We start from the raw sequence: 83,335 nt of genomic DNA on the forward strand, positions 1-83,335 counted from the left end.
TTCGATGAGCTTGTTCTGTTTCTGAAGTGTTAACCCCTTCCGGAGCAACTCTTCCAGAGTACCAGGCACTTCACCCGTCCGCAACCCTCTCGGTTGGCGGCCAGATCCGCATCCGGCAACCCCGGGTCCTCGTCCTGGCACATGACTGTGCCCGGATCGATTTCTCGGGGGCGGTCAACGTCTACCCGGTTTCCTCTCCCCTACCGAACTCCTCTCGGAGCCCTCCGGGGCGGCGCCGCGGCGCGCTGACTTCGAATAAGTTACGCACAGAGCCCCCGCGAATCAAATCGCCAGGTGGGTTCTGACTGGTCGCACATCAGCCCTGGTCAGCGGGCCAGCCCCAGCCGTCGGAGGTCGTGCATCCGGCCGTTCCGGCCGCTCGCGATAATTGTGATCTGGGCCATGCGGGCGCGGCGATCGCCTCTCCGTTCGGTCAGCAGATGCACCCGTTCGGGCAGTTTCGCGGCAAAAGTCCAGGTCATAGCGTTGTGGTCATGAGCGTCACGACGATGAGTGCCGGACTACCGACCACTCGCCGCATCACGGTGCGGCACGTTGATGCGCTGCCTGCCGATCTTCCCCATGCCGGACGGGTTGCCTGGTCCATCGACCGGGATGGAGGTCGGGTCGAACTCGTCCACACCTTCACCGTCGCCGAGATCTCGGATGACGCAATGGTCCTCGCGCTCGAAGGCGTGATCGATGCCGGCGCGTTGTGTGGCCAGTGGGAGTTCGAGGAAGCCGCGGTCGGTCTGATCCGGTCGTGCAGCGAGCGCGCCGACGACGCGTGGGCCGGGTTCTACGACAACTCGCTGCGCGCGCTGCGCGACGGGACGGCGTCGTTCGCCCCGGTACACCGACGGGCGCGCTCCCTGATCAGCGGTTCGAGTGTGCTCGAAGTGGGTTGTTGCTTCGGCTTCTTCGCGCTCCGATGCGCCGAGGACGGTCTCGATGTCGCTGCGTGTGACATCTCCGTCGGTGCGGTCGACCTGCTGACTCAGGCCGCACGTCGCCGTGACACCCCCGTGCTGGCGACTGTCGGAGACGCCACCGACCTCGACCACGCCGACTCCTCGGTCGACACCGTCACGTTGATCCACCTGCTCGAGCATCTCCCCGCGGACCAGGCGCGTGCCGCCATCATCGAGGCATTGCGGGTCGCGCGTCGGCGGGTGGTGATCGCGATCCCTTATGAGGACCGTCCGAGCGAACACTTCGGCCATCTCGTTCGGTTGGGGCCCGAGAACCTGCACGCCTGGGCGGACGCAGCCGATCACGCCGGGGCCGAATTCCTCACCGATCACGGCGGCTGGTTGGTGCTCACCCCGCGCAGCTGAGCCTCATCAGATCAGCCCGCGCTTGCTCGCGATGTAGACCGCGTCGGTCCGTTTGGTCACGCCGAGCTTGCGAATGATGTTGCGGATGTGGAACTTCACGGTCGACTCGGAGATGAACAAGGTCGTACCGATGCGCTTGTTGCTCATCCCGTCGGCGAGTAGCCGCAGCACCTCGCGTTCACGTTCGGTCAGGGTCTCCGATCCACCGCCGTCGCCGGACACCGTGCGCAACACGATCGCAGCGCTACGCGGGTCGAATGCGCTGCCGCCCCCGGAGACCGACTGGATGGCACGCACCAACTCGGTGGTGTCGACGTCCTTGACGACGTAGCCACGTGCCCCCGCCTTCACCGCCCGCACCACGAGGTCGTCGTCGAGGAATGTCGTCAACACCAGACTGGCCACCTCGGGATGCCGGGCCGCGATCTCGGTGATCAGTCGTAACCCCTCGTACTCGGTGCCCGCCGTCAGTTTCAGGTCGACGACGACCACATCCGGCCGTGACCGCTCGACCTCGGCCAATGCATGGTCGAACGAATCCGCCTCGCCCACAACCGAGATCGTCTCCTCCCGTTCGAGGAGGGAGCGAATGCCTGCACGCAGGAGTGCATGGTCGTCGACCAGCATGGTGCGCACCGCCGTCGTCGCGATATCGGGGTTGTTCATCTGCTGACCTCCTGATGCAGTGACGATCGTGTTCCGGCGGAACGCCGGACCGATTCGGTGGTGGCGCGCGGCAACGACGTGGATTCGGTGACGGTGCCGGCCGGGATCTCCACCCCGACCCGCACGCCGCCGATCCGGGATCGGCGGATCCGGAACTCACCACCGAGTTCGCGCGCTCGAGCCGACATGTTCGCCAGGCCCCGATGTCGCCCGGCCAGGTCGCCCAGCGTCGCCGCACGCAGCACGCGACGCATGTGTCCCGGGTCGCCGACGCCGTTGTCGTCGACGGTCAGACTCACGTCGTGATCGCCGTAGGTGAGCACCACCCGCGCCAGTGTCGCCTCGGCGTGCACCGCGGTGTTGAACAGCGCCTCACCGGCGATGCGCAGAATGGCGTGTTGCACGTCATCGGGCAGGTCACGGGGCCGGCCCACCACCCGGACCTCGGTCTCCAGATCGGCCGGCATGTGCATCGAGCACAGTTCGTCGAGAACCTCACCCAGGCTCAGCCCCTCCACGGACGGGGACTGGTTCAGGGCGTAGATCACCGAGCGCAGTTGTTCGACCGCGTTGCGGGTCAGCGTTCCTGCGACCTCGAGTCGCTCGGCGGTCTCCGGGTCGCACTCCATCCGGCATACCTCGATCTGCACACCCGCCGACAGCACCGACTGCGTCACCGAGTCGTGCAACTCCCGGGCGATGCGTTCACGCTCCTCGGTGACCAGCCGTTGTCGCATCACCGCCGACAACTCACGTTGTGTGCGTTGCAATTCCACGTTCTGCACCGCCAGATCGGTGGCCTGCTCGCGGGCCTTGGCGTAGGCATCCTCGGCGCGGGCGAGTTGATGGCGACTCTCCTCGAGCAGCGCCGCATTGAGCAGGGCCACCACCGCTTGTCGGGCGAGGATGCGCATCACCACCAGGTCGGCGGAGTCGACGACGTGGCGCGGTGGCGTCCACGCCGACAGCCCGCCGACCACCCGGCCGTCGAGGTGCACCGGCACATGCAGATGGTGATCGGCGACGACCGGTCGGACGAGCTCGCCAAGCTGGTTGCGCAGGATGTCGTTGAGGCGGTTGAGCACCTCGTCGGGCAGGTGGCTCGGCGTGCGCGCGACCTGCACGCCCTCGAAGGCGTAGATGGTGCCGTCGCCGTCCATCATCAGGTGGCGCGGACCCGTGCGATCGAGTTCGCCGTCGCACAGGGCGAACACCACCCAATCGGCCTCGAGGTGTTCGGCCACCGCACGCACCACCGAGAGCACGAGTGTCTCCGGCCCCTCCGCGGTCTGCACGAGGGCTCGCGAGATGCGGTCCAGTGCGCCGACCACACGACCGAGGCGCTCCTCGACCCCACGGAACTGCGCGTAATGCGAGCCCTTCACCGAGTGCAACCCGATCAGCGAATCGAAGTCCGTTCCGCCGACCTCGTCCCCGCCGGGCGTCAGGTCGCGGTCGCCGAACCTCGAGGAGACGCTCATAGTGCCTCGCGATAGAGACGGGCGACATCGGCCGGGGTCGGCTGGCGCGGGTTCGTCCGCATGCAGGCATCGACCAACGCGTTGGCGGTCAGCGCGTTGATGTGTGCGGCGGAGACTCCGAGCTGCGACAGGCGAGCCGGCATCCCGATCCGTCGTGAGAGCTCGCACACCGCATCGGCGAATCGCTCGGCGGTCACGAACGCCGACGACGACGTCGGCACACCGACGGCCGGGGCCAGATCGACGAAGGGGGTCGGGTCGGTCTCGGCGTTGAACCGGATGACGTGCGGGAGCAGAACCGAATTGATCGCTCCGTGCGCGGCGTCGCACAGTCCGCCGACCGGATGGCTCATCGCGTGGGTGGCGCCGAGAATGGCATTGGTGAACGCCATCCCGGCCTCGAGCGCGGCGTAGGCCATGTCGAGTCCGGCGTCGGGGTCACCGGGAGCGTCAACGAATCGCTCGATCGACCGCCATGCGGTCCCGATGGCCGACAGGGCCGAACGATCGGTGAGCCTGGTGTGCGCCAGCGATGCATAGGCCTCGATGCAGTGCGTGATCGCGTCCATCCCCGACTGCGCGGCCACCTCGGGTGGCAGCGTGGCCAGTGCGTGGGGATCGATCACCGATACATTCGGCACCAATCCGCGTCCGATGATCGTCACCTTCGTCATGCGATCCACGTCGTTGACGATGCAGAACTGCGACACGTCCGACCCACTGCCCGCAGTGGTCGGCGCAGCGACCAACGGCGGTAACGGGATGCGGGCGCGATCGATGCCCTCGTAGGACAGGATGTGGCCCCCGTTGGCCGCGAGGATGGCCACCCCCTTGGCGGCGTCGATCACCGATCCCCCGCCGAGCGCCACGATCCCGTCCGAGCGTGTCTGCTCGTAGTGTTCGAAGCCCAGGGCGATTTCCGGCGCCCGGGGATTCGGTGAGACATCGGTGAAGGAGGCCACCTTGAGGTCTGCCGCCCGCAACCGTTGCGCGAGGCGCGGATACCACGGGGTGGCCACCAGATTGCGGTCCGAGACGATCATCAGCCGACGCATCCCCAGACCTGCTGCGGCCGTGGGGATCTCATCCAGAGCCCCGGGACCGACGATCACCTCGGGGGTATGGAACTTGACGACCGGGATCCGCGTCGCCCGCGCTCGGGGTTGCGGCCGTTCCGAATCCACCTCGGGTCGGGCCTCACCGATATCGGCGTGCATCCCGTTCACCCACCTCGTCGCCCCACCAGTCGTTGCCGAAATCCTACGCGGCCGCCTGCGGTTCACGCGCCGTATGCGCTGACCGAGACCTGCTCGAGCGCCGCGAGGTCGTGGACGACGTGCACACGGTCGCACAGCGTGGCGTAGGCCGGCAGGTCGCACGACCCGAGACCCCACGAGTAGCTGGGTTCGGGGGTGATCCAGATGGTCTCCCGGGCCCGGCGGCTGATCTCCTCCAACGCGTCGAGGTTCGGGTCGCGGCCGTTGTTGCGACCGTCGCCGAGCACGATCACGGTGGTGCGCCGGGTGATCGCGCCGCCGAACTCGTCGAGGAAACACTGCAGAGCGTTCCCGTAATCGGAGTCGGCGTCGGTGTCGAGGACACCGCCGGCCGGCAGGCCCGAAACGACCAGGGACAGCGCCTCCTCGGCCGGGTGTTCGGCGAAGAGATCGGTGATCTCGACGAGGTCGGACACGAAGGCGAACGACCGGACGTGGGCCACCATGCTCTGCAGTCCGTGCACGAGTTGCAGGGTGAAACGGGCTGCGCTGCGCACCGACAACGACACATCGGCGAGGATCAGCAGCGACGGGCGGTCCTCGACCTTGGCAACGGTGATGGGCCGGAACGGCACCCCGTCGAATCGCAGGTTCGCGCGCATCGTGCGGGCCGCGTCGACAGTGCCGCGGGCGGCCAGTTTGCGTCGGGCACGCGGCGCGCCGTGCAGCGATCGGATGAGCCTGCGGATCGACTCCTCCAGGCTGGCCCGCTCGTGCTCGTGAATGGCATCGCGCACCGATGCCTTCACCTCACGATCCTCGATCTCGTGGTCGGTCGCCATGAGCGCCTCGAGGTGATCACGCAGCTTCTCGGGCAAACCGTCGAGCAATCCCGCCAGTGCGCTGCGCAACCGGGCGATCTCCTCGCGGTCGGGCTGCGGACCGGACAGTCCCCCGGCGTCGTCGAGCCAGTCGAGCAGCGCCATCTCCTGCGCCACCGACAACTCGGCGTCGAGCTGGGTCGGATTGCCGGTGACGAGCTCACCCGGCCGACCCGGGTTGTGCAGGCGGGACACCGTCAGTTGCACACGGGCGGCCTGCTCGGAGTTCGGCACCGAATCCGCCGACAGCACGATCTCGTCGGTCAGCGACGCCATGTCGAGTTTGTTGGCCTCCTGATGCAGGTTGTACTGCTCGGCGAGGTCCTCGGGGTCGAAGTAGTCGCGGATGTTCGACGGCGGGCCGTGACTGTGACCTTGCTGCGGGGTGTTACTCACCTCGTCGGACAGGGTGTACTCGGCGAGCTCACCGGTGTCGGAAAGATCGTCGTGACTGTGCGAATGTCCGTGTCCGTCATCGGTGTCGAGCACCGGACGCAACGAGAAGTACTTGTCGAAGACCTCGTCGAAGGTCTGCTCGTCGCGTCGGTCCTTGACCAGACACGCCTGCAGCGCCGAGCGCATGAGTTCACGGTCGGCGAGGATCTCGGCGGTACCCACGGCCGCAATCGCGTCCATCGCCTCCGAGACGCCGATGCGCACGCCGTGCAAACGCAGTAGCCGGACGAACCGGTGGACCGCTCCTTCCATGACGCCGCTCCCTAGAACGGACGCTTGCGGCGGGTACCCGAACCCGAGCGGGAACGGCCGGTGTCGCCGAATGAGCGACTGCCCTGCGTGGCACTCACCGCCCGGGTACCGGCATCGCTCTTGGCCCCGGGCGAGCCGTAGTAGTCGTCGCCGTGGCGCCCGGGCTTGTCCTTCTCGGCACGTTTGGCGCGACCACCGTGCGGGTCGTCATGCGTGTGTTCGCCGTCGTGGGCGTCGTCGTGGGTGTGGGAATGCCCGTCGTGCGAATGGGAATGGCCCTGATCGTGGGAATGTCCGTGGGTGTGCAGGTGATCGGGCACCTGCGCGTTCGGATCCACCAGCCGGGGCAGGGCGTCGAGTGCGCGGGTGAGGTCGCGGTCGTACTTGACGACCACGTTGGCGGTCTGACCGAGGATGTCGGCGGAGAGTTCGTCGGCGCCGAGCACCGCGAGGGTGCGCGCCCAATCGATCGCCTCGGAGATACTCGGCGCCTTGCGCAAGTCGAGTTCGCGCAGACCGCGCACGATCTCCACGAGTTTGGCCGCGAGCGTCTCGGCCAGGCCCGTGTTCTTGGACTTGATGATCTCCAATTCCCGTGTGGCATCCGGGTAATCGAGCGACAGATGCAGGCACCGGCGTTTGAGTGCCGCCGACAGATCGCGAGTGTTGTTGGAGGTCAACACGATCATCGGCTGGTGCTTGGCGACGAAGGTACCGATCTCGGGCACCGACACCTGGTATTCGGCGAGGAGTTCGAGCAGCACCGCCTCGAGCGCCTCGTCGGCACGATCGACCTCATCGATCAGCAGGACGACCGGGCGTTCGCTGCGCACCGCCTCGAGCAGCGGCCGGGGGGCGAGAAAGCGCTCGGAGAAGAACACGCTCTCCTCGGCACCGATGCGGTCGACCGCCTCCGACAGTGAGTCGGCGTCGGCGACGACCGCAGAGATCTTCTCCCGCAACACCTGGGTGTAGAGCAACTGCTTGCCGTAATCCCACTCGTAGAGCGCGGTGGTCTCGTCCTGACCCTCATAACACTGCAGCCGCAACAGATCTCGGCCCGTCACCTCTGCCAGGGTCTTGGCGAGTTGCGTCTTGCCAACGCCTGCCGGACCCTCGAGCAGGACCGGTTTGCCGAGCCGGCTCTGCAGGAAGACGGTGGTCGCCAGACGTTGATCGGCCAGGTAACCCGCCTCGGCGAACCGGGCGACCACGTCGTCGACATCACGGAATCCGCCCGGATCGGGTTGGCTCGCAGCATCTTCGACGTGCGGGGCGACGGTGTCGTCGGTGGTGACGGTGGAGGTGGGCATCGATCTCTCCTGAGGTCTGGTGGATGTGGGCCGGCGGCCGGTGGCCACGCCGGTGGTCACCCGAATTGGGGGCGTTCGGGTGACCACCGGCGTGTGGTGATGTGGGGACACGCTATTCGGGGCAGACACATCCCCACATCGGTCTTCATCGGCGACGCACCTCTTACGGGAGCAATTCGTCCAGATCGCCGTTGACGCAGTGCTCGACGACCGGGCGAACGGTCTCGAAGGTGCACTCCTTGGGGTTACCCGGGGTGCACGCGTCACCGAGCACGTGGTTGGTCAGCGCGTCGATGGTGGCCGCGTCGGTGGTGATCTCCTTGCGGTTCTCGTAGTACTTCGTCGGCCCCTCACCGAGACGGTTCTTCGGGTAGGTGTTCTGCTTGACGTCGGCGAACTTCTCGACGATGCCCACGTCGCGCAGCAACCGGATCGCCGCTTCGAGCGCGGCATCGGCGGCCTGGACCTTGGTCATACCGTGGGTGTCGACGCCCATCGCGTCGGCCATGTCGGCGAAGCGCTCGTACATGACCGGCATGTTGAAGGCCCACACGCGCGGCAACGCAATCGCGTTGTTGAGTCCGTGGTGGGTGTCGAAGAACGCCGAAACCGCATGGCTGATCGAGTGGATGATGCCGAGACCACCGGAATTGAACGCCTGCGCGGCGATGTACTGCGCGTACATCATGCCCTCGCGGCCGGCGAGTTCGGTCGGGTTCCAGGTGGCCTCACGCAGATGACGAGCCGTCATCCGCACCGCGTGCAGGGCGTTGCCCATCGACGGCGGGAAGTTCAGGCGCGACACATACGGTTCCGAGGCGTGGGCGAGCACGTCGAAACCACACTGGGCGGTGAAGGCGACCGGGCAGTCGTAGTAGAGCACCGGGTCGTCGATCGCCAGGGTGGTCACCGCCGCGTCGTCGAAGGCGACATACTTGTGCGGCTTGTCGGGATCGGTTGTGGTGTCGGTGATCACGTAGGCCCACGAGGTCTCCGACCCGGTACCCGCGGTCGTCGACACCGCGATGTGCGGCGGGTTCTTGGGGTTCTCGCTCTTGTTGAAGCCCTCGAACTCGTTGACGTTGCGGCCGTCGTGCGCGACCGAGATGCGCGCACCCTTGCAGGCGTCGTGCGCCGAACCGCCGCCGATGGAGATGAACGAGTCGCACTTCTCCGAGTTGTACAACGACACGGCATCCATGACGTTGTAGTCCTTGGGGTTGGACTCGACCTGGTCGTACACGACGACCTCGAGGCCGTGGTACTTGCACGACTCGACGATCTTGTGGACGGTATCGCTACCCCGCAGACCGGTGGTCATCACGAGGGTCTTCTTGAACCCGAGTTTGAGAGCCTCGGGGCCGATCATCTCGTGCGCGCCCGGGCCCATCATCGCGCGCGGGAACGGGTGAAACTCCTTGATGGGAAACGGTTTGAGTAGTTCGTCTACCTGCATCTGACCTGTCCTCCTTCATCCGACGCACACCGCGTGACGCCGACTTGAGCACCGGCGACGTTACGCGCGTCACACCATGTGTCAGAAGTGTTGTGAGGCCAAACCGTCCCTATTGCACCGAGTGCCAACCGAAGGGCAGTGCGCCCCCTGCCCGAGTGGTCAGGGTGATGCCATCCGGAGGGTCAGTCACCGGGCCGACACCTGAGCGGAACGCGCCCGGCGCACTGCATCGATGTCGAAACCCCAGGGCATCTCGAGACGATGCGCGGCAAGCAATTCCGAATCCGACAGGATGTCGTCGACGTCGCCGTCGGCGACCACTCGTCCGGCGTCGAGGACCACCGCGCGGTCACACAACTGCGCCGCATACAGCAGGTCGTGGGTGACCACGAGCATCGTCGTCCGCAGCGTCAGCAGAGTGTCGGCAAGTTCGCGCCGCGCCTGCGGGTCGAGGTTCGCCGACGGCTCGTCGAGAACCAGAATGTCTGGGCGGCAAGCCAATACGCTCGCGAGTGCACCACGGCGGCGCTGCCCTCCGGACAGGTGGTGCGGACTTCGCCTCGCATGCTCGGTCATCGAGACCGCCGCCAGCGCCTCCTGCACACGGTCGGCGAGTTCGTCACCGCGCACCCCGAAATTGGCGGGCCCGAATGCCACGTCCTCGGCGAGCGTGGGCATGAACAACTGGTCGTCGGGGTCCTGGAAGACCAGGCCCACGCGGCGTCGGACCTCGCGCAGGGTGTCCTTGCCCACGCGGGAGCCGTGGACGGTCACCGACCCGGCACTCGGCAGAAGGACTCCGTTGAGCTGCAGCATCAGTGTCGTCTTGCCCGCGCCGTTGGGGCCGAGCAACGCGATCCGCTCGCCCGGTTCGACGACGAGATCGAGGTGGTCGATGGCGAGGTGTCCGTCGGGGTAGGCGTAGCGCAGTCCGGCGATCTCGATGGCGGGAGTCATCGCAACACCCAGGCGGCCGCGGCGATCGCGGTCGCGGCCAGCGCGGGTGTCACGATCACCAACCACTGGCCGGCGCTCGCACGGGCGGAGGTCACCACCCCGGGCATCTCCGGGATCGTGCCGGTGAAACCCCGCGACATCATCGCCAGATGGACCCGCTCGCCGCGCTCGTACGAACGGAGGAACAGTGCGCCAACACCTTTGGCGATCGCACCGATCTGGTGGATCGCTCGCGGTGAGTCCCCGCGGGCGACGCGGGCGATCTGCATGCGTCGGATCTCGGCGGTCAACAGATCGACGTAACGCAGCATCATGACGAAGATCGGGGTGATCGACGCGGGCACGCCGAGTCGGGTGAGCGCCACCGGCAGCTCACGCGCCGGCGTGGTGGCAGCGAAGGTCAGCGATGCCGCGACTCCGAGCGTGCCCTTGATGACGATCCCCCACCCGGCGTACAGCCCGGGCACCGACAACGAGAGCCCGGCGACGGCGACCCGCTCGCCACCTTCGGCGAAGGGCAGCAACACCGCAAGAATCACGAACGGGACCTCGATCAGCATGCGTGGAGCAATCCATGCCGGTGAGATCCGGGCGACGACCCACACCGCGGCCAGGACGATCGCGAAACCCGCGTAGGGCCAGAACATCTCACGCGGGGTGGCGACCACCGCGAAGACGAAGAAGACCAGGCAGACGATCTTCACCTCGGCGGGCGCGCGGTGAACCGCGGAGTCGCCGGCGCGGTAGACCGGGTGCGGGTGTCCGGCTCCCATCGACTCAGTCTCCCGATCCGGTCCCCGACCGGGCGACACCGGTACGGGCACGTCGAGCCCCGCCGATGATCCAGAACAGGCCCGCGGCGATCACGAGGGTGATCACCACGCCGATCACCCCGGCGATCCCGTTGGTGTAGCCGATTCCGCGAAAGCTGTAGTCGGCCAGCGGCGATGAGGCCATGGCGTGGTCGGTGGCATGCTGCGCGATGCAGTCTCCGGTGAGTTGCTCGGCACCGTCGACCTCGGTCGTCTCGCACCCCCGCAGCGTGGTCGAGTCCAGACCGTCCGGTGACGAACTGGCCAGATAGGACACCAGACCTGCGATGAGCAAGGCCACCACACCGAACGCGATGAGGAAGGTCCTGCGATGGACCCGGGGCGAGCGGTCGCGGCGATCGCCGGAGGTTCCGGTGGCGGTCATGCCGTCGCTCCGATCAGCGTGGCGGGAGAGTCGGTGCGACGCAACAGGTAGACGAGATCGGGGCGGGCCCGGGCGACCGCCACCACGGTCGCCGCGGTGATCAGCCCTTCGCCGACCCCGATCAACAGGTGCGTGCCCCACATGTAGCTCGCGACCGCGGTCATCGACGTCGCCGCCGCTCCACCGATGGCGTATTCGACGACGAATCCGGTTGCCGCGCACATGGTCCCGCAGAGCGCCGAGACGAAGGCCACCACCCCCAGACCGGCGAGCGGGTGATCCGACCGGCCCCGGCGACCAACACGCAGCAGTCGCGACGCGACCACCGCGACGCCGTAGCCGACGAACGTCGAGAGGAGAGCCATGTTGGTGAGGTTGGCCCCGAGGGCGGTGATGCCGCCGTCGGCGAACAGCAGGCACTGCACGATCAACACGATCGCGATGCACAACGCGCCGGTGTAGGGCCCCACCAGGATTGCGGCGAGTGCACCTCCGAGCAGATGCCCGCTCACACCGGGGAGGACGGGGAAATTGATCATCTGGACGGCGAAGATGAAAGCGGCCACGAGGCCGGCCATCGGCACGGTCTTCTCGTCGAGGTCGCGGCGCGCACGCCAGGCACAGAAGGCCAGTCCGACCACGGCGATGGCGCCGAACAGGAGCGAGGTCGGTGCGTTGATGATGCCGTCGCTCATATGCATGGCGACTGGGGTGGTGGACATGAGCAGTGCCCTTCGAGATCCCTGGAGGTACACGCCCGGACGGCGCGATACGGGAAACACTAAAACCGGACATCACATCTGTCCACTTATTCAGATGTTGAGGTGCTCAGACTGTCCGACCGGTCAGGTGTGGCCCTGACCACAATTCGACGACGCATTGTCGGGTCGGATCGGCACGCCCTGTTGGAGCGGGTCAGGACGTTGTTGGCGCTGCGGCGAACAGTCCCGCTGAGCGAGGCTGTTCGATGGGATCTGCCAGGATCGCTCCGGAGCGGAGTAGTGCGAATGTGCGCTGGGCGATGGACGGGAGTCGGGAGTCGAGCGCGGTGAGTGGGGTGGTGTGATCCGTGAGTTCACGGACTGCGCTGATCGCCTTCTGTACTTCGGGGATGCGGTAGCCGCCCGCGCGAAGGGCAGCGACGATGCGGGCGTCGCGGATCGCGACACCCGGGTAGCGTCGTACACTTCCGGCCGGCGTGGAGACTCTTTGAGGCGTGATCAGGCCGACACTTTCCCAGAAGCGAAGCGTGGACGCCTTCACTTCGAGGGCTTGCGCGAGCTCGGTTATGGTCATGCAGTCGTCTTCGGTGGGCGCGACGTCGGCGGTTTCCTCGGAACTGATGGACGTCAGTGCCGATCGCGCGGCCAGTGTGTGTTCGCGTTCCCTGTTGAGCCTGGTGTGGAGCTCGCTGATCATGGCTGCAGCGTAATCGCTTGGAGCACTGCGGATTTGCCGCATCGTGCGGCACGCCACGACCGGTCGGACGGCGTACGCCAGGTCGCGGTAGGCACACAAGCTGTGCACGTGCTCTGGCGAGAACTGTCGGTAGCCGCTGCGGGTTCTCGGCGCCGGCGGAATCACGCCGAGTGCTTCCAGGTCACGCACTTGCTGAACCGAGTACCCCGCTGCCGCTGCTACATCGGCAGTCGTCATCGTCGGCGATAGTCCCTCCGTGCGCATGCAACCCTCCATAAACGCTTCAAGTACATGCTTGAAGTATGAACATGGACCAACTGTTGCAAACAATCCGATCGTTTGATGGGCTGCTCGAGTTCGCACCTACCGAGGGTGACGAGTTCCCGCCAACCGCTTGGGGCGATCACTTCTTCTACTACGCCCCCGACGGCCAGGTGCCGAAACGTCAGCAGCCCTACGCCACCATCGTCACAAAGAACTACCCCGACGACTCCCTGTCCGACCTTGACAAGCCCGGCCGGTGGCGACTGAACATTCACGTCGGCACCACCACGGCTCGTGAACTGACCGACAAAACGGCTGTGCCTACTGATGATCAGTGGGACTTCGCAGCGCCCGACGTTGTCTTTCCGCACCCCCTGTATCGCCACCAGGGGTGGGTATCGATCGTCAACCCGGGTGCTCGCACCAGCATGCTGGCTGTCCGCCTCCTTCGTCAGGCGCACGAGGCCGCACGTCACCGCCTCGAGCATCGACGTTCCCGGGAACGGATCGAACGCGAGCCCGGAGCGGGCGGCACCCGATGACACCGCAGTGCACCGCTCACCGTCGAAGGTAGACGACGGCTGATCGAGCAATGCCGTACCTCCACACCGCGCCTGCACATAGTGCACCTGGGCGTAAAGGTCGTCATGACCTCATCCACCTAGTGGTGGTGGCCGGCCCCGATCCAGTGCAGGAGTTGATGAACGGTCTCGTCCTCGAGTCGGTAGCTGACCGAGCGGCCCTGGCGGGTGGAGGTGACCCATCCCTGATGTCGCAGCACGCGCAGGGCCTGCGAGACCGCGGTCTCGGTTCGCCCAACCTCGGTGGCGAGGTCGCCGACGATGATGCCCGGCGTCCGGTGCAGTACCAGCAGGATCTCGAGGCGGTGGGGATCGGACAACAGGTCGAAGCGACTCGCCCACGCGGCGATGTCGACCTCGCCGGTCGGGTGGGCGCTCATCCCCGGACCCGCTCGATGCCGCCACCGAGCCGGGTGAGGTTCTCCTCGAAGTTCGGGTAGCCGCGGTCGATGTGCTCGATGTCGTGCACCTCGGTGACCCCGTCGGCGACGAGGCCGGCCAGGACCAACCCGGCGCCCGCACGGATGTCCGAACACCACACCGGGGCACTCGAGAGTCGCTCGATACCGCGGACGACGGCGTGATGGCCGTCGGTGCGGGCGTCGGCTCCCAGACGCACCATCTCCTCGACGAAGCGGAAGCGCGCCTCGAACACGTTCTCGGTGATCACCGACATGCCGTCGGCGACCGCCGCGAGTCCGATCGCCATCGGCTGCAGGTCCGTCGGGAACCCGGGAAACGGCAGGGTCGACACGTTGACCGCGGTGGGCCTGCCGTCGTGGCGTACCCGGAAACCGTCGGGCAGGGTATCCACCCGGGCGCCGGTGTCGACCAGTTTGTTGAGGACGAGCTGCAGGTGCGCGGGCGCGACGCCGCGCACCGTCACGTCGCCACGGGTCATCGCCGCGGCGATCCCCCAGGTGGCACCGACGATCCGGTCGCCGATCACCCGATGCTCGGTGGGATGGAGTCGATCGACACCGGTCACCGTCAGCGTCGAGGTGCCGGCACCGTCGATCCGTGCACCCATCTGCGAGAGCATCACGCACAGGTCGACGATCTCCGGCTCGCGGGCGGCGTTGTCGATCGTGGTCTGCCCGTCCGCGAGCACCGCGGCCATCAGGATGTTCTCGGTCGCGCCGACCGACGGGAATTCCAGCGCGACCGGTGCACCGACCAGGGCGTCCGCCTCGGCGACCACACAGCCGTGCTCGATCGCGCTGTGCGCACCGAGCGCGCGCAGACCGGCCTGATGCATGTCGAGCGGCCGGGACCCGATCGCGTCCCCACCGGGGAGTGCGACGACCGCCCGGCGGCAGCGAGCCATCAACGGCCCCAGCACACACACCGACGCGCGGAACTGTTTCACCGCGTCGAAGTCGGCGTGGTACTTCGGCTCGGCGGGCGCATCGATCACGACGGTGTCGCCGTCGATGGAGACCGTCGCACCCAACCCCCGCAGCACGTCGGCCATCAGCGGTACGTCGGCGATCTCCGGCGAATTGGTCAATGTGGTCGTGCCCTCGGCGAGCAATGCGGCGGCCATCAACTTCAGGACGCTGTTCTTGGCGCCGCCCACCGAGACCTCACCCTGCAGACGGGCTCCCCCGGTCACCAGATAGCGATCAGTCACGCCAGACAGCTTATCCGCCCGCCACCGCCACCCTGGCGAGGCGCTAGATTCGGGACCTATGGCCGTACATCTCACCCGCATCTACACGCGCACCGGCGACGACGGGAGCACCGGGCTCAGTGACTTCTCGCGCGTATCCAAGACCGATCCGCGAGTGGTCGCCTACGCCGACTGCGATGAGGCCAATGCGGCGATCGGGGCGGCGCTATCGCTCGGCGGACCGGTTCCCGACGACATCGCGGCGGTATTGCGGACGGTCCAGAACGACCTGTTCGATGCCGGCGCCGACCTGTCCACACCGGTGGTCGAGGACCCGAAGTACCCGCCGCTGCGCATCGAGCAGGACTACATCGATGCACTCGAACACTGGTGTGATGCGTTCGGCGAGCCCCTGCCGTCACTCGATTCCTTCATCCTGCCCGGCGGCAGTCCCCTCTCGGCTCTGCTCCACCAGGCCAGAACCGTCACCCGGCGCGCCGAGCGATCGGCGTGGGCGGCCGTCGACGCCGACCCCGACGCCACCTCGGTGCTCCCGGCGCGCTACCTGAATCGGCTCTCGGATCTGCTGTTCATCCTCTCGCGCGTGGCCAACCGACCACCCCACGGCGACGGCGACATCACCTGGGTACCGGGCGGTCAACGTCACCGGCCGGATAAGACGGCGTCCGAGTGATCACCGCGTGATCTGATTCTCGAACGCTCAGGCGCTGCGGCGTTCGGCGCGAGCCGACCGCCGGGACTCCAACCAGGACTGGAATGCGGTGACCCCACCGGCGTCGAAGGCGATCTCGTAGTCCTTGCCGGCACCCGAGCCGACGGACTGGTGCACGTGCAGGATGATCAAGCCCTCGAGGATGTCGCGTTCGCTGCCGACGGCGCGTCGGCGTCCGGAGATCTCGATCGAACGCCGGGGCAGGGTGTGTGACGGACCCGCGCGCAGAGAACTCAGCCGGAAATATCGCAGTGCTTCGTCACTGTAGTGGACAGTCCCGTGCCGCCAGCCCTCGTCGACATCGGCCGGCAGGGTCCGCAGCAGCACCGGTGTACCACCGCGCCGCAGCTGGCCCACCCGGTAGGCGAGCAGACCGCACACGCACAGGGCGATGAGGAGCAGGACGCTCAGCGTGATCACGAGTTCGGACACCCTGGTGCACCTCCTCGTTGCCGCCCGGAGCGCATCGATGCCGTCCGGTCATGACGTGGCCGTGGTCGTGCGTGGGTCTCCTCCAGGATGCCACCCCGGAACAGCACACGACCGGCCACCCGCACTGGGGTGGCCGGTCGTGTCATCACTGTTGACGTGTTCGGCGGTCTACGAGGCCAGTTGCTCGGCCGCGGACAGACGAGCCTGCGCGTGGTTGTACTCGTCGGAACCGGGCTCGGCCGACTCGAGAGCCGAGCGTTCGGCGGCGACGTCGACGTCGTCGGCCCACTCGGCCGACTCGGCGAGGATCGTCACCGACTGCCCGGTGATCGACAGGAATCCGCCCTCGATCGCGGCCGCCTTTCGCTCACCGCTCTCCTCGACGATCACCACGTATCCGCCGGGCACCAGCTGGCCCAGCAGTGGCTCGTGGTTGGCCATCACACCGAGTTCACCCACGGTGGTGCGGGCGATCACGAAGGTCGCCTCACCGGAGTAGAGTTCGGCGTCGGCCGAGACGACCTCGACGTGGAACGCTTTGTCTGCCATGTCGACCCGCTACTTTCCGGCGATCTTCTCGGCAGCAGCCTCCACGTCGTCGAGTCCACCGCAGCTGTTGAACGCCTGCTCGGGGTAATGATCGAACTCGCCCTTGCAGACCCGGTCGAAGGCCTCGATGGTGTCGGCGAGCGGGACGACCGAACCCTTCTGTCCGGTGAACTTCTCGGCGACCAGGAAGTTCTGGCCGAGGAACTTCTGGATGCGACGCGCGCGCTGCACGGTCACCTTGTCCTCTTCGGAGAGCTCGTCCATACCGAGGATGGCGATGATGTCCTGCAGTTCCTTGTACTTCTGCAGGATGCGCTTGACCTCGTTGGCGACGCGGAAGTGCTCGTCGCCGACGATCGAGGCCTCCAGGATGCGCGAGGTCGAGGTCAGCGGGTCCACGGCCGGGTAGATACCCAGCTGCGAGATCGGACGTGAGAGCTCGGTGGTCGCATCGAGGTGCGCGAAGGTGGTGGCCGGCGCCGGGTCGGTGTAGTCGTCGGCGGGCACGTAGATCGCCTGCAGCGAGGTGATCGAGCGACCCTTCGTCGAGGTGATTCGCTCCTGCAGCTCACCCATCTCGTCGGCCAGCGTGGGCTGGTAACCCACCGCGGACGGCATACGGCCGAGCAGCGTGGACACCTCGGAACCGGCCTGGGTGAACCGGAAGATGTTGTCGATGAACAGCAGCACGTCCTGGTGCTTGACGTCGCGGAAGTACTCCGCCATCGTCAGCGCCGACAGTGCCACGCGCATACGCGTGCCCGGCGGCTCGTCCATCTGACCGAACACCAACGCGGTGTCCTGCAGGACGCCCATCTCCTCCATCTCGAGGTGGAGGTCGGTGCCCTCACGGGTGCGCTCGCCGACGCCGGCGAACACCGAGGTACCGGAGAACTCACGGGCGATACGGGTGATCATCTCCTGGATGAGGACGGTCTTGCCCACGCCGGCGCCGCCGAACAGGCCGATCTTGCCGCCCTTGACGTACGGGGTCAGCAGGTCGATGACCTTGATACCGGTCTCGAGGATCTCGGTCTTGCCCTCGAGCTCGTCGAAGGCCGGCGGCTTGCGGTGGATGCTCCACTGCTCGCCGTCGCGGCCGAGGCCCGGGCTGTCGAGGCAGTCACCGAGGGCGTTGAACACGTGACCCTTGACCACGTCGCCGACGGGCACCTGGATCGAGTGGCCGGTGTCGGTGACCTGGGCACCGCGGATCAACCCGTCGGTCGGCTGCATCGAGATGGTGCGAACGAGGTTGTCGCCGAGGTGCTGCGCGACCTCGAGGGTCAGCGTCTTGGCGACCGACTCGAGCTTGATCTCGGCGTGCAGGGCGTTGAACAGATCTGGGATCGATCCCCGCGGGAATTCGACGTCGACCACGGGGCCGATGATGCGGACGATCCGGCCGTCGGCCGACCCCGACGACTGCGAGGCTGGGGTTTCTACTGCTGCGGTCATGGTGGTTGGATACTTCCTCTTGTCGAAAGATTGTGTCCGGCGGGGTTCGGGCTAGTTCGCCAGGGCGCTCGAGCCGCCGACGATCTCGCTGATCTCCTGGGTGATCTGGGCCTGGCGGAGCTGGTTGGCCTCGCGTGACAGCGAGGTCGACAGTTCCTCGGCGTTGTCGGTGGCCGCCTTCATCGCGGTCCGCCGGGCTGCCGACTCCGACGCCGACGAGTCCAGCAGCGCCGCGTAGACGCGGGTGGCCACGTAACGCGGGAGGAGCGCCTCGAGCAAGGACTCCGCGCTCGGCTCGAAGGTGTAGTTGCGCGATTCGGTGTCGGCCTTGTCGACCTCTCCGTCGCTCTGGTCTGCCTCGTCCTCCTCGGTGACGACCAGCGGTGCCATCCGTCGAACCTCGGGGACCTGCGTCAGCATCGAGACGAACCGGGTGTAGACCAGGTGCAGTTCGTCGACACCCTCCAGAGTGCCCTCACCGTCGGGATTCTCGACCTCCACACCGCTACCGGCGACGAACAGATCCACCAGGAACTTGCTGGCAGCCGAGGCATCGGAGTACTCCGGTGCCTGCGAGAAACCGGTCCACGACTGGGCGTAATCGGCACCGCGGAACGTGAAGTACCCGACGCCCTTCTGCCCCATCACGAAGATGACCGGCTCCTTGCCCTCCTCACGCAGCAACGCGAGGAGTTCCCGGGTGGCCCGCAGGACGTTGGCGTTGTAGCCACCGCACATGCCGCGGTCACTGGTGATCACCAGCACGCCCGCCCGCTTGGGATTCTCCCGCTCCTGGAGCAATGGGTGATCCAACGTCCCGGCGCTGCTCGCGAGTTCGGAGAGCACCTTGGTCATCTCCGTCGCGTAGGGCTTGGCAGCCGCCACGCGCGCCTGCGCCTTGGTGATGCGCGAGGTCGCGATCAGTTCCTGGGCCTTGGTGATCTTCTTGGTCGACTGAACCGACCGGATGCGTGAGCGCAGCTCACGGATGCTTGCCACGAGCCCTCACCCCTTCCTTGCCATCAGTGTGCCTCGCCGGGCCATCAGTGTGCCTCGCAGGCTCCGGCGGCCATCAATGCGACGAAGGCCACGGCGGTGCTGCCCCGAGTCGATCACTTGCGGATCTTGATCTCTTCTTGAGCGACATCCTCGGAGTCCATCGGGGTCGCCTCGGCCTCGTTGACCACGCGCTTGCCGTCGTGGGTGAGGTAGCTGTTCTTGAACTTGTTGGTCTCGGCGACCAACGCCTCGGCCTCGTCGTCGGAGAGCACCTTGCCACCGGCGATCGAGTCGTAGACACCCTTGGCATTGTGATGCAGGTGCGAGAGCAACTGAGTCTCGAAGTTGCGCACGTCGTCGACGGGCACCGAGTCGTAATGTCCCTCGCCGCACAGGTAGATCGAGACGATCTCGTCCTCGACCGAGTACGGGCTGTACTGATCCTGCTTGAGCATCTCGACCCAGCGGGCACCACGCTCGAGCTGCGCCTTCGACGCGTCGTCGAGGTCGGAGGCGAACGCCGAGAAGGCCTCGAGCTCACGGAACTGGGCGAGCTCCAGACGCAGCGACCCCGACACCTTCTTCAGACCCTTGGTCTGGGCGGCACCACCGACACGCGACACCGAGGTACCGACGTTGATGGCCGGGCGGACGCCCTTGTTGAACAGGTCGGATTCGAGGAAGACCTGGCCGTCGGTGATCGAGATGACGTTGGTCGGGATGAACGCCGACACGTCGTTGGCCTTGGTCTCGATGATCGGCAGACCGGTCATCGAGCCCCCGCCGAGCTCGTCGGAGAGCTTCGCGCAACGCTCCAGCAGACGCGAGTGCAGGTAGAAGACGTCGCCCGGGTAGGCCTCGCGGCCCGGCGGACGGCGCAGCAACAGCGAGATCGCACGGTAGGCCTCGGCCTGCTTGGTCAGGTCGTCGAACACGATCAGAACGTGCTTGCCCTGGTACATCCAGTGCTGACCGATGGCCGAACCGGTGTAGGGGGCCAGCCACTTGAAGCCCGCCGAATCCGAGGCGGGGGCGGCGACGATGGTGGTGTACTCCATCGCGCCAGCCTCTTCGAGAGCCGTCTTGACGCCGGCGATGGTCGAGCCCTTCTGGCCGATCGCGACGTAGATGCAGCGAACCTGCTTGTTCTCGTCGCCCGACTCCCAGTTGGCCTTCTGGTTCAGGATGGCGTCGACGCAGACGGCGGTTTTGCCGGTCTTGCGGTCACCGATGATGAGCTGACGCTGTCCGCGGCCGATGGCGGTCATCGCGTCGATGGCCTTGATGCCGGTGGCCAGCGACTCCTCGACCGGCTGACGCTCGAGCACCGAGGCAGCCTGCAGCTCGAGCACGCGCTGCTCTTCGGCCTCGATGTCGCCGAGTCCGTCGATCGGCGCGCCGAGCGGGTCGACGACACGACCGAGGAACTTGTCGCCGACGGGAACCGAGAGCACCTCGCCGGTCCGGCTGACCTGTGCGCCCTCTTCCAGGGTCTCGTAGTCACCGAGGATGACCGCACCGATCTCGTCCTCGTCGAGGTTCAGGGCCACGCCGAGCACGCCGCCGGGGAACTGCAGCAGCTCGTTGGCCATTGCGCTCGGCAGGCCGCTGACGTGGGCGATGCCGTCCGCGGTATCGGTGATGATGCCGACCTCGTCGCGCGAGGCTTCGGCGTCGAACGACGAGACGTACTGCTCGATCGCTCCCTTAATCTCGTCTGCTGAGATCGTCAACTCCGCCATGGGTTCTCGTCTTCCTTGCTCAGTCCGTGCAGTGGTTCGTGGTGGGTGGTGCGTCGGCGCCGGTCGGCCGGGGTGGTTCCCACCGACCGGCTCGCGATCAACGCGGCAGCGTCTCGGTCGCCTTCGCCAGTCTGGTGGCGATGTCGGCCTCGATCACCTCGTCGCCGACGCCGATGCGTAGGCCGCCGATGATCGACTCGTCGACCTCGGTCTGGACCGAGATCGTGCGGTGGTAGATGTTGCCCAGCACCTGTGCCAGGCGGGTGCGCTGCTCGTCGGTCAACTCGACCGCGGACACCACGTGCGCGACGATCTCCCCGCGACGGGCGGCGGCCAGCTCGGCCAGATGCGCCACTGCGGTCTCGGACGGCTGTCCGTGCAACAGCGCAACGGTGTGCGAGAGCAGATACCAGGTGTGCGGACCGACCTGATCGCCGATGAGTGAACGCAGCAACTCCACGCGACCGTCCGCCGGACGCTGGAAATCGGCCAGCAGCGAAGCGAATTCGGGGTTGGCGTCGAGTAACCGGCCGACGCGGAACAGCTCATCCTCGGTCTGCTCGATGGTCCCGTCGCGTTCGGCGGCGGTCAGCACGATCAGCGCGTTCTGGCGACGCAGCGCGGTCACGAAGTCGAGGCTCTGCGACCACCGCTGGGCGGCGGCCGAGGCCACCGTGTCCACGACGATCGGTGCGACCTTGCCGTCGAGCAGGGTGTGCACCATCTGCTTCTTGCCCGCGTCGTTGTCCTCGTCCTCGGTCAGCTTTTTGCGCAGGACCGGGTTGTCGAGCAGGAACTTGATGACCGAGGCCATCTCCTCGGACGCCGAGGTCAGTGCCTGCGCGTCGAGATCCTTGGCCGCCGACTCGAATTCGGCGCCAACCGCACGCGCCGCATCCCGGCTGGTGGCGTGCAGCGAGTGCAGGCCGATCAGTTCCGAGCTGGCCGGGACCGACGAATCGGCCTGCCCGGCGGCCATGCCGTCGAGTTCGTTGATCGCCCGATCGATGGCCGCCGACTGGTTGTCGGCCGACGAGAGATGTCGTCGGACGATCTCGCCCGCGCCGTCGACGGCGTTGAGTCCGAGCTCGAGCCGCAGTTGGCGGACAAGGCTCGTACGGGCCAGTTCGGCCTGCGACTTGCCGTGCTCGCTGATGCGCCGGACCTCCGCGTCGGCGAGTGCCTTGAGGTCCTCTTCGATCGACTTCGCATCCTCGAGTGCACCCGCGTGGAGCTCTTTGGCCTCCGCCTCGGCCTTCTCGACCGCGCGGTCGTGGGCGACCCGCGCGTCCTCGGCGCGGCTCTTGGCCTCTTCGCTCTCGACGATCTGCTGACTGATCGCGTCCTTCTGGGCGAGCACTGCCTTGCGCAGCGGCGGCAACACCCACTTGACGAAGATCGCCACGATCACGAGGAAGCCGACGAGCTGCCCGATGAAAATGTCCACGGGTTACTTCACCGTCCCACTCTGCTGGGCCCCGGCACCGGCCGAGGCGACGTCGGTTCCCAGAACGCGGCCGGCCAGTGCCTCCGACAGCCGGCTCACGTCCTGCTTGGCGGTGGTGACCGCCTTGTCCGCCTCGACCTTCAGATCCGCGGAGATCTTGGCGAGTGCGGCATCGGCCTCCTCGGTGGCCTTGTGCTTGGCCGCCGACACATGCTCGTTACCACGGGCGCGGGCCTCGTCACGGATGCCGGTGGCGTCGCCACGAGCTTCCTTCAGACGTGCCGCGTACTCCCGGTCGGCGTCCGCATAGCTCGCCGCCGCAGCCTTGTTGTCCTCGACCGTCTTGGCCACCCGTGCGTCACGTTCGTCGAGCACCTCGAGGATCGGAGGGACGACGAAGGTACGGATGACGACCAGGACGACAATGAAGATCAGCAGGCACGCGATCAGAGTGGCGTTCGGGATGAGGAAGTTGGACGTCTTCTCCCCGGCTTCTTCTGCGGCGAGACTCATCATGTTGGATGTCCCCTATCGGGATTGCGAACTACGAGCAGCTGAACGGACGGCGCTTCGACTCAGGATGCGCCGTAGGTCTGAGCCGGGTTGGCGAACACGAACAGGGCCATGAACGCCAGGTTGATGAAGTAGGCCGCCTCGACCAGACCCACGGTGATGAAGAACGGGGTGAACAGGCGTCCCTGGGCCTCCGGCTGCCGGGCGATACCGGCGATGAGCTGCGAACCGGCGATACCGTCGCCGATGCCCGCACCGATCGCGCCGCCGCCCATGATGAGGCCGCCGCCGATCAACGCGCCCATGCTAACCAGATTCGGATCCATTGAGATCTTTCCTTTCGGGTGGAACTGGCACTCTTGGTTGCCAGGTCTGTGGGTCCGGTCGGCCGGGCCGACCTTTTCTATTGGGGTGTGGTTCGTACGGTTGTCCTGCAGCGTCCGACGCTCACCGTCGGTGGGCGTCGGACGGTGGTTCTAGTGGTGCTCGTCTTCCATCGCCTGGCTGAAGTAGAGGATCGTCAACAGGGCGAAGATGAAGGCCTGGATGAGGCCGATGAACATGTCGAAGGCTTTCCAGATCGCGTTCGGTGCCCACAGGATGTACGCGGGGAACAGTGCGATCAGGGCGACCATGACGCCACCGGCGAAGAGGTTGCCGAAAAGTCGGAGAGACAGCGAGAGCGGCTTGGCGATCTCTTCGATGATGTTGATCGGTGCCAGGCCCGCCGCGTGTCCCTTGACCAGCTTGCCCAGGTGGCGCAGCGGACCGCGCCGACGCATGCCGGCGGCGTGATACCAGACGAAGACGAAGATCGCGAGCGCGTAGGTGAAGTTGGCGTCACCCGAGGCCGGTTTGATGAGCTCATGGGTTGCGCCGCTGTCGACGCCGTACTGCACCGGCAGTACCGAGAACCAGTTGACGATCAGGATGTAGGTGAACAAGGTGACCGCGAGCGGCAGCACGAACGGGGCGATCTTCATACCGATCGCACTCTCGATCTGACTGCGCATCTGCACGGTGATGACCTCGAAATACAGCTGCACGGTGTTCGGCCGGCGCGAGGTCATCTTGGCCTTGACGAAGAACGCGAGCGCGATCACGATCAGCGCGGCAATGGCCGCGGCGATGATCGTGTCGAGATTCCAGGTCATGCCCAGCCATTCCACCTCTTGGTGGTGGCCGACCTCGATCTTGGCCTCAGCCAGGTACAGCGCGTCAGACGGTGCGGTCATAGCTGCTTACGAAGTCCTTTCATCACCGGAATCACCGTGTTGAGGACCAGGACAACCTGGCCAAGGGCGAGTCCGAACATCACGCCCAGCCCCTCGGGCCGGACCAGAATGGCTGCGGCCAATGCCAGCACGGTGATCACACCGAGCCGCAGCGCGGAATTGACGGCCAACAGTTTCTTACGGGGGTCGGCTTCGGCAGCCACACGCGAGACGGCCATCGTCACCATCTTCGCGTTGACCAGAACCGCCACCACACCCACCGCGAAGAAGATCGCAAACAGGAAGTGCCCCACATAGATCGATACGCCCGCCACGATCAGCGTGAACGCGCCGGCGATGATCCCCGGTCGCACCAGGCCGGTGGGAGCGGCCGGGTAATACACGGGAGCGGAGTCAGGGGCAGATGTCGTCATCGCCTCTCCTCACCTCTCGTCGGAACCCTCCGTGCGGTAAACACAGGACGGCACACGGGATCGGGCGTACTCACTGGCAGCCGAGAGCCACCGAGCGTACGCTCCGCATTGCTGAGACCCTACCAAGCGCCGTGACCGCCACCACCAGGGGGTGCGGGACCGCGGAGCAGGTAGGTGAACCGGCGTCGAACAGCCGATCCGTTGCCGACGGCACCGTGCCCACCGCCGAACTACTACGGCTCATAGTACATGGTCTTTACCATCGGGTTACCTGGCCCCATGGACAGGTGCGTCTCAGCGGCCGCCGCGACCGCCGACCATCGGTCCCGCGTGCGCGGTGCGCATCTGCGCGATCCGACGGGACAGGCGCGGGGCCATGGTCACCAACATCGCCAGCACCAGACCACCGGCGAAGGCGGGCGCGACCACCGCCATCGGGAACAGGGTGCTCGCCGCCGCCGAGAACGCCAGGATCGCGACCCACAGATAGATGATCACCGCGACCCGTCGCTGTGAATGCCCGAGTTCGAGCAACCGGTGATGCAGGTGCATCTTGTCCGGCGTATAGAACCCGACTCCGGCGCGGGTGCGGCGAACGATCGCCATCAGCATGTCGAGCATCGGGACGAACACGATCGCAGCGACCAGGATCAGCGGCAACAGCAGCGTGAACACGTCCGCCGGCCCGTAGGCATAGACCGCGATACGACCGGAGGCGCTGGTCGACGCGGCCGCGAGCATCAGCCCGATCAGCATGGCCCCGGAGTCGCCCATGAAGATACGCGCGGGCGAGAAGTTGTGCGGCAGGAAGCCCAGGCACGCACCGGCCAGAACCACCGAGATCAGCGCGGGCGGGTAGTAGCTGACGTCGCCGCCCTGGTCACGCAGCAGTCCCAACGAGAACAGGCAGATCGCCGACGCCGCGATGAACCCCAGACCTGCGGCGAGACCGTCGAGCCCGTCGACGAAGTTGACCGCATTGATGGTGGCGACGGTGATCACGACGGTCAGCAACCCGGACTGGAACGGGTCGAGGACCACCGTGCCGATATCGCCGAAGGGCACCGGGAACTGGATCCAGCTGACCCCCATCACCACCATCACACCGGCGGCGGTGAGCTGACCGACGAACTTGGTCAGCGCGTCCAGACCCCATCGGTCGTCGATCGCACCGACGATGACGATCACCGCGCCCGCCGAGATCACCGCCCCGATGTCATTGGTGTAGGCGAAACCCCGGTTCAGCGCGGGCAGATTCGCGGCCAGGGCGACCGCCGCGACCATCCCGGCGAACATCCCGAGGCCACCGAGACGTGGGGTCGGGATGACGTGCACGTCACGTGCCCGTGGCACGGCCACCGCCCCGATCTTGATCGCGAGGACCCGTACCGCAGAGGTGAGCAGGTAGGTGACCGCGGCCGCACTCAATCCGACGAGCAGCAGCTCGCGGAACGGCACACCGAGCCCCTCACCCACCCCGGGCGCGGCCAGTGCCGCGACTGTGTGCGCCACGCCGGGCTCGACCACGCTCATCGAGGACCTCGCTCGGTGGCGCGCAAGGTCGAGAGGGGTTCCGGCACGCGAACAGGCTACCCGCCGAGCAACTCGGCAACCGAGCCGCGGATTCGTGCGTGTTGGGACGGATCGGACAATGCGGCGACCATCCAGTCGGCGATCTGCGTCATCGCGGCGGCGTCCGCGCCGGCGAGGGTCGCGATCGGGGTGCCGATGCGAATGGCCGACCCCTCGGCGACCGGCCGGTGCTCGAACGGAAGCACCGCCTTGTCGACGACGATCCCGGCATCGTGGAGGCGCTGCTGCGCCTGGACTCCGCTGAGCCCGGTCGCCGAGACGTCAACGACCGCGAGATGGGTGTCGGTGCCACCGCTGACGATGCGTAGCCCGCGCTCGGTCAGCGCAGCGGCGAGGGCCCTCGCGTTCTCGACGGTCCTCGAGACGTAATGCGCGTGGGTAGCCGTCGCCGCCTCGGCGAACGTTGCGGCCTTGGCCGCGATCACATGCATCGACGGAGCGCCCTGGGTGAACGGGAACACCGCTTTCTGCAGCGCTGCACGATGACGGTCGGCGCCCAGCAGCAGCCCACCGCGTGGACCACGCAGCACCTTGTGCGTGACCATCGTCACGACGTCGGCATGGGGCACCGGACTCGGCGCCACCCCACCGGCGACCAACCCGCCCAGGTGTGCGGCGTCGACCCACAGGATGCATTCGGCCTCATCGGCGATCTGGCGAAGAGTCGGAAAATGGAACAGCCGTGAATAGGTTGCCGACCCGGCGACCAGCAACCGCGGACGGTGCAGCAGCGCGAGATCACGAATCTGGTCGTAGTCGACGAGTTCGTCGACCTCACCGACGGCGTACCGGATGGTGGTGAACCAGCGACCGGAGAAATTCGCGCGCGAACCGTGCGTCTGATGGCCCCCGTGATCGAGTCGCAGCGACAACACCGGGTCGCCCGGCTGGGCGAATGCCGCATAGACCGCCGACGCCGCCGCCGTTCCCGACACCGGCTGCACGTTGACATACTCGGCGCCGAACAACGAGGCGGCACGGGCGATCGCCAGCTCCTCGATCTCGTCGACAACCTCGCACCCGCCGTGGTAGCGCGCGCCCGGATATCCCTCGGCATAGGTGTCGGCCAGCGGTGTCGCGAGAATGCGCCGAACCGCCGGGCTCGCGACCGTCTCCCCCGCGACCAACTGCAATGTCTGCGCGCGACGCCGGGTTTCGCGGTCGATCAGCGTGGCGAGCTCGGCGTCGATCGCATCGTCGCCGGCACCCATCACCGGATCGGACCCGTCACTGCTGCACCAGGCTCGCCGGGTCGATGTCGAGGACCGCTGCGATGTCGTCGGCGCTCACCGCCCCCTGACGCAGGATGCGCGGCGCCCGGCCGGTCAGATCGACGATCGTCGAGGCCTGTGCCTTCGGCGACGGTCCGCCGTCGAGATAGACCGACACCGAATCACCGAGTTGCGTGCGGGCCTCCTGCGCGGTCGTCGACGGCGACTGGCCCGAGACATTGGCGCTCGACACCGCCATCGGCCCGACCTCACGCAGGATCTCGATGGCCACCGGATGCAGCGGCATCCGCAGCATCACAGTGCCGTCGGTGTCGCCGAGATCCCAGGCGAGTGACGGCGCCTGCTGCACCACCAGCGACAACCCACCCGGCCAGAACGCCTCCACGAGCGCGCGCGTCGCGGAGCTGACGCCGAGAACGAGTCCGTCGACGGTATGCCAGGAGCCGACGAGCACCGGAACCGGCATGTCGCGGCCCCGACCCTTGGCCGCCAACAGCTCCGCAACAGCTTCGGAATCAAATGCGTCGCAACCGATTCCGTACAGCGTGTCGGTGGGCATGACGATCAGCCGGCCGGACTTGGCGGCACCGACCGCCGCCCGGATTCCGGTGGCTCGCTGGTCGGGATCTGCACAGTCGAAAAGTGAGCTCACCGGTCCATCCTCGCACGGGCCGTGACGAACCTCGGACGGCCGGCGAGATCCCGATGTTCCTGCACCTCGTCGAAGGCGCCCGACCCCGTCATCACCGCAACCACCGACGCCGACGTCGTGTCGTCGTGTTCGATCCCGACCCGGCCACCGGACCGCAAGATCTCGGCGATCACCCCGACCATCGGGGTGATCACCGACATGCCGTCGCCACCACCGAACACCGCTTCGGCCGGGTCGGCCTGCACCTCCTGCGACACCGGCACACCCGTGGGCACATAAGGAGGATTGCTCACCACGAGGTCCACCGGGCCGCCGACGAACGCCGACACCGCGGCGGAATCGGTCGCATCGCCGAGATGAACGTGGACGCGGTCGGTGACCCCGGCGTCATCGACGTTGCGGCGCAACCACTGTGCCGCGATCGGGGAGCGCTCCACGGCGTGCACCCGCGCCCTCGGCAGCGACACGGCCAGCGCGATCGCCAGCGCCCCACTGCCACTGCAGAGGTCGACGATCGTGGGACTGTCCCCTTCTGCCACCTCGAGCGCCCACGCGTAGAGCAGCTCGGTCTCCGGACGCGGGACGAACACCCCCGGCCCGACGGCGAGCTCGACCGGCCCGAACGATGCCGATCCGGTGAGATGCTGCAGCGGAACCCGACGGGCACGCGCGGCGACGAGATCGTCGTAATCCTTCGCCACGGCGTCGCTGATATCGTCGACCAGCAACAGCCGACCCTGCGAGACGCCGAGCACGTGGGCGAGCAGCCATCGCGCGTCAGCGGCCGGGGAGTCGACCCCCACAGATGCGAGAACCGTGGTCGCCGAAGCGATCACGTCCCGGACCGATCGGGTCACTGCGCCTCGAGGCGCGCCTGCCGGTCGGCCGCGACGAGCGCATCGAGCAACGCGTCCATGTCACCACTCAGCACGGCATCGAGATTGTTCGCCTTGTAACCGATGCGGTGATCGGTGATCCGGTTCTCCGGGAAGTTGTAGGTGCGGATCCGTTCGGACCGATCGACGGTGCGGATCTGTGCCGCCCGTCCCTCCGCAGCCGCGGCCTGCGCCTCTTCCTCTGCCGCGGACTGCAATCGGGCGGCGAGCACCTGCATCGCACGCGCCTTGTTCTGCAGCTGCGAACGCTCGTTCTGGCAGGTCACCACGATCCCGGTCGGAAGGTGGGTGATGCGCACCGCCGAGTCGGTGGTGTTGACGCCCTGCCCACCCTTACCCGACGAGCGATACACGTCGATCCGCAGATCCGACTCGTCGATCGCGACCTGCTCCACCTCATCGGGTTCCGGGTAGATGAGCACCCCGGCCGCCGACGTGTGAATGCGCCCCTGCGACTCGGTGACCGGCACCCGCTGCACGCGGTGCACACCGCCCTCGAACTTCAATCGCGACCACACCCCGTCCCGCGACACCTCACGCGAGCGAATCGACATCGTGGCTTCCTTGTAGCCGCCGAGATCGGACTCGGTGATACCCAGCATTTCGGCCTTCCACCCGTGTCGCTCGCAGTACTTCAGGTACATACGTGCCAGATCCGCGGCGAACAACGCCGACTCCTCGCCGCCCGCACCGGATTTGATCTCGAGCACCACGTCGTCGGCGTCGTGCGGGTCACGCGGGGCGAGCAGATCGGTCAGCGTCGCATCGAGTTCTGCCACCGTCTCCTCGAGCGCCGGGATCTCCTCGGCAAAACCGGCATCGTCGGCGGCGAGCTCCCGTGCCGCCGCGAGATCGTCACGCGCAGACTGCAAACGGGCATGCGTTGCCATGATCGGAGCCAACTCGGCGAACCTCTTACCCACGCGACGCGCCATCGCCGGATCGTCATGCAACGACGGATCGGCGAGCTGGGTCTCCAAACCCGCATGCTCGGCGAGGATGTCGTCGATGGCGGTTCCTTTGGCGCGGACTCCGTCCGCGCGTGCACCTGCGCCTTTACTCACCGCTCTTCGTCCTCATCACGTCGTCGCTGCGCTCCTCGTTCTTCGTCCTGCATCGCGGCGCGGCGCAGTGCCTTTGGCACCGGCTCCGCCGGTGCGGTGTTCGCGCCCTGATGCGCCGCTCTTCGTCGTCATCGCCTTGTCGCTCCGCTAGCACCATTGGCACCGGCTCCGCCTGTGCGTGCACTCGCGCCTTCAGTCACCGCTCTTCGTCCTCATCACGTCGTCGCTGCGCTCCTCGTTCTTCGTCCTGCATCGCGGCGCGGCGCAGTGCCGCTGGCTCAGCGATCACCGCCGCGGGCCGTGCAAAGACAAACGACGCCCGGCCGGTTCTTGCTGAACCGGGCGGGCGTCGTCGACGGGTCTACTTGGCGGCGTCGGCCTTCTTGCGCTTGCCGTAGCGAGCCTCGAACTTCGCGACGCGACCGCCGGTATCGAGGATCTTCTGCTTGCCCGTGTAGAACGGGTGGCACTGCGAGCAGACTTCCACGTTGATGCGACCGTTGGCAGCGGTGCTGCGGGTCTCGAACGTGTTGCCGCAGCCGCACACGACGGTGGTCGCGTGGTAATCGGGATGGATTCCCTGCTTCATCTCTGGTGTCCCTTTCTCGTGGTCGCCGGGTCACCGACGCGGATCGTCGGTGTGAACCGGAACCGGACTCGACCGATCAGTATGCCACGCGTACCGCACCGGACCGAAATCGTCGGTGACCGGTGACGACGTGCCCCACCGAAGGGTTCACCGGCCTCAACAGACCCACCCACGGGTTCATTCCCGCCATCGGCGACATATTTAGGGCACGCTCATGTTGGTAAGGCTTGGCTAAGTTATAGTGCCTCTGATGTTCGCTTCATCGTCGCAGCGGACATCGCCGACCGGCTCACTCGGACGTCACCGCCGAGGCCGGCACATCGAGTGGATACGCGGGCACACGAGGAGACGAATGCAGGCCGATCGGCACGGTCACCAGCAGCTGCTGGTCGACCCCAGCGACGAGAAGAGCAGTTGTGGGGTGGGCTTCATCACCCGTAAAGACGGCGTCCAGAAGCACAGCGTGATCGACAAGGCGCGTGCCGCACTGTGTTCGGTACCCCACCGCGGCGGCATGTCCGCGTTGGGCGTCGGCGACGGCGGCGGCATCTGCATCGACCTGTCCCAACGGTTCTTCCGCAAACTCACCGGCCGCCCCGACCTGCGCCTTGGCCAGTTCTGCGTCGGCAACTTCTTCTTGCCGACCACCGAGGAGTCGGCCGCCAAGGCCACCCGGTTGATCGAGCGCACGATGGCCGACCGCGGATTCACCGTGTTGTGTGTGCGCGACGTGCCGGTCGACGACGACGTTCTCCGCGAGGCCGCCGTCGACTTCCAGCTCCCGATCCGCCAGTGGATCTTCGCAGCACCGCAACCGTGCCCCGAGCCGGTGGCCCTCGACCGTCTCGTCGAGCAGGCGCTTCTGCACATCGAGGCGATCGGCTACACGGCGCCCGCGCTTGCCGGGCTCTATCCGCTCTCACTGTCGGCACGCACACAGGTCCTCAAAGGACGACTGTCCTCCCCGGAGGTCATCGACTACTTCCTCGACCTCGCCGATCCCGATCATCGCGTGCACACCCTGTTCTTCCACACGCGCTTCTCCACCAACACCGACCCGCATCCCACGATGGCGCAGCCGTTCCGGTTCCTCGCGCACAACGGCGAACTCAACACCGACAAAAAGAACCGCATCGCCCAGGTCTCCGCTGCCGCGGCAGCCCGACGGCCCATCGTGCGTCCACCCGGCCAGTCCGACTCCAGCCGCCTCGACCAGACCGTGGCCGCTCGGGTGATCAACGACCAGACCGACCTGGTCACGACGATCGTGTCGATGATGCCGCCGGCATGGGAGAACGATCCGACGCTGTCGGACCGCGTCCGGGCGATGTTCGAGTACTTCTCGCTCTACGAGGAGAAGAACGACGGACCCGCCGCGGTCGTCTTCGGTGACGGTACGATCATCGGCGCGCGACTGGACCGTCTCGGCTTGCGGCCGCTGCGCACCGTCGAGACCACCGAATACCTGTGCGCCTTTTCCGAAGCCGGGCAGGTCGACTTCGATCCCGACACCGTGATCGCCCGCGGCCGCGTCTCCGCGGGCGGGATGATCTACTACGACCATCGCGAGCATCGCGTCTACACCACCGCCGACGCCTACGAAAAGCTCTCCACCGCACGGGATTACCCCGCCTTGCTGCGCGCGGCGAAGGTCGATCTCGCCGATATCGCCGCAGCGCACACCTCGGCCGAGTCCTCGTCGAACGGCATCCCGGCCACGGCCGCCGAGCACGATCTCACCGATCATCAGCGCTACCGCGCCTACAATCTGGATCAGGAGAGCTTCCGGTACTTCATCGACCCGATGCTCGCCGACGGCGTCGAGCGGGTCTCCGCGATGGGCTTCGGCAACGCCATCAATCCGCTGACCAACGTCGAACCCAATGTGTCACGGTTCTTTTCGCAGCGTTTTGCGCAGGTGACCAATCCGCCACTGGACTCCATCCGGGAGGCCGACGGGATGAGCCTGCGGGTCGCACTCGGCCGGCGCCCGGACATCAACGCCGAGCCGGACCCGTCCGAAGGACGCCAGATCGTACTCGGCACACCGATTCTCACCGCCGGCGAACTCGGACTGCTGATGGCACAGTCGGAATCACCGGTGCAGCTCTTCGACGCGACATTCGAGCGGGGAGTCGACGCCGACGCCGATCGCATCCACCTCGTCGAATCGATCGACCGTCTCGGCGCTCGAATCGTCGAGTTCGCTTCGGCCACCGGCGGTATCGCCGTCCTCAGCGACCGCGGGATCGGTCCCGAACGGGCGGCGCTGCCGATGATCTTCACGGTGTCGGCGGTCAATCAGCAACTCATCTCCGCCGGGGTGTGCCTGCGGATCTCGGTCGTCGTCGACACCGGCCAGGTCGAATCGTCGCATCATCTCGCGGCGATCCTCGGGTTCGGTGCCGCCGCGGTGCATCCACACACGGTGGCCCGGCGGGCACCCGACGAGGAGGGGTTCGCCCGGTGGCGCAAGGGCGCCGAGAAATCGCTGTGCAAGACCATGGGCCGGGTCGGGCTCTGCACGGTCGAAAGCTACATCGGCGGTGAGTTCTTCGAACCGGCCTTCCTCGACACCGCCGAGCAGGATCTGCACCGCTGGTTCCCGAATCTACGGGCACCGGTCGGCGGCGTGGGCCTGCAACCGATCGTCGAGGCCCTCGGAGCCGCACACAGCGCGGCGATGAACGCCCCGGTACCGGCTGCCGACGCCGACCTACCCCTGCTCGGCCTGTTCAAGGAACGTGCCGAGGGCGCGGGACACTCGTTCGGCGCCGCGGCCGTCCGCGGATACGGCGCCCTCGTCGACGAGAAGATCCATTTCTCCTCGGCGCGAGGCGAATCGACGAAAGCAGAGGCCGAGGGGCTCGGTGACACGGTCCGCCTGCTCACCCTGGCCACCCTCGCCGACGCGTTCGGTCTGGGTGACGAGGTCTACGAGGACAGCAGCTTTGCGGCATTGAGTCCCGCCGAGATCGATCGGTTCACCGTCACCGACGCCTATCGCGGTTTCGTCGCTGATCTGGCGGCCACGCGGGCCCGCCGCCCGAGCGCGTTGCGCGACATCCTGGAGCCGGTGGCCGACACCCCACCGATCGCGCTCACCGACGTGCAACCCGCACATGAGATCACGGCGACCTTCGCCTCCGGCGCAATGAGTCACGGCGCACTCGTCGCACCCGCCCATGAGGCGGTCGCCCACGGCACCAACATGGTCGGTGGCCTGTCCAATTGCGGCGAGGGGGGCGAACATCTCTCGCGCTATGGGACGTTGCGCGCCTCGCGGATCAAGCAATTCGCCTCCGGACGATTCGGGATCTGGGCCGGATACCTCGCCGACCCGATGCTCACCGAGCTCGAGATCAAGATCGGCCAGGGAGCCAAACCCGGTGAGGGCGGCCAACTCCCGGCACCCAAGGTGACCGTCGAGATCGCCGCCGCCCGTGGCGGTACGCCCGGGGTCGAACTCGTCAGCCCACCGCCGCACCACGACACCTACTCCATCGAGGATCTCGCCCAGCTCATCCACGACTGCAAGGCCGCGCGTGTTCGGGTGATCGTCAAACTCGTCAGTTCCGAGGGCATCGGCACCATCGCGGTCGGTGTCGCCAAGGCCGGCGCCGACGTCATCAACGTGGCGGGCAACACCGGCGGAACAGGCGCGGCGTCGGTGACGAGCCTGCGGTATGCGGGCCGAGCCGCCGAGATCGGGCTCGCCGAGGTCCATCAGGCGTTGTCGGTGCACGGGCTGCGCCAGAAGGTGGTGCTGCGGACCTCCGGCGCCCACCAGACCGGACGCGACGTGCTCGTCTCTGCTCTCCTCGGTGCCGACAGCTTCGAATTCGGCACCGCCGCACTGATGATGATCGGTTGCGTGATGGCCAAGAACTGCAACATCAAGTGCCCGGCCGGACTCACCACCAATCCGGAGGTGTTCGACGGCGATCCACGGGCGATGGCGCAGTATCTGCTCAATGTCGCCCACGAGGTCCGCGAACTCCTCGCCGATCTCGGGTTGCCGGATCTGCGCGCCGCCCGGGGACGCACCGATCTGCTCCGGCTGATCGATCATCCCGCACTGGTCTCCGGTCTGCGCCCGCAAGCCCTGCTCGCGCGGATCGAGGCACCCGAGATCACCGATCCGGTGTATCTCGAACGGGATTACCGCGTCGATGACGCGCTCGGCGAACAGGTCTGGCGCGCGCTTGTCGATGAGTCCCGCGACAGGGTCCACACCACACCGGTGGTGCTGACCAACCGCAACCGAAGTGTCGGTGCACAACTCGCCGTCGACATCGAGCGGCGGCTCAATCACGGGACCGTCCCCGAGGTGGCCGCCGCGATCCGCGACGATCGCGGCCGATGCCACCTCGACGCCGATACCGTGGTCGTCGCCACCTCCGGTTCGGCCGGATTGTCCTATGCCGCATTCTGCAACGACGGGATGCGGCTGGAACACCACGGAACCTGTAACGACGGAGTGGGCAAGTCCATGTGCGGCGGCACCGTCGTGGTGCGGTCCCCCGGAGGCGGCTCCCCCGCGCTCGGTGGCAACGTCCTCATCGGGAACTTCGCCCTGTTCGGGGCCACCGGCGGGCGCCTGTTCGTCGAGGGTGAGGCCGGAGATCGCTTCGCGGTCCGCAACTCCGGTGCCACCGCCGTCGTGGAGGGGCTCGGCGAATTCGGTTGTGAGTACATGACAGGCGGTGCCGTGTTCAACCTCGGCGGCTACGGCAACGGCCTGGGAAACGGGATGAGCGGCGGCTTTCTCTATCAATACGATCCCGGATGCGAACTTGCCGAACGGATCAGCAACGACTCGGTGCTCGTCGGTGCGATCACCGGCGTCGGCGATCCACTCGCCCCGATCCATCACCATGCCGCGTTCACCCTGCTGCAGATGCACGCCGAGGCCACCGGCTCGGCGTTGGCCACACGGCTGCTCGAGAATTGGGAGACCGAAAGGCATTACGTCAGCTATGCGTTACCCCGGGCGTTGCTTGCCCACCAGGACGCCGACACCCTCATGGCGACGCTGAGCCCGCGAGCGCTACGCGATGAACTCGTCGGGGCGATGGCACTCGGCCAGATCCGAACCCTCAAGACCGATCTGCGCTCCGGGACACCCGTCGTCGAGGGTGTGGTGCCCGAGTACGGCCACACCGACGATGCCGACATGTACCGCTTGCTGGGTGCTTTCACGGTTTTCGGACTCGCCCGCGAGGTCGCCGGCGCGCGACTGAACCACCGGGGCGCCAGGGCGGCAACGGGTTCGCCGAGTGAGGAGTTCCTCGCGCGTTCGGCACGCAATCTGATCCTGACCGAGGATCACGATCTCATCGCCCGGGTATCCCGTTACGTGCGAGACATTCTGGCGCAGTACGACTCCGAGCAGATCGCCGCGCTCATCTCCGCCAAACGCGTCGACGACTACAAGGCGGCACTCGAACGCCGCAACGTGCGCTCGATGGATGCCCCCGGCACCTACGGCTGGATTCTCCACCAGGACCGCCGCAATCGAGAACGACTCGGTCGGCTACCGAGTTTCGACGAACTGTTCGCCATGCGGGCGATCCCCGACGTCGCCGAGTCCCTCGCGCGTTCGGCCGCCGCAGTCCTACCGGAGGTCTCCTGAGATGCAATTGCCCTACATTCCCTCCGACGTCCCGTTCACCGGCGATCAGAAGGCTTGGCTGGCGGGATTTCTCGCGGGATTGAACACCAAGATCGCGATGGCCGGATCGGCCACCGCGCAGCCCATCGGCGCGGTCCAGGCGGCCGCGCCGACCGGGATCGCCCTGCAGGTCGTGTTCGGCTCCCAGACCGGGACCGCCGAATACCTCGCCGAGCAACTCGTCGAACAGGCCGGCGCGCAGGGATTCGTCCCCCAGTTCTGCGGTCTCGACGCCCTCGAACTCGGCGACCTGACTGCGGTGCGACGACTGGTGGTGATCACCTCCACCTACGGCGAGGGCGACATGCCCGACAACGGTGAACTGTTCTGGCAAGCACTCGCCGCACCCGACGCACCCCGCCTGGACGGGTTGTTCTACGGCGTTCTGGCGCTGGGTGATTCGATCTACGACGGGTTCTGTCAGGCCGGGAAGAACATCGACGCCCGACTGGCCGAACTCGGCGCCACCCGGGTGATCGACCGGGTCGACTGCGACGTCGACTACGAGGAACCCGCCCGCGAGTGGATCTCGGGCGCGATCACCGCGCTGGCCACCGTCGACACCGACACCTCCGATTCCACCGCCCCCGACTCCTCGGCATATGACTCCTCGGCACCGGCCACCCAGCCTTCGGTCCCCGCTGCGGCCGAAACCGTTGCCCCCGTCCCGGCAACCAGGCCCCGTACGCCGGCGAAGTGGGGGCGCAAGAATCCGTATCCGGCGACCATCGTCGCCAACACGGTGTTGTCCGGCCCGGGATCGGACAAGGAAGTTCGTCATCTGGTGATCTCGTTGGGCGACAGCGGAATCACCTACGAGCCGGGCGACGGTATCAGCATCGCCCCGGTCAACGACGCTGCTCTGGTGGAACGCGTGATCAGCCGTCTCGGAGCGACCGGCGACGAGCCGATCACCGATCGCAAGTCCACCCGCACGTTGCGTGATGCCCTGACACGTCAGTACGAGATCGCGACGCCGTCGAAGTATCTCGTCGACTACATCGCCTCGCGCAGTCAGGATCCGGAGTTGCTGCACCTGGTGTCCACCGGCGACAAGGAGGCACTCGACGCGTGGCTGTGGGGCAAGGACGTGCTCGACCTCCTCGAAGTCGACCCGTCCCTGACGATCACCCCCGAGGAGTTGCTCGCCGAACTGCGTCCGTTGGCGCACCGGGTGTACTCCATCTCGTCGAGTCCCCGTGCACACCAGGGCACCGTGCACATCACCATGGCCACCGTCCGCTACCGCTCCGGCGAACGCGAACGTGGTGGGGTGTGTTCGACGTTCCTCGCCGATCGCCGCCACGACGGCGACACCGTCGACGTCTTCATCACCCCCAACAAGTCGTTCCGGCTGCCGGCCGACGACGCCGCGACGATCATGATCGGGCCGGGTACCGGAATCGCACCGTTCCGTGCGTTCCTGCACGAGCGGCAGGCCCGCGGCTGTTCGGGACGGAACTGGCTGTTCTTCGGCGACCGGCATCACGCCACCGACTATCTCTACGCCGATGAGATCGACCAATTCCGCGCCGACGGTGTGCTCACCCGTGTGGATCTCGCGTTCTCCCGTGATCAGGATCGCAAGGTCTATGTACAGGACCGGATGCGTGAGCAGGGGGCGGAACTCTTCGCGTGGCTGGAATCCGGTGCGCACCTGTATGTGTGCGGCGACGCCACCCGGATGGCGCGCGACGTGGAGACCACACTCACCGAGATCATCGCCGAGCACGGTTCCCGCTCTGCCGATCAGGCCGGTGACTACCTCGATCAACTGAAGAAGGACAAGCGCTACCTGCGCGACGTCTACTAGGAAAGGAAGGGCGTCATGCCCACCAACCCCGAGTCCACTCCCGGCCATGAAGACGCCCCCGACGGCTCCGGCACGTCCCTGTCGCGGGGCTGTCGGCGCGACCAGGGATGTGGTTGTGCGCCAGGGAGTTCGGGTACCAGCGATCTCGCGACGCTGATGGCCTCCCCGGGTTTCACCGGCACTGTACTCGGCGTCGAGCCCGCCGTCGTCGGAGCGCATCTTCCACATCTCGACCAGGTGGTCGGCGTCACCGTGGCGGGGCCGGTGGTGTGCAATGACGTCGGCGCCCACGAGCCGCCGGTGCATCCGGGTGGACCGATCCGGTGCGATGCCTCGCGTATCACGTTGCGGCTCAACCCCGCTCGTCTGGGGTCGGCGCTGATCACCGAACCCGCCGCGCATGTCCCGCCGACCCTGCGGTTCTTCGACGTCGACGGGAACACCGCTCATGCCACGTATCTCACCGAGCTCAGTGACCGGCTGGCCTTCGAGTCGATCGGACTCGGGCGCGCCGATCCGAGCTTCGCCGACGCCGCCGGCCTCGACTCATACGGTCCCGACGCCCCTGCGAGCTGGTCGACGCCGACACCTGTCCGCGCCGACGACGACCAGATCACCCAATTCGATTCCATCCTTGCCGACGGCGGTGTCGCGCGACGCACCGAACTCCCGGGTCTTTCCGATGCCGGTTTCCGCAGGGTCGACGACCGGCAGGTGATCGCCGCGCTCGAACACGCTGCACTCCTGGGCATGGCGATGACGACGGCCACCTGTGCACCCGGGTGTATCCAGATGCGCCACGACCAGCTCGACGGCGCCCGCGAGCACCGCGGCCAGATGGTCGTGGCCTCCGGGCGCGCGCGGGCGATGATCAATTTCGGTCTGGTCGCCGAGTCCTGGATCACCTGGTCGGACGGAGTGTGGGGACGCACCGGCTCGATCGAGCTGTACGACCGGCACGGCGCCTGCAGCCTCGTGCTCACCCAGACCGGCCCGGTTCCCGCACCGGTCTTCGCTGCCTGGGATCATCTACTGACCGACCTGGTCGCCTGAGCCGCCCGCGCCCGCAACAGGCAGGCCACCGGACGAATCGAGCCGCCCTCGACCATCGCTGGATGGTCGAGGGCGGCTTGAGGTGGTCAAGGCCCAGCGGGCCAAATGCCCTGTGGCGAGACCTGTCTCAGTCGTCCTTCATCGCGCCTGGCGCATTGGTCTGCACCTGCATCAGGAACTCGACGTTGGTCTTGGTCTTCTTGAGCTGGCTGATCAACAGGTCGATCGCCTGCTGCGAATCGAGGCCGCTCAGCACACGACGGAGTTTGTAGACGATCCCGAATTCCTCGGGCGACATCAACAGCTCGTCCTTACGTGTGCTCGACTGATTGACGTCGACGGCCGGGAACACCCGGCGGTCGGCGATCTTGCGGTCGAGTTTGAGTTCGGCGTTACCGGTGCCCTTGAATTCCTCGAAGATCACCGTGTCGCCGGTGGAGCCCGTCTCGACCAGCGCGGAGGCGATGATCGTCAGCGACCCGCCGTTCTCGATATTGCGCGCGGCGCCGAGGAAACGCTTCGGCGGATACAGCGCGGTCGAGTCGACACCACCGGAGAGGATGCGACCCGACGCCGGCGAGGCGTTGTTGTAGGCGCGACCGAGACGGGTGATGGAGTCGAGCAACACCACGACATCCTTGCCACCCTCGACCAGACGCTTGGCGCGCTCGATGGCCAGCTCGGCGACGGAGGTGTGATCTGACGGCGGACGGTCGAACGTCGAGGCGATGACCTCACCCTTGACCGAGCGCTGCATATCGGTCACCTCTTCGGGGCGCTCGTCGACGAGCACCACCATGAGATGGCATTCCGGGTTGTTGGTGGTGATTGCGTTCGCGATGTCCTGGATGATCGTGGTCTTACCGGCCTTCGGCGGCGACACGATCAATGCTCGCTGCCCCTTGCCGATCGGCATGATCAGATCGATCACGCGGGTCGACAGGCGATCAGGGGTCGTCTCCAGGCGCAGGCGCTGATTCGGATAGAGCGGTGTCAGCTTGCCGAACTCCGGGCGCTTTCTGGCGGCCTCGACCTCGGCACCGTTGACGGTGTCGAGTCGCACCAGCGGATTGAACTTCTGCCGCTGATTGGGCTGCTCACCCTCGCGGGGCACCTTCACCGCACCGGTGATGGCGTCACCGCGGCGTAAGCCGTTCTTGCGCACGAGATTCATCGAGACGTATACGTCGTTGGGGCCGGCGAGGTACCCCGAGGTGCGGACGAACGCGTAGTTGTCGAGCACATCGAGAATGCCCGCGACGGGAGCGATGACGTCGTCCTCGGAGATCTGCGGCTCGCCCGAGGTGTTCTCGCGGTCGCGCCCACGACGCCGCTCGCGGAACCGACGTCCGCGGCGTCGGCCGCCCTGGTCGTCGTCGTCGTCGCGGTTGTTGTCGCGGTTGCCGTTCTGGCCCTGCCCGCCCTGGTTGTTACCGCCCTGGTTGTTACCGCCCTGGTTGTTACCGCCGTTCCGGTTGCCCTCGCGATTCTGGCCCGACTCGCGGTTCTGGCCACCCTCACGGTTCTGGTTGTTGCGGTTGCGATTGCGGTTGCGCTGGTTGCCCGACGCGTCGTCGCCCTCGGCGTCGGCGCGATTGTCGCGCCGCTCGGTGCGGGCCTCGCCGCCACCGCTCGTCGACTCGCCGGAAGTGTCGGTGGACTCGCGCTCGGAGCGCTTCTTCGGTGCCGCGTCGGTCTTCTCGGCGCCGGCTGCGGCGTCGGAGTCCGCGGCAGACGTCCGGGAGGTGCCGTTCTCGCGTGCGCTGGTCTCGCCTGCGCCGGTCTCGGCGGCGCCGTTCTTGCTCGCGCGTCCACGCGCCGGACGGCCGGTGGGCTCGTCGGCGGTGATCGTCATCTGTTCGGGGGAACCGGCCTTGGCCTGCTCGCCGGTTTTCGGCGATCCGCCGGACTGGCGCTCCTTGATCGCAGCGATGAGGTCACCCTTGCGCATGCCTGAGGTGCCCTTGATGCCCAGTTCCCCGGCGAGCGCACGGAGTTCGCTCAGCACCATGCCGGACAGTCCGGTTCGGGCGCTGCGGGCGCGGGTCTTCGGCGCCGCCGCTTCGGTGGTCGTGTCTGCGGAAGCGGGTGCGGTGATCAGGTCCGTATCGGTCACGGATGTCCTTTCATTCCCTTGCAAACCGTGTGCCGCAAGGGGCTTCATTCCGCCGTCGCCCTCGGTTGTCAGATGCCGAGGTTCGTCGGGCATGCCCGCCCTCGGTGGACGGGTGAGAGATCGTGGTCTCCGGCTGCGAGTGTCACTCCTGTACTCGGGTGCGCCAGTTGGGTGCCGGCTCGAGGAGGTGATTGTCGGGTCGGTATCGGTGAACCGTTCGTTCCGCTGTGGAGGCGGCTCCTCCACGGAGTGGACCACCAAGCTGATTACCCGAGAACATGGCTGAACGAGCCTTCGCGGCTAGACGAGGATATGATAACGCGTCGTCCCAGATGGGGCAACACGCCGTGTCCCCGCCGTATTCCGTGTCCCTGCGGTACTCCGTGTCCCTGAGGTACTCCGTGCCGCATTCGGCGTGTGCATTCCCCGCTCGTCCTCCCCGACGTCATCACATCCCGACCCCCACCGGCTCGACCTCGGCGAATGGGTCGTTGCCCGTGCCGGCCTCGGGCGTCAGCCTATCTCGACTCCGCCCGCGATTTCGACGGTCTGCGGAACGAATCCGTACTCGATTCCGAGGTCACGGGCGTCGGATGGGAGCGGTGCACCGCCGAGGACCAGTACGCTCGGTCCCGCGCCGGAGACCGTGGCCGCATGTCCCCGCTTGCGCAGCGCGGCGACGAGCTCTGCGGTCGGTCCCATCGCGGCTGCCCGGTATGGCTGGTGCAGACGATCCTCGGTGGCCGCGAGCAGGCAACTAGGGTCGCTGGTCAGCGCAACCACCGCCAGGGCCGCACGGCTCAGGTTGTGCACGGCGTCGGCGCGTGGCACCTCGTCGGGCAGCAGTCCGCGCGTGAAGGCGGTCGACGACTCGGTGGACGGCACGAACACGGTGGCGCTGATGTCGGGGTGCACCCGAAGACCACGAGCCTGGTAGCGGTCGCGGTCGTCGGTGCGTTCGGTCCAGGTCACCACGGCCGAGCCGAGTACCGATGCGGCGGCGTTGTCCGGGTGACCTTCGAACTCGCTGGAGAGTTGCACGAGTTCGTCGGTGGTCAGCGGTGCGGCGACCCCCGACGCCGCCAGTAGTCCCGACGCGGCGGCCAGGCCGGAGACCGAGGCGGCCGCCGACGATCCCAGACCGCGCGAGTGCGGGATGACGTTGACGCAGCGCAGGTGCATGCCGGACACCGAGAAGCCGGCGTGCGCCAGACCGCTCAGGATGGCGCGCACGACGAGATGGTTCGCGTCGAGAGGAACCTGCTCGGCCGCCTCACCGATCACCTCGACCGTGAGCCCGGTGTCGGTGGTCGTGACCGTCACCTCGTCGTGGATGCCGAGCGCGATACCGAGGCAGTCGAATCCCGGCCCCAGGTTCGCACTCGACGCCGGAACCCGAACCCGAGTTGAAATACCTTCGGGCAGTTGCCGATACACCGTGTCCGGGGTGACCATGAGCGATTCAGGCGACGCCGAGGGCATGGGCCACCGCCACCGGGTCGACGTCGATCGCTTCCACCTCGGGCATCCCCGACAACGCGGTGTCGGGATCCTTGAGTCCGTTGCCGGTCACGGTGCACACGACGGTTTCCCCGGCACGCACCCAGCCCTCCTCACGCGCGGCGAGCAGGCCCGCGACACTGGCCGCCGACGCGGGTTCGACGAAGACACCCTCGCGGCCCGCGACGAGACGGTAGGCCTCGAGCAACTTCTCGTCGGTGGCGGCGCGGAACTGCCCGCCGGATTCGTCCTTGGCGGCCACGGCCTGATGCCAGCTGGCCGGGTTACCGATCCGGATCGCGGTGGCGATGGTCTCCGGGTCGGCCACGGGCTCCCCGCTGACCAGCGGCGCCGCGCCGGCCGCCTGGACACCGAGCATGCGCGGACGCGACGAGGCGATCCCGTCGGTGTGGTACTCCGAGTAGCCCTTCCAGTAGGCGGTGATGTTGCCGGCGTTGCCGACCGGCAACGCATGGACATCAGGAGCGCGGCCGAGGACGTCGACGATCTCGAAGGCCGCGGTCTTCTGCCCCTCGATGCGGGCCGGGTTGACCGAGTTGACGAGCTCGATCTCGGTGAATTCGGCGGTCGCCTTGCGGGCGAGCTCCAGACAGTCGTCGAAGTTGCCCTGCACCTGAATGATCTTGGCGCCGTGCATGACCGCCTGCGCGAGCTTGCCCATCGCGATCTTGCCCTGCGGGATCAGCACCGCACAGGTGATCCCGGCGCGGGTGGCGTAGGCGGCCGCCGACGCCGAGGTGTTGCCGGTGGACGCGCACAGCACCGCGGTCTTGCCGTTGTTGACCGCGTTGGAGACGGCCATGGTCATACCGCGGTCCTTGAACGACCCGGTCGGATTCAGACCCTCCACCTTGAGGTACACCTCGCAGCCGGTGAGCTCCGAGAGATACGGCGCCGCAACGAGCGGGGTCGCGCCCTCGAGCAGGGTGATCACCTTCCAGTCGTCGGCGACCGGCAACCGCGACCGGTAGGCCTCGATGAGTCCGGGCCACCCCGAATGCACGGGGGCGAGCGGGGTCGACGGGGCGTCAGTCATCGGTACCTTCCAATCGCAGAACACTCGACACCTTGAGTACTTCGTCCATGTCTTCCAGTGCCGCAACGCATTCGGACTGAGCACGGTCGGGAGCGCGGTGGGTCACGACGATCAGCCGGGCATCCTCTCCCGCGCCTTCCTGCCGTACGGCGGCCAGACTGACCGAACGCTTGGAGAACTCACTGGCGATCTGCGCGAGCACTCCGGGGCGGTCGGCGACCCGCATCGACACGTAGTAGCGGGTGGGCACGTCGCCGATCGACGCGATGGGCAGTTTGGCGTAGGTGGACTCCAACGGTCCACGACCTCCGTGCACCTTGTTGCGGGCGGCCATCACCAGGTCGCCGAGGACCGCCGAGGCGGTCGGTGCCCCGCCGGCGCCTTGTCCGTAGAACATCAATCTCCCAGCGTTCTGTGCCTCGACGACGACGGCGTTGAATGCACCGCCGACCGTCGCGAGCGGATGGCTCAACGGGATCAGCGCCGGATAGACACGAGCGGAAACACGTTGCGTGCCATCGGTATCGCGCACACGTTCGCAGATCGAGAGCAGCTTGATGGTGCAGTCGAACTTGCGGGCGGCGAGCAGATCGGCGGAGGTCACCGCGGTGATGCCCTCGCGGTACACATCCGCGGCGGTGACCCGGGTGTGGAAGGCGATGGACGCGAGGATCGCCGCCTTCGCCGCCGCGTCGTATCCCTCGACGTCGGCCGTGGGATCGGCCTCGGCGTAACCGAGCCGACCGGCCTCGGCGAGCACCACGTCGTAATCGTCACCGTCGGCATCCATCGCCGACAGGATGAAATTGGTGGTGCCGTTGACGATTCCGGCCACCCGCTCGACGGTGTCGCCGGCCAGCGACTGCGTCAGCGGACGGATCACCGGGATGGCACCGGCCACCGCCGCCTCGAAGTACAGGTCGGCGCGGGCGGTCGCGGCCGCGGTCGCGAGTTCGCCGGTGTATTCGGCCAGCAGTGCCTTGTTGGCCGTGACGACCGACTTGCCGCTCTCGAGCGCATGACGGATCAGGCTGCGGGCCGGGTCGATTCCGCCCATCAGCTCGACCACGACGTCGACGTCGTCACGGGCGACCAACGACCCCGGGTCGTCGGTGAGCAGCTCGGAGTCGATCTTGCGGGGTTTGGCGAGATCGCGCACCGCCACGCCACGCACCTCGAGTCGCGCGCCCACCCGGGCGCGCAGATCGTCGGCACTCTCCTCGAGAATGCGCACGACCTCGGTGCCGACGTTGCCCATACCGAGCACCGCGACTCCGATGGATCGTGTCTGTGTACCCGCTCCGGTGGGGTCTTGTGTCTGGCTCACCTAGGTCACCTCCAGCCTCAGGAAATCGTCGATCGTCTCTCGCCGCAGGATCACCCGGGCCGTCCCGTCGGCAACACCGACGACGGCCGGGCGGGTGACCATGTTGTACCGCGAGGACATCGAATAACAGTAAGCCCCGGTCGCAGCCACCGCGATCAGGTCACCGGGCGCCAGATCCTCCGGCAGCCAGCAGTCCTTGATGACGATATCGCCGCTCTCACAATGCTTTCCGACGACGCGACTGACCACCGCGGGGGCGTCGGACACCCGCGAGACCAACCGCACGTCGTACTCGGCCTGATAGAGCACCGTGCGGATGTTGTCGCTCATGCCGCCGTCGACCGACACGTACCGTCGAATCGCTCCCCCACCGAGTTCGACGTCCTTGATGGTGCCGACGCGGTAGAGGGTGATGGTGCCGGGGCCGGCGATCGCGCGGCCGGGCTCGACCGCGAGCGTCGGCATCGGCAGCCCGACCGCCGCCGATTCGCGCTTGACGATCTCGGCCAGAGTTTGTGCCACCGCGACGACCGGCAACGGCCGATCCTCCGGAACATAGGAGATACCCAGTCCCCCACCGAGATCCACGATCGACATCTGCGAGGTCTTGTCCACGCCGAACTCGGCGACCACGTCGTGCAGCAGGCCGAGGACACGGTGTGCGGCGAGCTCGAAGCCGTCCATGTCGAAGATCTGCGACCCGATGTGACTGTGGAGGCCGACCAGCCGCAGGTTGTCGGTCGCGAAGACACGGCGGACCGCTTCCATGGCGACCCCGCCGGTCAACGCGAAACCGAACTTCTGGTCCTCGTGCGCGGTCGCGATGAATTCGTGGGTGTGGGCCTCGACGCCGACGGTGACCCGGATCAGCACGTCGGCGACGAGTCCCCGTTCGCCGGCGAGTGCGTCGAGTCGCTCGATCTCGGTCATCGAGTCGCAGACGATGTGCCCGACTCCCGCATCGAGTGCCGCGGCGAGCTCGGCAACACTTTTGTTGTTGCCGTGGAAGGCGATTCGCTCGGGCGGGAACCCGGCGTGCAACGCGATCGCCAGCTCACCACCGGAGCACACGTCGATCGACAAGCCCTCCTGATCGACCCACTTCGCGATCTCGGTGCACAGGAAGGCTTTTGACGCGTAGTGCACGCGACCGTAGGGCCCGAAGGCGTCGATCATGTCCGCGCAGCGCGACCGGAAATCGGACTCGTCGATGACGAACAACGGCGTGTCGAAGGTCTCGGCGAGTTCGCTCACCCCGACCCCGGCGATCTGCAGTTCACCCGAGGAGTCGCGAACGGCGTTGCGCGGCCACACCTGGGCCGGGATCTCGGCGAGCACCGCGGGATCGTTGGGTTTCTGCGCCAGATGCGGGGCAGCCACGAGGTCGGCGTGCCGAGGCCCGGCGGGGTGGGCGTTCACATCCGCTCCGGTGCGCCGACGCCGACCAGGGCCAATCCGTTGGCCAGGACCTGACGGCTCGCCGCACACAGGGCCAGCCGGGCGCGGTGGATGTCGCCGGCCTCTTCGTCGCCCTGCGGCAACACGCGGCAGTGCGCGTAGAAGCGGTGATAGGTCCCGGCGAGGCTCTCGAGGTAGCGGCAGATACGGTGCGGCTCACGCAGAGTCGCGGCGGTCGCGACCACCTCGTCGAAATCACCGAGGGTCTTGATGAGGTCGCCCTCTTCGGCGGTGTCGAGCAGGTCGAGGTGCTCGGTGCTCGCCGAGAGCCCGAGGTCGTCGGCGTTGCGTCCGAGTGCGGCGAGGCGGGCATGCGCGTACTGCACGTAGTACACCGGGTTGTCGTTGGACTGCTTGGCGAGCAGATCGAGGTCGATGTCGATGTTGACGTCGATCGACGAGCGGATCAGCGCGTACCGAGCGGCGTCCACACCGACCGCGTCGACGAGGTCGTCGAGGGTGATGACCGTGCCGGCACGCTTGCTCATCCGCACCGGCTTGCCGTCGCGCACGAGGTTCACCATCTGCCCGATCAGCACCTCGACGGTCTCCGGGTCGTCACCGAGGGAGGCCGCGGCCGCCTTGAGCCGCTTGATGTATCCGTGGTGGTCGGCGCCGAGCATGTAGATGCACAGGTTGAAGCCCCGGTTGCGTTTGTCGCGGTAGTAGGCGATGTCGCCGGCGATGTAGGCGGCCTCGCCGTCACTCTTGATGACGACGCGATCCTTGTCGTCGCCGTACTGTTCGGTGCGCAGCCACCAGGCGCCGTCGGACTCGTACAGGTTGCCGTTGGCCTTGAGCTCGGCGATGCACTCGTCGACGAGCCCGGTCTCGAACATCTTGTTCTCGTGGGTGAAGACGTCGAAGTCGGTGCCGAACTCGTGCAGGCTCTTCTTGATGTGGTCGAACATCAAATCGACGCCCACGGCACGGAAGGTCTCGACCCGCTGCGCCTCCGGCTGGTCGAGGACATCGGGAACATGCTCGGTGACCTGACGCGCGATGTCGACGATGTACTCGCCCGCGTACCCGTCCTCGGGCGTCGGCTCGCCGAGTGCCGCGGCCTCCAGCGACCGCGCGAATCGGTCGATCTGGGCGCCGTGGTCGTTGAAGTAGTACTCGCGCGTCACCGCCGCTCCTCGTGCGGCGAGCACACGTCCGAGTGCATCGCCGACCGCGGCCCACCGGGTGCCACCGAGATGGATCGGCCCGGTCGGGTTGGCCGAGACGAATTCGAGGTTGATCACCTTGTCGGCGAATTCGTCGCCGCGACCGTACTGCGTGCCCCGGTCGAGGACCGTCGCGACGACGGTGTTCTGCGCGGCCGCCGCCAACCAGATGTTGACGAATCCGGGGCCCGCGACCTCGGCCTTGGCGATCCCAGCGGCGGCAGCGAAGGCGTCGGCCAGCCATCCGGCGAGCTCACGCGGATTCACCCCGAGCTTCTTGCCCAGTTGTAGTGCGACGTTGGTGGCGTAATCACCGTGGTCGGCATGGCGCGGTCGCTCGATGACCACGGCGTCGGGGACCAATGACGTATCGAGGTCATGGTCTGCCACGACGGTGCGGGTGACAGAGCTCAGCAGCGCGGCGAGATCGGCGGGAGTCACAACACACCATCCTATGGTCCCGCCGCAGGCCGGGAACAATCGGCTCGACCGGGCCCGCGCTGCCCGGCCGCTCCGCGGGACACGTCAGGCGGCCGGCGTCGGGTCGAACTCCTCGACGACGGGTTCGGTCCCGGCCCGCAGGGTGACGAACGACCATTCCGGCACCGCCGTCCAATGCGTGTCCCGGTACTCCAGTTCGAGCGGCTCGGACACCAGAATCCGGCCGTCGGCGGGCAGCTCGATATGCGCTCCCGGATCGGCCGCCGACAACCGCATGTGTCCCGTCGAGTGATACAGCGTGCGCGAGGACCGGTCGCTCGAGTACCTCAGCGCGTAGAGCGCGTCGCCGTCGGCGGCGCAGAAGGTACCGACAAAGGGTTCGACGACGCCGTGGTCGGCGCGCGCCCGCTCGATACGGGCCACCATCCGCGCGAACGCGCCCTTCGGGTCGCTCGCCAGTCCGTAGGTCAGGGCGAGGAAGAAGCACACCTCGGTGTCGGCGTTGCCCTCCACGAACGGGTACAGCTCGGGATCGATGTCGAAGGTCAGGTCCCGCTTGAGATCCGAGAACCGCGGAATCTCCCCGTTGTGCTGAAACAGCCAGCGCCCGTGCACGAACGGATGGCAGTTCACACGTTCGGTGGTGCCGCCGAGCGCCGCGCGCACATGCGCGAGGAACATCGGTGACCGGATCTGCTCGGCGAGTCGCTGCAGGTTGTGGTCGCTCCAGGCGGGCCGGGTGTCGCGGTATTGGCCGGGAAAATCGCGATCGCCGTACCACCCGAATCCGAAGCCGTCGCCGTTGGTCGGCCAGTCGTGATGCCGAATCATCGTCGTCATCGGCGAGCCCGGGAGATAGAGCTGACGCGCCTCGAAGCTCTGGTCGACCAGCGAGTGCGACGGCCTGGTCAGCAGGTCCTCGAGATGAATCGGGGAACCGGTGTAGGCCAGCCAGCGACACATGGACCGACCGTAGCAATCACCCGCACCGCGCAATGCCCAACCGCAGCGGCTCGGCACCGGCAGACCTCGGCGAATCGATAGGGTGACCCCATGATCCGAGCCATCCGCCTGCACAACGACGAGAACGGACGTTCGCACGTCCGGCACGGACACATCGATCTGGTGGAGAACGCGGTGCGCTCGGCCGCGGCGGCCACGACGACCTCGGCGTTCCAGGAAACCGAGAGCGGCGGGTCACTCGATTGGCACACCGCGCCGCGACGGCAGTACGTGATCACCCTCGCGGGTGTTCTGGACTTCGTGACCCGCGACGGGGAGCAGTTCCGGCTCGAGCCGGGGATGGTGCTGGTGGCCGAGGACACCGTCGGCACCGGACATCGGTGGCATCTCGTGGGCCACGACCCGTGGCGCCGCCTCTACGTGGGGCTCGCCGAGGGCGCCGACAGCGGGTTTGTCCCCGACGCCTGAGGTTCTGGCGAGCGCGCTCTCGTCGAGCGAGTTCTCAGCCGATGTTCTGGGCGAGTCCCACCAGGATGTTCTCGGGCCCGCGGATGTAACAGAGGCGATAGACGTTCTCGTACTGCACCACTTCGGGGCCGACGAGACGCGCGCCTTTGGCGACGGCTCGGGCGAGGGTGTCGTCGAGGTCGTCGACCTCGAACATGACTCGCAGATATCCGAGCGCGTTCACCGGCGCGTTGCGATGGTCGTCGATCACCTCGGGTGCGAGGAACCGTGAGAGTTCGAGCCGACCGTGTCCGTCGGGCGTGCGCATCATCGCGACCTCGACGCGCTGATCGGCCAGCCCGGTCACCCGACCGGCCCACTCCCCCTCGGCCATCGCGCGACCCTCGAGCTCGAGCCCGAGTTCGACGAAGAAGTCGATCACCGCCGAGAGATCCTCGACGACGATGCCGACGTTGTTCATCCGGATCGTCATTCGTGACCGCCTTCTAGGGGAATTGTGTTGCGCCCGTTCATTGTTGATCCTCCGGATCGGCGAACACGGGAGTGCGGCGGCTCATCCCCGCCGCGACCGCCTCCAACTGATTCGGCGAACCCATCAGACCGACCTGCAGTTCGCTCTCCAGCAGCAGCGCCGACGCCGGGTCGGAGCTCGTCCAAGTGTCGTCGTAGAGACGCTTGGCGGCCTGAACCGCATGCGGGGATTTGCCGGCGATCTCGTGAGCCAGCGCCAATGCCTCGGCGAGCGGGTCGTCGGCGACACGGGTGACGAGGCCGAGCGCATCGGCTTCGGTTCCGCTCAGGATGCGTCCGGTGAACGTCAACTCCTTGGCGACGTCGATGCCGACGAGCCGCGGCAGGGTCTGGGTGATACCCATGTCGGGCACCAGACCCCACTTGACCTCCATGATCGACAGTCGGGCATCCGGTGCCGCATACCGAATGTCGGCACCGAGCGCGATCTGCATGCCGCCGCCGAAGCAGTTGCCGTGCACAGCGGCGATCACCGGCGCGGCGATGCGCGACCAGTCGTAGGACACGCGCTGGGCCAGATTGGCGGCGCGGCCGTCCTCGCGTGCCATGAGATCCATCGGACCGCTGCCCTCGCTGTCGCCCAGGCTCGTGATGTCGAGGCCCGAACAGAAACTCTTGCCGTCGCCGTGGAGTACGACGGCGCGCACGGTGCGATCGGCGGCCAGCTTCTCGGTGACGTCCACGAGCGCCTCGAACATCGCAGCATCGAGAGCGTTGTGCTTCTCGGCGCGATCCAGCGTCACCGTGGCGACGCCGTCAGCGTCGACGTCGAGGCGGATTCTGTGCTCGCTCATACTGATACCGATCTCCCGGGGGTCGGACGTCACGACTGCACGCTGTTGTCCAGGGTGCGCTGCCGACGTTACAGGTGGGTGCGGTGGCACGGTAGACGTTGCGCGTGCAGGATGTCGCGCCGTCTCGCACGAACAGAGGGGGTGTAGCGGCTGGGGAAGTCACGGTGCGCCTCCGTGGATCTCTTTCAAACACAGCAGGCGCACACCGGCCGGAGGCCGGAAGGGATGTCACGGTGCCCCCGGCAGGATTCGAACCTGCGGCCTTCTGCTCCGGAGGCAGACGCTCTATCCCCTGAGCTACGGGGGCTCAACGGGCGGCACTCAGAGTAGCGCACTCCGGTCCGGCAACCCAATCCGGCAGGTCACGACACGCCCACCACGCCGTCCATGCGCACCGAGGACCCGTTGGTCCCCCGCACCACGTGCAGTTGCGCCGGAATCCTCGCGCGCATCTCGTCGACGTGGCTGACGACGCCGACCACCCGTCCGCCCGAACGCAACTCGTCGAGGACGCCCATGACGAGGTCGAGCGCCTCGGGGTCCAGGGAACCGAAGCCCTCGTCGATGAAGATGGTGTCGAGGACGCGGCCACCGGATTCCGCGGACACGACATCGGCCAGTCCGAGGGCCAGGGCCAGCGAGGCGAAGAAGGTCTCTCCACCGGACAGCGTGGTGGCCGCACGAACGGCGCCGGTGTACTCGTCGTGCACCTCGATGCCCAGACCACCGCGGCGACCGCGCGGACCGGCCGCATCGGAGTGGACGAATTCGTAACGGCCCGAGGACATCTGATGCAGCCGAACCGACGCCGCCACCAAGACCTCCTCGAGACGCGAGGCCAGCACATAGGAGTGCAGCGACATCTTGCGCGCGTTCTGGCCGCGCCCGGCGACCAGATCGGCCAGACCCTGCACGCGAGCGTGCCGCTCCCGGGCCGGTGCCAGCACGTCGAGCGCCGACCAGAACTCGGCGACGAGCTCCTCGAGTCGCGTCACCGTTCGGGCGGCCAGGGCGTGCTCACGCGCCGCCGCCTCCTGCCGCCGTTGGGCCTGCGCCAGCGCCTCCGACAAAACGCCGGTGTCGACCGGCTCGGTCGACAGCGCCGCAGCGACATCGGCGTCTGCCATCGTTTCCTGGGCGCCGGCGCGCAGCTCCGCCGCCCGAGAGATCATCGTCTCCCAGGCATCGAGCTGCGCGGGCGTCGCCGCCGCGTCGCGCAGCGCCCCCACATCACTGAATCCGGCTTCGGACAACCGCAATTCGAGTCGACCGGCGAGGTCGTCACGGTGTCGGACCGCGCGGTGCAGGTCGGCTCGCGCATCGCGCAGGGCCCGAGCCCGACGACACAGCTCGGCCAGCTCGGCACGTCGCTCATCGACACCGATCCGCCCGCCGGTGGCCTGTGCGACCTCGTCATCGAGATCGTCGATCTCGCGACGCAGCGTCGAGCGGCGTTCCGCGCGCGCGGACGTCGACGCCGCGAGACGGCCGAGTTCGGTGCGCCAGGTCTCGATCTCGGCATCGATGGCGTTGACGGCGCGTTCGAGGGTCGGGATCGACGCCACCCGGGTCCGGGCGTCGGCGAGCTCACGGTCGAGTGCCTGTCGACGCGATCGCACCACATCCGCGGACTCCTCACCGATCTCCTCCTCGAGGTGCACACGGCGCGCCTCGAGCGTGGCCAGCGCCGTCTCGGCTCGCCTCCGGCGCTCGGCCGCACGATCTTCGGCGGCCGCCGCCGCGGCCTCCGCGGTCTTCGCGACGTCGGTCTGCTCGCCGGCGTCGGCGGGCGCCGGGTGCTCGGTTGATCCGCACACCATGCACGGCTCTCCCGGGGTGAGCGTCGAGGCGAGCTCGGCGGCCATGCCGGCGATCCGACGCTCCCGCAGATCGAGGTGGTGTTCGCGCGCGGCGGTGTGTGATTCACGTGCGGCGAGCACCTCCGTCCGAGCCTGCGTGAGCTCGGCGTCCAGCGCTTGCCGCGCGACGAACGCTGCGACCAGCTCCTCGCATCGTTCGCGGTCGGCGGCGAGCCGTTGCACGTCGGATCTCGCCTCGGATGCGGCCCCCAACGCGGTCACCGCAACCTGACGGCGGTCCGGCGCGGCCTCCAGCATGCCGGTCAGCTCGGCGGTACGGGCTTGTGCGGCAGCCACTTCGGCGTCGAGCCGACGAAGGTCGGTCAGCAGCGTGGGACGCTGTTCGACGCGTCGCGCGAGCGGCTCCCACCGCGCCGACTCCCCGGTCCACCGTTCGATCGCCGCATCGAGATCAGCGTCGGAGCCCGCGAGCGCGGCTCCCTCGGGTAGGTCGGCGAATCCCGCTGCGGCAGAGTCGTATGCGCGGCTCGCGGCGGCCGCAGCCGACGCTGCGGCGTCGTGGTCGTCGGCGAGCGGAATGATCGGTGCCGCGGCGCGAGCTGCCCGCGCCGCGACGCGTGCCTGCTCGAGATCGGCAGCTCCGGCATCGAGCTGAGTCAATCGCGCCTGCGCCTCGAGGCCTCGACGCCGTAACTCCGCCAGCCGATTTCCGTTCGCGAGTGTTGTCTGCGCACCGTCGAGCTCGGCCTGCGCCGCGGCGAGTCGCCGGTGGGCGGACTCGACGGCCTCCCGGGCGTTGGCCAGACACCCTTGCGCCCAGTCGATCTCCGCCTCCGCCGGTGGTTCGCAGTCGAGCACTGCTGCCATCTGACCGGCGATGCGTTCGACCGCCGCCGCCTTCTCACCGAGAGCTGCTTCGGCCTGCCGGGCACGGTCCTTGAGCCACTCCTCGACCCCACCGAACCGCTCGGTGTCGAACAGCCGCTCCAGCAACGCTTCTCGATCCTCGGAGCTCGCGCGCAGGAATCGCGCGAAGTCGCCCTGCGGGAGGAGCACGACCTGGAAGAACTGATCGGCACTCATCCCGAGCAGTCGCGTGATCGACTCACCGATCTCCGGTAGCCGGGTCAGTGCCGGGCCCGAGTCGTCGAGCCAGGTCATCGTGGCCTTTGCCTGGACCTTGGTGGTGCCGGTTCCGCGCTTCTTGGGTCGATGGTATTCCGGTGCGCGCACGATGCGCATCCGTCGGCCACCGATGGTGGCCTCGAGCTCCACTTCCGGAACCTGCTGTGCATCAGCATGATCGGAGTGCAGTCGGCGTCCCTCCTGCCGCGAGCCGGGCACCCTGCCGAACAGCGCGAAGGCCACGGCGTCGAGCACCGAGGTCTTTCCGGCTCCGGTCTGCCCGTGCAGCAGGAACAGGCCGTCGGCACCGAGGGCGTCGAAATCGATCTCGGTGTCCGCGGCGAACGGCCCGAACGCCGTCATCCGTAAACGATGCAGTCTCATCGGCGGCGCCTCACGCCGACTTCGGTTCGGTGTCGAGGGCGAACAGCGCCCACTGCCCTTGATCGGCCTCGATGGCCTCGATGTCAGCAGCACCGACCTCGGCAGCACCGGCCTCGACCACTTCCGGTTCGCCGACGACCTCACGCAGCGCACGCTCGATCAGGTCCCGCTCGGCCGCGGACGGCTCGTCACGGACGTCACCGACGAAGGCAGCGATGATCTCTGCGTCGGTGCGTCCGCGTATGCGCGACCGGTAATCGAGACGACCGAGGGCCTCCGGTCGCTCCCAGTGCACGTGCACCGCGTAGGGGAATCGCTCGCGCAGTCGGCGCATCGCGTCGAGCGGCCGGATGGTGTCGGTGAGCGTCGCCTCGATGTAGTGCTCATGCGCGTCGGCGTACTTCTCGTCACCGAGGAGCTCATCGAGAGTGCCTCGCAGGGAGGACAACCCACGCAGGGCGGGCAGCTCGTGCAGGCGAACGTCGGTCACGCCGTCGGCATCGAGATCGACGAGCCACACGCCCTTGCGATGACTGTTCTCACCAAAGGAGTACGGCATCGGCGAGCCGCTGTAGCGCACCGCCGGGGTGATCTCCTGCGGTGAGTGCAGGTGACCGAGCGCAACGTAATCGATCCCTGAGAACGTATCGGCGGCAACCGTTTCCACCCCACCGACGCTGATGGACCGCTCCGATCCGGTACTGACGGCCCCGCTGACGAACGCGTGGGCGGCGACGACGGTACGCGCGCCGCGTGCGGTGGCGTCGGCGCGCACCCGGTCCATTGCCGCGCCCAGGACGCCCTGATGACCGCACGGGGCATCGATGTCGAAAGCCTTTCGGACGGCGTCGGGTTCGAGGTAGGGAATCCCGTAGAACGCCACCGGGCCGAACTCGTCGTCGAGCAGGACCGGTGTGTCGATGGCAGCCACACTCGTGCGCAGGTGCAGTCCGCCCGCGGCCGCGAATGCCGATGCGGCACCGAGTCGGGTCGGTGAATCGTGGTTGCCGGAGGTGACGACGATCTGCGCCCCGGCGGCGGCGATGTCACCCAGGCCGGCGTCGTAGACGGACACCGCATCCGCCGAGGGAACCGAACGGTCGTACACATCGCCCGCCACCACGACGACGTCGACCGACTCGGCGGCGACGATCGCAGCAATGTCGGCGAGCATCCGACGTTGATCGGAGAGGAGCTCGACACCGTGGAACGTCCGGCCGAGGTGCCAGTCCGAGGTGTGCAGAATCCGCATGTCCAACACCGTACGATCGGCCACCGACAGATCGGGGGAGGCGCCGCGGGGACATCCCGCAGCACCTCCCCCGACCTGGGACGGACTCGGCGAACCGGGCTACGCCGCGCCGGCTCCCTCGACCTCGCCCTTGGAGACCGCGGCCGCCGCGGTGAACGGCGACGCCTGGTGCTTGGGCCGCGTCAGGAACAACGTGGCGAGAACACCGATCAGCAGCACCCCGGCCGGCAGGTACAGCGACTGGCCCATGGCGGTGGCGAACGGCTCACGCACGAACGCGGGCAGCTGACTGACCGCACTGCTCTGCTCGGTGGTGTTCACCCCGGGCAGTTCGGCGGCCAGTCGGGTCTGCATGATGGCGCCGACGGCCGCCGAGCCGATCACCGAACCGATCATCCGGGTGGTGTTGTAGACCCCCGCTCCCGCGCCGGCCTGTTGCCATGGCAGGTTGCGTGTCGCCGTCGCCGCCAGCGGCGCCCAGATGCCCGCCGAGGCGATGCCCATCAGACACATCGGAATGATCAACTGCCACACCGGTGTCGACGGGCGGGCGATCACGCCGACCCAGCCGACGGCGATCGCCTGCAGCAGCAACGCGGTGGCGATGATCGCGCTGGGATGGACCTTGTCGAGGACCCGACCGACGATCGGCGCGAGGATGCCGGTGAGCACCGCCATCGGCACCATCATCACCGCCGAGCGGGTCGGCGACATCCCGCCGACGAGCTGCAGGAAGAACATCACGGGGATCATCAGGCCGGAGATCGCGAAACCCATCGACGCGATACCGATGTTGGAGAGGGTGAAGTTGCGGTCCTTGAACAGCGAGAGCGGCACGAGTGGTTCGGTGCGGATGCGCGACTGCCAGTAGATGAAGACGGCCATCACCGCGATGCCGCCGATGATCAGCACCCAGATCCAGGCCGCCCAGTCGTACTTCTCGCCATCCTGGATGCCGAAGACGAGCGCCGACAGACCGACCGCCGACAGCACCACGCCGATCCAGTCGAAGGAATGGTCGTGGGTGTCGACCGAGGGCACCAGGGTGGCGGCGAGGATCAGCCCGACGATGCCGACCGGCAGGTTCACGAAGAAGATCCACTCCCAACCGAATTGGTCGGTGAGGATCCCACCGAGCAGCGGGCCGACCAGGGTGGCGACACCGGCGACGGTGCCCCACACGCCCATGGCCGCGCCGCGCTTCTCGGGCGGGAAGATCCGGGTGATGAGCGCCATGGTCTGCGGGGTGATCAGCGCGGCACCTATGCCCTGGAGGGCGCGTGCGGCGATCAGTTCACCGATCGAACCGGCGAAACCGCACCACACACTCGCGGCGGTGAAGACGACCAGCCCGACCTGGTAGACGAGTTTGGGGCCGTATTTGTCACCGAGCCGTCCGGTGATCAGCAGCGGTACGGCGTAGGTGAGCAGGTAGGCGCTGGTGACCCACACGATGCCGTTGACGTCGGTGCGCAGGGCGACCTGGATCTCGGGTTGGGCGACGGCGACGATCGTCATGTCGACGAGGATCATGAAGAACCCGACGCACAGCGCCATCAGGGACAGCCAGGGGCGGTTGGTCACCGCCGCCGGGGAGGTGGACGTACTCATTGCGGGGTCACTTTCTGTGGAGACTCTGGGGAGGAGAACATGTGCTGCATGGCGGCATAGGGCGAATCCGGGTCGTCGAGCCATTCGATCTCTCCGGACTCCAGACGGCCGAGAAGACCGGCGAGCCACTCGATCTGGGTCCGCAGGGTGACGATCCGACAGCCGGCGTCGAGGAAGAACATCTCCGGGATGCCCTTGCCCGACGCCCACTCGGCGGCGTCGACGAACTGCGCGAGATCGGCGCGCATCGCCTCGATGCGGGCCGAGAGCAACTCGATCACCCGCGGCCGGGGAAGGGCATGGGCTTCCGACAGCGCGAGGTAGAGCTCGGGATACTCGGGTGAGTGCTGGGCGAGGATGCGCTCGAGATTGACCACGAGCGCCTCCTGTCCGGCCTCGGTGATCGCATAGACGGTGCGTTCGGGCCGGTTGCCCTCGCGTCGGACGTCGTGGACCTCGATCAGTCCGTTCCCGAGAAGCCGGTCGACCGTGTGGTAGAGCGTGCCCGGCCGAAACTTCACCAGCCGATCCTCACGTCGCTCGAGCGTGATCTGCACCATCTCGTACGGGTGCAACGGTTGTTCGGCGAGCAGCCCGAGCACCAGCACCGCCAACGGAGCCAACACATGCTCACCCCCACCGCGACCGGCACCCACGACGCCCACCTTTCGACCCACACCAAATATTCCACGTGGAATATACACCCTGGAGTGTTCGGTGCCAATGTCGTGAGCGCTGATTAGTGTGGTCGTCATGGACACCGACACCACCCCCGCAGCAGCGGGCTCATCCGGCTCGTCAACGTCCGGCACGCAGGGTTCGTACGTCACCGGCGGCCAGGAGTTCGTCCGCGACACCAAATACATCGAGACCCGCATCACCCGGGACGGCCGGGACGGCTATCCCGTCGAGGCCGGCCGCTACCGGCTCGTCGCCGCCCGCGCGTGCCCGTGGGCGAACCGCACGCTGATCGTGCGCCGGCTCCTCGGACTCGAGGACGCCATCTCCCTCGGCCTGTGCGGACCCACCCACGACGCCGACTCGTGGACCTTCGATCTCGACCCCGGCGGTGTCGATCCGGTGCTCGGCATCCCCCGCCTCAAGGACGCCTACGACAAGCGTTTCCCCGGCTACCCCAAGGGCATCACCGTGCCCGCGATCGTGGACATCCCGACCGGCGAGGTCGTCACCAACGACTTCCCGCAGATCACCATCGACTTCGAACTCGAGTGGACCGATCACCACCGCGACGGCGCACCGCAGCTCTACCCCGAGCATCTGCGCGACGAGATCGACGCCGTCAACAAAGGGGTGTACACCGAGGTCAACAACGGCGTCTACCGATGCGGTTTCGCCGGTAGTCAGGACTCCTACGACAAGGCCTACGCACGGCTGTTCACCAAGCTCGACGAGCTCTCCGAACGACTCGCGACACAGCGATACCTGGTGGGCGACACCATCACCGAAGCCGACGTGCGACTGTTCACCACCTTGGCGCGGTTCGACGCCGTCTATCACGGCCACTTCAAGTGCAATCGCACCAAACTCGCCGAGATGCCCGTGCTGTGGGCCTATGCCCGCGACCTCTTCCAGACCCCGGGCTTCGGCGACACCACCGATTTCACCCAGATCAAGCAGCACTACTACATCGTCCACCGCGACATCAATCCCACCGGGATCGTTCCGCAGGGCCCCGACCTGCGCAATTGGCTGACCCCGCACCACCGCGAGGAGCTCGGCGGCGCCCCGTTCGGCGACGGCACCCCGCCACCACCCCCGCGTCCCGCCGAGGTCGTCCCCGCCGAGCACTGGGTACCGACGTCATGAGCGAGAAGACGACTCCCGCGTCCGGGCGGTCGGTGGAGTTCACCGGCAACATGCTCGACAAGGCGCAGCGGCTGCAGGCACCCGCTGTCGCCAAATATGTTCGGGCGCTTCGGGAGAAGCATCCCGACGACTCCCCCGCCCAGATCATCACCCGCCTGGAGAAGCGCTATCTCACCGCGGTCACCGGGTCCGGGTCGGCGGTCGGCGCGACCGCCGCGGTCCCCGGCGTCGGCACGTTCACCGCACTGGGCGCGATGACCGGCGAGACAGCGCTGTTCCTCGAGGCGTCGGCGCTGCTGGCACTCGCGATCGCCGAGGTGCACGGCATCGGGGTGCATGAGAGCGAACGTCGTAAGACGCTGGTCCTGACCGTCGCCCTCGGCGAGGAGGGCCTGAGCATCCTCGGCCGTGTCGTCGGAACGCAGGGTGGCGCCCTACGCCGACTCGGGCGCGCCTCGGCCCCGAGTGGCGCCTTCGCGAAACTCAACAAGAACCTGATGAACCGGATCGCCAAGAAGTACGCGCTCAAACGCGCTCCGTTGGTGATCGGCCGCCTCCTCCCCGCGGGTATCGGGGCGGTCATCGGCGGAGCGGGTAACCGGGTGCTGGGCAGGCGGGTGATCGCCAATGCGCGCGAGGCCTTCGGTCCCCCACCACAGCACTGGACGCTCGACGGCACCGTTGTCTCCGACCCCTGGTTGCCCCGCGGCAACCCGTGACCGCCTCGACCCGCTGGACCCAGGTCGATCCACCCGCCACCGGGCCGGTCGTTCCGGAAGCCGGCTCACCCGACGACGGTGGACGCGGCTGGGTGCGCCGTCTGACCGCCGAATGCCTGCAGTACCGCCGGCTCGTGATGGTGACGTTGACGGTCACCCTGGTGGCGGTCGGCGTCGACCTGGTCGCGCCATTGCTCGCGCGCGCGGCCCTCGACCGCGCCACCGGCATCCCCGGTTCGTGGACCATCCCGACGATCGTGGTCGCGATGATCGGCCTCGCGATCGTGCGGTATTTCTGCCAGTTCGGTCGCCGGCTGACCGCGGGTCAGCTGTCGATATCGGTGCAGAATGCGTTGCGGCTCAAGCTCTTACGTACCTTACTTCATCTCGACGGCGCCACCCAGACCGACATCCGTACCGGCCAGGTCGTTTCGCGGTCGATCTCGGATCTGCAGATCGTGCAGGGACTGCTGGCGATGGTGCCGCTCTCCGCTGGCGCCGCGGTCCAGGTGGTGATCGCGCTGGGCATCATGCTCTATCTCTCGCCACTGCTCACCGTGATCTCGCTGGCGATCCTGCCGATGGTGGCCGTGGTCGTGCTCACCACCCGCCGCCGATTGTTCGCGGCCACCTGGTCGGCGCAGCAGGCCGCCGCCGATGTGGCACAACACGTCGAGGAGACGGTCACCGGCGTCCGCGTCGTCAAGGGGTTCGGGCAGGAGACGCGCGCCGTCGATGAACTCGTCGGACTCGGACGCGATCTCTTCGCCAAGCGGCTGCGTGCGGGCAAGATCAACTCATACTTCACCCCGACCATGTCGGCGATCCCGCAACTCGGCCTGGTCGCGGTCATCGGTGTCGGTGGCTACCTCACCCTCAACGGGTCGATCACCGCGGGCACCTTCCTCGCGTTCGCGACCTACGTCACGACCATGACCACCCTCGCGCGACTGCTGACCAACGTGGTGGTCAGCGGTCAACTCGCCCGCGCCGCGGTGGAGCGGGTCTACGACGTCGTCGACGCACCCACCGACCCCGACGACGCGAACACCGCCGGTCTGCCCGACGGCCCGCTGGGACTGGAGTTGTCCGGTGTGGTGTTCGGCCACGACGACCGCACCGTCCTCGACGGTATCGATCTGCAGATCGCGCCGGGCGAATGCGTCGCCGTCGTCGGTCCGCCCGGATCGGGCAAGTCGACCCTCGCCGATCTCGTCAGCCGCCACCGACGCCCCGACCGCGGGACCATCGCGCTGCTGTCCGGACCGGATTCCTCGACGCGTCATCCGCTCTCCGAACTCTCTGCGGATGCCCTGCACTCGGCGGTGGGCGTCGTCTTCGACGAGCCGTTCCTGTACTCGGACACCATTGCCACCAACATCACCCTCGGCGATCGTCCCGAGCAGTCCCCCACCCCCGGCTCCGGGCCGGTGGCGCCGCGCCTGCTCGCCGCCGCCCGGGACGCCGACGCCCTCGACTTCATCACCGCACTGCCCGACGGATTCGACACCGTCGTCGGCGAGCGCGGCCTCACCCTGTCCGGCGGGCAACGCCAGCGGGTGGCCCTGGCACGTGCGCTCTACGCCGACCCCCGCTTGCTCGTCCTCGACGATGCGACCTCGGCGGTCGACGCCTCCACCGAGTCACGCATCCTGCACCGTCTGCGTGACCGCTCCACCGACCGGCCCACCATGCTGGTGCTCGCGCACCGGCGGTCGACCCTCATGCTCGCCGATCGTGTCGCCGTCCTCGACGAGGGCCGTATCGTCGACGTGGGCACCGTCGCCGAGCTCGAAGAGCGCAGCCCGCGTTTCCGTGCGCTGATGTCGCCGATCCAGTCGATCGCCGACGACGCCGCCGCAACGTTCACCCCGGCGCCGCCGCAACACACCGAGGACCTGTGGCCCGCCGATGCGCCTGCGCCGGAAGAGGATTCGACCACCCGCGCCGGGAGCGCCGCGCCGGCCGGTGGAACCGGGGGCCGCGGCGGTCGGGGCGCGGGGATCGCCGGCGCATTGGGTGCCATGCCCGCCACCCCGGCCCTGCTCGCCTCCGTCGCACGATTGCGACCCGCCGACGAGGATCCGCGGGTCGACGTCGACGCGATGCGGGTGGAGAATCCGCATTTCTCGCTGTGGCAGATCCTGGCGCCGGTGCGCTGGCTGCTGGCCCTGGCCATCGTGGCGATCGGCGTGGACACCCTCACCGGGCTGGTCTTCCCGTCGTTGGCACGCACCGTCATCGACGCTGCCACCCACACCGACGAACGCACCCTGCTCATCGCGACCGGGATCGGCGTGGGCACCGTCGTGCTCGGCTGGTTCGCCGCCGCGGGCATGACGCTGTACTCGACCCGCGCGGGTGAACGAGTGCTGTTCGGCTTGCGTGTGCGCAGCTACGCGCACCTGCAGCGACTCGGCCTCGACTACTACGAGCGCGAGTTGTCCGGGCGCATCATGACGCGGATGACCACCGACGTCGACGCCCTCTCGACGTTTTTGCAGACCGGCCTGTCGACCGCGATCGTGGCGGTGCTGACGCTGGTCGGGGTCACCGTGGCGATGCTGTTCACCGACCTCGAACTCGGCGCGCTGATCCTGCCGGTACTGCCGGTCCTGATCGTGGCGACCGTGGTCTTCCGTCGGATCGCCTCACGCGCCTACACGCGCTCCCGAGAACTGGTCAGTGCGGTCAACGCCGACTTCCAGGAGAACATCGCCGGCATCAAGACCACCCAGGCCTACCGCAACACCGCCCCGGCCACCCGCCGCTTCACCGGGCTGACGTTGGACTGGGTACGCGCGCGAATGACCTCGCAGCGGGCGATCTCGGTCTACTTCCCGTTCATCACGTTGTGCAGCGATCTGGCGACCGCGGCGACGATCGCGGTCGGCGCGCACCAGATCACGACGGGCGCGTTGTCGGCGGGCACCCTGGTCGCCTTCATCCTCTACTTGTCGCTGTTGTTCGGTCCTGTACAACAACTTTCACAGGTTTTCGACGGTTATCAGCAGGCGGTCGTCGGTCTGCGGCGCATCGCCGACCTCTTGCGTACCGAGACGACCGTCGCCGAACGCAGCGATGCCATCGATCCCGGGGGTGCACGGTTCACCGGTGACGCGCGGCTCGACGACGTCGCGTTCCGGTATTCGGGGGCGAGCGTCGACGCGCTCGGCGGCATCGACCTGCACATCCCCGCCGGCACCTCCCTGGCATTGGTGGGCCGTACCGGCGCCGGCAAGTCCACGATCGTGAAACTGCTCGCCCGGTTCTACGACCCCACCGACGGGGTCGTGCGGATGGACGGCACCGACATCCGCCGGTTCACGCTGCGCGGCTATCGCCGCCACATCGGCATCGTGCCGCAGGAACCGCACCTGTTCACCGGCACCGTCGCCGACAACATCGCCTACGGGCGGCCCGACGCCGACCACGAACAGATCGCCGCCGCCGCCGCGGCGGTCGGTGCCACGACGATGATCGCCGGTCTGCCGGGCGGCATGCGGCACCCGATCGGCGAGCGCGGGGCCGGACTGTCGTCCGGGCAGCGCCAGCTCATCGCGCTCGCGCGAGCCGAGCTCGTCGAACCCGACCTACTCCTGCTCGACGAGGCGACGGCCACCCTCGACCAGGCGACCGAGGCGATGGTGCTCGCCGCCGGCGACGCGGTGACCCGCAGCCGGACGTCGGTGATCGTCGCGCATCGCCTCGCGACCGCGGCGCGCGCCGATGTGATCGCGGTGGTCGACGGCGGCCGGATCGTGGAGATGGGAACACACGACGATCTGCTCACGTTGGGCGGTAGGTACCGCGCGTTCTGGGATGCCGGTGTCGACCCGGACGCCGACGGTATCGAACCTGCCGACGAACTCATCCGCTGAGTTCACCGGCGCCCGGCGGCGACCCGACGACGTGCGCCCTCGGTGAGGTGGGACTCACGACGTCCACAGCGTGGTGGGCGCGTACCATCGGCAGGTGGTTCACGACGATCTTCACAAGAGACTTTCGTCGTGACGTGGCGACCCGACACCTTCAGGGAATTGAGGCGAGAAACCGCTGTGAGCAGTTCGACATCCGAAACCGACTTCGGACAGAACGAATGGCTGGTCGAGGAAATGTACCAGCAGTACCAGAAGGATCCGAACTCGGTGGACCCGAGTTGGCACGACCTTCTGAAGAACTACACACCGAACGGTGGCGACACCGGCGCGAGCGGGTCGTCGAACGGGACCGGTGCCCGCGCCGCATCCGCGAACGGCGCCGCCGGCAACGGCTCGGCGTCCGCCCCGGCCCAGCCCAGCCCCACCAAGCCCAGCCCGACCAAGCCCAGCACTGCCAAGCCCAGCCCAGCCACGTCGACCGACTCTCAGCCCGCCCCGCAGCGCAAGCAGGGCGTGACCCTCGATCAGGGTCCCGAGCCGCGTGCGACGAGCACCCGCAAGACCCCCGCCCGCGAGGCGTCGGCGACCAAGGCCGCCTCCGGCCGCAGCGTCGCCAGCCGCGACGGGTCGTCGCAGTCGCAGAAGGATCGCCCCGCCAAGGAGCCGGTGGCCAAGCCCGCGGCGTCGGCGCCCGCGGCCACCGAGGACGAGACCAAGGTGTTGCGCGGACCGGCCGCCGCCATCGCCAAGAACATGGCGGCGTCGCTGCAGATCCCCACGGCCACCAGTGTTCGCGCCGTTCCGGCGAAGCTGATGATCGACAACCGCATCGTCATCAACAACCATCTCGCCCGCACCCGTGGCGGCAAGATCAGCTTCACCCACATCCTCGGCTACGCGATCGTGCAGGCGATCAAGTCGTTCCCGAACATGAATCGACATTTCGCCGAGGTCGACGGCAAGCCGAACGTCGTCACCCCGGCCCACACCAACCTCGGCCTGGCCATCGACCTCGTCGGCAAGGACGGCAACCGCACGCTGGTGGTCGCCGCCATCAAGAAGTGCGAGACGATGGGGTTCGCCGAGTTCTACACCGGCTACCAGGACATCGTGCGGCGCGCCCGCGACGGCAAGCTCGGCGCGGAAGACTTTGCGGGCGTGACGGTTTCGCTCACCAACCCCGGCACCATCGGCACCGTGCACTCGGTGCCGCGGCTGATGAAGGGGCAGGGCGCGATCATCGGCGCCGGCGCGATGGAGTATCCGGCGGAGTTCCAGGGCGCCAGTGACGAACAGATCGCCGAGCTCGGCGTCGGCAAGCTGATGACGCTGACGTCCACCTACGATCACCGCATCATCCAGGGCGCGGAGTCCGGCGATTTCCTGCGCCGCATCCACGAGTTGCTCCTCGACGACGCGTTCTACGACGAGATCTTCACCGCCTTCCACATCCCCTACGAGCCGATCCGGTGGCGTCGGGACATCCCTGCGGGTGCGGTCGACAAGAACACCCGTGTGCTCGAGCTGATCGCGGCATACCGCAATCGCGGCCATCTGATGGCCGACATCGACCCGTTGATGATGGACAGCGATGCGCGGACCAGCCATCCCGACCTCGACATCCTCACCTACGGCCTGACGCTGTGGGACCTCGACCGCACGTTCAACGTCGGCGGCTTCCACGGGCAGCAGAAGATGAAGTTGCGCGATGTGCTGTCGATCCTGCGTGACGCCTACTGCCGCCACGTCGGTGTCGAGTACACCCACATCCTCGAACCCGATCAGCAGCGCTGGCTGCAGGAGCGGGTCGAGATCAAGCACGTCAAGCCCCCGGTGGCCGAGCAGAAGTACATCCTGTCCAAGCTCAACGCGGCCGAGGCCTTCGAGACGTTCCTGCAGACCAAGTACGTCGGGCAGAAACGCTTCTCGCTCGAGGGCGCGGAGTCGGTGATCCCGATGATGGACGCGGTGATCGACCAGAGCGCCGAGCACGGTCTCGGTGAGGTCGTCATCGGCATGCCGCACCGTGGTCGCCTCAATGTGCTGGCCAACATCGTCGGCAAGCCGTACTCGAAGATCTTCACCGAGTTCGAGGGCAATCTGAATCCGTCGCAGGCCCACGGTTCGGGCGATGTGAAGTATCACCTCGGTGCCGAGGGCAAGTACTACCAGATGTTCGGCGACAACGAGATCAACGTCTCGCTGACGGCCAACCCCAGTCATCTCGAGGCGGTCGACCCGGTACTCGAGGGTCTCGTGCGCGCCAAGCAGGATCAGCTCGACGAGGACCAGCAGTTCTCGATCCTGCCGCTGATGCTGCACGGCGACGCCGCATTCGCCGGCCAGGGCGTCGTGCCCGAGACGCTGAACCTGGCGATGCTGCCCGGCTACCGCACCGGTGGCACCGTGCACATCGTGGTCAACAATCAGGTGGGCTTCACCACCGCGCCCGAGCACTCACGGTCCTCGGAGTACTGCACCGACGTCGCGAAGATGATCGGTGCGCCGATCTTCCACGTCAACGGCGACGACCCGGAGGCCTGCGTGTGGGCCGCCAAGCTGGCCGTGGACTACCGCGAGACCTACCACAAGGACGTGGTGATCGACCTCGTCTGCTTCCGCCGTCGCGGCCACAATGAGGGCGACGACCCGTCGATGACCCAGCCGGCGATGTACGACGTGATCGACACCAAGCGCGGGGTCCGCAAGTCCTACACCGAGGCCCTCATCGGTCGTGGCGACATCTCCACCAAGGAGGCCGAGGACGCCCTGCGCGACTACCAGGGTCAGCTGGAGCGGGTGTTCAACGAGGTCAAGGAGCTCGAGAAGTTCCGTCCCGAACCGTCGGAGTCGGTCGAGGCCGATCAGCCGCTGCCGCAGAAGTTGGTGACCGCCGTCGACAAGTCGGTGCTCGCCGAGATCGGTGACGCGTTCTTCAACGTGCCCGAGGGCTTCGATCCGCATCCGCGTGTCAAGCCGGTGCTCAAGCGTCGTCATGAGATGTCCACCGAGGGTGGCATCGACTGGGCGTTCGCGGAGTTGCTCGCCTTCGGATCGCTGGTCATCGAGGGCCGTACGGTGCGCCTGTCCGGCCAGGACTCGCGTCGCGGCACATTCACCCAGCGCCACTCGGTGCTGATCGACCGGGAGAACGGGTCGGAGTACACCCCGCTGAACCATCTGACACCGCGCGACGGTGAGTCCCTCGGCCGCTTCATGGTCTACGACTCGCCATTGTCGGAGTTCGCGGTCGTCGGTTTCGAGTACGGCTACTCGGTGGGCAACCCGGACGCACTGGTCCTGTGGGAGGCGCAGTTCGGCGACTTCGTCAACGGCGCGCAGTCGATCATCGACGAATTCATCAGCTCCGGCGAGGCCAAGTGGGGCCAGCGCTCCGACGTGGTGCTGCTACTCCCCCACGGCCATGAGGGCCAGGGCCCCGACCACACCTCCGGTCGTATCGAGCGTTTCCTGCAGCTGTGCGCCGAGGGATCGATGACCGTGGCGCTGCCGTCGACGCCGGCGAGCTACTTCCACCTGCTGCGTCGTCACGTCCTCGACGGCATCAGCCGCCCGCTGATCGTCTTCACCCCGAAGTCGATGCTGCGCAACAAGGCTGCGGTGTCGCCGGTCGAGGACTTCACCGAGGACAAGTTCCGCTCAGTGATCGACGACCCGCACTTCGCCGCCAAGGGTTCCGACGCCGACCGCGACAAGGTCAAGCGCGTGCTGCTGGTCAGCGGCAAGCTGTATTACGAGCTCGCCGCGCGCCGTGAGAAGGACGAGCGGGACGACATCGCCATCGTGCGCGTCGAGCAGCTCTACCCGGTGCCACATCGCCGGCTGCGCGACACCCTCGAGCGCTACCCGAACGCCGAGGACTTCGCATGGGTGCAGGAGGAGCCGGCCAACCAGGGCCCGTGGCCGTTCCTGGGTCTGTGGTTGCCCGAGTTGCTGCCGGACCTGCTCAAGGGTCTGCGCCGGCTGTCGCGGCGTCCGATGTCGGCGCCGTCGTCGGGGTCGAGCAAGGTTCATGCCGTCGAGCAGGCCGAGATCATCGACGGGGCTTTCGCCTGACGTTCTTCGAACCGCGAGAGGCCGTATCCGGGAATTTCCCGGGTACGGCCTCTTTGTCATCGCTGCCGTCTTAGTCATCGCTGCCGTCTTTGTCACTGCCGTCGGGTTGCGGGCCGCGACCAGACCGGAGAGGGCCGTTGAAATCGAACAAACGGGACGAATCGTCTACCCTTGGTAGACTTGTATCGTAAGAAGAAACAGACGGGTGACACTGGCGCAACACTGCGCGCGTTTCCTATTGGTTGACAGAGCACCCCGCCAGTGGATTCCTCGACGGCATGGCTCTGCCAGGATCGCAGCTCTCCTCTCCGAAGGACTCCACCCCATGTCTCTCTCTTCCGATCACCCGGACGCGGCGCCGTCCGTGACAGCCGCCCTGACCGCCGACCACCACTCCACCGAAACCGCCGTCGCAGTCGTCGACGAGCGCCGACTGCTCAAGACCATGCATTGGTACGACGGCTTCGTGATGACGCTGTCCAACCCCGGTTTCATCATTGCCGGGATCGGCTACACGACCGGCCAGATCGGCGCCCTCGGTGCGCTCGCCTTCTGGCTCGGGTCGATGATCATCGCCGTGTTGCAGAACAAGATCTACACCGAACCGGCAACGATGTTCCCCGAGCACTCCGGCGGTATCGCGATGTACGCCTTCGAAGGATGGCGGTCACGGTTCAGCCTCGCCGGCCCCATGTCGGCCATCGGTTACTGGGCCGGATGGTCGTCGGTCCTGGCGATCTTCGGGCTCACCACCGGTAGTCTCGTTCAGGCCCAATGGTTTCCAAGCCAGACCTGGAGTGTCACCCACATCGTCCACCTCGATCTGCCCCGACTGATCGCGGTGGGCCTGATCATCGCGTTGTGGATCATCAATTCGCTGGGCGTCAAACCGATGAAGCTGATGGGCTACCTCACCGGCACACTCCTGTTCGTTCCGCTGATCCTGTTCATGATCGTCCCGTTCTTCCTGTCCGACTTCTCGTTCTCACACCTCTCCTGGGGGCTGCTCGGCGCTGCGGGCAGTCCTTGGGGTGCAGTACAACTCGGACTCGTCTGGCTCTACCTCAACGCGTGGTCGGCCTACGGGATCGAGGTGTGTGCGACATTCGCCCCGGAATACCACGACACCGAACGCGACACCCACAAGGCGCTGATCCGCTCGGCCATGTTCTGCCTCGGCGTCTATGCGCTCCTGCCCGTGGCACTCGGCGGCGTGGTGAGCCAGCAAGCGATGGCCGATGCACCCATGGGCTTCTACGCCGATCTCCTCCATCGCGAAATCGGTGGTGCCGCATCGAATGTCGTCATCATCTTCATGATCGGCAGCTTCCTGCTCGGGATGAACGCGGCGAGTGCCGGCGGCGCCCGCACCCTTTACGGCATGGCTCGCAGTGGCATGACGATCACGTGGTTCGACCACGTCAACAAACACAATGTGCCCAATCGCGGAATGTATGTCGACGTCGTCCTCAACATCTGCGCCGTGCTGCTGCTGCCGACAACGGTTGCGGTGCTCGCGGCGAGCAACATGGGCTACGTACTCTGCCACGTCTTCGCGCTGTCGGCGGTCCTGTTGCTACGCAGGGACCGCCCCGACCTGCCCCGCCCCATGCGGCTGTCAACCCCCTGGCTGTGGGTGGCCGCCGCACTGGCCCTCTTCAACTGCCTGCTGCTCGCGGTCGGCGCAACCTCGTTCTCGATGACCGGATACGGCGGAATCCGGGAGTTCATCGTCGGCCTGGCACTGTTGGTGCTCGGCTGCGCCCTCTACATCTACCGCCGTGTGGTGCAGGACCGCGCCCGGTTCACCGTGCGGGACCAGACGATGGACATCCCGGTCGTCACACAGGCCGCAGTTGCAGGCGCGACGGTGTCGAGGACCACAGGGGAAACGGCATGACCGCGACCGTCGGGCTGACCGTACGATGCTCCTGCGGAACCAGTACCGCACAGTTGATGAGCTCCGCATCGCCACGATGGTCCTGTCCCGACTGCGCCACGGGTTGGCACGCCGACGGAGTACAGGCGGTTATCAACGGCGCCAACGAGTTACGCAGAATCAGGTTGTCGATCATGCTCGCGGCGGCAGCACTGCTCGTGGTCGCGGCGACGCTGATCGCGATCAACCCGCACTGGGGCCTCTGCGTCCCCGTCCTCGCCGGCGGGCTGGCACTTCTCGCCAGACCCACCTACCGGCGGCGGTTGACCAACGCACGCCGGCTGCTGGGTACGGCGATCACCCTCTCGCGCGAGTCGGCCCCCTCCTGACCTGTGCCGCGCAACGATCTCATCCGTCGGCACGCACAGCGAGCGCGGGAAGGGAGGTGGTGATCAGGGTGAGGAGCTCAGCCCGGGAAATCGGTGCGTCGGCGAGCCAATTGATCGTCACCTCCTCGACGAAGGCAATCCACCCGGCGACCGCCAACCGCACCGACGCGGTGCTCTCGATGCCGAGCCCGCCCGCGCGCTCGAGAATCCGCTCGACCATGACCGTCCGAGTCTGGTCGGTGACGGCTCGCATCGCCGGGTCGGCGCTGGCCGATCCGCGGATCAACGCCATGTACGCGGTTCGGTTCTCGGTGACGTAGTCGACGAACGCCGACATCGACGCTCCCAAGATCAGCAGCGGATCCCCCAGGGAGTCATCGGGTGCTGTGCAATCGAGCATCTCCTGCGCCTGGGCGCGCGCGATCGCCACATGAAAGTCCTGTTTGGACTCGAAATAATGGAACAGCAGGGCGCGCGACACCCCGGCCACCTCGGCGATGGCGTCGATGGACACCTGCTCCAGCGGTCGGTTGCCGACCATCTCGAGACCGAGTGCGATCAACTGGTCACGTCGCGCCGACGGACTCATGCGGGTACGACGGCCGGAAGTACCGGAACCCGAGGTACCCGGACTCGAGATGCTGGTCTTCGACGTGCTCACGGGGTACATCGTAGCTTATTGATTCTTGTTCAATAGCTATTGACGTTCGTTCAATAGCTCACTAAGCTCAGTCACCATGACAACGCATGATGTAGAGATCGCCATCGTCGGAGCCGGGTTCTCCGGCCTCGGCGCGGCCATCAAACTCGCGCAGCGCGGCATCGACGATTACGTCATCCTCGACCGCGGCAGCGACTTCGGCGGCACCTGGCGCGACAACACCTACCCCGGCGCCGCCTGCGACGTGGCGTCGAACCTGTACTCGTACTCGTTCGCACCGAATCCCGAGTGGTCGCGCTCCTACTCCCATCAGCCGGAGATCCACCGCTACATCAACGCCGTCGCCGACGAGCACGGCGTACGCGCGAAGGCACGATTCGGCACCGAGGTCACCGAAGCCCGCTGGGATGAGGACACCGCCCACTGGATCGTCTCGACGGTCACCGACGGCGCCGAGAACACCTATCGCGCACGTCATCTCGTCGGTGCGGTCGGCCCGCTGTGCGAGCCGAACCTTCCCGACATCGACGGCATCGACTCGTTCGGCGGCACCATCATGCACTCGGCCCGCTGGGACGACTCGGTGGACTTCGCCGGCAAGCGCGTCGCGGTGATCGGCACCGGCGCCTCGGCGATCCAGATCGTTCCCGAATTGGCCAAGGTCGCCGGACATCTCGACGTCTATCAGCGCACCGCGCCGTGGATCGTTCCGCGCACCGAGCGTCCCTACACCCCGGTCGAGCACTGGGCCTTCACGCACATTCCGGCCGTTCAAACCGCCTCACGGGCCGGCATCTACACCTTCAACGAGTTCATCGCCTTCGGCATGACGTATTCGCCGAAGGCACTCAAGCCGGTCGAAATGCTGGCCCGCGCCAACATCTTCCGCGGAATCCGCGACCCGCAACTGCGCAAGGCCGTCACCCCCGAGTTCCAGATCGGCTGCAAGCGCATTCTGCGATCCAACACCTGGTACCCCGCCCTCGATCGCGCGAACGTCGATCTGGTCACCGATCCGATCACGCGGGTCACCGAGACCGGCATCGTCACCGCCGACGGCGCGGCCCACGACATCGACATCCTGGTGGTGGCGACCGGCTTCCACGTCACCGACTCCCCGGTCTTCTCCCACATCGTCGGCGTCGGTGGACGCAGCCTGGCGAATGTATGGGACGAGATCGGGATGCAGGGGTACAAGGGCTCATTCGTCCACGGTTTCCCGAACATGATGCTGATGATCGGTCCGTCGACCGGTCTGGGCCACACCTCGATGGTGTACATGATCGAGTCCCAGCTGAACTATCTGGTCGACTACATCGCCACCGTGCGCGCCCGCGGGGCGACGCGCGTGGAGGTGACCGAGGCCGCACAGCGCCGCTACAACGCCGGCATCGCCCACAAACTCCGCAACAGCGTCTGGGTCAACGGCGGATGCGCCTCCTGGTACAAGGACGTCCACGGCAACATCACCACGCTGTGGCCGGGGTTCACCTTCGACTTCCGGCGCGAGACAAGAAAATTCGACGTGGCCGCCTACGACATCAGCCATGCCGCGAGCACCGTGCCCGCGCAACTCACCTCCGCTCCCACCGCCGGCGTCGGCGCCTGAACACTCCCACCACACGAAAGAAGGCACTCATGAAGGACTTTCGCGACAAGGTCGTCGTCGTCACCGGCGCGGGCTCGGGTATGGGCCGCGACCTCGCGGTCAAGCTCTCCCGTCTCGGCGCGAAACTGGCCATCTCCGATGTGAATCCGGACGGACTGGCGGTCACCGAGAGGCTGATCACCGAGGCCGGCGGCGAAGTGCACACGCAGATCCTCAACGTCGCCGAGCGCGAGGCCGTCCTCGACTATGCCGAGACCGTCGTCGCCCATTACGGCCGGGTCAACGTCATCTTCAACAATGCCGGGATCGCTCACCACGGCGAGATCGAACGCACCGAGTTCAAGGACATCGAGCGCGTCGTCGACGTCGACTTCTGGGGAGTGGTCAACGGCACCAAGGCTTTCCTGCCGCACATCATCGCCTCCGGCGACGGTCACATCGTCAACACCTCGTCGCTGTTCGGCCTCCTCTCCGAGCCCGGCCAGGCCGCCTACAACGCTGCGAAGTTCGCCGTCCGGGGATTCACCGAAGCGCTCAATCAGGAGATGATCGTCGCCAAGCACCCGGTCAAGGTGTCGTGTGTGCACCCGGGTGGCATCAAGACCGCGATCGCCCGCAACGCCACCGTTTCCGGCGATCACGACGCCACCGCGACAGCGAACTTCTTCGATCGCTACCTCGCCCGCATGACCTCCGAGGATGCTGCCGACGTCATCATCAACGGCGTCCGCAAGAACAAGACGCGCATCCTGGTCGGCACCGATGCCAAGTTCCTCGATCTGTGGGTGCGCCTGGTCGCCTCGAAGTACCAGTGGGTCATGGCCAAGGGCACCGCACTGGCGTTGACGCGGGCCAAGTAGGCACGCTCAGATCTGGTGCACGTCAGATCTGGTGCTCATTGAGCCAATCTGCGGCCAGATCCGCCGGATGCGCGCCGGCCCGGACCTTGCCGGCGAGTGTCGCGAGGTCGGCGGTGGTGATCTCGCCGGCCACCCGATTCACGGCCTTCACCTGATCGCGGGTCAGCGCCGCAGTCCGATACACCGGCACGAGTGTCTCGGGCTGCGGTCCGACGCCCCGGCCGGCCGAGCCGGCCAGGGCGGGTAGCGCCTCGACGAGGCCGGCCGGCCCGGAGGCCGAGTCGCCACCGATCTGCAGCGGCGTGAGCAACCCGAGCGCGGTGCCCGATGCCGTCCGCTCGAGCACGGTGTGTACATCGGCAACCCGTTGTACCGGCCCCATCCGGCATCCGGCGTCGGCGAACGCCTGCAGGGTCGCCGGATCGGGCTCGCCGGTCGTGACCACCGGCAGGTCGGCGGGCAGTCTCCCGCAACCCGAGAGGTCGCTCACCCCGGCCGTCGTGGCCAGCGGGGTCGCGACGAACAACTGCGGGGTGGCACTAACCGGCGTCGCGTCGCCGACCGAGACACCTTGCGGCAGAGAATGATTCAGATCGACGTACAGGGCGTCGGAGTTGGGATCACCAGCGGCGGCACCATCCGCGGCGGGCTGCGTGGACGGTGCCGGCGATACGGGCGAGGTCGCCGCCTGCGCCAGCGAGGGCGCGAGTTCGGTCAGCAACCGACCGGTGAATGCCGGGAAGAGATCGACGTCGCCCCGCTGCATCGCGTCGAGTTGCGCGGTGTCGCCGCCGATTCTCGGGTCGACCGCGACGTGCGCACCCGCGGTGCGCAACGCGCCCGCATAGATCTGTGCCATCACGAGCGACTCCGGGGTTCCGGAGGAGCCCATCACCAACGGCCTGTTCTCGTCCGGGCCCGCATCGTCTCCGCCGCCGCTGCCGCATCCGGCAAGCGCCGCGACCAGCACCAGAACGGCTGACAGGATCGCCGGGGCCGCGCCGCGGCGCACTCGTTGTCGCACGGCACTCACCGTAGCGTGCCGGTCACCCGCCGGCGGCGATGAACCCGGCCACCGAGTCGGCGATGAGTTGCACGGCAATGGCCGCGAGAAGCAGACCCGCGATCTTGGCCAGCAGCGTGATGCCGCCGACGCCGAGGATGCGGATGAGCACCGTCGAGTACCGCAGCACGATCGCGACGACGATGTGCACGCTGACGATGGCGGCCGCGATGGCGAGGTAGCCGCCCGCGTCACCGGAGACCCCGCTGACCCCGACGATGACCGCGGCGATCGCACCCGGTCCCGCGAGCAGCGGTGTGCCCAGCGGCACCAGCGCGACGTTGACGTCCTCGGAGGCCTGGGGCGACCCGGCGCTGCCCAGCCCCGTCAGCAGCTGCAGCGCCACCAGCAGCAGAAGCAGACCGCCGGCGCCCTGCAGTGCGGGGATACCGATGTGCAGGTAGTTCAGGATCGCCTTGCCGCCGATGGCGAAGATGCTGATCACCAGCAGACTCACCAGCGGGGCCTGCCAGGCGGCACGGCGCCGGTACTCCGGCGTCCGGTGACCGACCAGTGACAGGAACAGGGGGATCTGCCCGGGTGGGTCCATGATGACCAACAGGGTGATCAGGGTCGTCGTGTAGACCGTGACGTCGAAGGACACGCGCTGATCTTACGGGCGGCGCGTACCATCCCAGGCGTGCCATCGATGCCCCATCTACGCCCCGGCCTCGGATTCACCACCGGCCGTCGCGAGCGACGGCCGCTGCCGAAGATCCCGGTGCCCATCGCCCGGGCGATCGTGGACTGCGCGGTCTATATCGACGGGCATCGGCAGCCGGGACGGATCGGCTACTCCGAGGCCCTCGAGCAGGTGCGCAGTACGGGTGAGGGTTTCGTCTGGCTCGGTCTGCATTCACCCGACGACGAGCAGATGACCGGTGTCGCGGAGGTCTTCGGGCTGCACGAGCTCGTCGTCGAGGACGCGGTGCACGCCCACCAACGCCCCAAACTCGAGATCTACGACAACACCCAGTTCTTGGTACTGCGCACGGTCAAGTACGTCGAACACGAATCGATCGAGCAGGCCAGTGAGGTCGTCGAGACCGGCGAGATCATGATCTTCACCGGCCCCGACTTCGTGATCACGGTGCGCCACGGCGATCACACCCACCTGTCGGGATTGCGCCGACGCATGGAGGCTCGTCCCGAACGCCTCGCCCTGGGCCCGACCGCGGTCATGCACGCCATCGCCGACCTCGTCGTCGACAGCTACCTCGCGGTCAGCGAGAAGATGGAGACCGACCTTCTCGCCATCGAGAGTTCGGTGTTCGGCAACAAGAAGCGTTGGCTCGACATCGAACCGGTGTATCTGCTCAAACGCGAGGTGCTCGAACTTCGCCGCGCGGTGACCCCGCTGACCAATCCACTGTCGCGGCTGACCTCGAATAATCCCTTGGTGCCCAAGGAGATCCGACGCTATCTGCGCGACGTCGCCGATCACCTCACGACCGTCGTCGACCGCGTCGTGGAGTACGACGAGGTCTTGTCGTCGCTTCTCGACGCCGCCGCGGCCAAGGTCGGTATCCAGCAGAACAGTGACATGCGCAAGATCTCCGCGTGGGTGGCGATCGGCGCCATCCCGACGATGGTCGCGGGCCTCTACGGCATGAACTTCGACATCCTGCCAGGCATGCATGATGCGCAGGGCTTCGGTCTGGTCTGCCTGTTCCTGGTGGTGGTCTGCGGCGCACTGTGGGGGGCGTTGCGGCGCAATCACTGGCTGTGAAGCCACTGGCTGTGAAGCGTTGTACGGCAACCAGTTTCAGAACATGGAATTCGGGTTCGCCGAGGTCGAGGGAACGTCCTGGATGACGTCCCAATGCTCGACGATCGTGCCGTCGGCCACACGGAAGATGTCGACGACCGCCTGACCGCGATCGCCGGGACCGTTCACCGAGTGGACGTGCAGATAGACGAGGTCCCCGTCGGTCGCGCTCCGCACGATCGTGCTGCGCGACTGCGGGTTCTGCGCGAACGACCCGGCGAAGAAGTCGACGAACGGCTTCTTGCCGTCGGGCACCAGCGGGTTGTGTTGCTTGTACGTATCGGCCACCACCGAGGCTGCCGAGACGTCGTGGCGGTTGAAGAAGTTGTCGTAGAAATCGACGACCAGTGCACGATTCGCCTCTTCGGCACCGAGGTTGCGTCCCCCGTCGTCCCGGGTGTCCGCGTCACCTGAACCGGCGCAGGCCGCCAGGACCAGCAGGCCGGACAATGCGGCCACCATCGCACTCGCAACGCGTCGACGAACCGTCCATGCCGTGGCCGTCCCCGTCATCCTGATCCCCGTCATCTTCATCGCCTCCAAGACGTGTACCGCGACCGTGTGGCCCGGGATCGTGTCACTGCGGGTCGTGATCAACCCATCGACGAGCGTAGGAACAGCAGCTGCCGATTGTCCCGGTAGTAGAGTGTCGGGTATTGGTAGAAAACAGACACCCGAGATCCGTGAGATCCGGTATCGGCGACTTCCCCGCCCCGTCGACTCGCTCGAGATCACGACGATCGAGGCACTCCGGCAGGGTGCACGCGAGTCGGAATTCACCGGGCCACAACGGATCAACTTCGAGCTCATCGTGTGGATCGAGCGTGGGACCATCACTCATGAAGTCGATTTCGCCCGGTACGAATTGGGTCCCGGTGACGTCTTGTGGGTACATACCGGCCAGGTCCAGCGATGGGGTGACATCGCGGCCGTCGACGGGATCGTGTGCATGATGCCTGCCACCGCGCTCGACACCGCGCTCACCGATCGGCTGGACCGGATCGGGCACTTCTCATGTTGAAGTGGGTTATGCACAGCGCGCCTAACGGGCGCAACGCCTTCTCTCACATAGGTTTTGAGTTGCGAAGATCAATACCTAGAGGAGTCGGCGTTGCGCACCGTGAGTGTACTGCAGAAGGTCCTGGGATTGCAGAAATCCCGTGTGGTCGGTGTTCGGTTCGACACCGACGACGGTGGCGAACTCATTGTCTTCACGGTGCAGTTGCATCAACGGTCCGCTGGGCGGTGTCCGCACTGCCAGAAGCGTTGTGGTCGTTACGACCAACGTGGTGCGAATCGACGGTGGCGGCATCTGGACCTGGGAGGATGGCGGTGCTTCGTCGAGATGGTGTGTGTTCGGGTGTCGTGTCCGTTGCATGGTGTGGTGACCGAATCTGTGCCGTGGGCGCGGGCCGGGGCGCGGATGACCAGGGCATTTGACGATCAGGTGGCATGGCTGGTGGCGCACTCTCCGATGTCGTCGGTGCAGGAGATGATGCGCGTGTCGTGGGCGACGGTGTCGCGGATTGTAGATCGCGTCGTCGCTGATCATCTTGGTCGGACTGACCGGTTGAATGGTTTGCGGCGCATCGGTATCGATGAGATCTCCTATCGCAAGGGTCGGCGTTATCTGCTTGTCGTTGTTGATCACGACACCGGCCGGATGATCTGGGCCGGGGAGGGAGCGACCAAGGAGACCTTGAACCGATTTTTTGATGAACTCGGGCCGCAGCGAACCCGGGAGCTTACCCATGTCAGTGCCGATGGAGCTGATTTCATCGCGACCGTGTTGGCGCAACGAGCACCTGAGGTCTACGTGTGCATGGATCCGTTTCACGTGTTGCAGTGGGTTTCTCAAGCCATGGATCGGTGTCGGTCGCGGGTGTTGAGCCGGATTGACGGACTCTCGCAGGCCGATCGCAAACGTCTGCGCTGGGCGTTATTGAAGAATCCGGAAGATCTGACCGCTGAGCAGGAACATGCCCGCCAGATTGTCATCAATGCCGCAAACAATGTGCTGGCGCGGGCTTATCAGCTCAAAGAGCTTCTCCGTCAGATACTTACGAGGAAGTTCGGCCGTACCTGGCAACGGTTGCGGCGCTGGCTCGCCGAGGCTGACAATAGCGGTATCAGTGAGATGCAGACGGTCGCTCGGTCGGTCCGGGCCCGCGAAATACAGATCTACAACGCCGTCACGTGTGAGATGTCTAACGGTCGTGTGGAAGCCAACAACACTCACCTACGCGCATTGACAAAACGGTCGTACGGATTTCACAGTCCCGAGGCGCTCATCGCGATGGCAACACTGACCCGAGGCGGTGCGTGCCCGGCCCTGCCACAACAAAACTGACCCACTTTAGGGTGAGGAGAGCCCCGGATCGGCGGATGGGCACGGTCGCACTGGCCCGCCGACGGTCCGGGCGCTGCACAGGACTTCGCGATGCTCCTGTCCCACTATCGGCGTTCCCGAGATCTCGTCGGCCACGACGCCGAGGCCTACGACGCCGCGATGGTCCTGCTGACCTCGGGTGTACTGATGGTGTTGGCGTCACATGACCTCGGCGACGCGACGTCCGAATGGGGCGGGCACGAACTGCTGTGGCGGTTCCGGGCCGAAGTCGATCGTCACCATGCGCAGCGACGATCCACCCGGTGGTACGCACGTCGTCTCGGCTACTCGGAGCGAACACTGCACCGAGTGGTGCTCGCTCATCTCGGGGTGACTCCGCGCAGGGTGATCGAGGATCGAATGGTGTTGGAAGCCAAACGAATGTTGGTACACGAGTCCGGTTCGATCTCGACCGTGGCACGCTCACTCGGTTTCGACGACCAATCGAACTTCACGAAGGTCTTCAAACGATCGACCGGCCTGACCCCCGGCGAGTTCCGGACATCGAGTCGCTGAACCACTCCCCCTCACATGGTGGCCGGTGACCGCGCCGGATCGGCGAGGTCGATATCGGCCTCGGCCCACGCCTCACGCAGCGCCTCGACACCCTTGAGGCGCAGCCATGCCGCTTCGTTCGCGGTGATCGGGATCGCCCGCAGAAAGCGCACCGGGTCCATCGGGGCCGGTAACCCCAGCGTGCCGAGATCATCGTCGGAGACCATGACTGCGGTGAAAGGCGCACCGTCCCAGAGTGGTTCGCCGAGATCGAGGAGCGCGTCGGCCACCAGCACCAAGCCCTCGACGGCCGGGGCCGCGGCCAGTGTCGCCAGCCGTCGATGCAGGCCCGGCAGCGCAGTACCAGCGTGCATACGAACGACCAGTTCGGCCCGCGGGCCGCGCACCGGGTCCGGATTCAGGTCGGACGGATCGGTCATCGGATGCCGCGCACAACCGACCGTGACGTAGACGACCTCGGTGCCGAGAACAACGCGCACCACGTCGATCGGCTCAACCCCGAGGAAGGTCACCGAGGCGCGCTGCGGCGCCCCGCCGAGAGAGTCGACGAGGTATCGGTTGATGGCATCGGTGGTGGAGTCGCTCACGACCCCCACGGTAATGGCAACGCGCCGTCATGGACGTGGGAGGCGTCGGTGCAGCGGATTGGTGCTCACAGGTGTCCGCCCGCGTGCCGTGGACGGGACGGTTGAGACCACCGCGGGCGCTTCGGCGCTCGAGCGCGTCGCGTCCTGCAGCCGCATGGCGGTACTCGAGCCGGCACCGAGCGCAGGTGCCCGCACCCGCCGCGGCGCCGCATGTCCGCAGTCGGGACAAGTGATCGCGTCGGGGACCGCAGCCATCGAATAGTGTCGTTCGACTATCGCGCACCGCCGGTCACACCGGAACACATAGGTCGGCATGTCGGCCACCCTAGCCCGATCGGCGTCATCCCGCATCGGATTGAGCTGCGAACTCAGACAACGTCATACGCTCGTAACGCGCATTGGCTGCGAAACCGATACGAACGTAGTTGAATAGTTCCACCCGGAAACAACCACGTCTCACGGAGGTTCTGTCGATGCCCGAGCTCCTCTTTCCCCTCGATTCCGCGAAGCCCTTCACCGAGCAGCGTCAGATCGGGCACAACCGTTGGCATCCCGACATCCCGCCCGCGGTCACCGTCAAGCCCGGGGACACCTTTCGCGCGCATTGCCGAGAATGGTTCGACGGCGCGATCCACAACGACGACTCCGCCGACGACATCCTCAACGCCCCACTCAACAACGTCCACACCTTGTCGGGGCCGTTCGCGATCGAGGGCGCCGAGCCGGGTGACCTGCTGATCGTCGACATCCTCGACGTCGGGCCCATCCCGCAAGAGGATTCGGGACCGCTGGCAGGCCAGGGCTGGGGGTACACCGGCATCTTCGCAAAGCTCAACGGCGGCGGCTTCCTCACCGAACAGTTCCCCGACGCCTACAAGGCGATCTGGGACTTCGCCGGCCAGTCGGCCACGAGTCGCCATGTGCCGCATGTGAAGTACACGGGTATCGTCCATCCCGGTCTGATGGGCACGGCGCCGTCGGCGGAGTTGCTCGGCCGGTGGAATGCGCGCGAAGCCGCACTGATCGCCACCGATCCCGACCGCGTGCCCCCGCTGGCACTTCCGCCGGAGCCCGACGGCGCGATCCTCGGATCGCTGACCGGCGACGAGTTCACACGGGTCGCGGGCGAGGGAGCACGCACCGCTCCCCCGCGCGAGAACGGCGGAAACCAGGACATCAAGAACCTCACCAAGGGCACCCGCGTCTTCTATCCAGTGTTCGTGCCCGGCGCGAACCTGTCCTTCGGCGATCTGCACTTCTCCCAGGGCGACGGCGAGATCACCTTCTGCGGTGCCATCGAGATGGGTGGCTTCATGGATCTCCACGTCGACCTCATCAAGGGCGGTATGGAGACCTACGGCGTCAGTGAGAACGCAATCTTCATGCCGGGCAACACCGATCCGCAGTATTCACAGTGGATCGCCTTCTCGGGCACGTCGGTCACCCTCGACGGTGAACAGCGGTATCTCGACTCGGACCTGTCCTACCAGCGTGCATGTCTGCACGCCATCAACTATCTGACGAAGTTCGGGTACAGCCCCGAGCAGGCTTACCTGCTGCTGGGCTCGGCACCGATCGAGGGACGCCTCTCGGGAGTGGTGGACATACCGAATTCGTGTGCGACGGTGTACATCCCGACCGCGATCTTCGACTTCCCGGTGGCCCCGTCGACATCGGGGCCGGTGCAGATCGACCCGGGGATGGGCGCGCCGCATTCGGCGTTCTAGGCGCGTCCGCTCAGTCCAGTCGGTGGATCGGACGTGAATATCGACGGTGCCGATCGACGGTAGACCGGAACCCGGACCAGCACAAGCTGTCTCGAGCTCCTCGCTGCCTTCGTCACACCTCGACCGGCGGACATAGGAACTCCGACCGGACCCGACTCCGCTCAGCCGGTCAGATCCATCGCCCCAAGGGCGCCAAGAGCACTCGCCAGTCGGGCCCCCGGCCCGTCGGCGTCATCGATCACCCCGGCAACCGCGGACGAGCGCGCGATGCGCGCCTTCGACCGCGAATGGAGCATGGCGCCCCGTCGGGTGGCGAAGACCACCACCCGACGTCGGTCGGTCTCGTCGGGCCGCCGGTGCACGAGGTTCTCGTCGATCATCCCGTCGATCAGGCGGGTCAGGCTCGGCCCGGGCAACAAGGTGACCGCAGCCAGTTCCGACATCGACCTGCCCGTTCCGCCCTCCAGCGCCGCCAGAACGTGCCACTGCGCCGTCGTGAGACCGTCCAGCTCGGCTGCGACCGCTGAGTCAAGGTGCGCCGCAGCGATATTCAGCAGACGTGACAGCTCCTCGACGGCAGCGGCACGCGCATTCGGGGCACTGGACATGATGAGCCATCGTATCGTGAACCCCTCCGGTGCGACAGCGCAGCCGGCGTTGCGCAACCGTCGATTCGTGGGACACTGTGCAGGTCAGCACGTATCCACCCCGGGAGTCGGTTGTGGCCTCACCAGTGGTTCTCAGAGGCGACGACGCCACCCTCGACGTCGCTCTCGCAGTACCGCTGAGCGGTCCGGCCGGCATGTTCGGTCCCTCGTGCGAGGCGAGTGCCGAACTGGCCGTCGCCGATGTCAACGCGGCCGGCGGCATCCTCGACCGCCCGGTTCGGGTGCATCTCGTCGATGCGGGCGCACCCCTGAACCGGTTGTCGGACACGGTCGACCGCCTCGTCACCACCGGACACGTGGAGAGTGTGATCGGGTGGCACCTGTCCAACGCGCGCAACGTGATCACCCCGCACACGGCCGGGCGGGTGCCATACGTGTACACGACGTTCTATGAGGGTGGCGAGGACGCCGACGGCGTGTACATGGTGGGTGAGACCCCCGATCAGCAGTTGTTCCCGGCCATCCGATGGCTGCGCGCGAACCGAGGAATCCGACGCTGGTGCGTGATCGGCAACGACTACGTGTGGCCTCGCGCGACCTCTGCACGTACCCGCGACTTCCTCCATGGCGCGCACATGGACTTCCTCGGCGATCACTTCGTCCCGCGGCGCGGCCGGGATTTCGGGTCTGCATTGCAGATGATTGCCGACACCCGCCCCGACGGGGTGCTCGTCCTCATGGTCGGCGCCGACGCCGCCGCATTCCACCGTGCGTTCGCCGCGGCGGGTCTCGACGAACAGCACATCCGGCTGTCGATGATGATCGGTGAGGACGTGCTGTGCGGCTGCGGCGCCGAGGCCACCCACGACCTCTACACGGCGTGCGGATACTTCGAAAGTGTGGTCACCCCCGAAGGTCTCGAGTTCGGGTCCCGGTACGAGCGCCGATTCGGCCGCTCGGCACCGGGATTGAACAACATCGGCGAATCCTGTTACGAGGGGCTGATGCTGCTTGCGGCGCTCGCCCGGGCCGCGGGCTCGCTCGACACCGCCACGATCGGCCGGACGACGCGCGGCGTGACCTACCGCGGACCGCGGGGCGAGGTCGAGCTCTGTGGCCGGCACACCCGTCAGCCGGTGTACCTCGCGCAAGCCGACCACCTCGCGTTCGACGTGATCACCGAACTGACCGCCTGACGCATCGACTCCTCGCCCGATCCGGACGTTCCACACCGGGGCGACGGTCGATTACGGTGTGCATGTGGTGAACATCCTGGCGGTCGCCGACGAGGTGGTGGAGTCACTCACCTTCGGGGTGGGCATCGAGACCAAACCCGACCTCATCCTGGGCGCGGGCGATCTTCCCTACAAGTATCTCGACGTGCTGTCGAGCCTGTGCGATGCGCCATGTGTATTCGTTCCGGGCAACCATGACGGTGATCTGCGCGGTTACCGGTCCTCGCGTGCCGGCTGGACCCGCGCGGGATTGCCGACCAGCTATCCCGGGCCCGAGTGCGCGGTCAACGCCGACGGTCGGACGGTGACGGCGGCCGGCGTCCGGATCAGCGGCCTCGGGGGCAGTAT

General features: G+C 66.9%; 70 protein-coding genes and 1 tRNA gene. 22 read left to right on the forward strand and 49 right to left on the reverse strand.

Annotated elements, in window-relative coordinates:
• The first annotated feature begins 488 nt into the window (after nt 1–488).
• The gene (gene mftM, locus GOPIP_RS05090) at nt 489–1,337 is read left to right on the forward strand and encodes a mycofactocin oligosaccharide methyltransferase MftM (protein ID WP_035727224.1); all 849 of its coding nucleotides are present in this window, start codon (nt 489–491) and stop codon (nt 1,335–1,337) included.
• A 6-nt stretch (nt 1,338–1,343) separates the two neighbouring features.
• Here the strand turns inward: mftM and GOPIP_RS05095 are convergent, their stop codons facing one another.
• The 11 genes from GOPIP_RS05095 to GOPIP_RS05145 form a co-directional block, all read right to left on the reverse strand.
• Complete coding sequence (locus tag GOPIP_RS05095; RefSeq protein WP_006368503.1) at nt 1,344–2,003, reverse strand: MadR family response regulator transcription factor; 660 nt, start codon at nt 2,001–2,003, stop codon at nt 1,344–1,346.
• Nucleotides 2,000–3,484, reverse strand: coding sequence for a MadS family sensor histidine kinase (locus tag GOPIP_RS05100; protein WP_006368504.1), 1,485 nt, complete (start codon nt 3,482–3,484; stop codon nt 2,000–2,002). The genes GOPIP_RS05095 and GOPIP_RS05100 overlap by 4 nt, the downstream gene beginning before the upstream one ends.
• Nucleotides 3,481–4,701, reverse strand: coding sequence for an iron-containing alcohol dehydrogenase (locus GOPIP_RS05105; RefSeq protein WP_035727227.1), 1,221 nt, complete (start codon nt 4,699–4,701; stop codon nt 3,481–3,483). The genes GOPIP_RS05100 and GOPIP_RS05105 overlap by 4 nt, the downstream gene beginning before the upstream one ends.
• A 62-nt stretch (nt 4,702–4,763) precedes the next feature.
• Nucleotides 4,764–6,290, reverse strand: a complete 1,527-nt coding sequence (locus GOPIP_RS05110; RefSeq protein ID WP_006368506.1) for a VWA domain-containing protein — start codon at nt 6,288–6,290, stop codon at nt 4,764–4,766.
• An 11-nt stretch (nt 6,291–6,301) separates the two neighbouring features.
• Nucleotides 6,302–7,603, reverse strand: a complete 1,302-nt coding sequence (locus tag GOPIP_RS05115) for an AAA family ATPase (RefSeq protein WP_006368507.1) — start codon at nt 7,601–7,603, stop codon at nt 6,302–6,304.
• Between the two features lie 163 nt (nt 7,604–7,766).
• Nucleotides 7,767–9,059, reverse strand: a complete 1,293-nt coding sequence (mdo, locus tag GOPIP_RS05120) for an NDMA-dependent methanol dehydrogenase (protein ID WP_006368508.1) — start codon at nt 9,057–9,059, stop codon at nt 7,767–7,769.
• Nucleotides 9,060–9,245: 186 nt separating this feature from the next.
• Entirely contained in the window at nt 9,246–10,016 is a 771-nt protein-coding gene (locus tag GOPIP_RS05125) for an energy-coupling factor ABC transporter ATP-binding protein (RefSeq protein WP_006368509.1), read from the reverse strand.
• Nucleotides 10,013–10,789, reverse strand: a complete 777-nt coding sequence (gene cbiQ, locus GOPIP_RS05130) for a cobalt ECF transporter T component CbiQ (RefSeq protein WP_006368510.1) — start codon at nt 10,787–10,789, stop codon at nt 10,013–10,015. Before cbiQ ends, GOPIP_RS05125 begins: the two co-directional genes overlap by 4 nt.
• A gap of 4 nt (nt 10,790–10,793) precedes the next feature.
• Complete coding sequence (locus GOPIP_RS05135) at nt 10,794–11,213, reverse strand: PDGLE domain-containing protein (RefSeq protein WP_006368511.1); 420 nt, start codon at nt 11,211–11,213, stop codon at nt 10,794–10,796.
• Complete coding sequence (locus tag GOPIP_RS05140; protein ID WP_006368512.1) at nt 11,210–11,935, reverse strand: energy-coupling factor ABC transporter permease; 726 nt, start codon at nt 11,933–11,935, stop codon at nt 11,210–11,212. Before GOPIP_RS05140 ends, GOPIP_RS05135 begins: the two co-directional genes overlap by 4 nt.
• A 193-nt stretch (nt 11,936–12,128) precedes the next feature.
• Nucleotides 12,129–12,896 (reverse strand): MerR family transcriptional regulator, encoded by a 768-nt coding sequence (locus GOPIP_RS05145; RefSeq protein ID WP_006368513.1) that lies wholly within the window; start codon nt 12,894–12,896, stop codon nt 12,129–12,131.
• Between the two features lie 38 nt (nt 12,897–12,934).
• On the opposite strand from GOPIP_RS05145, the gene GOPIP_RS05150 reads away from it, so the two are divergent.
• The gene (locus tag GOPIP_RS05150) at nt 12,935–13,438 is read left to right on the forward strand and encodes a DUF6194 family protein (protein WP_006368514.1); all 504 of its coding nucleotides are present in this window, start codon (nt 12,935–12,937) and stop codon (nt 13,436–13,438) included.
• A 119-nt stretch (nt 13,439–13,557) separates the two neighbouring features.
• Here the strand turns inward: GOPIP_RS05150 and GOPIP_RS05155 are convergent, their stop codons facing one another.
• Nucleotides 13,558–13,857 carry an ArsR/SmtB family transcription factor gene (locus GOPIP_RS05155; protein WP_006368515.1) on the reverse strand — a complete coding sequence of 100 codons (300 nt, stop codon included), beginning with the start codon at nt 13,855–13,857 and terminating at the stop codon, nt 13,558–13,560.
• The gene (gene murA, locus GOPIP_RS05160) at nt 13,854–15,110 is read right to left on the reverse strand and encodes a UDP-N-acetylglucosamine 1-carboxyvinyltransferase (protein ID WP_006368516.1); all 1,257 of its coding nucleotides are present in this window, start codon (nt 15,108–15,110) and stop codon (nt 13,854–13,856) included. The genes GOPIP_RS05155 and murA overlap by 4 nt, the downstream gene beginning before the upstream one ends.
• Nucleotides 15,111–15,168: 58 nt before the next feature.
• Between murA and GOPIP_RS05165 the strand changes: the two genes are divergently transcribed.
• Complete coding sequence (locus tag GOPIP_RS05165) at nt 15,169–15,783, forward strand: cob(I)yrinic acid a,c-diamide adenosyltransferase (protein WP_006368517.1); 615 nt, start codon at nt 15,169–15,171, stop codon at nt 15,781–15,783.
• Nucleotides 15,784–15,810: 27 nt separating this feature from the next.
• On the opposite strand, the gene GOPIP_RS05170 is transcribed toward GOPIP_RS05165, so the two are convergent.
• From GOPIP_RS05170 to rpmE, 16 genes are all read right to left on the reverse strand, one after another.
• Nucleotides 15,811–16,254 carry a DUF2550 domain-containing protein gene (locus tag GOPIP_RS05170; RefSeq protein ID WP_006368518.1) on the reverse strand — a complete coding sequence of 148 codons (444 nt, stop codon included), beginning with the start codon at nt 16,252–16,254 and terminating at the stop codon, nt 15,811–15,813.
• Between the two features lie 168 nt (nt 16,255–16,422).
• Nucleotides 16,423–16,803 carry a F0F1 ATP synthase subunit epsilon gene (locus GOPIP_RS05175; protein ID WP_006368519.1) on the reverse strand — a complete coding sequence of 127 codons (381 nt, stop codon included), beginning with the start codon at nt 16,801–16,803 and terminating at the stop codon, nt 16,423–16,425.
• 9 nt (nt 16,804–16,812) lie between these two features.
• Nucleotides 16,813–18,261: a F0F1 ATP synthase subunit beta gene (gene atpD / locus GOPIP_RS05180; RefSeq protein ID WP_006368520.1), complete on the reverse strand. Its 1,449-nt coding sequence runs from the start codon at nt 18,259–18,261 to the stop codon at nt 16,813–16,815.
• Nucleotides 18,262–18,312: 51 nt separating this feature from the next.
• On the reverse strand, nt 18,313–19,260 hold the full coding sequence (locus GOPIP_RS05185; RefSeq protein ID WP_006368521.1) for a F0F1 ATP synthase subunit gamma: 948 nt from the start codon (nt 19,258–19,260) through the stop codon (nt 18,313–18,315).
• A 113-nt stretch (nt 19,261–19,373) separates the two neighbouring features.
• Complete coding sequence (gene atpA / locus GOPIP_RS05190; RefSeq protein WP_006368522.1) at nt 19,374–21,002, reverse strand: F0F1 ATP synthase subunit alpha; 1,629 nt, start codon at nt 21,000–21,002, stop codon at nt 19,374–19,376.
• Between the two features lie 97 nt (nt 21,003–21,099).
• The gene (locus GOPIP_RS05195; protein WP_006368523.1) at nt 21,100–22,449 is read right to left on the reverse strand and encodes a F0F1 ATP synthase subunit B/delta; all 1,350 of its coding nucleotides are present in this window, start codon (nt 22,447–22,449) and stop codon (nt 21,100–21,102) included.
• 3 nt (nt 22,450–22,452) lie between these two features.
• Nucleotides 22,453–22,965: a F0F1 ATP synthase subunit B gene (locus GOPIP_RS05200; protein ID WP_006368524.1), complete on the reverse strand. Its 513-nt coding sequence runs from the start codon at nt 22,963–22,965 to the stop codon at nt 22,453–22,455.
• Between the two features lie 59 nt (nt 22,966–23,024).
• Complete coding sequence (locus GOPIP_RS05205; protein ID WP_006368525.1) at nt 23,025–23,288, reverse strand: F0F1 ATP synthase subunit C; 264 nt, start codon at nt 23,286–23,288, stop codon at nt 23,025–23,027.
• A 150-nt stretch (nt 23,289–23,438) separates the two neighbouring features.
• On the reverse strand, nt 23,439–24,197 hold the full coding sequence (gene atpB, locus GOPIP_RS05210; protein ID WP_006368526.1) for a F0F1 ATP synthase subunit A: 759 nt from the start codon (nt 24,195–24,197) through the stop codon (nt 23,439–23,441).
• Nucleotides 24,194–24,610, reverse strand: coding sequence for a hypothetical protein (locus GOPIP_RS05215; RefSeq protein ID WP_006368527.1), 417 nt, complete (start codon nt 24,608–24,610; stop codon nt 24,194–24,196). The genes atpB and GOPIP_RS05215 overlap by 4 nt, the downstream gene beginning before the upstream one ends.
• 294 nt (nt 24,611–24,904) lie before the next feature.
• Complete coding sequence (locus tag GOPIP_RS05220) at nt 24,905–26,143, reverse strand: MraY family glycosyltransferase (RefSeq protein ID WP_006368528.1); 1,239 nt, start codon at nt 26,141–26,143, stop codon at nt 24,905–24,907.
• 56 nt (nt 26,144–26,199) lie between these two features.
• Nucleotides 26,200–27,414, reverse strand: a complete 1,215-nt coding sequence (glyA, locus tag GOPIP_RS05225) for a serine hydroxymethyltransferase (RefSeq protein WP_035727231.1) — start codon at nt 27,412–27,414, stop codon at nt 26,200–26,202.
• Nucleotides 27,415–27,430: 16 nt separating this feature from the next.
• A complete protein-coding gene (locus tag GOPIP_RS05230; protein WP_006368530.1) occupies nt 27,431–28,087 on the reverse strand; it encodes an L-threonylcarbamoyladenylate synthase in 657 nt (218 codons plus the stop codon).
• Complete coding sequence (gene prmC / locus GOPIP_RS05235; RefSeq protein WP_006368531.1) at nt 28,084–28,944, reverse strand: peptide chain release factor N(5)-glutamine methyltransferase; 861 nt, start codon at nt 28,942–28,944, stop codon at nt 28,084–28,086. Before prmC ends, GOPIP_RS05230 begins: the two co-directional genes overlap by 4 nt.
• Complete coding sequence (prfA, locus tag GOPIP_RS05240) at nt 28,941–30,047, reverse strand: peptide chain release factor 1 (RefSeq protein WP_006368532.1); 1,107 nt, start codon at nt 30,045–30,047, stop codon at nt 28,941–28,943. Before prfA ends, prmC begins: the two co-directional genes overlap by 4 nt.
• A gap of 361 nt (nt 30,048–30,408) precedes the next feature.
• Complete coding sequence (gene rpmE, locus GOPIP_RS05245; RefSeq protein ID WP_006368533.1) at nt 30,409–30,636, reverse strand: 50S ribosomal protein L31; 228 nt, start codon at nt 30,634–30,636, stop codon at nt 30,409–30,411.
• 352 nt (nt 30,637–30,988) lie between these two features.
• On the opposite strand from rpmE, the gene GOPIP_RS05250 reads away from it, so the two are divergent.
• From GOPIP_RS05250 to GOPIP_RS05260, 3 genes are read left to right on the forward strand one after another with little or no spacing between them, the layout of a single operon-like run.
• Nucleotides 30,989–36,271, forward strand: a complete 5,283-nt coding sequence (locus GOPIP_RS05250) for a glutamate synthase-related protein (protein WP_006368534.1) — start codon at nt 30,989–30,991, stop codon at nt 36,269–36,271.
• 1 nt (nt 36,272) lies between these two features.
• Nucleotides 36,273–38,123 (forward strand): sulfite reductase subunit alpha, encoded by a 1,851-nt coding sequence (locus GOPIP_RS05255; RefSeq protein WP_006368535.1) that lies wholly within the window; start codon nt 36,273–36,275, stop codon nt 38,121–38,123.
• A 15-nt stretch (nt 38,124–38,138) separates the two neighbouring features.
• Nucleotides 38,139–39,176: a ChuX/HutX family heme-like substrate-binding protein gene (locus tag GOPIP_RS05260; RefSeq protein ID WP_006368536.1), complete on the forward strand. Its 1,038-nt coding sequence runs from the start codon at nt 38,139–38,141 to the stop codon at nt 39,174–39,176.
• Nucleotides 39,177–39,303: 127 nt separating this feature from the next.
• Here the strand turns inward: GOPIP_RS05260 and rho are convergent, their stop codons facing one another.
• The 7 genes from rho to GOPIP_RS05295 all read right to left on the reverse strand — a co-directional run bounded on the left by rho (nt 39,304) and on the right by GOPIP_RS05295 (nt 49,207).
• Nucleotides 39,304–41,292, reverse strand: coding sequence for a transcription termination factor Rho (gene rho / locus GOPIP_RS05265; RefSeq protein WP_006368537.1), 1,989 nt, complete (start codon nt 41,290–41,292; stop codon nt 39,304–39,306).
• Between the two features lie 513 nt (nt 41,293–41,805).
• Nucleotides 41,806–42,774 carry a homoserine kinase gene (gene thrB, locus GOPIP_RS05270; protein ID WP_006368538.1) on the reverse strand — a complete coding sequence of 323 codons (969 nt, stop codon included), beginning with the start codon at nt 42,772–42,774 and terminating at the stop codon, nt 41,806–41,808.
• Nucleotides 42,755–43,849 (reverse strand): threonine synthase, encoded by a 1,095-nt coding sequence (thrC, locus tag GOPIP_RS05275; RefSeq protein ID WP_006368539.1) that lies wholly within the window; start codon nt 43,847–43,849, stop codon nt 42,755–42,757. Before thrC ends, thrB begins: the two co-directional genes overlap by 20 nt.
• A complete protein-coding gene (locus tag GOPIP_RS05280; RefSeq protein ID WP_006368540.1) occupies nt 43,842–45,176 on the reverse strand; it encodes a homoserine dehydrogenase in 1,335 nt (444 codons plus the stop codon). Before GOPIP_RS05280 ends, thrC begins: the two co-directional genes overlap by 8 nt.
• Complete coding sequence (lysA, locus tag GOPIP_RS05285) at nt 45,177–46,595, reverse strand: diaminopimelate decarboxylase (RefSeq protein ID WP_006368541.1); 1,419 nt, start codon at nt 46,593–46,595, stop codon at nt 45,177–45,179.
• Nucleotides 46,592–48,244 (reverse strand): arginine--tRNA ligase, encoded by a 1,653-nt coding sequence (gene argS / locus GOPIP_RS05290; protein ID WP_006368542.1) that lies wholly within the window; start codon nt 48,242–48,244, stop codon nt 46,592–46,594. The genes lysA and argS overlap by 4 nt, the downstream gene beginning before the upstream one ends.
• An 84-nt stretch (nt 48,245–48,328) precedes the next feature.
• On the reverse strand, nt 48,329–49,207 hold the full coding sequence (locus GOPIP_RS05295; protein ID WP_006368543.1) for a class II glutamine amidotransferase: 879 nt from the start codon (nt 49,205–49,207) through the stop codon (nt 48,329–48,331).
• 90 nt (nt 49,208–49,297) lie between these two features.
• Here GOPIP_RS05295 and GOPIP_RS05300 point away from each other — a divergent pair, with 90 nt between their 5' ends.
• On the forward strand, nt 49,298–49,675 hold the full coding sequence (locus tag GOPIP_RS05300; protein WP_006368544.1) for a cupin domain-containing protein: 378 nt from the start codon (nt 49,298–49,300) through the stop codon (nt 49,673–49,675).
• Between the two features lie 34 nt (nt 49,676–49,709).
• Here the strand turns inward: GOPIP_RS05300 and GOPIP_RS05305 are convergent, their stop codons facing one another.
• The 7 genes from GOPIP_RS05305 to GOPIP_RS05335 all read right to left on the reverse strand — a co-directional run bounded on the left by GOPIP_RS05305 (nt 49,710) and on the right by GOPIP_RS05335 (nt 57,857).
• Nucleotides 49,710–50,147, reverse strand: a complete 438-nt coding sequence (locus GOPIP_RS05305) for a VOC family protein (protein ID WP_006368545.1) — start codon at nt 50,145–50,147, stop codon at nt 49,710–49,712.
• Nucleotides 50,148–50,184: 37 nt separating this feature from the next.
• Entirely contained in the window at nt 50,185–51,000 is an 816-nt protein-coding gene (locus tag GOPIP_RS05310) for a crotonase/enoyl-CoA hydratase family protein (protein ID WP_006368546.1), read from the reverse strand.
• 234 nt (nt 51,001–51,234) lie between these two features.
• Nucleotides 51,235–51,307 (reverse strand) — tRNA-Arg (locus GOPIP_RS05315).
• 55 nt (nt 51,308–51,362) lie between these two features.
• Complete coding sequence (locus GOPIP_RS05320) at nt 51,363–54,329, reverse strand: AAA family ATPase (RefSeq protein ID WP_006368547.1); 2,967 nt, start codon at nt 54,327–54,329, stop codon at nt 51,363–51,365.
• Nucleotides 54,330–54,339: 10 nt separating this feature from the next.
• Nucleotides 54,340–55,581, reverse strand: coding sequence for an exonuclease SbcCD subunit D (locus GOPIP_RS05325; protein ID WP_006368548.1), 1,242 nt, complete (start codon nt 55,579–55,581; stop codon nt 54,340–54,342).
• Nucleotides 55,582–55,680: 99 nt separating this feature from the next.
• Complete coding sequence (locus GOPIP_RS05330) at nt 55,681–57,192, reverse strand: MFS transporter (protein ID WP_006368549.1); 1,512 nt, start codon at nt 57,190–57,192, stop codon at nt 55,681–55,683.
• A complete protein-coding gene (locus GOPIP_RS05335) occupies nt 57,189–57,857 on the reverse strand; it encodes a PadR family transcriptional regulator (RefSeq protein ID WP_014359615.1) in 669 nt (222 codons plus the stop codon). Before GOPIP_RS05335 ends, GOPIP_RS05330 begins: the two co-directional genes overlap by 4 nt.
• 88 nt (nt 57,858–57,945) lie before the next feature.
• Between GOPIP_RS05335 and GOPIP_RS05340 the strand changes: the two genes are divergently transcribed.
• The 6 genes from GOPIP_RS05340 (at nt 57,946) to GOPIP_RS05365 (ending at nt 69,964) form a co-directional block, all read left to right on the forward strand.
• On the forward strand, nt 57,946–59,019 hold the full coding sequence (locus tag GOPIP_RS05340; RefSeq protein ID WP_006368551.1) for a glutathione S-transferase family protein: 1,074 nt from the start codon (nt 57,946–57,948) through the stop codon (nt 59,017–59,019).
• Nucleotides 59,016–59,738, forward strand: a complete 723-nt coding sequence (locus GOPIP_RS05345) for a hypothetical protein (protein ID WP_006368552.1) — start codon at nt 59,016–59,018, stop codon at nt 59,736–59,738. Before GOPIP_RS05340 ends, GOPIP_RS05345 begins: the two co-directional genes overlap by 4 nt.
• Nucleotides 59,735–63,619: an ABC transporter ATP-binding protein gene (locus GOPIP_RS05350; RefSeq protein ID WP_006368553.1), complete on the forward strand. Its 3,885-nt coding sequence runs from the start codon at nt 59,735–59,737 to the stop codon at nt 63,617–63,619. Before GOPIP_RS05345 ends, GOPIP_RS05350 begins: the two co-directional genes overlap by 4 nt.
• 234 nt (nt 63,620–63,853) lie before the next feature.
• Nucleotides 63,854–67,696 carry a multifunctional oxoglutarate decarboxylase/oxoglutarate dehydrogenase thiamine pyrophosphate-binding subunit/dihydrolipoyllysine-residue succinyltransferase subunit gene (locus GOPIP_RS05355; protein ID WP_006368554.1) on the forward strand — a complete coding sequence of 1,281 codons (3,843 nt, stop codon included), beginning with the start codon at nt 63,854–63,856 and terminating at the stop codon, nt 67,694–67,696.
• A gap of 325 nt (nt 67,697–68,021) precedes the next feature.
• Entirely contained in the window at nt 68,022–69,596 is a 1,575-nt protein-coding gene (locus GOPIP_RS05360; RefSeq protein ID WP_006368555.1) for an APC family permease, read from the forward strand.
• A gap of 56 nt (nt 69,597–69,652) precedes the next feature.
• Nucleotides 69,653–69,964, forward strand: a complete 312-nt coding sequence (locus tag GOPIP_RS05365; RefSeq protein WP_138944077.1) for a hypothetical protein — start codon at nt 69,653–69,655, stop codon at nt 69,962–69,964.
• 19 nt (nt 69,965–69,983) lie between these two features.
• Here GOPIP_RS05365 and GOPIP_RS05370 read toward each other — a convergent pair whose 3' ends face one another.
• Nucleotides 69,984–70,553 carry a TetR/AcrR family transcriptional regulator gene (locus GOPIP_RS05370; RefSeq protein WP_006368557.1) on the reverse strand — a complete coding sequence of 190 codons (570 nt, stop codon included), beginning with the start codon at nt 70,551–70,553 and terminating at the stop codon, nt 69,984–69,986.
• Between the two features lie 148 nt (nt 70,554–70,701).
• Here GOPIP_RS05370 and GOPIP_RS05375 point away from each other — a divergent pair, with 148 nt between their 5' ends.
• Nucleotides 70,702–72,234 carry a flavin-containing monooxygenase gene (locus tag GOPIP_RS05375; protein ID WP_006368558.1) on the forward strand — a complete coding sequence of 511 codons (1,533 nt, stop codon included), beginning with the start codon at nt 70,702–70,704 and terminating at the stop codon, nt 72,232–72,234.
• Nucleotides 72,235–72,263: 29 nt separating this feature from the next.
• Nucleotides 72,264–73,094, forward strand: coding sequence for an SDR family NAD(P)-dependent oxidoreductase (locus tag GOPIP_RS05380; RefSeq protein ID WP_006368559.1), 831 nt, complete (start codon nt 72,264–72,266; stop codon nt 73,092–73,094).
• Between the two features lie 22 nt (nt 73,095–73,116).
• On the opposite strand, the gene GOPIP_RS05385 is transcribed toward GOPIP_RS05380, so the two are convergent.
• Together GOPIP_RS05385 and GOPIP_RS05390 are read right to left on the reverse strand one after the other, a co-directional pair.
• Complete coding sequence (locus GOPIP_RS05385; protein WP_006368560.1) at nt 73,117–74,106, reverse strand: glycine betaine ABC transporter substrate-binding protein; 990 nt, start codon at nt 74,104–74,106, stop codon at nt 73,117–73,119.
• Between the two features lie 34 nt (nt 74,107–74,140).
• Nucleotides 74,141–74,761 (reverse strand): MarC family protein, encoded by a 621-nt coding sequence (locus GOPIP_RS05390; RefSeq protein WP_006368561.1) that lies wholly within the window; start codon nt 74,759–74,761, stop codon nt 74,141–74,143.
• A 45-nt stretch (nt 74,762–74,806) separates the two neighbouring features.
• On the opposite strand from GOPIP_RS05390, the gene GOPIP_RS05395 reads away from it, so the two are divergent.
• Nucleotides 74,807–75,886, forward strand: coding sequence for a magnesium and cobalt transport protein CorA (locus GOPIP_RS05395; protein ID WP_006368562.1), 1,080 nt, complete (start codon nt 74,807–74,809; stop codon nt 75,884–75,886).
• Nucleotides 75,887–75,922: 36 nt separating this feature from the next.
• On the opposite strand, the gene GOPIP_RS05400 is transcribed toward GOPIP_RS05395, so the two are convergent.
• Nucleotides 75,923–76,438: a nuclear transport factor 2 family protein gene (locus GOPIP_RS05400; protein WP_026920204.1), complete on the reverse strand. Its 516-nt coding sequence runs from the start codon at nt 76,436–76,438 to the stop codon at nt 75,923–75,925.
• Here GOPIP_RS05400 and GOPIP_RS05405 point away from each other — a divergent pair.
• The 3 genes from GOPIP_RS05405 (at nt 76,422) to GOPIP_RS05415 (ending at nt 78,830) form a co-directional block, all read left to right on the forward strand.
• Nucleotides 76,422–76,946 (forward strand): AraC family ligand binding domain-containing protein, encoded by a 525-nt coding sequence (locus GOPIP_RS05405; RefSeq protein ID WP_006368564.1) that lies wholly within the window; start codon nt 76,422–76,424, stop codon nt 76,944–76,946. The two genes, GOPIP_RS05400 and GOPIP_RS05405, sit on opposite strands and share 17 nt — an antisense overlap.
• 90 nt (nt 76,947–77,036) lie before the next feature.
• Nucleotides 77,037–78,275, forward strand: coding sequence for an ISL3 family transposase (locus GOPIP_RS05410; protein ID WP_006368565.1), 1,239 nt, complete (start codon nt 77,037–77,039; stop codon nt 78,273–78,275).
• Nucleotides 78,276–78,365: 90 nt separating this feature from the next.
• Nucleotides 78,366–78,830 (forward strand): helix-turn-helix domain-containing protein, encoded by a 465-nt coding sequence (locus GOPIP_RS05415; protein ID WP_006368566.1) that lies wholly within the window; start codon nt 78,366–78,368, stop codon nt 78,828–78,830.
• Nucleotides 78,831–78,841: 11 nt separating this feature from the next.
• On the opposite strand, the gene GOPIP_RS05420 is transcribed toward GOPIP_RS05415, so the two are convergent.
• The gene (locus tag GOPIP_RS05420; protein ID WP_014359606.1) at nt 78,842–79,417 is read right to left on the reverse strand and encodes a suppressor of fused domain protein; all 576 of its coding nucleotides are present in this window, start codon (nt 79,415–79,417) and stop codon (nt 78,842–78,844) included.
• 473 nt (nt 79,418–79,890) lie between these two features.
• Between GOPIP_RS05420 and fmdA the strand changes: the two genes are divergently transcribed.
• Nucleotides 79,891–81,144 carry a formamidase gene (gene fmdA / locus GOPIP_RS05430; protein ID WP_006368568.1) on the forward strand — a complete coding sequence of 418 codons (1,254 nt, stop codon included), beginning with the start codon at nt 79,891–79,893 and terminating at the stop codon, nt 81,142–81,144.
• A 161-nt stretch (nt 81,145–81,305) separates the two neighbouring features.
• Here the strand turns inward: fmdA and GOPIP_RS05435 are convergent, their stop codons facing one another.
• Nucleotides 81,306–81,752, reverse strand: a complete 447-nt coding sequence (locus GOPIP_RS05435; RefSeq protein WP_006368569.1) for a MarR family winged helix-turn-helix transcriptional regulator — start codon at nt 81,750–81,752, stop codon at nt 81,306–81,308.
• Between the two features lie 113 nt (nt 81,753–81,865).
• Between GOPIP_RS05435 and GOPIP_RS05440 the strand changes: the two genes are divergently transcribed.
• Nucleotides 81,866–82,948, forward strand: coding sequence for a substrate-binding domain-containing protein (locus tag GOPIP_RS05440; RefSeq protein WP_244421112.1), 1,083 nt, complete (start codon nt 81,866–81,868; stop codon nt 82,946–82,948).
• A 64-nt stretch (nt 82,949–83,012) separates the two neighbouring features.
• A partial coding sequence (locus GOPIP_RS05445) for a metallophosphoesterase family protein (RefSeq protein WP_035727237.1) occupies nt 83,013–83,335 on the forward strand: 323 nt, incomplete at its 3' end.

The sequence above is a fragment of the Gordonia polyisoprenivorans NBRC 16320 = JCM 10675 genome (genome assembly GCF_000241325.1).
In the GTDB taxonomy this organism is placed as follows: Bacteria; Actinomycetota; Actinomycetes; order Mycobacteriales; family Mycobacteriaceae; genus Gordonia; species Gordonia polyisoprenivorans.

Excerpts from the sequence above, each read along its gene's own strand:
- GOPIP_RS05095 (WP_006368503.1), bottom strand. The coding sequence starts at position 2,003 with ATGAACAACCCCGATATCGCGACGACGGCGGTGCGCACCATGCTGGTC.
- GOPIP_RS05100 (WP_006368504.1), bottom strand. The coding sequence starts at position 3,484 with ATGAGCGTCTCCTCGAGGTTCGGCGACCGCGACCTGACGCCCGGCGGG.
- GOPIP_RS05105 (WP_035727227.1), bottom strand. The coding sequence starts at position 4,701 with ATGCACGCCGATATCGGTGAGGCCCGACCCGAGGTGGATTCGGAACGG.
- GOPIP_RS05110 (WP_006368506.1), bottom strand. The coding sequence starts at position 6,290 with ATGGAAGGAGCGGTCCACCGGTTCGTCCGGCTACTGCGTTTGCACGGC.
- GOPIP_RS05115 (WP_006368507.1), bottom strand. The coding sequence starts at position 7,603 with ATGCCCACCTCCACCGTCACCACCGACGACACCGTCGCCCCGCACGTC.
- mdo (WP_006368508.1), bottom strand. The coding sequence starts at position 9,059 with ATGCAGGTAGACGAACTACTCAAACCGTTTCCCATCAAGGAGTTTCAC.
- GOPIP_RS05125 (WP_006368509.1), bottom strand. The coding sequence starts at position 10,016 with ATGACTCCCGCCATCGAGATCGCCGGACTGCGCTACGCCTACCCCGAC.
- cbiQ (WP_006368510.1), bottom strand. The coding sequence starts at position 10,789 with ATGGGAGCCGGACACCCGCACCCGGTCTACCGCGCCGGCGACTCCGCG.
- GOPIP_RS05135 (WP_006368511.1), bottom strand. The coding sequence starts at position 11,213 with ATGACCGCCACCGGAACCTCCGGCGATCGCCGCGACCGCTCGCCCCGG.
- GOPIP_RS05140 (WP_006368512.1), bottom strand. The coding sequence starts at position 11,935 with ATGTCCACCACCCCAGTCGCCATGCATATGAGCGACGGCATCATCAAC.
- GOPIP_RS05145 (WP_006368513.1), bottom strand. The coding sequence starts at position 12,896 with ATGCGCACGGAGGGACTATCGCCGACGATGACGACTGCCGATGTAGCA.
- GOPIP_RS05150 (WP_006368514.1), top strand. The coding sequence starts at position 12,935 with ATGAACATGGACCAACTGTTGCAAACAATCCGATCGTTTGATGGGCTG.
- GOPIP_RS05155 (WP_006368515.1), bottom strand. The coding sequence starts at position 13,857 with ATGAGCGCCCACCCGACCGGCGAGGTCGACATCGCCGCGTGGGCGAGT.
- GOPIP_RS05165 (WP_006368517.1), top strand. The coding sequence starts at position 15,169 with ATGGCCGTACATCTCACCCGCATCTACACGCGCACCGGCGACGACGGG.
- GOPIP_RS05175 (WP_006368519.1), bottom strand. The coding sequence starts at position 16,803 with ATGGCAGACAAAGCGTTCCACGTCGAGGTCGTCTCGGCCGACGCCGAA.
- atpD (WP_006368520.1), bottom strand. The coding sequence starts at position 18,261 with ATGACCGCAGCAGTAGAAACCCCAGCCTCGCAGTCGTCGGGGTCGGCC.
- atpA (WP_006368522.1), bottom strand. The coding sequence starts at position 21,002 with ATGGCGGAGTTGACGATCTCAGCAGACGAGATTAAGGGAGCGATCGAG.
- GOPIP_RS05200 (WP_006368524.1), bottom strand. The coding sequence starts at position 22,965 with ATGATGAGTCTCGCCGCAGAAGAAGCCGGGGAGAAGACGTCCAACTTC.
- GOPIP_RS05205 (WP_006368525.1), bottom strand. The coding sequence starts at position 23,288 with ATGGATCCGAATCTGGTTAGCATGGGCGCGTTGATCGGCGGCGGCCTC.
- atpB (WP_006368526.1), bottom strand. The coding sequence starts at position 24,197 with ATGACCGCACCGTCTGACGCGCTGTACCTGGCTGAGGCCAAGATCGAG.
- GOPIP_RS05215 (WP_006368527.1), bottom strand. The coding sequence starts at position 24,610 with ATGACGACATCTGCCCCTGACTCCGCTCCCGTGTATTACCCGGCCGCT.
- GOPIP_RS05220 (WP_006368528.1), bottom strand. The coding sequence starts at position 26,143 with ATGAGCGTGGTCGAGCCCGGCGTGGCGCACACAGTCGCGGCACTGGCC.
- glyA (WP_035727231.1), bottom strand. The coding sequence starts at position 27,414 with ATGGGTGCCGGCGACGATGCGATCGACGCCGAGCTCGCCACGCTGATC.
- rpmE (WP_006368533.1), bottom strand. The coding sequence starts at position 30,636 with ATGAAGCAGGGAATCCATCCCGATTACCACGCGACCACCGTCGTGTGC.
- GOPIP_RS05250 (WP_006368534.1), top strand. The coding sequence starts at position 30,989 with ATGCAGGCCGATCGGCACGGTCACCAGCAGCTGCTGGTCGACCCCAGC.
- GOPIP_RS05255 (WP_006368535.1), top strand. The coding sequence starts at position 36,273 with ATGCAATTGCCCTACATTCCCTCCGACGTCCCGTTCACCGGCGATCAG.
- GOPIP_RS05260 (WP_006368536.1), top strand. The coding sequence starts at position 38,139 with ATGCCCACCAACCCCGAGTCCACTCCCGGCCATGAAGACGCCCCCGAC.
- thrB (WP_006368538.1), bottom strand. The coding sequence starts at position 42,774 with ATGCCCTCGGCGTCGCCTGAATCGCTCATGGTCACCCCGGACACGGTG.
- thrC (WP_006368539.1), bottom strand. The coding sequence starts at position 43,849 with ATGACTGACGCCCCGTCGACCCCGCTCGCCCCCGTGCATTCGGGGTGG.
- GOPIP_RS05295 (WP_006368543.1), bottom strand. The coding sequence starts at position 49,207 with ATGTGTCGCTGGCTGGCCTACACCGGTTCCCCGATTCATCTCGAGGAC.
- GOPIP_RS05300 (WP_006368544.1), top strand. The coding sequence starts at position 49,298 with ATGATCCGAGCCATCCGCCTGCACAACGACGAGAACGGACGTTCGCAC.
- GOPIP_RS05305 (WP_006368545.1), bottom strand. The coding sequence starts at position 50,147 with ATGACGATCCGGATGAACAACGTCGGCATCGTCGTCGAGGATCTCTCG.
- GOPIP_RS05310 (WP_006368546.1), bottom strand. The coding sequence starts at position 51,000 with ATGAGCGAGCACAGAATCCGCCTCGACGTCGACGCTGACGGCGTCGCC.
- GOPIP_RS05320 (WP_006368547.1), bottom strand. The coding sequence starts at position 54,329 with ATGAGACTGCATCGTTTACGGATGACGGCGTTCGGGCCGTTCGCCGCG.
- GOPIP_RS05325 (WP_006368548.1), bottom strand. The coding sequence starts at position 55,581 with ATGCGGATTCTGCACACCTCGGACTGGCACCTCGGCCGGACGTTCCAC.
- GOPIP_RS05330 (WP_006368549.1), bottom strand. The coding sequence starts at position 57,192 with ATGAGTACGTCCACCTCCCCGGCGGCGGTGACCAACCGCCCCTGGCTG.
- GOPIP_RS05340 (WP_006368551.1), top strand. The coding sequence starts at position 57,946 with ATGGACACCGACACCACCCCCGCAGCAGCGGGCTCATCCGGCTCGTCA.
- GOPIP_RS05345 (WP_006368552.1), top strand. The coding sequence starts at position 59,016 with ATGAGCGAGAAGACGACTCCCGCGTCCGGGCGGTCGGTGGAGTTCACC.
- GOPIP_RS05355 (WP_006368554.1), top strand. The coding sequence starts at position 63,854 with ATGTACCAGCAGTACCAGAAGGATCCGAACTCGGTGGACCCGAGTTGG.
- GOPIP_RS05360 (WP_006368555.1), top strand. The coding sequence starts at position 68,022 with ATGTCTCTCTCTTCCGATCACCCGGACGCGGCGCCGTCCGTGACAGCC.
- GOPIP_RS05365 (WP_138944077.1), top strand. The coding sequence starts at position 69,653 with ATGAGCTCCGCATCGCCACGATGGTCCTGTCCCGACTGCGCCACGGGT.
- GOPIP_RS05370 (WP_006368557.1), bottom strand. The coding sequence starts at position 70,553 with ATGAGTCCGTCGGCGCGACGTGACCAGTTGATCGCACTCGGTCTCGAG.
- GOPIP_RS05375 (WP_006368558.1), top strand. The coding sequence starts at position 70,702 with ATGACAACGCATGATGTAGAGATCGCCATCGTCGGAGCCGGGTTCTCC.
- GOPIP_RS05380 (WP_006368559.1), top strand. The coding sequence starts at position 72,264 with ATGAAGGACTTTCGCGACAAGGTCGTCGTCGTCACCGGCGCGGGCTCG.
- GOPIP_RS05395 (WP_006368562.1), top strand. The coding sequence starts at position 74,807 with ATGCCCCATCTACGCCCCGGCCTCGGATTCACCACCGGCCGTCGCGAG.
- GOPIP_RS05400 (WP_026920204.1), bottom strand. The coding sequence starts at position 76,438 with ATGACGGGGACGGCCACGGCATGGACGGTTCGTCGACGCGTTGCGAGT.
- GOPIP_RS05415 (WP_006368566.1), top strand. The coding sequence starts at position 78,366 with ATGCTCCTGTCCCACTATCGGCGTTCCCGAGATCTCGTCGGCCACGAC.
- fmdA (WP_006368568.1), top strand. The coding sequence starts at position 79,891 with ATGCCCGAGCTCCTCTTTCCCCTCGATTCCGCGAAGCCCTTCACCGAG.
- GOPIP_RS05435 (WP_006368569.1), bottom strand. The coding sequence starts at position 81,752 with ATGTCCAGTGCCCCGAATGCGCGTGCCGCTGCCGTCGAGGAGCTGTCA.